General features: G+C 65.2%; 111 protein-coding genes, 1 tRNA gene and 3 pseudogenes (2 of these 115 only partly in view). 60 read left to right on the top strand and 55 right to left on the bottom strand.

What is annotated here, in order from left to right; all coding sequences use genetic code 11:
* Positions 1 to 798, bottom strand: partial view of an aminoglycoside phosphotransferase family protein gene (locus ACVISU_RS04015; RefSeq protein ID WP_456706074.1) — the 5' portion only. 12 nt of this gene lie to the left of the window's left edge; the window shows 798 of its 810 coding nt (coding positions 1-798); it begins with the start codon at positions 796 to 798; its stop codon lies off the left edge, out of view.
* 204 nt (positions 799 to 1002) lie between these two features.
* On the opposite strand from ACVISU_RS04015, the gene ACVISU_RS04010 reads away from it, so the two are divergent.
* Entirely contained in the window at positions 1003 to 2217 is a 1215-nt protein-coding gene (locus ACVISU_RS04010; protein ID WP_456706073.1) for an MFS transporter, read from the top strand.
* Between the two features lie 28 nt (positions 2218 to 2245).
* Here ACVISU_RS04010 and ACVISU_RS04005 read toward each other — a convergent pair.
* A pseudogene (locus ACVISU_RS04005) lies at positions 2246 to 2891 on the bottom strand (Vgb family protein).
* Between the two features lie 89 nt (positions 2892 to 2980).
* Positions 2981 to 4201, bottom strand: coding sequence for a helix-turn-helix domain-containing protein (locus ACVISU_RS04000; RefSeq protein ID WP_456706072.1), 1221 nt, complete (start codon positions 4199 to 4201; stop codon positions 2981 to 2983).
* An 89-nt stretch (positions 4202 to 4290) separates the two neighbouring features.
* On the opposite strand from ACVISU_RS04000, the gene ACVISU_RS03995 reads away from it, so the two are divergent.
* Together ACVISU_RS03995 and ACVISU_RS03990 are read left to right on the top strand one after the other, a co-directional pair.
* Positions 4291 to 4542: a hypothetical protein gene (locus tag ACVISU_RS03995; RefSeq protein ID WP_456706071.1), complete on the top strand. Its 252-nt coding sequence runs from the start codon at positions 4291 to 4293 to the stop codon at positions 4540 to 4542.
* 267 nt (positions 4543 to 4809) lie between these two features.
* The gene (locus ACVISU_RS03990) at positions 4810 to 5376 is read left to right on the top strand and encodes a histidine phosphatase family protein (RefSeq protein ID WP_456706070.1); all 567 of its coding nucleotides are present in this window, start codon (positions 4810 to 4812) and stop codon (positions 5374 to 5376) included.
* Positions 5377 to 5392: 16 nt separating this feature from the next.
* Here ACVISU_RS03990 and ACVISU_RS03985 read toward each other — a convergent pair whose 3' ends face one another.
* Positions 5393 to 5746 carry an MmcQ/YjbR family DNA-binding protein gene (locus ACVISU_RS03985; protein WP_456706069.1) on the bottom strand — a complete coding sequence of 118 codons (354 nt, stop codon included), beginning with the start codon at positions 5744 to 5746 and terminating at the stop codon, positions 5393 to 5395.
* A gap of 186 nt (positions 5747 to 5932) precedes the next feature.
* On the opposite strand from ACVISU_RS03985, the gene ACVISU_RS03980 reads away from it, so the two are divergent.
* From ACVISU_RS03980 to ACVISU_RS03960, 5 genes and pseudogenes are all read left to right on the top strand, one after another.
* On the top strand, positions 5933 to 6553 hold the full coding sequence (locus ACVISU_RS03980) for a PadR family transcriptional regulator (RefSeq protein ID WP_050406495.1): 621 nt from the start codon (positions 5933 to 5935) through the stop codon (positions 6551 to 6553).
* A 23-nt stretch (positions 6554 to 6576) separates the two neighbouring features.
* A complete protein-coding gene (locus ACVISU_RS03975; RefSeq protein WP_456706068.1) occupies positions 6577 to 7227 on the top strand; it encodes an O-methyltransferase in 651 nt (216 codons plus the stop codon).
* 121 nt (positions 7228 to 7348) lie between these two features.
* Positions 7349 to 8040 (top strand): annotated as a pseudogene (locus ACVISU_RS03970) (GNAT family N-acetyltransferase).
* Positions 8041 to 8139: 99 nt separating this feature from the next.
* Entirely contained in the window at positions 8140 to 9015 is an 876-nt protein-coding gene (hchA, locus tag ACVISU_RS03965; protein ID WP_456706067.1) for a glyoxalase III HchA, read from the top strand.
* 71 nt (positions 9016 to 9086) lie between these two features.
* Positions 9087 to 9875, top strand: coding sequence for a PA1136 family autoinducer-binding transcriptional regulator (locus ACVISU_RS03960; protein ID WP_456706066.1), 789 nt, complete (start codon positions 9087 to 9089; stop codon positions 9873 to 9875).
* Between the two features lie 85 nt (positions 9876 to 9960).
* Here the strand turns inward: ACVISU_RS03960 and ACVISU_RS03955 are convergent, their stop codons facing one another.
* From ACVISU_RS03955 to ACVISU_RS03945, 3 genes are all read right to left on the bottom strand, one after another.
* Positions 9961 to 11286, bottom strand: a complete 1326-nt coding sequence (locus ACVISU_RS03955; RefSeq protein ID WP_456706065.1) for a TROVE domain-containing protein — start codon at positions 11284 to 11286, stop codon at positions 9961 to 9963.
* Between the two features lie 327 nt (positions 11287 to 11613).
* A tRNA-Ser gene (locus ACVISU_RS03950) sits at positions 11614 to 11686 on the bottom strand.
* Positions 11687 to 12530: 844 nt separating this feature from the next.
* A complete protein-coding gene (locus tag ACVISU_RS03945; RefSeq protein WP_456706064.1) occupies positions 12531 to 13196 on the bottom strand; it encodes a substrate-binding domain-containing protein in 666 nt (221 codons plus the stop codon).
* Positions 13197 to 13260: 64 nt separating this feature from the next.
* Here ACVISU_RS03945 and ACVISU_RS03940 point away from each other — a divergent pair, with 64 nt between their 5' ends.
* From ACVISU_RS03940 to ACVISU_RS03930, 3 genes are all read left to right on the top strand, one after another.
* Complete coding sequence (locus ACVISU_RS03940) at positions 13261 to 13659, top strand: MFS transporter (RefSeq protein WP_456706063.1); 399 nt, start codon at positions 13261 to 13263, stop codon at positions 13657 to 13659.
* Positions 13659 to 14273: an MFS transporter gene (locus tag ACVISU_RS03935; protein ID WP_456706062.1), complete on the top strand. Its 615-nt coding sequence runs from the start codon at positions 13659 to 13661 to the stop codon at positions 14271 to 14273. The genes ACVISU_RS03940 and ACVISU_RS03935 overlap by 1 nt, the downstream gene beginning before the upstream one ends.
* Before the next feature lie 62 nt (positions 14274 to 14335).
* Complete coding sequence (locus ACVISU_RS03930) at positions 14336 to 14680, top strand: Lin0512 family protein (RefSeq protein ID WP_050406487.1); 345 nt, start codon at positions 14336 to 14338, stop codon at positions 14678 to 14680.
* A 31-nt stretch (positions 14681 to 14711) separates the two neighbouring features.
* Here ACVISU_RS03930 and ACVISU_RS03925 read toward each other — a convergent pair whose 3' ends face one another.
* Positions 14712 to 15581: an SDR family oxidoreductase gene (locus ACVISU_RS03925; RefSeq protein ID WP_456706061.1), complete on the bottom strand. Its 870-nt coding sequence runs from the start codon at positions 15579 to 15581 to the stop codon at positions 14712 to 14714.
* A 78-nt stretch (positions 15582 to 15659) separates the two neighbouring features.
* On the opposite strand from ACVISU_RS03925, the gene ACVISU_RS03920 reads away from it, so the two are divergent.
* On the top strand, positions 15660 to 16364 hold the full coding sequence (locus ACVISU_RS03920) for a glutathione S-transferase family protein (protein WP_456706060.1): 705 nt from the start codon (positions 15660 to 15662) through the stop codon (positions 16362 to 16364).
* On the opposite strand, the gene ACVISU_RS03915 is transcribed toward ACVISU_RS03920, so the two are convergent.
* Both ACVISU_RS03915 and ACVISU_RS03910 read right to left on the bottom strand, forming a co-directional pair.
* Positions 16361 to 16915, bottom strand: coding sequence for a disulfide bond formation protein B (locus ACVISU_RS03915; protein ID WP_456706059.1), 555 nt, complete (start codon positions 16913 to 16915; stop codon positions 16361 to 16363). The two genes, ACVISU_RS03920 and ACVISU_RS03915, sit on opposite strands and share 4 nt — an antisense overlap.
* Before the next feature lie 8 nt (positions 16916 to 16923).
* Positions 16924 to 17082 carry a DUF5993 family protein gene (locus ACVISU_RS03910; RefSeq protein WP_172803475.1) on the bottom strand — a complete coding sequence of 53 codons (159 nt, stop codon included), beginning with the start codon at positions 17080 to 17082 and terminating at the stop codon, positions 16924 to 16926.
* 140 nt (positions 17083 to 17222) lie between these two features.
* Between ACVISU_RS03910 and ACVISU_RS03905 the strand changes: the two genes are divergently transcribed.
* From ACVISU_RS03905 to ACVISU_RS03895, 3 genes are all read left to right on the top strand, one after another.
* Positions 17223 to 18551 carry a dicarboxylate/amino acid:cation symporter gene (locus ACVISU_RS03905; RefSeq protein ID WP_063695160.1) on the top strand — a complete coding sequence of 443 codons (1329 nt, stop codon included), beginning with the start codon at positions 17223 to 17225 and terminating at the stop codon, positions 18549 to 18551.
* A 477-nt stretch (positions 18552 to 19028) separates the two neighbouring features.
* Positions 19029 to 19976, top strand: coding sequence for a hypothetical protein (locus tag ACVISU_RS03900; RefSeq protein ID WP_456706058.1), 948 nt, complete (start codon positions 19029 to 19031; stop codon positions 19974 to 19976).
* Positions 19977 to 20418: 442 nt separating this feature from the next.
* Entirely contained in the window at positions 20419 to 21060 is a 642-nt protein-coding gene (locus tag ACVISU_RS03895; RefSeq protein WP_050406484.1) for a glutathione S-transferase family protein, read from the top strand.
* Positions 21061 to 21196: 136 nt separating this feature from the next.
* Here ACVISU_RS03895 and ACVISU_RS03890 read toward each other — a convergent pair whose 3' ends face one another.
* Positions 21197 to 22087 carry a LysR family transcriptional regulator gene (locus ACVISU_RS03890; RefSeq protein WP_050406607.1) on the bottom strand — a complete coding sequence of 297 codons (891 nt, stop codon included), beginning with the start codon at positions 22085 to 22087 and terminating at the stop codon, positions 21197 to 21199.
* 527 nt (positions 22088 to 22614) lie between these two features.
* Between ACVISU_RS03890 and ACVISU_RS03885 the strand changes: the two genes are divergently transcribed.
* The 3 genes from ACVISU_RS03885 to ACVISU_RS03875 all read left to right on the top strand — a co-directional run bounded on the left by ACVISU_RS03885 (position 22615) and on the right by ACVISU_RS03875 (position 24978).
* The gene (locus ACVISU_RS03885; RefSeq protein WP_456706057.1) at positions 22615 to 23088 is read left to right on the top strand and encodes an SRPBCC family protein; all 474 of its coding nucleotides are present in this window, start codon (positions 22615 to 22617) and stop codon (positions 23086 to 23088) included.
* A gap of 45 nt (positions 23089 to 23133) precedes the next feature.
* Positions 23134 to 24201 carry an alkene reductase gene (locus ACVISU_RS03880; protein WP_456706056.1) on the top strand — a complete coding sequence of 356 codons (1068 nt, stop codon included), beginning with the start codon at positions 23134 to 23136 and terminating at the stop codon, positions 24199 to 24201.
* A gap of 108 nt (positions 24202 to 24309) precedes the next feature.
* The gene (locus ACVISU_RS03875) at positions 24310 to 24978 is read left to right on the top strand and encodes an NAD(P)-dependent oxidoreductase (RefSeq protein ID WP_456706055.1); all 669 of its coding nucleotides are present in this window, start codon (positions 24310 to 24312) and stop codon (positions 24976 to 24978) included.
* A gap of 77 nt (positions 24979 to 25055) precedes the next feature.
* Here ACVISU_RS03875 and ACVISU_RS03870 read toward each other — a convergent pair whose 3' ends face one another.
* The gene (locus ACVISU_RS03870) at positions 25056 to 26609 is read right to left on the bottom strand and encodes a winged helix-turn-helix domain-containing tetratricopeptide repeat protein (RefSeq protein ID WP_456706054.1); all 1554 of its coding nucleotides are present in this window, start codon (positions 26607 to 26609) and stop codon (positions 25056 to 25058) included.
* Between the two features lie 164 nt (positions 26610 to 26773).
* On the opposite strand from ACVISU_RS03870, the gene ACVISU_RS03865 reads away from it, so the two are divergent.
* From ACVISU_RS03865 to ACVISU_RS03855, 3 genes are all read left to right on the top strand, one after another.
* Positions 26774 to 27814: an alpha/beta fold hydrolase gene (locus ACVISU_RS03865; protein WP_456706053.1), complete on the top strand. Its 1041-nt coding sequence runs from the start codon at positions 26774 to 26776 to the stop codon at positions 27812 to 27814.
* 14 nt (positions 27815 to 27828) lie between these two features.
* Positions 27829 to 28338 carry a cytochrome P460 family protein gene (locus ACVISU_RS03860; protein WP_456706052.1) on the top strand — a complete coding sequence of 170 codons (510 nt, stop codon included), beginning with the start codon at positions 27829 to 27831 and terminating at the stop codon, positions 28336 to 28338.
* A gap of 99 nt (positions 28339 to 28437) precedes the next feature.
* Positions 28438 to 28806 carry an ArsC family reductase gene (locus tag ACVISU_RS03855; RefSeq protein WP_157113178.1) on the top strand — a complete coding sequence of 123 codons (369 nt, stop codon included), beginning with the start codon at positions 28438 to 28440 and terminating at the stop codon, positions 28804 to 28806.
* Positions 28807 to 28812: 6 nt separating this feature from the next.
* Here ACVISU_RS03855 and ACVISU_RS03850 read toward each other — a convergent pair whose 3' ends face one another.
* Positions 28813 to 29430 carry a hypothetical protein gene (locus ACVISU_RS03850; protein WP_050406476.1) on the bottom strand — a complete coding sequence of 206 codons (618 nt, stop codon included), beginning with the start codon at positions 29428 to 29430 and terminating at the stop codon, positions 28813 to 28815.
* A 457-nt stretch (positions 29431 to 29887) separates the two neighbouring features.
* Between ACVISU_RS03850 and ACVISU_RS03845 the strand changes: the two genes are divergently transcribed.
* The 7 genes from ACVISU_RS03845 to ACVISU_RS03815 all read left to right on the top strand — a co-directional run bounded on the left by ACVISU_RS03845 (position 29888) and on the right by ACVISU_RS03815 (position 36350).
* Complete coding sequence (locus tag ACVISU_RS03845; RefSeq protein ID WP_050406475.1) at positions 29888 to 30643, top strand: ABC transporter ATP-binding protein; 756 nt, start codon at positions 29888 to 29890, stop codon at positions 30641 to 30643.
* Positions 30636 to 31379: an ABC transporter ATP-binding protein gene (locus ACVISU_RS03840; RefSeq protein ID WP_050406474.1), complete on the top strand. Its 744-nt coding sequence runs from the start codon at positions 30636 to 30638 to the stop codon at positions 31377 to 31379. The genes ACVISU_RS03845 and ACVISU_RS03840 overlap by 8 nt, the downstream gene beginning before the upstream one ends.
* Positions 31380 to 31421: 42 nt before the next feature.
* Positions 31422 to 32642: an ABC transporter substrate-binding protein gene (locus ACVISU_RS03835; RefSeq protein WP_063695159.1), complete on the top strand. Its 1221-nt coding sequence runs from the start codon at positions 31422 to 31424 to the stop codon at positions 32640 to 32642.
* A 64-nt stretch (positions 32643 to 32706) separates the two neighbouring features.
* Positions 32707 to 33570 (top strand): branched-chain amino acid ABC transporter permease, encoded by an 864-nt coding sequence (locus ACVISU_RS03830; protein WP_050406473.1) that lies wholly within the window; start codon positions 32707 to 32709, stop codon positions 33568 to 33570.
* A gap of 1 nt (position 33571) precedes the next feature.
* Complete coding sequence (locus tag ACVISU_RS03825; protein WP_050406472.1) at positions 33572 to 34540, top strand: branched-chain amino acid ABC transporter permease; 969 nt, start codon at positions 33572 to 33574, stop codon at positions 34538 to 34540.
* A gap of 146 nt (positions 34541 to 34686) precedes the next feature.
* Complete coding sequence (locus ACVISU_RS03820; protein ID WP_050406471.1) at positions 34687 to 35331, top strand: DUF47 domain-containing protein; 645 nt, start codon at positions 34687 to 34689, stop codon at positions 35329 to 35331.
* Positions 35332 to 35345: 14 nt separating this feature from the next.
* Entirely contained in the window at positions 35346 to 36350 is a 1005-nt protein-coding gene (locus ACVISU_RS03815) for an inorganic phosphate transporter (RefSeq protein ID WP_050406470.1), read from the top strand.
* On the opposite strand, the gene sugE is transcribed toward ACVISU_RS03815, so the two are convergent.
* Entirely contained in the window at positions 36351 to 36665 is a 315-nt protein-coding gene (sugE, locus tag ACVISU_RS03810) for a quaternary ammonium compound efflux SMR transporter SugE (RefSeq protein WP_050406469.1), read from the bottom strand.
* Between the two features lie 155 nt (positions 36666 to 36820).
* Here sugE and ACVISU_RS03805 point away from each other — a divergent pair, with 155 nt between their 5' ends.
* From ACVISU_RS03805 to ACVISU_RS03765, 9 genes and pseudogenes are all read left to right on the top strand, one after another.
* Complete coding sequence (locus ACVISU_RS03805; RefSeq protein ID WP_456706051.1) at positions 36821 to 38440, top strand: peptide chain release factor 3; 1620 nt, start codon at positions 36821 to 36823, stop codon at positions 38438 to 38440.
* A 225-nt stretch (positions 38441 to 38665) separates the two neighbouring features.
* The gene (locus ACVISU_RS03800; protein WP_456706050.1) at positions 38666 to 39277 is read left to right on the top strand and encodes a hypothetical protein; all 612 of its coding nucleotides are present in this window, start codon (positions 38666 to 38668) and stop codon (positions 39275 to 39277) included.
* 81 nt (positions 39278 to 39358) lie between these two features.
* Positions 39359 to 39943 (top strand): NnrU family protein, encoded by a 585-nt coding sequence (locus tag ACVISU_RS03795; RefSeq protein WP_456706049.1) that lies wholly within the window; start codon positions 39359 to 39361, stop codon positions 39941 to 39943.
* A gap of 2 nt (positions 39944 to 39945) precedes the next feature.
* Positions 39946 to 40767 (top strand): 3-methyl-2-oxobutanoate hydroxymethyltransferase, encoded by an 822-nt coding sequence (gene panB, locus ACVISU_RS03790; protein ID WP_456706048.1) that lies wholly within the window; start codon positions 39946 to 39948, stop codon positions 40765 to 40767.
* 10 nt (positions 40768 to 40777) lie between these two features.
* Positions 40778 to 42373: a class I adenylate-forming enzyme family protein gene (locus ACVISU_RS03785; protein WP_456706047.1), complete on the top strand. Its 1596-nt coding sequence runs from the start codon at positions 40778 to 40780 to the stop codon at positions 42371 to 42373.
* A gap of 156 nt (positions 42374 to 42529) precedes the next feature.
* A complete protein-coding gene (locus tag ACVISU_RS03780) occupies positions 42530 to 43186 on the top strand; it encodes a tetratricopeptide repeat protein (protein WP_456706046.1) in 657 nt (218 codons plus the stop codon).
* A gap of 37 nt (positions 43187 to 43223) precedes the next feature.
* Complete coding sequence (locus ACVISU_RS03775; protein WP_456706045.1) at positions 43224 to 43781, top strand: hypothetical protein; 558 nt, start codon at positions 43224 to 43226, stop codon at positions 43779 to 43781.
* A gap of 52 nt (positions 43782 to 43833) precedes the next feature.
* The gene (gene der, locus ACVISU_RS03770) at positions 43834 to 45216 is read left to right on the top strand and encodes a ribosome biogenesis GTPase Der (RefSeq protein ID WP_456706044.1); all 1383 of its coding nucleotides are present in this window, start codon (positions 43834 to 43836) and stop codon (positions 45214 to 45216) included.
* A gap of 40 nt (positions 45217 to 45256) precedes the next feature.
* A pseudogene (locus ACVISU_RS03765) lies at positions 45257 to 46508 on the top strand (MFS transporter).
* Between the two features lie 94 nt (positions 46509 to 46602).
* Here ACVISU_RS03765 and ACVISU_RS03760 read toward each other — a convergent pair.
* The 13 genes from ACVISU_RS03760 to ACVISU_RS03700 all read right to left on the bottom strand — a co-directional run bounded on the left by ACVISU_RS03760 (position 46603) and on the right by ACVISU_RS03700 (position 59740).
* Positions 46603 to 47829, bottom strand: coding sequence for an ABC transporter substrate-binding protein (locus ACVISU_RS03760; RefSeq protein WP_050406457.1), 1227 nt, complete (start codon positions 47827 to 47829; stop codon positions 46603 to 46605).
* A gap of 149 nt (positions 47830 to 47978) precedes the next feature.
* On the bottom strand, positions 47979 to 49115 hold the full coding sequence (locus tag ACVISU_RS03755) for a hypothetical protein (protein ID WP_456706043.1): 1137 nt from the start codon (positions 49113 to 49115) through the stop codon (positions 47979 to 47981).
* A 164-nt stretch (positions 49116 to 49279) separates the two neighbouring features.
* Positions 49280 to 50020: an SDR family NAD(P)-dependent oxidoreductase gene (locus ACVISU_RS03750; protein ID WP_456706042.1), complete on the bottom strand. Its 741-nt coding sequence runs from the start codon at positions 50018 to 50020 to the stop codon at positions 49280 to 49282.
* 86 nt (positions 50021 to 50106) lie between these two features.
* On the bottom strand, positions 50107 to 50250 hold the full coding sequence (locus ACVISU_RS03745) for a hypothetical protein (RefSeq protein ID WP_172803473.1): 144 nt from the start codon (positions 50248 to 50250) through the stop codon (positions 50107 to 50109).
* A gap of 11 nt (positions 50251 to 50261) precedes the next feature.
* Positions 50262 to 51827, bottom strand: a complete 1566-nt coding sequence (gene purF / locus ACVISU_RS03740) for an amidophosphoribosyltransferase (protein ID WP_430641485.1) — start codon at positions 51825 to 51827, stop codon at positions 50262 to 50264.
* Positions 51828 to 51853: 26 nt separating this feature from the next.
* A complete protein-coding gene (locus ACVISU_RS03735) occupies positions 51854 to 52489 on the bottom strand; it encodes a CvpA family protein (RefSeq protein WP_456706041.1) in 636 nt (211 codons plus the stop codon).
* 181 nt (positions 52490 to 52670) lie between these two features.
* Entirely contained in the window at positions 52671 to 54152 is a 1482-nt protein-coding gene (gene radA, locus ACVISU_RS03730; protein WP_456706040.1) for a DNA repair protein RadA, read from the bottom strand.
* Between the two features lie 101 nt (positions 54153 to 54253).
* Positions 54254 to 54727, bottom strand: coding sequence for a hypothetical protein (locus tag ACVISU_RS03725; RefSeq protein WP_456706039.1), 474 nt, complete (start codon positions 54725 to 54727; stop codon positions 54254 to 54256).
* A 27-nt stretch (positions 54728 to 54754) separates the two neighbouring features.
* The gene (locus ACVISU_RS03720) at positions 54755 to 55480 is read right to left on the bottom strand and encodes a sulfite exporter TauE/SafE family protein (protein WP_456710751.1); all 726 of its coding nucleotides are present in this window, start codon (positions 55478 to 55480) and stop codon (positions 54755 to 54757) included.
* A gap of 185 nt (positions 55481 to 55665) precedes the next feature.
* Positions 55666 to 56436 carry an exodeoxyribonuclease III gene (gene xth, locus ACVISU_RS03715; RefSeq protein WP_456706038.1) on the bottom strand — a complete coding sequence of 257 codons (771 nt, stop codon included), beginning with the start codon at positions 56434 to 56436 and terminating at the stop codon, positions 55666 to 55668.
* 30 nt (positions 56437 to 56466) lie between these two features.
* Positions 56467 to 57771 (bottom strand): alanine racemase, encoded by a 1305-nt coding sequence (gene alr, locus ACVISU_RS03710; protein WP_456706037.1) that lies wholly within the window; start codon positions 57769 to 57771, stop codon positions 56467 to 56469.
* Between the two features lie 48 nt (positions 57772 to 57819).
* Complete coding sequence (locus ACVISU_RS03705; protein WP_050406448.1) at positions 57820 to 59325, bottom strand: replicative DNA helicase; 1506 nt, start codon at positions 59323 to 59325, stop codon at positions 57820 to 57822.
* A gap of 292 nt (positions 59326 to 59617) precedes the next feature.
* Complete coding sequence (locus tag ACVISU_RS03700; RefSeq protein ID WP_456706036.1) at positions 59618 to 59740, bottom strand: hypothetical protein; 123 nt, start codon at positions 59738 to 59740, stop codon at positions 59618 to 59620.
* A gap of 34 nt (positions 59741 to 59774) precedes the next feature.
* On the opposite strand from ACVISU_RS03700, the gene ACVISU_RS03695 reads away from it, so the two are divergent.
* Complete coding sequence (locus ACVISU_RS03695; protein WP_456706035.1) at positions 59775 to 60098, top strand: hypothetical protein; 324 nt, start codon at positions 59775 to 59777, stop codon at positions 60096 to 60098.
* Positions 60099 to 60118: 20 nt separating this feature from the next.
* Here ACVISU_RS03695 and ACVISU_RS03690 read toward each other — a convergent pair whose 3' ends face one another.
* Positions 60119 to 61372: a class I SAM-dependent methyltransferase gene (locus ACVISU_RS03690; RefSeq protein WP_456706034.1), complete on the bottom strand. Its 1254-nt coding sequence runs from the start codon at positions 61370 to 61372 to the stop codon at positions 60119 to 60121.
* 258 nt (positions 61373 to 61630) lie between these two features.
* Here ACVISU_RS03690 and ACVISU_RS03685 point away from each other — a divergent pair, with 258 nt between their 5' ends.
* From ACVISU_RS03685 to ACVISU_RS03675, 3 genes are all read left to right on the top strand, one after another.
* Entirely contained in the window at positions 61631 to 62575 is a 945-nt protein-coding gene (locus ACVISU_RS03685) for a hypothetical protein (RefSeq protein WP_456706033.1), read from the top strand.
* Positions 62576 to 62669: 94 nt separating this feature from the next.
* Positions 62670 to 63275 carry a TetR/AcrR family transcriptional regulator gene (locus ACVISU_RS03680; protein WP_456706032.1) on the top strand — a complete coding sequence of 202 codons (606 nt, stop codon included), beginning with the start codon at positions 62670 to 62672 and terminating at the stop codon, positions 63273 to 63275.
* Positions 63272 to 63733, top strand: coding sequence for a PaaI family thioesterase (locus tag ACVISU_RS03675; RefSeq protein WP_050406444.1), 462 nt, complete (start codon positions 63272 to 63274; stop codon positions 63731 to 63733). Before ACVISU_RS03680 ends, ACVISU_RS03675 begins: the two co-directional genes overlap by 4 nt.
* A gap of 129 nt (positions 63734 to 63862) precedes the next feature.
* Here ACVISU_RS03675 and rplI read toward each other — a convergent pair whose 3' ends face one another.
* From rplI to rpsF, 4 genes are all read right to left on the bottom strand, one after another.
* Positions 63863 to 64465 (bottom strand): 50S ribosomal protein L9, encoded by a 603-nt coding sequence (rplI, locus tag ACVISU_RS03670; RefSeq protein ID WP_050406443.1) that lies wholly within the window; start codon positions 64463 to 64465, stop codon positions 63863 to 63865.
* A 52-nt stretch (positions 64466 to 64517) separates the two neighbouring features.
* Positions 64518 to 65486 (bottom strand): hypothetical protein, encoded by a 969-nt coding sequence (locus ACVISU_RS03665; RefSeq protein ID WP_456706031.1) that lies wholly within the window; start codon positions 65484 to 65486, stop codon positions 64518 to 64520.
* Positions 65487 to 65611: 125 nt separating this feature from the next.
* On the bottom strand, positions 65612 to 65851 hold the full coding sequence (gene rpsR, locus ACVISU_RS03660) for a 30S ribosomal protein S18 (protein WP_016844287.1): 240 nt from the start codon (positions 65849 to 65851) through the stop codon (positions 65612 to 65614).
* A 6-nt stretch (positions 65852 to 65857) separates the two neighbouring features.
* Positions 65858 to 66325, bottom strand: a complete 468-nt coding sequence (gene rpsF / locus ACVISU_RS03655; protein ID WP_050406442.1) for a 30S ribosomal protein S6 — start codon at positions 66323 to 66325, stop codon at positions 65858 to 65860.
* A 363-nt stretch (positions 66326 to 66688) separates the two neighbouring features.
* Between rpsF and ACVISU_RS03650 the strand changes: the two genes are divergently transcribed.
* The 9 genes from ACVISU_RS03650 to gmk all read left to right on the top strand — a co-directional run bounded on the left by ACVISU_RS03650 (position 66689) and on the right by gmk (position 75487).
* Positions 66689 to 67399, top strand: a complete 711-nt coding sequence (locus ACVISU_RS03650; protein ID WP_456706030.1) for a TetR/AcrR family transcriptional regulator C-terminal domain-containing protein — start codon at positions 66689 to 66691, stop codon at positions 67397 to 67399.
* The gene (locus ACVISU_RS03645; RefSeq protein WP_456706029.1) at positions 67396 to 68421 is read left to right on the top strand and encodes a fatty acid desaturase family protein; all 1026 of its coding nucleotides are present in this window, start codon (positions 67396 to 67398) and stop codon (positions 68419 to 68421) included. Before ACVISU_RS03650 ends, ACVISU_RS03645 begins: the two co-directional genes overlap by 4 nt.
* Positions 68422 to 68642: 221 nt before the next feature.
* A complete protein-coding gene (fabD, locus tag ACVISU_RS03640) occupies positions 68643 to 69596 on the top strand; it encodes an ACP S-malonyltransferase (RefSeq protein ID WP_050406439.1) in 954 nt (317 codons plus the stop codon).
* A 21-nt stretch (positions 69597 to 69617) separates the two neighbouring features.
* Positions 69618 to 70355, top strand: a complete 738-nt coding sequence (gene fabG / locus ACVISU_RS03635) for a 3-oxoacyl-[acyl-carrier-protein] reductase (RefSeq protein WP_024581467.1) — start codon at positions 69618 to 69620, stop codon at positions 70353 to 70355.
* Between the two features lie 289 nt (positions 70356 to 70644).
* On the top strand, positions 70645 to 70884 hold the full coding sequence (locus ACVISU_RS03630) for an acyl carrier protein (RefSeq protein WP_002716125.1): 240 nt from the start codon (positions 70645 to 70647) through the stop codon (positions 70882 to 70884).
* A gap of 96 nt (positions 70885 to 70980) precedes the next feature.
* On the top strand, positions 70981 to 72246 hold the full coding sequence (gene fabF / locus ACVISU_RS03625) for a beta-ketoacyl-ACP synthase II (RefSeq protein WP_050406438.1): 1266 nt from the start codon (positions 70981 to 70983) through the stop codon (positions 72244 to 72246).
* 223 nt (positions 72247 to 72469) lie between these two features.
* Entirely contained in the window at positions 72470 to 73729 is a 1260-nt protein-coding gene (mltG, locus tag ACVISU_RS03620; RefSeq protein WP_456706028.1) for an endolytic transglycosylase MltG, read from the top strand.
* Between the two features lie 213 nt (positions 73730 to 73942).
* The gene (locus ACVISU_RS03615; protein WP_050406436.1) at positions 73943 to 74830 is read left to right on the top strand and encodes a YicC/YloC family endoribonuclease; all 888 of its coding nucleotides are present in this window, start codon (positions 73943 to 73945) and stop codon (positions 74828 to 74830) included.
* A gap of 3 nt (positions 74831 to 74833) precedes the next feature.
* Positions 74834 to 75487 (top strand): guanylate kinase, encoded by a 654-nt coding sequence (gene gmk, locus ACVISU_RS03610; protein WP_456706027.1) that lies wholly within the window; start codon positions 74834 to 74836, stop codon positions 75485 to 75487.
* Positions 75488 to 75551: 64 nt separating this feature from the next.
* On the opposite strand, the gene ACVISU_RS03605 is transcribed toward gmk, so the two are convergent.
* The 8 genes from ACVISU_RS03605 to lptF form a co-directional block, all read right to left on the bottom strand.
* Positions 75552 to 76598, bottom strand: coding sequence for a hypothetical protein (locus ACVISU_RS03605; RefSeq protein WP_456706026.1), 1047 nt, complete (start codon positions 76596 to 76598; stop codon positions 75552 to 75554).
* Between the two features lie 337 nt (positions 76599 to 76935).
* Positions 76936 to 77994 (bottom strand): alcohol dehydrogenase, encoded by a 1059-nt coding sequence (locus tag ACVISU_RS03600; RefSeq protein ID WP_456706025.1) that lies wholly within the window; start codon positions 77992 to 77994, stop codon positions 76936 to 76938.
* A gap of 19 nt (positions 77995 to 78013) precedes the next feature.
* Positions 78014 to 78868, bottom strand: a complete 855-nt coding sequence (gene rsmA / locus ACVISU_RS03595) for a 16S rRNA (adenine(1518)-N(6)/adenine(1519)-N(6))-dimethyltransferase RsmA (protein WP_456706024.1) — start codon at positions 78866 to 78868, stop codon at positions 78014 to 78016.
* Complete coding sequence (gene pdxA, locus ACVISU_RS03590; protein ID WP_456706023.1) at positions 78869 to 79870, bottom strand: 4-hydroxythreonine-4-phosphate dehydrogenase PdxA; 1002 nt, start codon at positions 79868 to 79870, stop codon at positions 78869 to 78871. It abuts the gene before it with no gap.
* Between the two features lie 17 nt (positions 79871 to 79887).
* The gene (locus ACVISU_RS03585; RefSeq protein WP_456706022.1) at positions 79888 to 80835 is read right to left on the bottom strand and encodes a SurA N-terminal domain-containing protein; all 948 of its coding nucleotides are present in this window, start codon (positions 80833 to 80835) and stop codon (positions 79888 to 79890) included.
* Positions 80836 to 80907: 72 nt separating this feature from the next.
* Positions 80908 to 83409, bottom strand: coding sequence for an LPS-assembly protein LptD (locus tag ACVISU_RS03580; RefSeq protein WP_456706021.1), 2502 nt, complete (start codon positions 83407 to 83409; stop codon positions 80908 to 80910).
* Positions 83409 to 84506, bottom strand: coding sequence for an LPS export ABC transporter permease LptG (lptG, locus tag ACVISU_RS03575; RefSeq protein WP_050406431.1), 1098 nt, complete (start codon positions 84504 to 84506; stop codon positions 83409 to 83411). Before lptG ends, ACVISU_RS03580 begins: the two co-directional genes overlap by 1 nt.
* Positions 84503 to 85669 carry an LPS export ABC transporter permease LptF gene (gene lptF, locus ACVISU_RS03570; protein ID WP_050406430.1) on the bottom strand — a complete coding sequence of 389 codons (1167 nt, stop codon included), beginning with the start codon at positions 85667 to 85669 and terminating at the stop codon, positions 84503 to 84505. Before lptF ends, lptG begins: the two co-directional genes overlap by 4 nt.
* A 370-nt stretch (positions 85670 to 86039) precedes the next feature.
* Between lptF and ACVISU_RS03565 the strand changes: the two genes are divergently transcribed.
* From ACVISU_RS03565 to ACVISU_RS03555, 3 genes are all read left to right on the top strand, one after another.
* Complete coding sequence (locus ACVISU_RS03565) at positions 86040 to 87545, top strand: leucyl aminopeptidase (RefSeq protein ID WP_456706020.1); 1506 nt, start codon at positions 86040 to 86042, stop codon at positions 87543 to 87545.
* 15 nt (positions 87546 to 87560) lie between these two features.
* Positions 87561 to 88013, top strand: coding sequence for a DNA polymerase III subunit chi (locus ACVISU_RS03560; RefSeq protein WP_050406428.1), 453 nt, complete (start codon positions 87561 to 87563; stop codon positions 88011 to 88013).
* Between the two features lie 115 nt (positions 88014 to 88128).
* Complete coding sequence (locus ACVISU_RS03555) at positions 88129 to 88677, top strand: hypothetical protein (protein WP_083991886.1); 549 nt, start codon at positions 88129 to 88131, stop codon at positions 88675 to 88677.
* A 36-nt stretch (positions 88678 to 88713) separates the two neighbouring features.
* Here ACVISU_RS03555 and ACVISU_RS03550 read toward each other — a convergent pair whose 3' ends face one another.
* The 3 genes from ACVISU_RS03550 to ACVISU_RS03540 all read right to left on the bottom strand — a co-directional run bounded on the left by ACVISU_RS03550 (position 88714) and on the right by ACVISU_RS03540 (position 91358).
* Positions 88714 to 90576 carry an ABC-F family ATP-binding cassette domain-containing protein gene (locus ACVISU_RS03550; protein ID WP_456706019.1) on the bottom strand — a complete coding sequence of 621 codons (1863 nt, stop codon included), beginning with the start codon at positions 90574 to 90576 and terminating at the stop codon, positions 88714 to 88716.
* Positions 90577 to 90683: 107 nt separating this feature from the next.
* Positions 90684 to 90866, bottom strand: coding sequence for a hypothetical protein (locus tag ACVISU_RS03545; protein ID WP_083991961.1), 183 nt, complete (start codon positions 90864 to 90866; stop codon positions 90684 to 90686).
* Positions 90867 to 91091: 225 nt separating this feature from the next.
* Positions 91092 to 91358 (bottom strand): hypothetical protein, encoded by a 267-nt coding sequence (locus tag ACVISU_RS03540; protein ID WP_050406602.1) that lies wholly within the window; start codon positions 91356 to 91358, stop codon positions 91092 to 91094.
* Between the two features lie 350 nt (positions 91359 to 91708).
* Between ACVISU_RS03540 and ndk the strand changes: the two genes are divergently transcribed.
* Positions 91709 to 92131, top strand: a complete 423-nt coding sequence (ndk, locus tag ACVISU_RS03535) for a nucleoside-diphosphate kinase (RefSeq protein ID WP_063695155.1) — start codon at positions 91709 to 91711, stop codon at positions 92129 to 92131.
* A gap of 111 nt (positions 92132 to 92242) precedes the next feature.
* Positions 92243 to 93082: a TerC family protein gene (locus ACVISU_RS03530; protein WP_050401451.1), complete on the top strand. Its 840-nt coding sequence runs from the start codon at positions 92243 to 92245 to the stop codon at positions 93080 to 93082.
* A 9-nt stretch (positions 93083 to 93091) separates the two neighbouring features.
* Here ACVISU_RS03530 and ppx read toward each other — a convergent pair whose 3' ends face one another.
* From ppx to ACVISU_RS03510, 4 genes are all read right to left on the bottom strand, one after another.
* On the bottom strand, positions 93092 to 94594 hold the full coding sequence (gene ppx / locus ACVISU_RS03525; RefSeq protein WP_050401450.1) for an exopolyphosphatase: 1503 nt from the start codon (positions 94592 to 94594) through the stop codon (positions 93092 to 93094).
* A gap of 12 nt (positions 94595 to 94606) precedes the next feature.
* Positions 94607 to 96811, bottom strand: coding sequence for an RNA degradosome polyphosphate kinase (locus ACVISU_RS03520; RefSeq protein ID WP_050401449.1), 2205 nt, complete (start codon positions 96809 to 96811; stop codon positions 94607 to 94609).
* 131 nt (positions 96812 to 96942) lie between these two features.
* On the bottom strand, positions 96943 to 97620 hold the full coding sequence (locus ACVISU_RS03515; protein ID WP_456706018.1) for a chromosomal replication initiator DnaA: 678 nt from the start codon (positions 97618 to 97620) through the stop codon (positions 96943 to 96945).
* Positions 97621 to 97715: 95 nt separating this feature from the next.
* On the bottom strand, positions 97716 to 98258 hold the full coding sequence (locus tag ACVISU_RS03510; protein ID WP_050401447.1) for a CDP-alcohol phosphatidyltransferase family protein: 543 nt from the start codon (positions 98256 to 98258) through the stop codon (positions 97716 to 97718).
* Positions 98259 to 98418: 160 nt separating this feature from the next.
* Here ACVISU_RS03510 and purM point away from each other — a divergent pair, with 160 nt between their 5' ends.
* Together purM and purN are read left to right on the top strand one after the other, a co-directional pair.
* Positions 98419 to 99492: a phosphoribosylformylglycinamidine cyclo-ligase gene (gene purM / locus ACVISU_RS03505; RefSeq protein ID WP_456706017.1), complete on the top strand. Its 1074-nt coding sequence runs from the start codon at positions 98419 to 98421 to the stop codon at positions 99490 to 99492.
* Entirely contained in the window at positions 99489 to 100139 is a 651-nt protein-coding gene (purN, locus tag ACVISU_RS03500; RefSeq protein ID WP_456706016.1) for a phosphoribosylglycinamide formyltransferase, read from the top strand. Before purM ends, purN begins: the two co-directional genes overlap by 4 nt.
* A gap of 90 nt (positions 100140 to 100229) precedes the next feature.
* On the opposite strand, the gene ACVISU_RS03495 is transcribed toward purN, so the two are convergent.
* Positions 100230 to 100433, bottom strand: coding sequence for a cold-shock protein (locus tag ACVISU_RS03495; protein ID WP_021079877.1), 204 nt, complete (start codon positions 100431 to 100433; stop codon positions 100230 to 100232).
* Positions 100434 to 100785: 352 nt separating this feature from the next.
* Positions 100786 to 101934, bottom strand: coding sequence for a ribonuclease D (gene rnd, locus ACVISU_RS03490; RefSeq protein WP_456706015.1), 1149 nt, complete (start codon positions 101932 to 101934; stop codon positions 100786 to 100788).
* A 590-nt stretch (positions 101935 to 102524) separates the two neighbouring features.
* Between rnd and ACVISU_RS03485 the strand changes: the two genes are divergently transcribed.
* Complete coding sequence (locus tag ACVISU_RS03485) at positions 102525 to 102677, top strand: hypothetical protein (protein WP_456706014.1); 153 nt, start codon at positions 102525 to 102527, stop codon at positions 102675 to 102677.
* A 254-nt stretch (positions 102678 to 102931) separates the two neighbouring features.
* Complete coding sequence (locus ACVISU_RS03480; protein WP_456706013.1) at positions 102932 to 104116, top strand: OpgC domain-containing protein; 1185 nt, start codon at positions 102932 to 102934, stop codon at positions 104114 to 104116.
* A 145-nt stretch (positions 104117 to 104261) separates the two neighbouring features.
* Here ACVISU_RS03480 and ACVISU_RS03475 read toward each other — a convergent pair whose 3' ends face one another.
* From ACVISU_RS03475 to ACVISU_RS03455, 5 genes are all read right to left on the bottom strand, one after another.
* On the bottom strand, positions 104262 to 104996 hold the full coding sequence (locus ACVISU_RS03475; RefSeq protein ID WP_456706012.1) for a hemerythrin domain-containing protein: 735 nt from the start codon (positions 104994 to 104996) through the stop codon (positions 104262 to 104264).
* A gap of 52 nt (positions 104997 to 105048) precedes the next feature.
* Complete coding sequence (locus ACVISU_RS03470; RefSeq protein ID WP_456706011.1) at positions 105049 to 105258, bottom strand: hypothetical protein; 210 nt, start codon at positions 105256 to 105258, stop codon at positions 105049 to 105051.
* 106 nt (positions 105259 to 105364) lie between these two features.
* Positions 105365 to 106438 carry an acyltransferase family protein gene (locus tag ACVISU_RS03465; protein WP_456710750.1) on the bottom strand — a complete coding sequence of 358 codons (1074 nt, stop codon included), beginning with the start codon at positions 106436 to 106438 and terminating at the stop codon, positions 105365 to 105367.
* 111 nt (positions 106439 to 106549) lie between these two features.
* Entirely contained in the window at positions 106550 to 107773 is a 1224-nt protein-coding gene (gene chrA / locus ACVISU_RS03460) for a chromate efflux transporter (RefSeq protein ID WP_456706010.1), read from the bottom strand.
* 470 nt (positions 107774 to 108243) lie between these two features.
* Positions 108244 to 109143, bottom strand: a complete 900-nt coding sequence (locus ACVISU_RS03455; protein WP_456710749.1) for a LysR family transcriptional regulator — start codon at positions 109141 to 109143, stop codon at positions 108244 to 108246.
* Between the two features lie 111 nt (positions 109144 to 109254).
* Between ACVISU_RS03455 and ACVISU_RS03450 the strand changes: the two genes are divergently transcribed.
* Positions 109255 to 110244, top strand: coding sequence for a zinc-dependent alcohol dehydrogenase family protein (locus ACVISU_RS03450; RefSeq protein ID WP_456706009.1), 990 nt, complete (start codon positions 109255 to 109257; stop codon positions 110242 to 110244).
* A 98-nt stretch (positions 110245 to 110342) separates the two neighbouring features.
* On the opposite strand, the gene ACVISU_RS03445 is transcribed toward ACVISU_RS03450, so the two are convergent.
* Positions 110343 to 111297, bottom strand: the 3' portion of a protein-coding gene (locus ACVISU_RS03445; RefSeq protein ID WP_456706008.1) for a protein adenylyltransferase SelO. It continues 518 nt past the right edge of the window; the window shows 955 of its 1473 coding nt (coding positions 519-1473); the start codon falls outside the window, past its right edge; it ends in the stop codon at positions 110343 to 110345.

Raw genomic sequence — 111297 nt, 5'->3', positions numbered from 1 at the left:
GCGCAGGGCCGCCTCGACGCGCTGGATCAGCCGCTCCCGCATCTCGGGCAAGGCCCCGCCGAGCAGAAGGAAGACGCGGACGATCGGCAAATAGGGCTGCATCGCCGCGGTCAGCGCCGCAGGGGGCATGCCGGCCAGCCGCGCATACTCCGCCTGCAGAGCCGAATTGACCGTGGCCCGCACCGGATCGTCGGCGTAGTCCGGGCCAAGCTCGGCGAGCAAGACATGGCACTGCGCAATCTCGTAGGCGGCAGGCGCGCGGGTCGCGCCGAGCCAGTCGATCAGTCTCGGACCCTGCGCTGTCATGATCACGTTGCCGGGGTGAAGATCGGAATGGCACAGCACGTCATCGGCTGCGAGGTGCTCGATCAGCGCGAGGACGCCAGTGGTGATGCGCTCCGGAAGTACGCTGCCGCCGAACCGCAATCGGGCGTCCATTGCCTCGCGCAACGAGAGTGCGTCCGGCGGTGGCCGCGTCTTGTGAACGGCGAGGCAGAGCGCCGCAAGGATTGCGCCAGCTTGTTCACGCGTGACGGCGCCGGTGCGCGTAGCCTGCATCAGGGTCGGCCCATCGAACCGCGGCAGCACGATGCCGAAGCGCCCGTCCAGGGCAACTTCGCCGAGCACCTCCGGCGCTGGGCCGCCGCCGGCGAAGACCGCGCGGGTCATTTGCGCCTCGTGCTGGACGACCCATTGCGGGATACCTGGCTTGGACAGCTTGACGACCTGACCGGGCGCCCAAGCGTAGACATCAGCGAAAAGTCCATCGCCGATCTTCTCTCCCAGCGATCCCTGCATGCCCGTTCTCCGCCGTGATGGAGGAAACACCGGCGGCGCGCAAAAAGGAACCCCTCCCGTCGCGGGGCCGCCCGACACCATGATCGCGTTTCAACTGCCGAGGCCTTCCGACTTCGAAAAAATGAGCTGGCGCGTGCGGTGGCTGTCGGTTCCAGGCCGGTCCGTTCGTCTTTCAGCCGGAACGAGCTGCATGGGAGTTCTGGAATGACCAACTCGACCTATCGCTGGGTGATTGTCGCAGCCGGCGGCCTGCTTGGTTGCGTCGCGATCGGCGGCATGTTTTCGCTGCCGGTGTTCCTGCAGCCGATGGCGCGGGAGACCGGCTGGTCGGTGACCGGCATCTCCAGCGCGATGACGATCGGCTTCCTCGCAATGGCCTTCACCAGCATGATCTGGGGCACGCTGTCCGACCGCTTCGGGCCGCTCCCGGTGGTGCTGACCGGATCGGTCGTGTTGGCGGCGAGCCTCGCACTGGCAAGCCAGGCACCGTCGCTGCTGGCATTTCAGTTTCTGTTCGGGGCGCTGGTCGGCGCGGCGACGGCCGCGATCTTCGCCCCGATGATGGCCTGCGTCACCGGCTGGTTCGACACCCATCGCAGCCTTGCCGTCTCGCTGGTGTCGGCCGGCATGGGCATGGCGCCGATGACGATGTCGCCGCTCGCGGCCTGGCTGATCTCCCATCAGGACTGGCGGACGTCGATGCTGATCATCTCAGGCGTGGTCGGCGCGATCATGATCCCGGTCTCGTTTCTGGTGCGCCGTCCGCCGGCGCTGCAGGGCGGCCATGCTGAAGTGGCGAGCACGAGCGGTGAGCCGCCGATGTCATTGGCGCAGGCGCTGCGCTCGCCGCAATTCATCATCCTGATCGCGACCAATTTCTTCTGCTGCGCCACCCATTCCGGACCGATCATCCACACGGTGAGCTACGCGGTCACCTGCGGCATTCCGATGGTCGCGGCGGTGACGATCTACAGCGTGGAAGGGCTCGCCGGCATGGGCGGCCGCATCGCCTTCGGCCTGCTCGGTGACCGTTTCGGCGCCAAGCGCGTGCTGGTGCTGGGGCTGCTGGCGCAGGCGTTCGGCGCGCTCGGTTACGTCTTCGTGCGCGAGCTTGCCGCGTTCTACGCCGTCGCGGCGATCTTCGGCTTCATCTATGCCGGCACCATGCCGCTGTATTCCGTGCTGATCCGCGAGAATTTCCCACTGCGGATGCTTGGCACCGTGATCGGCGGCACAGCGATGGCCGGCAGCCTCGGCATGGCGACCGGTCCGTTGGCCGGCGGCCTGATCTACGACACTTTCGCGAGCTATACGTGGCTCTATGTCGGCTCCTGGGCCGTCGGCCTCGGCGCGTTCCTGATCATGATGACCTTCCGGCCGATGGCGGCGCGGCCCGCGGCGGTGCCGGCGCCGGCGTGAGGCTGGTGCGCGCGTGAAGCCCTCTGCTTCACGCGCGGCTGCGTTTCGGCCGCCGGATGGCGCGCACCTTGTTGTTGGTCGAGCCGCTGCCGCAGAAGAAACCGGTCCTTGCCGTCGGATTCGAGCCCCGAGACGAACACGCCCTTCGGCATCTCGAGCCGTTCCATCACCTCGCCGGTCTGCGGATCGATCCGCCTGACGTCGCTCTGGTCCTCTTCCCAGGTGCCGTGCCAGAGTTCGCCATCGACCCAGGAGACGCCGGTGACGAACCGGTTGCTTTCGATGGTGCGCAAAACCTTGCCGGTTTCCGGATCGACCTGAACGATGGTGCGGTCGCGATACTGGCCGACCCACAGCGAGCCTTCCGCCCAGGCAAGCCCCGAGTCGCGGCCGCCGCCGGGCGAGGGGATCGTGGACACCACGCGTCCGCTGTTCGGCTCGATCTTCAGGATACGGTCCTCGGCGATCTGATAGAGGTGCTTGCCGTCGAACGCGGTGCCGGCATGGGCCGCGATATCGAGAGTGCGGGTGGTATTGCCGCTGTCGGGATCGAAGGCGATCAGCTGGCCTCCGGCCGCGAACCAGACCTGCTTGCCGTCGAAGCTGACGCCGCCGACGCTCTCGACGCCTTCGAAGGCATATTCCCGGATGATCTCGGCCTCGGACTTCTTCATGCGGCGCTCCAGATTCCTGTTTTGACGCGTTTTCTTCACGCGAACCGATACCCACTTCGCTCGAAAACGCTTTTGATTGCTGCCTGATTCTAGCCGTTCGGCAGCGGGGCAGGGAGTAACAACGTCGTCGTGAATCCCGGCACCGGCGGCGTCATCCAGCGTCGGGCGCGGGCGCGGCCGACCGACTGCACCTTGCCCGTGGCGGCCAGCGCGTCGAGTGCGCGCTGCACCGTGCGCTGGCTCGCGCCCAGCGCCACCGCTAGCGCCGAGCTCGACCAGGCCTCGCCATCGGCGAGGAAGGCCAGCACCGCCGCATGCTCCTCCTCGACCGGCAGTGCCAGCACGCTGACCTCGCGGCGGCCATGCGGCTCCAGCACGAAGCCGTCAGGCGTCGCGCTGAGATCGGCGAGCGGCAGCAAGGCCCGGCGCAACCGTCCGATCTCGACTCGCAGACGTGCCCTGTGCGATTCATCGGCGTGCTTGCCGCGGAACGCGCGCGCGATCAGCGTGGCACGCGAGACGTCCTGCGGCCACGCTTCGCCAAGCGCGCGGGCGAGCGCAAACAGCACCGGCCGTCGTGTCAGCGAGACCGTGGTGCCGCTGTCGCGCACGACGTAGCGGCAGGCATCGACGACGAGTGCCTCCGATGCCATCAGCGCCTCGACCTCTTCGAGCAGCAGAGGCCGCTCGTGACCGCGCGCGATCAGGCGTGCCGCGGGCGTGGCGAGCAGGTGAGCGGTGCTTTCGACCTCGGCCGCAAGCGCGGCGATGCGGGCGCGCCGTGCGGCATCCCTTGCCCGTGCCAGCGCCTCGCGCGCCAGCTTGGTCCGCAGCCGCCGCATCGCGATTCCGGCGACGACCAGTTCATGCCCGACCCGCAGCGCCGGCGGGAAGGGCGCCGGGTCGAGGTCATCGAGCATGCGCTCGGCCGCATCGAGGCTCCCGATCAACAGCAGGCGGCGGATCTCGAGATAGCCGGCGTGCGCGGCGTTGAGCGCGTCGCCGCGTGCCCCGAGCGTTGCCCGCGCCGCGGCGAGGCTCTTGCTGGGAAATGACAGGTCGCGCGACACCAGCGCGATTTCCGCTTCGGCCACCACGCAGCGCGCCCGCGCGACCGCTTCACGCGGACCGAAGCCGCGGCCCGCGCGCCGCAACAGCTCCTTGGCGCGGGCGAAATCGCCGAGCCGGGCCATCGCGATGCCGCGCAGCGCCAGCGCCGGCGCATCGTCGCGCAGGGCCACCCGTTTCAGTGCGCCGAGGGGATCACCCGCCGCGAGCGCGCGCGCCGCTGCCGTAATCAGCGAATCCATTCGAATCCCGACACACTTGTCACTCTCGCCCTCCGAAGACCGATCCTAACCTAGCACATGGCGACATGGATCATCTCCAGAGAGATCGAATGATGACCGGAGTAGAGACACGTGAGGATTGGTTGAAAGGCCGCATCAGCGGCCGCGGAGCCATGGTCGCGCGCTGGCTGTCGCTGGCGGCGGCGCCGACCTTCGCCGTGATGGCGCTGGTGGCCGCGCTGGCGCCGGCCGAGATGATCTGTGGTGCCACGCAGGGACCGTTCTCGTTGCAGGGCATGGTCCCGATGTACGCGCTGATGAGCGCATTTCACCTGGCGCCGTGGTTGCGCCTGTTCCGATGACAGCTTCATTCCTCCGGCAGCGTGAAGACCGCGCATGGTTGCGCGATGCCGCAGCGACACCGCGCGCATTGCTGCCTCGCATGCACTGCGCGTGCTCGGCGGACCGGATGCGCATCGTGTTCACCGAACGGCTTGGCGTGCCGGCTGCGCAGTATCGCGCGAGTTTTCGCAGATTGTGACGCCGTTCATGAAGCGGAAGCCGGATCTGCGATAGAGTCAACCTATCCGAATTTATCCGCAACAATGCAATTTTCACGCGAGGCTGACATGGACGCGCTCACGCTTTACATCATCCGCCATGCCGAGAAGCCGGGCGAATCCTGGCCGGGACCCGGCTTTACCGCGGACGGTGTGTCCGATACCGAGTCGCTGGTGCTCCGCGGCTGGCAGCGCGCCGGCGCATGGACGGCATTGTTCGGTACCGATCTGACGACCGGCGATTATGCCAAGCCCGATGCGATCTATGCCGCGACGCCGGGCACCACGCCCGATCGGCCGCCGTCGAGCCGTCCCGCCGAGACGATTTCGGCGCTCGCCGCACGTTGCGGCATCACACCGAACGAAGATTTCGGCAAGGGTGATGAGCCGGCGCTGATGAAGGCCATATTGGCGCTGAAGGGTGTCGTGCTGCTGTGCTGGGAGCACAAGGCGATCATCGCCGACATCCTGCCGCTGATCCCGGTCAGCAAGGGCAAGCCGCCGACCAAATGGGAGAGCAGCCGCTTCGACGTCGTGCTGCGCTTCGAGCGTGCCAAGGGCGACGACAAGTTCGCCTTCAAGGAGCTGTTTCCGAAACTGCTGTCGGGCGATTCCGACAAGCCATTGGGTGGCTGAACCGCGGCCGCGCCGATCAGTCGAGCCCGAGCGCCTTGCGCGATTTCCGCGTCAGCTTGGATGCGATCAGCGCATGCGCCTGACCGAGATAGGCCTTGAGCTCGGCGTCGGGCAGGGCGTCGTTGCCGATCAATTGCACCCATTTGGCGCGCGCCAGATACGGCGCCGGCCGCGCCAGCTCCTGCTCGATCAGAAGCTGATAGGCCATGTTCGAGGTCTTGAACATGAAGCCGCCGGTGCTCGCGACGAAGCCGCCGGCCAGCGCGAACATCTTGCCGCCGACCTTGAACACGGATGTGCCCTCCCATTGCACGAACTTGGTGGCGGCGGGCAGGCGCAGGCAACGGGCTTCGAAGGTTTTTGGGCGCATGAATCGATGGAACTGGGGGCTTCAAAGCCATAGGCCAGCTGCACCAATGCCGACAAGTCTCGGGTGAGCCGGCAGTCCCGGCCGACGATTTGCCCTGGAGCTCACGAAAATGTGGGTTGTCGCCAAAGTATCTATCGATATATCGGAAGATATGTTTTCAGTAAGGAAATGGAAATGAGACGATCGATGTTTGGCGGCCGGGACGATGACGGCTTCCGGTTTGGCTTCTTCGCCATGGGCCGGCACGGCCGTGGCGGTCACCGCTTTGGCCGCGGCGGCCATGGCTTCTTTGGACGGGGCGGCAGCGGCGACTTTCCGGGATCGCGGCGGCTCTCGTCGCAGGATCTGCAACTCGTCATCCTGGCGCTGCTCGGCGAGCAGCCGGCGCATGGCTATGAGCTGATCAAGAAGATCGAGGAGCGGTCGGACGGCTTCTACAGTCCAAGCCCGGGCGTGATCTATCCGGCGCTGACCTTCCTCGAGGAGATCGGCCATGCCAGCGTCACCCAGGATGCGGCGCGCAAGCTCTACAGCATCACCGAGCAGGGCAAGGCGCATCTCGCCGAGAACCGCGCCACCGCGGACACCATTCTCGAAGCGCTGTCGCGGATCGGCCGCCGCATGGACGAGGTGCGCGAAGCCTTCGCCGGCGTCAGCGATCTCGATGGCGAGGCTTCCGACGACGTGCACCGCGCCCGTCATGCGCTGAAGAGCGCGCTGCGCCAGAAGCGCGGCTGCGATGCCGCCGAGGCGCGCCGCATCGCGAAAATCCTCGACCGTGCTGCCGCCGAAATCCTGCAGCAATGACGCAATCGCAAAGGAGACCCTTCATGTACAACGCTGAACCGCACAGTGCGATTGCTGACGCCCGCATTGCCGCCGTCATCGCGCGCCTGCAGGTCTCGCGCCCCAGGCCGGCTGCGGGCGGTCCGCGCGGCAATCCAGCGATGAGCCGCGATCCGAACGATTATGCCGAGCAGGGATTTTCGATCCACCCGGAGCAGGGCGAATTGATCTATCTGCTGTGCCGCGGCCTGCGCGCCAAACGCGTCGTCGAGTTCGCGACGTCCGTTGGAATGTCGACGCTGTATTTCGCAGCCGCGATGCGCGACAATGGCGGCGGCACGGTGATCGGCTCTGAGATCGTGCCGGCCAAGGTTCAGGCCGCGAAGCGCAATCTCGCCGAGGCCGGCCTTGCCGACTACGCCGAGATCCGCGAGGGCGACGCGCGCCAGACGCTGCGCGATCTCGGTGGTCTCGTCGACTTCATCCTGATCGACGGCTGGCCGGGCGACAGCGGACCGACGCTGGCACGGCAGGTGATCGAGATCGTCGCCCCACAGCTTCGCGTCGGCGGCTATGTCATGAACGACAATGCCGAGGCGGATTTCCTGGAGTTCGTGCGCGACCCCAGGAACGGCTTCGTGTCGATCACGCTGCCGCTCAAGGGCGGTACCGAGCTCTGCCTGAAGGTAGGTTAAGGATCGGTTCGGCCCGGCGAAATCCCGCTGGCGTGATTGTGAGCCGCAACGACATCCCGCCACGCTGGATTTTGTCGGCGCTTCTTGCTCTCTTCGAAGAAAATCAGGAGCGAAGCGCCGCATGTCCGAAGTCCCTCCCATCCATCCGCTTGATCGCCCGATCTGGAGCGCGCTGACCACAAGGCAACGGGACCTTGCGGAGGGCGGTACTGAGGCGCGACGCTTTCCCGTTGCGATCGCTCCCTTCGCCGACATGGTCGACATGTCGCTAGGGAGTTTTGCCTCACTCGGCGCGCTGTTATCGGGGCCAGACATCGCGGTGCTGTTCACGCCAGATCCGGTCATCGCGCCGCCGGAGTTCAAGGTGCTGCTGGCCGAGACCGGCGAGCAGATGATCGGCACACCGGCGGAGTTTTCTCTGTCCGGCGTCGAGATCGTCAGGCTCGGTGTCGTCGATGTTCCTGCGATGATGACGCTGACGGACATGACAAAACCCGGACCGTTCAGCGCGCGGACCCATGAGCTTGGCAACTTTTTCGGCATTCGCGTTGGCGGCGAGCTGGTATGACCGGGGAACGGATGAAGCCGGGGAACTATACCGAGATGACCGCGGTCTGCGTGCATCCGGACCATCGCGGCCGCGGCTACGCCCAGGCGCTGCTGTCGGCGGTCGGCCGCCAGATCGTGGCGCGCGGCGAGATTCCGTTCCTGCACGTCTTCACCAGCAACGTCTCGGCGATCGCGCTCTACCGCCGCCAGGGCATGGAGATCCGCCGCCGTCTGCACGTCACGGTGCTGCAGAAGCAGGGGTAGGGGTGTTCGGCAAGGTGGATTGAGGGAAATCCCTCATTCGTGATTTCGCCCGTCGTGCTTAGCTTTGCCGGACCGCAACACACGAGAGAGGATATCTCGATGACCGAGCAATCCCAGGACAAGCGTCCCGTAGCCGATCGGGCGGAGAACAACGCCTTCTTTCCGTCGCCTTACTCGCTTGGGCAATTCACCTCGGCCAAGTCGGATCTGTCCGGCGCGGACTATCCCAACGCGTACAGGGGTGGTCGCTGGAAAATTCTGATGATTGCCGCGGACGAGCGCTATCTGCTGTTGCAGAACGGCACGATGTTCTCGACCGGCAACCATCCCGTCGAGACCTTGTTGCCGATGTATCATCTCGACAAGGCCGGCTTCGAGTTCGACATCGCTACCGTGTCGGGCAATCCGGTCAAGTTTGAGCTGTGGGCGTTCCCGAACCAGGACGACGCGGTCAAGAGCATCTACCAGAAGTATCTCGGCAAGCTGAAGCAGCCGCTGAAACTCTCCGACGTGATCGAACGCAAGCTCGGCAAGGATTCCGATTACATCGCGGTGTTCATTCCCGGCGGCCATGGTGCGTTGATCGGCCTTCCTGAAAGCCTCGACGTCAAGGCCACCTTGAAATGGGCGCTCGACAACGACAAGCATATCGTCTCGCTCTGCCATGGTCCGGCGGCGCTTCTGGCGTCCGCAGTCGGCGAAGCCAAGGGCGACTATCCTTTCAGGGGTTACAAGATCTGCGCATTCCCCGATGCCATCGATCGGACGACGCCCGACATCGGTTACATGCCGGGTGCGCTAACCTGGGCCTTTGGCGAGGAGCTGCAGGCGCTCGGCGTCGAGATCCTGAACAAGGACATCACCGGCAAGACGCATCAGGATCGCAAGCTGATCACCGGAGACAGTCCCTTCGCCGCCAACAATGTCGGCAAGGCAGCGGCCAAGGCCTTGCTCGATACGCTTGGCGGGCGTTGAGGCCATCGGCCCGGCTCGAGGCGGCACGACGAACCCGCCACGCCGCCCGCGGCCGGACAACGGTGCGCGCCTTGCAGGTCCACCTGGCTTGGGAGAAAGTCCTCAACGGGCACGGTCGCGCTCGACGGGGTTTCCCGGGATACGATGGCATCTGCATGGACCACTACATCGAAGCCGTGGTTGCGATCGAGGGCAGCGGGAGCTTGTCCGCGATTCAGGCGGCTGTGCGGTCGGCGAGCGGGCCGCTCGGCTACGACCGCTTCGTGATGTTCTCGGCGTCCCCCTCACGCGAGGACCTGGTCGACAGGATCTACTGGGTCGAGGGCGACTGGTTCGGCAGAGGCGTGACGGTCGATGCCGAGACCTATGTCCGGCACTGTCCGGTCACGCGCAACTTCCTCAATGTGGATGAGGCGTTTTTCTGGACCAAGGTGATGTCGGCGCGCGGCGAGAAATACCGCGTGGTGCGCGCGCCGCGCGGGCCCGGTTTCCATGGATTGCAGGTCCCGGTGTTCGGGCGTACTGGCCTAGAGGGCGCGATGAGCTTCGCCGGAACGCGGATCGACGCGTCGGCGCGGGCGCGTGTGGCCCTGACGATGATCGGCTCCGCGGCCTTTCGCGCCGCCCGCCGGTTGTTGGAAGCGCGCGAGGCCAACGGTGCGTCGACCCTGTCGCCGCGCGAGCGCGAGGTGTTGCGCTGGATCGCCGCCGGTCGGCGCCAGGCCGACATCGCGGCCTCGCTGGGGCTCTCCGAACGCACGGTCGAGAACCATTTGCGGCGTGCGCGGCTGCGCCTTGGTGTCGCGACGACGGCGCAGGCCATCCGGCTCGCGATCCGCAGCGGCGAGATCGAGGATTGATGCGGTCCTCCGCGGCGATCACGTAAAAAAATGTTGGGCCCGGGCGCGCATCGCGCGTCCGGGCCCGTTGTTGTTGATGCAGACGTCAATGTGCGGTTGCTTCCGACGCCGCGATCCACGCGATCACGGCCTCGGAGAAGCCGTCGACCCGGGTCCACGGGCCGTGTCCGACACCGTGCTGGTAGGACGCCACGTTGACCATGTATCCGCGCCCCCTGGGGGCGGGCACCTGGTCGTGGCTCTGCTCGTCGGTGAAGACGATCAGGCGATCGCCCTTGCGGTCGATCTCCGTCACCGCCTTGCCGAGATACGTCCCGCCATGCGGCTGCGAGCCGATGATCGCATCGCGCAGCGCGAAGCCACGGCGCGGCGGCAGCTTCACGACCTCATTGCTGAACGTGAAGATCTCCACCTCGTCGCAGACCTCGCGGGCGAGGATCGCGAGCCCGCAGGCCGCTTCCGCCCGGGTCATTTCAGACTGGGCCGAGAGTGGCGTGAACATCGAACCCGACACGTCGATCAGGAGCCGCGTGCGGCCGTCCAGCCGCGCGTAGTCCTTGACCGACTTCAGCATCGCGGCCTCGAGCTCGGGCTCGAAGTCGGGTGCATAGCGCGCCGCCGTGATGAAGCGGTAGGGCAGGATACGATCCGTCCGCATCGCCTCGATCGCGTCCGCAACGGTCCGGCGCGGCACCTCCGCCTTCTGCATCAGGCGCAGGTTGCGCAGCAGCGCCAGCCCGCCGAGCCGCTTCTCGGCGATCAGCCGCTCGAAAGTCTCGCGCTTGTCCTTGCCGGACGAGAGCGAAACCTCCCAGGTGTCGGGCGAGGCCAGCTCGCCGTCGACGAGCTGCTTCCACACCTTCTCCTGCGCGGCGTCCTTCGGCTTGGCATGAACCAGGAACAGCACGTCCTTGATCCGCACCGCGCCGTCGCGATCGTACTTCGCGAGCTGGTAGGCGTCGAACCTGGTGAGCGCCCGCGCCAGTCCCTTCTTGATCTGCGCCGAGACCGGCTGACGCTTGCGCTGCTGCTGCGGTCCGAGCGCATCGGCCCAGTAGATCGCAAGCAGCTCGGTCATCTCGTCCGGCCGCTGGATCACCCGCGCCAGCGTATCGGCGACGAGGCCACGGTGGGTCGCGCGCCGTGCCATCTCGCGGACCACCAGCAACGGCGCATGCCGCAGCTTCATGGTCTCGCGGGCGGCGATGGCGAGCTCCGCCACACGCGCTGGCTCGACCTTCGGCACCAGCGCCTTGATGCGATCGGCGATCGCGACGCCATCCTCGTAGAACTGGTTCTCCCACAGGAGGCAGTTCAGCAGCGCGCGCCGAAGCTCCATCTCGGGCGTGAAGCGCTTGCCGCGCGCCCCCTCGCGGGTGAAGGCGCGCATGATCTTGTTGATCGTGGCCATGATGGCCTCCTTTCTGTGTGAGTATGGATTGGAACGTGGTGCCGGGGAACAGACGAGCCTGGACTGCCCTTGCGGGCTTCGCTTGCTCGACCATCGAGCGGCGGACACTTGGTCCGGAGGGAATCGAACCCTCAACTGGCGATCCGAAGTAACAGCACTCTTCACCACCGGCTGTCGGCACGACGTCCTAGCAAACGAAAGCGTTTGCGAGGACGCCATGCCAACGATCGAACACCACGACCCGGGAACAGGCGATTGCTGAGACCCCAGCCGGCAGCTTACCCTGCCGATCGGGAAGCGCTCTACCGCTGAGCTACCAGCGCACATGACGCCGGGCGGGAGTCGAACCCGCGACCTCTCGTTTCACAGACGATGTAACAGCGATCTTCACCACGGGCGTGGAGAGGGTTGGCGGGGAACAGCCGATGCTGTCGCTGCCCTTGCGGGCGAACCGCCTTTCGGCGTGCGGGCCTCGAACCCGCTCGGCACCGAAGTGCCTTACCACGAAGTAACAGACATCTTCACCACCGCCAGACCGATGCTTGCGCATCGGCGAAGGGTACGCTGGGGAACAGGCGATCTCGGATTGGTGGGCGACGCAACACGGCATCATCCTCGCGGATGTAGACCGTGCCGGGGCGCGCGCGAACCCTCGCGAGGCCGCATCCCCGGTGCGTGCGTCAAGCGCGGGCGTCGAGCCCGCATCCACCGGGGAGCGAAGTATCCGGTATCTTCACCACCAGCGTCGGTTGAGCCGCAGCGATGCGGCAAACCGAATAGAAAATTTCGTCGCGGCGCTGTCGACGCGCCGCCGTTTGCGAACTCCTTGGAGTTCACTCTGCCATCGGTGTCCGGCTCATCGCCTCGTTCCCTCCGGCAGGCCCCGCGCGCTTGGGCACGCGCGTGTCCGCGCGGGCCCCGGGATCCGGGTCTCCCGTTCCGGCTTGCGCCGGGCAGTTCAGATGAGCCGTGCTTCGGACAACAAAAAACCCTCCGGAGCGGCTGGCTCGGGAGGGTCCGTGTAAGGCGGACTGTCGACCTCGCATTATGCGAGATCGCTCCCATGAGCCGGGCACACGCTGTCGATCGGCCGGAGGCCGTTCGACAGTCTGCGGAATTTTTCAAATCCGTAATGCATCATCGTGCTCATGTTCGATCGCGAACGGCAGTGCTCGCGAAGGTTGCGGGACATACGCCTCGTCATGGTCGATGTCAACAAGGGAAATGATCGCGATCCAAAAGTTTCAGCGCGGCTTGCGTGTCGTCGTCTTCCGTTTGAGCTCGCTGCTGCGTGTGGCGATCTGCGTCAGCGCATCGGCAAACGCGCGTGCGGCGGGCCCGAGCGGCTCGTCGAGCCGGTGCGCGAGATAGGCCTCCATTGCGAGCGCCGCGTTGCGGCCGAGTGCGCCGGTTTCGACCCGCACCAGGCGACGCTCCTTCAGGTCGCGCGAAACCTGCCAGAGCGGCAGCCGGCCCCAGCCGAGCCCGGCCAGGATCATGGCGTGCTTGGTGTCCTGATTGCTCACCCTGCAAACCTGCGGCGAGAGCACGCCGAAGCTGCGGCCTTCCGACAGCGGCGTCGGATCCGACAGCACGATCTGCAGATGATCGGCGAGGTCGGCGACGCCCTTGCGGCCGCGGCGCGCGAGCGGATGGTCGGCAGAGGCGACGGCTACGATCTGCACGGCGCATATCGCATCGAGCGCAAGGCGGGGATCGCGAAAATCCTCGCCGACGGTGACGGCAAGCGCACTGCGCCGCTCGGTCAAAGCTGCGATCGGGCCGCCCATCGGTTCGACCGCGAGCCGCACGCTCACGGACGGATAGGCCGAGCGCATTTCCGTAAGCGCCGCGTCGACTGCGGCGACCGGAAACAGCGTGTCGACCACCAGCGCGAGTTCCGATTCCACTCCCTCGCCAAGGCCGTGCGCCCGCGCCCGCATCGCGTCGACCCGGAGCAACAGGTCGCGGGCATTGCCGAGCAGCGCCTTTGCCTCGGTCGGCGCGCGCAGGGTGCTGCTGTGCGGCCTTGCGGCGATTGCGCTCGGTGCGGCGTCGGGCGCGCTGGCGCCGCAGCTTGCGGTGCTGCTGGGATCGCGCCTGCTGGAGGGGCTTGGCTTCCTGCTGGTGATGGTTTCCGCCCCCGCATTGCTCAATCGCGTGGTCGATGTCGGTGCGCGCGACATCACCATGGCGGTGTGGAGTTGCGTGATCCCGTTCGGAATCGCGCTGGCGCTGGTCGCAGGTCCGATATTCGACGGCTGGCGCGCGATCTGGTGGGCGAGCGCCGCGTTTGCCGCTCTGCTGTTCGTGCTTGCCAGTGTCATCGTGCCGGAGGTCTCACCGCGCACCGGCCCGGCACGCGCCGGCTGATGCAAGAGGCAACTGCGCTGGCGCGGCGCCGTACGCCAGCGTTTCTAATGGTGCTGTTCGGGCTCTACAGCCTGATGCTCTTTGCAGTGTTCAGCTTCCTGCCGATCCTTCTGACCGAGCGGCTCGGCGTCTCCAGCCAGGGCGCCGGCGGGCTCAGTGCGCTGGCCGCGGCCGGCAACGTCGTCGGCAATCTCGCTGCCGGCAATCTGCTCGCGCGCGGTGTGAGCCGGCCTCTGTTGATTGCAGCTGCCGCTGTCGTCATGGGCGCGTCAGCGCTCGGTATCTTCCTGCCGGTGTTCGGCGGCTGGGGCGCATTCATTCTTTGCCTGGTGTTCTCCGCGATTGGCGGCCTGATCCCGGCGACGTTGCTCGCGACCGCGCCCGCAGCGGCAGGGTCGGCGCCGATGGTGCCGGTCATGATGGGTCTGTTGATGACAGGCAGCAATTTCGGCCAGGTGACGGCTCCCATCGCGGTCGGCGCGGTCGTCTCGGCGTGGGGCTGGAACGCGGCTTGCGTCATGGTGGTTGCCGCTGCAATCCTCGCCGGTCTGGCGGCCTGGATGCTGGCGCGCAGCGATCACAAGCGCGTCAGCGGGGCGAGTGACCCGGCTTGACGGCGCGCGCGCAGGGGTCAAAGGAGTGAAGGTCTCTCACGCCAACGACAACAGGAAATCTCATGACACGCGTGCGCTGTATCACCGAAATGGGCATGGGCGTCGACGTCCACGGCCGCGACGCCACCAAGGCCGCCAAGAGGGCGGTCTCGGACGCGATCCGCCATTCCAGCCTCGGCTTCTTCCGCATGCTCGGCAAGACCGCCAACGACATGTTCGTCGACGTCACGATCGCCGTGCCGAATCCCGAAGCGGTCGATATCGAGGCCGTCGCCAAGGAATTGCCCTATGGCACCAAGACCGTGAAGGCGATCGCGGGTGGGCTCGAGATTCCGTCGGATATCGGCAACGACCCGATCCTGATCGCGAATGCCGCCGTCATCGTCAGCTTCGACGACGGCAAGTAATCGAACGAGCGACGGGCAGCGTGTGCGTGCGTTATTCGTGGCCCTTGAAGTAGTCGGGCTTGCCGGTGGTCCAGGTCTCGCCCCAATGCTGGCCGCCGCCATCGACGGTCAGCGTCTCGCCGGTGATGAACTTGCCGGAGGGCGCGGCGAGATAGACGGCGGCCTCCGCGATGTCCCAGGGCGTGCCCGGGCGCATCATCGGGTTGGAGCGCGGATAGGCGGCGCGCGTCGTCTCGCTGTAGACGTTCCAGCCCTCGGTCTCGATCGCGCCGGGCGCGATGCAATTGATGCGGATGTCGAGCGGCGCCCATTCGACTGCGAGTGCGCGCGACAGCCCGATCACGCCGGAGCGCGCCGCGATCGTGTGCGCGATGCCGTAGAGGCCGTGCGTCGTGACCACGACGATGTTGACGATGCTGCCGCGATGCTTGCGGTCGCGCCAGCGCTGCGCGGCGGCCTGCATCATGTACCAGGTGCCGTTGAGGTTGGTGTTGATGACCGCGTTCCAGCCCTTGATCGAGAAATCGATCGCCGCTTGCGGGAACTGGCCGCCGGCGCTGTTGACGAGATGATCGATACGGCCATGCGCGGTCCACAGCGCGTCGAACATCGCAGCAACCGCGTCGGCATCCCTGATGTCGGCAACGTACGCCGACGCCTTCAGGCCCCGATGGCCGAGATGGTCGACCAGCGCATCGAGCTTGTCGGCATTGCGGCCGATCACGACGACATGCGCGCCGAGCCGGGAGAACAGCCATGCGATGGCGCGGCCGATGCCGCCGGCGCCGCCGGATACGACCACCACCTGACCCGCCAAGGCGCCGGCCGCAAACACGGTCGGATGTGTTGCGAGTTCGTCGTCGGAGAGGTCGAGCGTCGCGCTTGTCTGTTGATCGTTCATGGCCGGTTGCAGACCTTGCGGCTTTCACTTCACTCCGTACACTAGCCATTCGACAACAACCCTGCAAAGAATGTCGACATGACCGATCTGTCTGCCTTTCCCATCACAAAGCGCTGGACCGCCCAGCATCCGGACCGCCTGCAGCTCTATTCGCTGCCAACGCCGAACGGCGTGAAGGTCTCGATCATGCTCGAGGAGATCGGGCTGCCCTATGAGGTCCATCTCGTCGACTTCAACAAGGACGACCAGAAGACGCCGGAGTTCCTGTCGCTGAACCCGAACGGCAAGATCCCGGCGATCCTCGATCCCAACGGCCCCGGCGGCAAGCCGCTGCCGTTGTTCGAGTCCGGCGCGATTCTGCAATATCTCGCTGAGAAGACCGGCAAGCTGTTGCCGACGGATGCCGCGCGCCGCTACCAGGCGATCCAGTGGGTGCATTTCCAGATCGGCGGCTTAGGGCCGATGTTCGGCCAGGTCGGTTTCTTCCATAAATTCGCCGGCAAGGACTACGAGGACAAGCGGCCGCTGCAGCGCTACGTCGCCGAGTCCGCGCGCCTGCTCGGTGTGATGGAGACCCATCTCGAAGGGCGGCAGTGGTTCATGGGTGATGAATACACTATCGCCGACATCTCGATGCTCGGCTGGGTACGCAACCTGATCGGCTTCTACGGCGCGCGCGAACTCGTCGCGTTCGACCAGTTCAAGAACGTCGCCGCCTGGCTGGAGCGCGGTCTGAAGCGGCCGGCCGTAGAACGTGGACTCAATATTCCGAAGCGGCCCTAACTCGCCTGCTTCAGCAACTCATAGACGATCGGATTGTCGGCGCAGGCGGCAAAACCGCATTCGAGCAGGGTTGAAAGCACGTTCAGCGCCGTCAGTCCGACCACCAGCCACACCGCACCCTGCGCGAATTTGCCGGGCGCGACGCCCGGCGCCGCGCGATGGTCGAACTGGCGGTCGAACAGCAGCATGGCCGCGAGCAGGACGATCGCGGCGATGAATCCGGTCAGTGCCCACGTGTAGTAATGATGGCCGAGCAGCGCCGACCCGTAGCCGGCGTCGCCGGGAAGGATGTGCAGCAGCACCTGCCGGGTCGAGACCGCGGCGCCGAGGACAGCTGTCAGCAGCGACAAGGCATAGTGGCTCGGCCGCGGTCCGAAGCGGATGTTCAGGATCGGTCCGATCGCCAGCAGGGCGAAAAGGATGCGCTGCAACAAACATAGCGGGCAAGGTAGCTCGTGCAGCACGAGTTGCGCCGCAAAGGCTGCGGCCAGCAGCAGCGCGAGGCCATAGAGCGCGAGGGCATTGAGGGTCACGGCTTGGGTGTCGGTCATGGCTTGCCTCAGAACGACAGCGTGAGCCGGTCGGTGGCGTGGTGCAGCAACGTCGCGACGCAAGCGGCCAGGATCACCGCGAACAACCCGATCGCGACCGGACGCGGGCCATGCCAGGCCGCCAGCATGGCGATGGTGATGGCGAGAAACAGTGCGGTGAATTCCATCTCAGCCTCCGGGTGCGAGCCGGCCGTAGTCTATGACAGATTCGTGTGCGCGCGCGGCAGCGCGAATGACCATTGTCGCTTGCGCACGGCTCCGCCAAGATGGCATCACCAGTTGAGTTCATTCCAGCCCGGGGCACCTCATGACCACAGACGCGATCAAGCCCGCCGCCCATCACAAGCACCAGCCCTGGTACAAGATCCTCTACATCCAGGTGTTGATCGCGATTTTCGCCGGCGTCTTGATCGGGTATTTCTATCCCGGCCTCGGCAAGCAGCTGAAGCCGCTCGGCGACGGCTTCATCGCGCTGATCAAGATGATGATCGCGCCGGTGATCTTCTGCACCGTGGTGCACGGCATCTCCTCGATGGGCGATCTCAAGCGGGTCGGCCGGGTCGGGCTGAAGGCGCTGATCTATTTCGAGGCGGTGTCGACGGTCGCGCTCGCGGTCGGTTTGCTGATCGGCGAGCTGCTGCAGCCTGGCCGCGGCTTCAACATCGATCCCGCCACGATCGATCCGAAGTCGGTCTCCACCTACGTGACCCAGGCGAAGGAGCAGGGCATCGTCGCGCATCTGATGGCGATCATCCCCGACAGCTTCTTCGGCGCGCTGGCGCGCGGCGACCTGCTGCAGGTGCTGTTGATCTCGATCCTGTCGGGATTTGCCATTGCCCTGATGGGCAAGCCGGGCGAGCCGATCGCCGAGGCGATCGACAAGGCGTCCAAGATGTTCTTCGGCATCATCCGGATGATCGTCCGCGTCGCACCGCTCGGCGCGTTCGGCGCGATGGCCTTCACCGTCGGCGCCTACGGCCTCGGCTCGCTGGTGAATCTGGCGGCGCTGATCGCCACCTTCTATCTGACCAGCATCCTGTTCGTGCTGATCGTGCTTGGCGCCATCGCGCGGCTGGCAGGCTTTTCGATCATCCGCTTCATCGCCTATATCAAGGACGAGCTGCTGATCGTGCTCGGCACCTCGTCGTCGGAGACGGTGCTGCCGCAGATGATCCAGAAGATGGAGCATCTCGGCGCCTCGCGCTCGGTGGTCGGCCTCGTGGTGCCGACCGGCTATAGCTTCAATCTCGACGGCACCAACATCTACATGACGCTGGCGACGCTGTTCCTGGCGCAGGCCACCAACACCCATCTGACGATCTGGCAGGAGCTTGGCATCCTCGGCATCGCCATGATCACCTCGAAGGGCGCCTCCGGCGTCACCGGCGCCGGCTTTATCACGCTCGCCGCGACGCTGTCGATCGTGCCCGACATTCCGATCCAGTCGATCGCGATCTTGGTCGGCATCGACAAGTTCATGAGCGAGTGCCGCGCGCTCACCAATCTGATCGGCAACGGCGTCGCCTGCGTCGTGATCAGCCTCTCCGAGGGCGAGCTCGACAAGGACGCGCTGCACGAGACGATGGCCCATCCGCTCCAGCTCGGCGAGGCGCTGGAGCCGGGCGGCTCCGGCTAGGGCAATATGAAGTTGTGGGGCGTCGCGGGGGCGCCAGCAAAAATGTCGAAAACAACCCCATGCACAGTAGCCGGCGGGCGCCCGCCGGCGCTCGAATGCCGACTTGACACGTCGGGCAACTCAGGGATACATTTCTAATATTCCGAAACCACCCGGGTGTCCCTCGGCCCAACGCTGCCGCATTTGGCGTTGCGGGCTTCTGTAACCGAGGCTTCCACTTCGCAGGCGGGCGAGGGAATGCGCCGTATTCGCGGCCCAGCCTAGGCCGCTGTCCTCCGACCGAATTCGCCTATTAGACACACAAGTTTGCGTCTCCAAAACATCGCGCGTTGATCGCGATCTGGCTGGCCGATCAAGACGGAGTTCATAGAAGGATCGAACGGACCACCGGTCAATTGCGTAGGTGATCTGGCCTGGCTAAACTCCCGATCCATTGCCAGCGATCCCACGCTTCGGAGCTTCATTCGGGAGAGCATTTTGTCGGCCGCTGCAAAAGTCCGAACCCGGACATTCGTCATTGTTTCAGCCTGCCTGAAAGCAGCTCTGGTTAGTGTTGTCTGCGTCTGCTTCGCCGGCCGTGTCCTTGCCGGGGATGATGAGGACGACGGCGGGGCGAATAAGGCATCCAAGGCGCCCAATACCTACCTCGATATGAGAACAGCGTTCGCGAGCATCCCTGCCGGCTCGCTGGCGATCGGATTTGGTAATCCGGCTCTGGTCACGGCATTGCAATCACTTGCGCTATCAAGGGCCACTGGCCTCCCGACAGGTTCGAGCGGCTTGCCGCTGCCCTCGGCTCGGGCAGTCGTTGTCGATCTTCCAATGACCGTCGACGTGACCGATGGTGTGTCGCTCTACACAGGCCTGTCAGCCAGTTCAACCGGTACCGCCGACACCGGCTGGTCGCAGGCGACGATCACGAGCTGGAACATCGGATTTCAGGCCGAACTCTACAAGCAAAACGGCGGCACGATTCCGACCTTGACCTGGCAATCAACCATTACACAGGCGATCCCGAATGGGCCGGTTGGCACGACGACATTCAACAACATTTTCGAACTGAGCTACGCGTTCGACAAGGACGAGACCCGGGGATTGCTGGCCGGCGTGCAAGATGTGCATGTTGCGATCAACTCCCCGTTGGCAAGCATCCATCCGAGTATCACCGGCTATGTCGGCGGCTATTACCAATGGCCGAACAATTGGAAATTCACGGGCCGCGTCGGCGTTCAATGGTTCGGCGGCGCTGAGCTTCAGAACGTCACGCTCGTCAAGTCCTTCACCGAGCCCGTCTTGCGATTCGATATCGACCGGATGGATGACAACGACAATCGCCTGTTTGGCGTGACGGCCGAGATCATGTGGGTGCCGAAGCCCGCCTACCAGCTGACGCTCAGAACGCCGCTCTACTTCGTGCGCAACTGAGCAGAGGATCATGAGATGCTAGCCGACACGCCAACAGTCAGTCAGCTGTCGAGGTCATCTCACAAGCGGCGGCTGAAGACGAGTATTCGACGTCTGCTTCGGCGCGCGGCCATGAATCAACAGGGCGATCTTCTGGGTGCAATCGGCAGCATCACCATAACCCTCATGGTTATCGTCGCATTTTTAACTGCGTGTTTTCCAGCACGAGCCCTGGGGTTGTGGTTCTCTTCATCGTTGCTCTCGGCAGCTTCACCGGTGCGCTCTATGCGTAAGAAGGAAAGGTGCCTGAGCTGCTCGCCTGTTTGATTTAGCGAACGTCGCCTGCCGGCTCTTCCCGACACTTTGCAGCGGTTGTAATGAGGCCGTAAGTATCGGAGCAAGCAGACATGGCTGATTGCTCATGAGTACAGAGTCCACCAGCCCAATCCAGGAATGCATAACCATGCTCACTGTCTATGGCGAAGGTCGCGGCTTCCGCGTCGTTTGGCTGCTCGAGGAACTGGGATTGGCTTATCGGCTGCGTCCGGTCGATCTGCTCGCGGCCGAGAAGGATCGCGATTTCCTCGCGATCAATCCCGCCGGCTTCATTCCCGTGCTGCAGGACGGCGAGACGATCATGGTCGAATCGATCGCGATTCTCGAGTACCTGCTCGCCCGCCACGGCTCGGGCTCGCTTGCGGTCGCGCCGGATGATCCCGCCTTCGCGTCCTATCTGCAATTTCTCCACTTGGGCGAGGCCGGGCTCGCCGGGTCGATGAACGCCGTCATTGTCGGTCGCCAACTGGCGCCCGAAGCCGAGCGAGACGCCCGGGTTACCCGCTGGGCACGCGAGACCTTCGAGAGCCGGCTGGGGTTGGTTATCCGCCGCCTCGCGGATTGTCCCTATCTCGCCGGCGACCGATTCACTGCGGCCGATATCTCGGTGAGCTACGCCCTCTTGCTTGGCCTGCGAACCGGCAACTACGTTCCCGGCTCTACGGAGCGGGACTATCTCGCCCGCACGACGGCACGCCCTGCCTACCTCAGAGCGATGGAAAGCTGCCAGGCCACCAAGGCCTGGGCGGCGAGGTCACCGGGATTGTAGTGCCCGCAGCATCGGAGCAGGGCCGATTGAGTAGTTGCGAAAGGTCCCTCACGGGCAAGGGCTATGAGTAGACGTGCTCCGCGTCCCGCGCCATGCAAATCGTCGAAGGGGTGGAGAGCGGGAGGAGGCGGCAAACTCAATCGATGAAGGCTGCGAGTTCTTCGGGCGTACCGGCGGGAAAGGCCGCCTTGAGGAAGTCGAGGAAGGCCGACACTCGGGCGCTTAGCAGTCTGCGCGACGGGTAGAGCGCCCAGAGCGCGATTGGCGGCCCGTCGACGTCGCCCCAATGGATCAGTTTGCCGGCGCCAAGGTCGTGACTGACCAGCGAGACGGGAAGGCGCGCGACGCCAACGCCCGCACGGACCGCATCGCGGATCATGACGAGCGACGACAGGCGAAGCACCGGATCGGTCGCAATCCGAACTTTCCGCCCTCGTGCGGTGACGTCCCAGGCAGGGCCGAGATCGTTCGCACCCCTTACGACGCTCGGAACGGCGCGATCGGCCTTGGGACGCTTCAGCTCGGGACTCGCCACCACCACCAGCCGGTCGCGCATCAGGACGCGTCCGACGAGTGTTTCGTCCGGATCCGGATTGACCCTGATTACGAGATCGTAGCCTTCCTCGATCATGTCGACGGAGCGATCTTCCGTTGTGATCTCGAGCCGGATCTCCGGATATTTCAGTGAGAATGCAGCGGCGAGCTTTCCCATCGCGGTTTGCGAAAACAGCAGAGGTGCGCTGACCCGCAGCCGTCCCCGCGGCTTGTCGCCGCCCGAGGCGATCGCAGCCGTGCTCTCTTCGAGCTCGGCGAGCAGCGCGCCAGTCCGCTCGTGAAGCGCACGCCCTTCCTGGGTGAGCTTCAAGGCGCGTGTTCCGCGTTCGAACAACCGGAGGTCGAGGCCGCTTTCCAGCTCGGAAACCCGGCGAGAGAGCGTGGCCTTCGGCCGCCCGGACGCTCGGGCCGCACGCCCGAAGCCTCCGTGCCGCGCGACAAGGTTGAAATCGGCGAGGGCAAGCAAATCCATTTGTTCCATCCTTGAGACGGTCTGAGCAAATATAGCGCATTTTGACGAAACCGCGGATCACTAACCCGCCGGGGGCTCACTAACCTCGAACGGTCCGAGTGAGTCCTGTGACTGTTCTCGAACATCGGAAAGGATTGCGATCGTAACCGGCGGCAGCCGAGGGCTCGACCGCCGCAGCGTTGTCGATCCAGCCAGGCCGCCATTGGCGTTGTGGCGCCCTTGAGCCCGAACAGCAGAGCACCGCGTTGGATCAGCGCGGCTCGGCTTGAGCCGCCAGCACGCAGCTCTCGAACAATCTCAGGGTTTGCTCCTCTTAAGGTGCGGGCGAAGGGCCGCTTCGACGCTCAGCTGCGCAGGCGGTTTACGAGCCGATTGCACCAAGCGCAGCATTCGTCTCACTGGTGAGACGAAGTGTCCAAAACAGACGGCTATCGTCACTCATATGGATCACTAGTTTCGTGGCTGCCAACCCGTTCGGCGCAGCTGTCGTGGCCGAACACGCAACCACAGAAACAAGGACCATCGTCATGATCTATTCGACCGCCACCGTCCCGGTGAACCCGCAGGGTGAAACGAGGCTGACCCGCGATCAGGTCTGGAAGGGGCTCGAGCTCAAGGCGCGTGACGCCCGCCTGTTCCTGCCACCAGGCCTCTGCACGCGCTGCGACGTCATCGAGGAGAGCGCGACGCACTTCGTGCGAGAAGCAACGATCGCCGGCGCTGACCTGCGCGAGATCATAGCGCTCGAGCCGCAGAGCAAGGTCACGTTCTTCCAGGCCACCGGCCCGCGCGAGGGCGCCATTATCAACGAGATCGTTGAGAATGAGGCCGGCGAACTGCTGCTCACATTCTACTGCTACCTCGGCCTCCGTGGAAAGCAGCCGGACGGTCCCGAGGAGCAGGCCGAGCAGTCGCAGTTCGATAGCGACAACGGCTACAGGGCCGCTCTCGTGTCGACGCTCAAGCGCACCCGGGAGCTGCTCGCCGACGGCGCGCTCTGACCAATTCCCTTTGAACGCCGAACAAAGCACCACAGGAGAAGTCGCATGACCGATATCTGGTCTCCGATCAAACTGGGCAACATGCAGTTGCCGCATCGACTGGCCATGGCGCCAATGACGCGCAGCCGGGCGAAGCCCGACGGCACGCCGGGCGATCTGGCGGCGGAATACTATGCCCAGCGCGCCACCATGGGCCTTCTGATCAGCGAGGGCACACAGCCATCTGCCGACGGACAAGGCTATCTGGCGACGCCGGGCATCTACACTGGCGACCACGTCGCCGGCTGGCGCAAGGTCACGAATGCTGTCCACGCTGCCGGAGCACGCCTGTTCGTCCAGCTCATGCATGTCGGCCGCATGTCCCACCCCGACAACACGCCGCATCATCGGCAGCCGGTCGCGCCGTCGGCCGTCGCGCCCGGTGTGGACATGTTCACGATGAAGGGCATACAGCCCATTCCCGAGCCGCGCGAACTGACCACCGACGAAGTCAGGCAGACCGTTGCGGACTTCGCGCACGCGGCCAGACGTGCCGTCGAAGCCGGGGCCGATGGCGTCGAAGTACACGGTGCCAACGGGTATCTGGTCCATCAATTCCTTGCGCCGAACGCCAACCACCGCACCGACCGGTATGGCGGCTCGATGGGAAATCGCGCGCGGTTCGCCGTCGAAGTGGTTCGCGCCATCGCGGATGCCATTGGCCCGGAGAAGACCGCGATCCGCCTCTCGCCGGGCATCCCCACCAACGGCATCGCAGAGGGCCAGGACAACGACGATCTCTACCGTCATCTGGCGAAGGAGTTCGACAAGATGGGCCTTGCCTATGTGCACGTCCTCTACGTGCGCAACGATCCGCTTCTTGTTGACATCCGCAAGGCGCTTGGCGGCACGTTGATCGTCAACCGTCCGGGCCGCACGCGCGAGCAGGTCGGTGCGGATGTGGCCGCGGGACTTGCCGACATCGAGGCGCTCGGTGTCATGGCGCTGGCCAATCCGGACCTCGTCGATCGCCTCAGGACCGGCGCGCCCTTCAACGAGGTGAGGTCTGCCCTGTTCTACGCCGGAGGCGGTGCCGAAGGTTACACCGACTATCCCTTCGTCGATCGAGCGTGATCGTTGCACGCGTGGGAGCAAGCCTCCCACGCACGCGACCCAACCCCATACCGAAATCGAGACAGCGGGTTCGCCTCCAGGAAGGCGCCCCTGTTCATGGAGGCATCAATGAATACTTTGACGGACAACAGCGCGAAGACGTCCTTGGCCAGGATACTGGTACTTGGAGCGACCGGCGGCACCGGACGTCAGATCGTCAAGCAGGCGCTGGCCCGCGGTCATCAGGTCACCGCGCTTGTGAGGTCACCGGAAAAGGCCGGCGATCTGGGCGGCGCACGCCTCGTTGTTGGCGATGTGCGCGACGAGAAGTTGCTTCGCGAAGCTCTCAACGCACAGGACGCCGTCGTCAGCGCGCTCGGCACGCCGGCGAGTCCATTCCGCGAAGTAACGCTGTTATCGACCGCGACGCGTGCGCTCGTTCAGGCGATGAAGGCCGAGCATGTCTCTCGCCTGGTCACCATCACGGGGATCGGCGCCGGCGATAGCCGCGGGCACGGCGGCTTCGTGTTCGACAAGGTGATCTTTCCGCTTCTGCTGAAGAAGGTGTACGCCGACAAGGACAGGCAGGAAGCCATCGTGAGGGACAGCGGTCTCGACTGGGTCCTCGTGCGTCCCTCCGTCCTGAACGACAAGCCTGGCCGCGGACAGGTCCGAGCCCTGACTGATCTCTCCGGCTTTCGTGGCGGAAGCATCTCGCGACAAGACGTTGCGGCGTTCGTTCTGGATCAACTGTGCAGTGATGCTTGGCTGCATCGCGCTCCATTGATCACCTGGTGACACTGCTCGGTCGTGTTTCGCCGGACGGGTCGTCCGGCCCACCACTGGTGAATGATCGTCGGGTGCTCGGGGCGACGTCAATCCGGGACGCCGGCGGCCTTGAGGGTCTCACGATAGGTCGCAGACATCGCTTCCATTGGGAAGGGAATCCGCGACAGGAATCCGGAAATCGAAAACTCCGGATCGACCTTGAGCAGTTCGCGCGCGGTCTGGGTCGCGCGCTCGGTCTCGCCGGTCTTCACCAGCGCCACGATCAGGACGCGCAGGGCGACCGCGAAACGGCGGTTCTGCGCCAGCGCCTTGTCGGCCCACGTCACGGCTTCGGCAAAGTTGCTATCGAGCACCGCGCAGATCGCCAGTGCCGCGGAGGCGAACCAGCCGCGCGGATCGCGCGGGTTCAGCCGTTGCGCGCGCTCGATCATGGCGCGGCCGGCCTGCTGGTTGCCGCGCATCGCCTCGATCCAGCCGCAGAGCACCAGCGCCATCGCCGAGTTCGGGTTGATCGCCAGCGACCGCTCGAACAATTCGCGCGCGGGCTCGATCTCGTCGGCCATGTTCCAGATCGCGAACGCCGCCATCCACAGCACCTGCGGATCACCCGGTGCGAGCTCGACCGCGCGCCAGGCCTGCGCGACCGCGCGTTCCCGGTAGGCGTCGTTCGGCTTTAGCCACCCCTGGACGTGGCGCATCGCGTGGCAATAGGCCGACGCCGCCAGCGCCGGCGCGTAATTCGGGTCGAGCGCCAGCGCCTGGTCGAGGCAACCGAGCGCGGCTTGCATGCTCTCGGGCGTGAACTCGTATCTCAGGCTGTAGGCACGCAGCAGCAGGTCGTAGGCGTCGAGCCTGTCCGGCGGCGCTGTCCGCACCCGCTCGGCTTCGGCGACCAGCAAGGTCGGCTCGATCGCGCCGACCACGGTCTCGGTGATGCGGTCCTGGAGGTCGAACACGTCGGTCGCCGCGCCGTCGAAGCGGTCGGCCCACAGATGCGCGCCGGAGACGGCGTCGATCAGCTGTCCGGTGATGCGCAGCCGGTCGCCGCCGCGGCGGACACTGCCTTCGAGCACATAGCCGACGCCGAGATCGCGCCCGACCTGGCGGATATCGACCGCCTTGCCCTTGTAGGTGAAGGCGGAGTTGCGCGCGATCACGGTGAGGCGGCTGCAACGCGCCAGCGCGGTGGTGATGTCCTCGGCGATCCCGTCGGCGAAATAATCCTGCTCCGGATCGCCGCTCATATTGGTGAAAGGCAGCACCGCGATCGACGGGCCCTCGCTCGGCCGCGACGCGGCGGCTTTGTCCGCAACCGGATGATCGACCGCGCTGTGCTCCCTGACATCGCCGACGAAGCGCAGGCCCTTCCGGGGCAGGGTGCGGATCAGCCGCTGCTCTTCGCCATTGTCGCCGATCGCGGTCCGTGCCGCATTGACCCGGCTGGAGAGCGTCGCTTCCGAGACGATCCGCCCATGCCAGACGGCGGCCAGCACCTCGTCGCGGCTGACCACGCGGTCGCGGGCGCGGATCAGGAACTCGAGCAGGTCGAAGACCTGCGGCTCGACGGCCACCAGGGCGTCGCCGCGGCGCAGCTCCCGGCGCCCGGAATCGAGGGTCAAGTCGTTGAAATAGTAGGTCAAAATTTGAAAGTCCGGCGGCCGGCGGCTGAATGCGGGGCGAACCTAGCACAGCCGGCGTGCGGCCAAAATCACGACGGTCTGAAGGATAAATCCACGTCCTCTGAAAGCGGAGGGGGTCGGTCTCTGCAATAGTCAGTCCCGGCACAGACTTTAAGGAGATCGCCATGTCGCAATCCGTCAATCAACAGCGCCGCCGCTTCCTCGGCATCGCGGGCGGAATCCTTGCCGTATCCAGGCTCGGCTTGATCGGATCGGTTCAGGCTCAAGCCAACACGGCGCTGCCTGCGGTCAAGGCCGGTAGCCACACCACGATCGGTCCGGTCAAGCAGATCAAGGCCGGCGTGCTCGATACCGGCTATGTCGAGATGGGTCCGGCATCAGGTCCCGCCGTGGTCCTGCTGCACGGCTGGCCCTACGACATCCACAGCTATGCCGACGTCGCGCCGGCGCTGGCCGAGGCCGGCTACCGCGTGATCGTGCCGCATCTGCGCGGCTACGGCAGCACGCGCTTCCTCTCCAGTGATACCAAGCGCAGCGGCCAGCCGGTCGCGGTGGCCGCCGACATCATCGCGCTGATGGATGCCTTGAAGATCGAGAAGGCCGTGCTCGGCGGCTATGACTGGGGCGCGCGCACCGCCAACATCATGGCGGTGCTGTGGCCCGAGCGCTGCAAGGCCATGGTGTCGGTCAGCGGCTATCTGATCGGCAGCCAGGCAGCCGGCAAGGTGCCGCTGCCGCCGAAGGCCGAACTGCAATGGTGGTACCAGTTCTATTTCGCGACCGAGCGCGGCCGCGAGGGCTATGCCAGGAACCGGCACGACTTCAACAGGCTGATCTGGCAACTGGCCTCGCCGCAGTGGAAGTTCGACGACGCCACCTATGATCGCAGCGCCGTTGCCTTCGAGAATCCCGATCACGTCGACATCGTGATCCACAATTACCGCTGGCGGCTCGGTCTCGCCGAGGGCGAGGCGAAGTACGACGCGTTCGAGAAGACGCTGGCCCAGGCGCCTGTCATCGCGATCCCGACCATCACGATGGAGGGCGATGCCAACGGCGCGCCGCATCCGGAGCCGGCGGCCTATGCCAAGAAGTTCTCCGGGCATTACGAGCATCGCCAGCTGCCCGGCAGCATCGGCCATAATCTGCCGCAGGAAGCGCCGCAGGCCTTCACCCAGGCCATCATCGACGTCAGCAAGATCTGAGCCGAGCCCGGATCATGAAACAGGTTGTGAAATGGGCAGCTGCCGCGATCGCGGCAGCCTGCATCAGCGCGTCATTGCCATTTGCGGTCGGGCATGCCGATGATGCGGCATTGGCATCGCCGATCTTCGGCGTGAAAATCCCGGAAGGCTATCGCAACTGGAAGCTGATCGCGGTCGGCGAAGAGACCGGGCTCGACGAGCTGCGCAGCGTGCTCGGCAACGCGGCCGCCGTGAAAGCCTATCAGGACGGCGCTGCGCGCTTTCCCGACGGCACCGTGCTGGTGAAACTCGCCTGGAAGCGCAAGCCGGTTGCGGGCCTCGACGGCGCCTTCATCACGGGGCCGGCGACCACGGTCCAGGTCATGGTCAAGGACTCCGTCAAATATGCTTCGACCGGAGGCTGGGGGTTCGGCCGCTTCATCGACGGCAAGCCGGTCGATGCCGCGCAGCACGAGACCTGCTTCGCCTGCCACGAAGCCCACGCCAGCGATCACGATTTCGTCTTCACGCACTACGCGCATTAAGCACCGGCAAGATCGGTGTGGAGAGCGGCACGCTCTGATCTGGCGCTGTCATTGCTGCGGGGTTAGTTTCCCCGCCGCAATCGCATGCGGGGAACGGCCTTGACCATCACCATCTACGGCATCAAGAACTGCGACACCATGAAGAAGGCACGCAGCTGGCTCGACGATCACGGCGTCGCCTACGACTTCCACGACTACAAGACGGCCGGCATCGCCAAGGACAAGCTCAAACAGTGGAGCGACGAGGTCGGCTGGGAGACGCTGCTCAACCGCGCCGGCACCACCTTCAAGAAGCTGCCCGATGCCGACAAGGAAGGTTTGAACGAGCGCAAGGCGCTGGCACTGATGGCCGAGCAGCCCTCGATGATCAAGCGTCCGGTGCTCGACCTTGGGTCCAAACGCGTGGTCGGCTTCAAGCCGGATATCTACGCCAAGGAAGTGCCGGCGAAGGCGCGCAAGAAGGGCTGACGCGTCCTAGATCAGCTCGACCGAATCCTGGCTCGCCGGCCGATCCGCCGGCACGAACCTGCGATCGATCACCGCCCGCATCGTGACGACCGGGACCGACTTCGCCTTCACGCCCATCAGATCGTGCAGCCGGAAGCCGCCCTCGATGCTGATCGCCTTGTAGGAGCCGATGATGTGGTCGACGCGGTCGCCGCGCCCGAACGGCAGCAGCAGCCGCTCGTAGGACACATCCTTGCCGTCGGCGTCGGTCAGCTCCGCAATGGTGTAGGTCGGTCGCTTGCGCGCGAGGCAGGCGCGATAGGACAGGATGACGCCGGCATAGCGCTCCGGGCCGATCGCGTCATCGAGATAGCGGTTGGTGCGCAACCGTGGCTCGACGTGCTCGTTGCCATAGGCCGTCGTCAGCCGCGCGCCTTCCTGCGTGATCAGGAAGCGGGCGTCCTCGCCGCTGCCGACCACGTCGAACCCCATCATGTCGGCGCGCTCGTCGGCGCTGCCGTCGGTATGGAAGTCGCACAGCAACGGAAGGGCGTCCGGCATGCGCACCGCGCGCAGCCAGGCGTTCAGCAGCACCCGCTGCGTGATCGATTTGATCACCGATGGATCGGCACTCTTGAATGGCATGGGCTAATCGAATTCAAGTGGCTGCGGCGGCTGTGCTGCCGTGTCGAGGGTCTGACCGAAGGCATAAGGTGCCGGATCGATTTGACGGTGGAGGAATTGGCGCGTGCGAAATGCAAGGCTCTGACTGTTCACAATACAATGGGCCGGAGTTTCGGCGCGAGGCGGAAATATTCTATGAAGGGGAATGACCGGAGCAAAACACGCTTAACGCCGGCTTTCTGAGGCGCAAAGCGCGCTCAAATACCATTCGACTAAGGATCAACCGGAACTGGTCGTGCCAATACTGCACTGCACAGCTTTCCACCTTGCGTAACCGCCACAGATGACGGCATATTCCGGCCCGGAGGCGGCAGGACCCGGACGGTTTCCAAGACGTTGCGGACATCCTGTCGGACACGAAAAAGAGCTGGCCACGCGGGCGACGCGCTTCGCGGCGATGGCGTATGGGGGAATCTATTTGGCCGATGAGTTCATTCTCGAAACCAGCGGATTGACCAAGGAATTCGCGGGTTTCTTTGCCGTTCGCGACGTTGCGCTGAAGGTGCGTCGCGGCAGTATCCATGCGTTGATCGGGCCGAACGGCGCCGGCAAGACCACCTGTTTCAACCTGCTGACCAAATTCCTGAAGCCGACGGGCGGGCAGATTCGCTACAAGGGCCAGGATATCACCGCGATGCCGCCGGCCGACGTGGCGCGGCTCGGCCTCGTCCGCTCGTTCCAGATTTCGGCGGTCTTTCCGCATCTGACCGCGCTCGAAAACGTGCGCGTGGCGCTGCAGCGCCAGCACGGTGCGTCATTCGATTTCTGGCGTTCGAAGAGCGTGCTCGACCGCTTCAACCCGCGCGCCCATGAGCTCTTGAACGACGTCGGCCTCAGCGAGTTCGCCAACACGCCGGCGGTCGAGATGCCGTACGGCCGCAAGCGCGCACTTGAAATTGCAACGACGCTCGCGCTCGACCCCGAGATGATGCTGCTCGATGAACCGATGGCCGGCATGGGCCACGAGGACATCGACAAGATCGCGGCGCTGATCAAGCGGATCTCCGCCAAATACACCATCCTGATGGTCGAACATAACCTCTCGGTGGTGGCCAATCTCTCCGACATCATCACCGTGCTGACGCGCGGGCAGGTGCTGGCGGAGGGCAATTACGCCGACCTCTCCAAGGACGAGCGCGTGAAGGAAGCCTATCTGGGAGCGGGTCATGGCTGAGGCAAAACTGGCGGAGAGGCCCGTGGCTGCGGCCGGCGCCGAGGTGCTGACGGTCGGCGATTTGCAGGCCTGGTACGGCGAATCGCACATTCTTCACGGCATCAATTTCAACGTGAGGGCCGGCGAGGTGGTGACGCTGCTCGGCCGCAACGGCGCCGGCAAGACCACGACGCTGAAGTCGATCATGGGCGTGATCGGCAAGCGCTCCGGCTCGATCCGCTTCGACAACAAGGAGATCATCCGCGCCACCTCCGACAAGATCGCGCGGCTCGGCATCGCATTCTGCCCCGAGGAGCGCGGCATCTTCTCCAGTCTCGACGTGCGCGAGAACCTGATGCTGCCGCCGGTGGTGCGTCCGGGCGGCCTGCCGCTCGACCAGATCTTCACGCTGTTTCCGAATCTGAAGGAGCGTCTCACCAGCCAGGGCACCAAGCTTTCGGGCGGCGAGCAGCAGATGCTGGCGATTGCGCGCATCCTGCGCACCGGCGCGCGCTTTCTGATGCTGGACGAGCCGACCGAAGGGTTGGCGCCGGTCATCATCCAGCAGATCGGGCACACCATTGCGCGCCTGAAGTCGCAGGGCTTCACCATCCTGCTGGTCGAACAGAATTTCCGCTTCGCCTCGACCGTTGCCGACCGCTACTACATCGTCGAGCACGGCAAGGTGATCGACGGCTTCGCCAATTCGGAGCTGTCGGCCAACATGGACAAGCTGCATACCTATCTCGGCGTTTGAAACCGCCGGAGCCAGAAAATTTAAGAACTGAGGGAATACGCCATGAGGAATACGATTTCAGCGCTTCTGCTCGGCACCGCGATGGTGCTCTCCGTCGCAGGCGTCGCCTCCGCCGACGACAAGACAGTCAAGATCGGCGTGCTGTCCGATCAGTCCGGCCTCTATGCCGACCTCGCGGGCCCCGGCTCGACGCTGGCGGCGCAGATGGCGATCGAGGATAGTGGCCTCAAGGCCAAGGGCTGGACCATCGACCTGATCTCCGGCGATCACCAGAACAAGCCCGATATCGGCACCACCATCGCCCGCCAGTGGTTCGACGTCGACAAGGTCGACACCATCGTCGACGTGCCGAATTCCGGCGTCGCGCTCGCGGTCAACAACGTCGTCAAGGAGAAGAACGGCGTCTACATCAATTCGGGCGCTGCGACCTCCGACCTCACCAACGCGCAGTGCACGCCGAACACGGTGCACTGGACCTACGACACCTACATGCTCGCTCATGCCACCGGCCAGGCGCTGGTGAAGGCGGGCGGAGACACCTGGTTCTTCCTGACCGCGGACTACGCGTTCGGCGCGGCGCTGGAGCGTGACACCACCGCGGTCATAACAGCCAATGGCGGCAAGGTGGTCGGCGGCGTCAAGCATCCGCTCAACACCGCCGACTTCTCCTCGTTCCTGCTGCAGGCGCAGGCCTCCAAGGCCAAGATCATCGGTCTCGCCAATGCCGGCGGCGACACCACCAACTCGATCAAGCAGGCGGCCGAGTTCGGCATCGTCAAGGGCGGTCAGAAGCTCGCGGCGCTGCTGCTGTTCCTCACCGACGTCAAGGCGATCGGGCTCGAGACCGCGCAGGGCCTCAACTTCACCGAGACCTTCTACTGGGACCTCAACGACAACACCCGCGCCTTCTCCAAGCGTTTCTCGGAGCGGATGAAGAACAGCGCGCCCCCGACCATGGTGCAGGCCGGCGTCTATGCGGGCCTGCTGCATTACTTCAAGGCGCTGGAAGCGCTCGGCGGCAATCCGCATGACGGCGCCAAGGTGGTCGCCAAGATGAAGACCATCCCGACCGACGATCCGCTGTTCGGCAAGGGCGAGGTCGAGGCCAACGGTCGCGTCACCCACGACGCCTATTTGTTCGAGGTGAAGAAGCCCTCGGAGTCCAAGGGTCCATGGGACTTCTACAAGCTGGTCGGCACCGTGCCCGGCAACCAGGCCTTCACGCCGCTCGACAAGAGCGCCTGCGCGCTTCTGAAGAAGTGACGATCATGCCCGCCGGCCATGCGCGTGGCCGGCGGGCTTCATCTATCCAGCGAAAGCTCATTCGATGCAGGCTCTCTACGCACAGCTTCTGGTGGGACTGATCAACGGCTCGTTCTACGCGCTGCTCAGTCTGGGGCTCGCCGTCATCTTCGGCATGCTCAACATCATCAATTTCGCGCACGGCGCGCTCTACATGATGGGCGCCTTCGTGGCGTATTTCCTGCTCAATCTGGGCGGCATCAACTACTGGTGGGCGCTGCTCATCGCTCCTGTCATCGTCGGCATCTTCGGCATGATCCTGGAGCGGACCATGCTGCAATGGCTCGCCGGCCTCGACCATCTCTACGGATTGCTGTTGACGTTCGGCATCGCGCTGATCGTGCAGGGCGTGTTCCAGAACTATTTCGGCTCCTCGGGCCTGCCTTACTCGATCCCGGATCAGCTCAAGGGCGGCGTCAATCTCGGCTTCATGTTCCTGCCGATCTATCGCGGCTGGGTGGTGATCTTCTCGCTGGTGGTGTGCCTTGCGACCTGGTTCCTGATCGAGAAGACGCAGCTCGGCGCCTACTTGCGCGCGGCCACCGAGAACCCGACGCTGGTGCGGGCCTTCGGCATCAACGTGCCGCGCATGATCACGCTGACCTACGGGCTCGGCGTCGGTCTTGCCGCGCTCGCCGGCGTGCTGTCGGCGCCGATCAACCAGGTCCGCCCGCTGATGGGCGCCGATCTCATCATCGTGGTGTTCGCGGTGGTCGTGATCGGCGGCATGGGCTCGATCATGGGTTCGATCATCACCGGTTTCGCGCTCGGCGTGATCGAGGGACTGACCAAGTATTTTTATCCCGAGGCCTCCAACACCGTGGTGTTTGTCCTGATGGTGGTGGTGTTGCTGGTGAAGCCAACGGGACTGACGGGACGGGCGGCCTGATATGTCAGCATTGACCGACGATACACTTCCGATGACGCCGCGCGCGATGCGCGACGAGATGATCGTATTCGCCGTGATGGCGGCGCTGCTGGCGGTGGTGCCGTTCACGGGGGTCTATCCCTTCTTCGTGATGCAGGCGCTGTGCTTTGCGCTGCTCGCCTGCGCGTTCAACCTCCTGATCGGCTATGGCGGCCTGCTGTCGTTCGGCCACGCCATGTTCCTCGGCACCGCCGGCTACGTCTCGGCGCATGCGCTGAAGGTGTGGGGGCTGTCGCCGGAGCTCGGCATCGTGGTCGGCACCGCCGCGGCGGCCTTGCTCGGCCTCGTCACCGGCTACATCTCGATCAAGCGGCAGGGCATCTACTTCTCTATGATCACGCTGGCGCTGTCGCAGCTGCTCTACTTCCTCTATCTGCAGGCGCCGTTCACCCACGGTGAAGACGGCATCCAGGGCATCCCGCAGGGCCACCTGCTCGGGATCTTCGATCTCTCCAAGCCGATCGTGCTCTATTACGTCGTGCTGGTCGGCTTTCTCGCCGGCTTCCTCTTGATCTACCGCACCATCAACTCGCCGTTCGGCGAGGTGCTGAAGTCGATCCGTGAGAACGAGCCGCGCGCGATTTCGCTCGGCTACAAGACCGACCAGTACAAGTTGCTGGCCTTCATCCTGTCGGGCACGCTGGCGGGCTTTGCCGGCTCGCTGAAGGTGTTCGTGGCGCAGAACGCCTCGCTCACCGACGTGCACTGGTCGATGTCCGGTGAAATCGTGCTGATGACGCTGGTCGGCGGCCTCGGCACCATCTTCGGACCGGTGGTCGGCGCGTTCGTGATCATTGCCATGCAGCAATATCTCGCCGGTTTCGGCCAGTGGGTGACGGTGATCCAGGGCGTGATCTTCGTGGCCTGCGTGCTCTTGTTCCGGCGCGGCCTGGTCGGCGAGCTGGCCCACCTGCTGCGCCGGTCGCTTTAGGGGCAGGGGACCGCGGCCTCCTTCGATATAGCAGTGGATGACCGCCCATTCGGGCAGTCAAGCCCGGGCGCATTCAGCGCAATTTGTTCTATGACAGTTTTGTGACAGTCGCTAAAAGGGCTGTCCCGGAACGATGGAACTGAGACATGCTGCGCTGGTTTCGCGCTTTCCTGCCCAAGGAAGAGCGATTTTTCGACCTGTTCGCCCGCCACGCCCAGACCTCCGTGCAGTGTGCGAAGGCGCTGCAGGACATGCTGAGGGGCGGGGAGGAAACGCCGGTCTATTGCCAGCGCGTCAATCAGTTCGAGAACGATGCCGACAGCGTCACCCGCGAAGTGCTGACCGCGGTCCGCCGCACCTTCATCACCCCGTTCGACCGCAGCGACATCAAGAACCTGATCACCGCGATGGACGACGCGGTCGACCAGATGCAGGCGACTGCCAAGGCGGTGATGCTGTTCGAGGTGCGCGAGTTCGAGCCGCCGATGCGCGAGATGGGCGGCCTGATCGTCGAATGCGCCAATCTGGTCGGCCGCGCGCTGCCACTGCTGCAATCGATCGGCCACAACGTCTCGATGCTGACCCAGATCACCGAGGAGCTGACCAAGCTCGAGGGCCGGGTCGACGATCTCCAGGACATCGGGCTCAAGGAGTTGTTCCTGAAGCACCGCGACGCCAACACGATGGACTTCATTGTCGGCGCGGAGATCTACGATCACCTCGAGAAGGTGGCAGACCGCTTCGACGATGTCGCCAACGAGATCAATTCGATCGTGATTGAACAGGTTTAGGGCAGGGCCATCAGTTGGACGCCACGCTGGGTCTTCCCGTCCTGACCATTCTGATCGCGGTCGCGCTGCTGTTCGATTTCCTGAACGGGCTGCACGACGCCGCGAACTCGATCGCAACCATCGTCTCGACCCGGGTGCTGCGGCCGCAATATGCGGTGTTCTGGGCGGCCTTCTTCAACTTCGTCGCCTTCGCGGTGTTCGGCCTGCACGTTGCCAACACGATCGGCACCGGGATCATCGATCCGGCGGTGGTGGACGCGACCGTGATCTTCGCTGCACTGGTCGGCGCGATCGTCTGGAACGTGATCACATGGGCGCTGGGCATTCCCTCGTCGAGTTCGCACGCGCTGATCGGCGGCCTGGTCGGCGCCGGCATGGCGAAGGCGGGCATCTCGGCGGCGGTGTGGAGCGGGCTGACCAAGACCTTGCTCGCGATCGTGCTGTCGCCGCTGGTCGGCTTCCTGCTGGCGCTGGTGCTGGTTGCGATCGTGTCCTGGCTGTCGGTGCGCTCGACGCCGTTCGCGGTCGATCGCGCCTTCCGCATCCTGCAATTCGCCTCGGCCTCGCTCTATTCGCTCGGCCATGGCGGCAACGACGCGCAGAAGACCATGGGCATCATCGCCGTGCTGCTCTATTCGCAGGGCCATCTCGGCGACACCTTCGAGATCCCGTTCTGGGTGGTGCTCGCCTGCCAGAGCGCGATGGCGCTCGGCACCTTGATGGGGGGCTGGCGGATCGTCCGCACCATGGGGCTGCGGATCACCAAGCTGACGCCGATGCAGGGCTTCTGCGCCGAAACCGGCGGCGCCGCGACCCTGTTCATCGCGACCTATCTCGGGGTGCCGGTATCGACCACCCACACCATCACCGGCGCCATCGTCGGCGTCGGCGCGGCACGGCGGCTCTCCGCCGTGCGCTGGAACGTGGCGAGCTCGATCGTCTATGCCTGGGTGATCACGATCCCGGCGTCGGCCGCGGTCGCCGCCGCGACCTATTGGGCGGTGCAGGTCCTCAAATAACTATCCGACCAGCTTCAGCCCGACGATGCCGGCGACGATCAGCCCGATGCTGGCAAGCCGCATCGCGGTTGCGGGTTCGCCGAGCAGGATGATGCCGAGCGCCGCCGTGCCGACCGCGCCGATCCCGGTCCAGACCGCATAGGCGGTTCCAATCGGCAGCGTCTTCAGCGCGATGCCGAGCAGGATCACGCTGCCGGCCATCGCCGCCAATGTCAGCACCGACGGCACCAGCCGCGAGAAACCGTCGGTATATTTCAGCCCGATCGCCCAGCCGATCTCGAGCAGGCCCGCGGTGAACAGAATGGCCCAGGCCATGACGAACCCTCCGGATAAGGCAGGGTCGTCCCCGCGGATGGTATGGTGAGGAAAGGTCGTCCTTCCCATGCCTATATGAGGATGGTGCGGCCATTCCGCATTGCGACAAAACGCCCTTGATTGCGCCCGTTTTCCCTGCCAAACGCTGCCCCGCCATGTCCGATACCGCTGTTTCAACCGAATCGCCGTCCCGCTCGCCACTGTCTGAGGAAGTGGCGCGCCGGCGCACCTTCGCGATCATCTCGCACCCGGACGCCGGCAAGACCACGCTGACGGAAAAGCTGCTGCTGTTCGGCGGCGCCATCAACCTCGCGGGTCAGGTCAAGGCAAAGGGCGAGCGTCGCAACACGCGCTCGGACTGGATGAAGATCGAGCGCGAGCGCGGCATCTCGGTCGTCACCTCGGTGATGACCTTCGAGTTCAACGACCTGGTGTTCAACCTCCTGGACACGCCGGGCCACGAGGACTTTTCGGAAGACACCTATCGCACGCTGACCGCGGTCGATTCCGCGGTCATGGTGATCGACGCCGCCAAGGGCATCGAGGCGCGCACCCGAAAACTGTTCGAGGTGTGTCGGTTGCGCGACATCCCGATCATCACCTTCATCAACAAGATGGACCGCGAGAGCCGCGACACCTTTGAGCTGCTCGACGAGATCGAGAAGACGCTGGCGCTCGACACCACGCCGATGACCTGGCCGGTCGGCCGTGGCCGCGACTTCCTCGGCACCTACGACGTCGTCAATGGCGGCGTGCGGCTGCTTGAGGGCGGCGGCGCCAAGACCGGCGCCACTGAGCAGATCGACATCGCCGATCTCGGCAAGCGCAACCCCAATCTCGACGTCGCCGAGGTCAAGGACGAGCTCGCGCTGGTCTCGGAAGCCTGCAAGCCGTTCGAGCTCGCGGCGTTCCGAGAGGGCCACCTGACGCCGGTCTATTTCGGCAGCGCGCTGCGCAATTTCGGCGTCGGCGATTTGCTCGAAGGCCTCGGCAAGTTCGCACCGGCGCCGCGCGCGCAGGATTCCGATCTGCGCAAGGTCGAGGCTTCAGAGCCGCGCATGAGCGCGTTCGTATTCAAGATCCAGGCCAACATGGATCCGAACCATCGCGACCGCATCGCCTTCGCCCGGCTATGCTCCGGAAAACTCAGCCGCGGCATGAAGGCCAAGCTGGTTCGCACGGGCAAGAACATGAGCCTGTCGAGCCCGCAATTCTTCTTCGCCCAGGATCGCTCGGTGGCGGACGAGGCCTTCGCCGGCGACGTTGTCGGCATTCCCAACCACGGCACCTTGCGGATCGGCGACACCCTGACCGAGGGCGAGGATCTGACCTTCGTCGGTGTGCCGAGCTTCGCGCCGGAAATCGTCCGCCGCGTTCGCCTGACCGATGCGATGAAGGCCAAGAAGCTGAAGGAAGCCTTGCAGCAGATGTCGGAGGAGGGCGTCGTGCAGGTGTTCCGTCCGCGCGACGGCGCGCCGGCGCTGGTCGGCGTGGTCGGCCCGCTGCAGCTCGACGTGCTGAAGGCGCGGCTCGATGCAGAATATTCGCTGCCGGTCGAGTTCGAGGTCAGCGAATTCTCGCTGGCGCGCTGGATCTCGTCCGACGACCGCAAGAAGCTCGATGCCTTCGTCGCCGCCAACAATTCCGGCATCGCCGACGATGTCGACGGAGATCCGGTGTTCATGGCCAAGAACGAGTTCTATCTCGGCTACACCCGCGAGCGGGCCGAGGGCATCACCTTCTCCAACGTCAAGGACGTGAAGAAGAAGGCGTAGTGCCGCGCCGCATTCTCAGTGTCGTCCCCCGGCTCGACCGGGGACCCAGTACTACGCGGCCTAACGGCTCAAGCACAACCGTCTCTGGAATACTGGATCGCCCGGTCGAGGCCGGGCGATGACAACGGAGTGTGGCGTGCGAGCGCAAGGAATTGAACGCCGTCCCGCTTGCTCCGGTCCCGTCGCGGTACCATTTTCCCCGGAACGCATCCCGGGTCCAACCGCATGTTCCGACGCGTCGTCACCTGCCTTGTCTTTGCCGTGCTGGCCCTTGCCTTCGCGGGCGCCGCCGGCGCGCGGCAGCGGCAGCAGACCAACCCCGTGCCATTCGCACACACACCCTGCAGCGTGCTCGACTATGGGCCCTGCATCCCGTCTTACTGCAGCGTGTTCAACCACGGGCCGTGCCTGCCCGAAATCGATTATCCGTACGGTGAAAATCTCCAGCTCACGATCCTGACGGTGCCGCCCGAGGACCAGGCCGCGAAATACCACAAGCCGGATCATGATCTCGATACCATCGGCGATTTGTTCGCCGCGCTGCGTTCCTGCTGGGCGCCACCGCCACCCGATGACGCTCGTGAGGGCATGCAGATGTCGGTGCGCTTCAGCTTCAAGCGGACCGGCGAGATGATTGGTTCGCCGCGCCTGACATTTTCGACGCGGGGCATCCCGGCGGACACCCGCACGACCTACCTCAACGCGATCAACGCCTCGCTCAGTGCCTGCCTGCCGCTGAAATTCTCCAGTGGGCTGGGCGGCGCGCTTGCCGGCCGTCCGATCATGATCCGCTATGTCGACAATCGCGAACTGGGCAAGCCGGCCGGCAATCCGTGACGCGGCACCCGGGGTGACGCATTGCCACCCGCCCGGCGAAGATGTTACGCGAAGGCGGCAATCGATCAGGGGAGGAACATCGTGGGACTGCTCGTCATGATCCTGGGTCTCGTGCTGTTCCTCGGCATCCACGTGCTGACCAGCCTGCGCGACCTGCGCGGCAGCATCGTCAACGCGATGGGCGAGGGCGCCTACAAGGGCGTCTATTCGCTGGTATCTTTCGCGGGTCTCGCGCTGATCATCTGGGGCTTCGGTCATTACCGCGCGACCGGCTGGATCGACGTCTGGACGCCGCCGACCGCGTTGAAGCACATCGCGGTGGCGCTGATGCTGCCGGCCGTCATCCTGGTGGTGGCCGCCTACATTCGCGGCCGCATCTACACCACGCTGAAGCATCCGATGCTGGCGGGTGTGAAGCTGTGGGCATTTGCGCATCTGCTCGCCAACGGCGATCTCGGCTCGATCATCCTGTTCGGCTCGTTTCTCGCCTGGGCGGTCTATGACCGGATCTCGCTGAAGCGCCGCAGCGATGCCGGCGCGCCGCCGATCCCGGTTGGCGGAGCCACCAACGACCTGATCGCGATCGCGGTCGGTGTCATCGTCTACCTGGCGCTTGCGTTTGCGTTCCACCCGGTCGTGATCGGCGTGCCTGTCATGGGAGCCTGACTATGTCTGTTCAATCCGCCATCAAGCGCAAGACCGCGCCCGACCTGCGCGCCCGCAAGAACGGCGAGCCGATCGTGATGCTGACGTCGTACCATGCGCACACCGCAGCGCTGGTCGACCGCCATTGCGATGCCATCCTGGTCGGCGATTCCCTCGGCAATGTGATGCACGGCTTCGAGACCACGGTGCCGGTTACCCTCGACATGATGATCTTGCAGGGCCGTGCCGTGATGCGCGGCTCGCTGGCTGCGCTGGTCGTGGTCGACATGCCATTCGGCTCCTACGAAGAATCGAAAGAGCAGGCGTTCCGGTCGGCGGTGCGGATCATGAAGGAAACGCTGTGCGGCGCGGTCAAGCTCGAGGGCGGCGCGCGGATGGCGGAGACGGTGGCGTTCCTGTCGGAGCGCGGTATTCCTGTGATGGGCCATATCGGCCTGACGCCGCAGTCGATCAACACGCTCGGCTCGTTCCGCGCGCAGGGCCGCGAGGAGGAGAGCTGGGCGCCGATCGAGAACGACGCCAAGGCGATCGCGGAAGCCGGCGCCTTCTCGATCGTGGTCGAGGCGGTCGCCGAGCCGCTGGCGCGCAAGATCACGCAATCGATCGCCGTGCCCACCATTGGCATCGGCGCCAGCGCTGCGTGCGACGGCCAGGTGCTGGTGCTGGAGGACATGCTCGGCCTGTCACCGCGTGCACCGAAATTCGTGCGCCGCTACGGCAATCTCGGGCCGATGATCGAGGAAGCGATTGCAGGCTATGCGCGCGACGTGAAAAGCCGCGCCTTTCCAGGGCCGGAGCACGTCTACGGCATGAAGAAGAACTGACGAGGCGCGCATGGACTGGTCGCAACACGCATTGCCGCCGATGCGGCTCGAGCCGCGCTTCGGCGACCGCGTCGTGCCGGCGTTTGTCGAGCGGCCGGCCAGCCTGTGGGCGATGATCGCGGATGCCGTCGCGCAGAACGGCGACGGCGAGGCGCTGGTCTGCGGCGATCAGCGCTTGAACTGGCGCGAGGTCGCCGAGCAATCCGCGAAGGTCGCAGCCGGCTTTGCCAGGCTCGGCCTTGTGCCCGGCGACCGCGTCGCGATCCTGCTCGGCAACCGCGTCGAGTTCGTGCTGACGATGTTCGCGGCTGCCCATGCCGGGCTGGTGACAGTGCTGCTCTCGACGCGCCAGCAGAAACCCGAGATCGCCTATGTGCTGAACGATTGCGGCGCGAAGTGTCTGGTCCATGAGGCGACGCTGGCCGACCGCGTCCCCGACGCTGCCGACATTCCCGGCCTTTTGCATCGCGTCTCGGTCAGCGACGACGGTGCGTCGCAATTCGCTGCCTTGCGCGACCATGCTCCACCGCCAGCGCCGGCGGAGGTGAGGGAAGAGGACACCGCGATGATCCTCTACACCTCGGGCACCACGGGGCGGCCGAAGGGTGCGATGCTCGCCCATTGCAACATCATTCACTCCTCGATGGTGTTTGCATCGTGCCTGAAACTGACCAAGGCCGATCGCTCGATCGCCGCGGTGCCGCTCGCCCATGTCACCGGCGCGGTCGCCAACGTCACCACCATGGCGCGCTGCGCCGGCGCACTGATCATCATGCCGGAGTTCAAGGCCTCGGAATATCTGAAGGTAGCGGCGCGCGAGCGCGTCACCTACACCGTGATGGTGCCGGCGATGTACAATCTCTGCCTGATGCAGCCGGATTTCGACAGCACCGATCTGTCGAGCTGGCGCATCGGCGGCTTCGGCGGCGCGCCGATGCCGGTTGCGACCATCGAAAAGCTCGACGCCAAGATTCCCGGGCTCAAGCTCGCGAACTGCTACGGCGCGACCGAGACCACGTCGCCCTCGACCTTGATGCCGGGCGAATTGACCGCCGCCCATATCGACAGCGTCGGCCTGCCGTGTCCCGGTGCCGAGATCGTCGTGATGGGCGCCGACGGCCGCGAGGTGCCGCGCGGCGAGATCGGCGAGCTCTGGATCCGCAGCGCCTCCGTCATCAAGGGCTACTGGAATAATCCCAACGCGACCGCGGAAAGCTTCACCGCAGGGTTCTGGCATTCCGGCGATCTCGGCTCGGTCGATACCGACAATTTCGTCCGCGTGTTCGACCGTCAGAAGGACATGATCAACCGCGGCGGTCTGAAGATCTATTCCGCCGAGGTCGAGTCCGTACTGGCCGGCCACCCGGCCGTGATCGAGAGCGCGATCATCGCAAAACCGTGCCCGGTGCTCGGCGAGCGCGTCCACGCCGTGATCGTGACCCGCACGGAGGTGAGTCCCGAGAGCCTGCGCGCCTGGTGCGCCGAGCGTCTCTCCGACTACAAGGTGCCGGAGACGATGGCGCTGACGTCAGAGCCACTGCCGCGCAACGCCAACGGCAAGGTGATCAAGCGCCAGCTCAGGGAGAGCATCTCGGCAGGGGTGTAGCGCGGCGTAGGACAAACTCCCCGGTTAACGCTTTGATCCGCCTCGCTTTGCCTTGCCTCCGCCACACCGTTAGGGTAACGCCGCCGCGATGTGGGGATCAGGTAGGGGCTGCGCTCCGCCGAGATTCGCGGTCCCGAGGGGATGGGATAGCTTTAAGTGTCTGAATTATTTGACGAAGTCGACGAGGAAGTCCGTCGCGATCAGCTCAAGCAGCTGTGGGACAAGTACTCGCTTTTCATCATCGCGCTGGCGATCCTGGTGGTCGCCGGCGTCGGTGGCTGGCGTGGCTACCAATATCTCGAGGCCCAGAAGGCCGCCGTGGCCGGTGCGGCGTTCGACCGCGCCGTCGAACTGTCGGACCAGAACAAGCACGCCGAGGCCGAGGCTGCGTTCGCCGACCTGATCACCAAGGCGCCGTCCGGTTACCGCAACCTGGCGCGGCTGCGCATGGCCGCCGAGGTCGCAACCCGCGATCAGCCGGCCGCTGCGAAACTCTATGACGAGATCGCGGCCGACCGCAGCGTCGGCGGCCCCGATCAGGATCTGGCGCGGATCCGCGCCGCTCAGATGGTGATGGACGCCACGACCTATCCGAACATGGTGCAACGGCTCGAGGCGATGGCGACGTCCAAGGATTCGACGTTCCGCCACTCCGCGCGCGAGCTGCTGGCGCTGTCGGCCTGGCGCGCCAACGATGCCACCGCCGCGCGGCAGTGGCTCGACCAGATTGCCAATGACGGCGAGACGCCGCCGAGCCTGCGTTCGCGCGCCGAAGCGCTCCAGGCACTGTTGCCGCCGGTCGCGAAAAGCTGATTTGGCGCGAAACCCGAGTTTGAGTGAGAGATCGACCATGCGCCGCTCGCAACGCCTGATCGCAGCCGCAGTTCTGACAGCGCTTTGCAGCGCGCTGGCCGGCTGCGGCGGTGGCGGCATGGCCAATTTCGACCCGAGCGACCTGCTGGATTTCCTCGACACCAAGAAGAAGCTGCAGGGCGACCGCAAGCCGGTGTTCCCGGAAGGCGTACCCGGCCTCGAGCAGGGCGTGCCGAAGGAATTGTACAAGGGCTCGCAGCAGGAGCAGCTGGACCAGCAGAACGCCGCGGCTGCGGCCGCTGCCCAGCCGGCGCCGCCGCCGGAGCCCCCGAAGGGCGCCAAGAAGCACACCAAACGCGCCGCGCCGGCTGCGGATCAGGCCGCGGCTCCCGACGCCGCAACCGAAGAGGGCGCGCCCGCCGCGCTGCCGCCGGAGCCGAAGCCGAGGAAGATCGTCCGCCGCCGCACCACCGCGCCGCCCGCCGACGACCAGCAGGCGCAGCCTGCGGCGCCGGCGCAGCAGCAGACCCAGACCACGCAACAATCCGGCGGCGCGTTCCCCGCGCCGCTACCGAGCGGCGGATTTAGCCGCTAGGCTCCTGCTTCAATTCATTGACGCGCGCCGCGTCGCGGCGCCTGGATGATCCATGTCTTTCACGATTGCCATTATCGGCCGGCCCAATGTCGGAAAGTCGACGCTGTTCAACCGGCTGGTCGGCCAGAAGCTCGCGCTGGTGGATGACGAGCCCGGCGTGACGCGTGACCGCCGCGAGGGCCAGGCCAAGCTCTACGATCTCGACTTCACCATCATCGACACCGCAGGCCTCGACGAGGGCGCCAAGGGCTCGTTGACGGCGCGGATGCAGGAGCAGACCGAAACCGCGATCGAGCTCGCCGACGCGCTGATGTTCGTGATCGACGCCCGTGTCGGCCTGACGCCGACCGATCGCGCCTTCGCCGACTTCGCCCGCAAGGCCAACAAGCCGGTGGTGCTGGTCGCCAACAAGGCCGAGGGCAAGCATGGCGAGTTAGGGGCGATGGAATCCTACGCGCTCGGCCTCGGCGACCCCGTGCAGATCTCCGCCGAGCACGGCGAGGGCATGGGCGATCTCCACGAGGCGCTGAGCGCGCTGGTGCCCGCGACCTCGGAGGAAGACGACGAGGCCGAGGACGACGAGGACATTTCGGAGGAGGAGGCCGCGCAGCGCCCGATCCGCGTCGCCATCGTCGGCCGGCCCAACGCCGGCAAGTCGACGCTGATCAACCACCTGCTCGGCGAGGAGCGGCTGCTGACCAGCCCCGAGGCCGGCACCACGCGCGATTCCATCGCGGTCGAGATCACCTGGCAGGGCCGCCAGTTCCGCGTGTTCGACACCGCCGGCCTGCGCCGCCGTTCGCGGATCGAGGAGAAGCTGGAGAAGCTCTCGGTCGCCGACGCCTTGCGCGCGGTGCGTTTTGCCGAAGTCGTCGTGATGATGATGGACGCGCAGAACAAGTTCGAGGAGCAGGATCTGCGCATCGCCGACCTGGTCGAGCGCGAAGGCCGCGCCATCGTGCTCGCGGTCAACAAATGGGACCTCGTCGAGCGCAAGCCCAACCAGATCTCGCAATTGCGCACCGATGCCGACCACTGGCTGCCCCAGGTCAAGGGCGCGCCGATCGTCGCCGTCTCCGGCCTGATGGGCGAGGGCATCGACCGCCTGATGATCGCGATCCAGCAGGCCTATGCGGTCTGGAATCGGCGCTTGCCGACCTCGGCTCTCAATCGCTGGTTCGAGCAGGCGATCCAGGCGAGCCCGCCGCCGGCCGTCTCGGGCCGCAGGCTGAAGCTGAACTACATCACGCAGGTGAAGGCGCGCCCGCCGAGCTTCGTGCTGTTCTGCTCGCGCGCCGACGCGATCCCGAGATCCTACCTGCGCTACCTCACCAACTCGCTGCGCGAGACCTTCGATCTGCCGGGCACGCCGATCCGGATCACGCTGCGCGAGAAGGCCAATCCGTTCGCCCACAAGCGCAAGCGGCCGTCGTGAGCGGGCATAGCGTTTTCGAGCGAAGTGGGTACCGGTTCGCGTGAAGAAAACGCGTCAAAACGAGAATACCGCGACGGGACTTCCGCAACCGCGCAGCGGCGCGGTGATCTTCATCTTCATCACCTTGCTGCTCGACATGCTCGCGCTCGGGATCATCATCCCGATCCTGCCCAAGCTGATCGAGGGCTTCGTCAGCAATGACACCGCCAACGCGGCACGCATCTTCGGCGTGTTCGGCTCGATCTGGGCCTTGATGCAGTTCGTCTGCTCGCCGATCCTGGGCGCGCTGTCCGATCGCTTTGGCCGCCGGCCGGTGGTCCTGCTGTCGAATTTCGGCCTTGCCGCGGACTACGTGCTGATGGCGCTGGCGCCGAACCTGATCTGGCTGTTCGTCGGGCGGGCGATCTCGGGCATCACCTCGTCCAGCATCTCCACCGTGTTCGCCTATATCGCCGACGTCACTGCACCGGAGCAGCGCGCTGCGATGTTCGGCAAGATCGGGGTTGCCTTCGGCGCCGGCTTCATCCTGGGACCGGCGCTGGGCGGCCTGCTGGGCGAGATCGATCCGCGGTTGCCGTTCTGGGCCGCGGCGGGCCTGAGCGTTCGTCAACGGCCTCTATGGCCTGTTCATCCTGCCGGAATCGCTGCCGCCGGAGCGGCGCGCGCCGTTCAAATGGAAGAGCGCCAATCCGATCGGCGCGCTGCGTTTCCTGCTTTCCAACCGGACGCTGGCCGGCCTGTCGCTGGCGACGTTCTTCGGCCAGCTCGCGCATGTCGTGCTGCCGTCGGTGTTCGTGCTCTACGCCACCTACCGCTACGGCTGGGACACCGGCACGGTCGGCGCGACGCTGGCGCTGGTCGGCCTCTGCGGCATGATCGTGCAGGGCGCGGCGATCGGCCCGATCGTCAAGCTGCTCGGCGAGCGCAACGCGCTGTTCCTCGGCCTCGTCTGCGGCGCCCTGGGCTTCGTGATCTTCGGTGCAGCGCCGACCGGCCAGCTGTTCTGGATCGGCATTCCCGTGATGGCGCTGTGGGGTATCTCGGGCGCCGCGACGCAGGCGCTGACGACGCAACTCGTCGCCGCCGACCAGCAGGGCCAGTTGCAGGGCGCGACATCGAGCGTGCAGAGCATGTCGGAATTGATCGGCCCGTTCCTGTTCACGCTGACGTTCGCGTATTTCATCGGCGACAACGTGCCGATCAAGATGCCCGGCGCGCCGTTCTACCTGGCCGGCGCGCTCTTGCTGCTCGCGCTCGCCATCGCATGGCGTGCGACGGCGAAGAGAGCGTAGGGCGGGTTAGCGCAGCGTAACCCGCCATTGTCTCCGCGATGAGAACGCGGCGGGTTACGACTTCGCCTAACCCGCTCCGGTGGTCGCAGCTCGCTTACTTCTTCACCAGCGGACAGTCGCTGGCTTCGAGCGGCTTGGCGGCGTCTTCCGGCGAGATGGTGGCGATCAGCTTGTAATAGTCCCAGGGATATTTGGACTCTTCCGGCTTCTTCACCTCGAACAGATAGGCCGGGATGATGCGGCGGCCATCGATCCGCAAGGGACCCTTGCCGAACAGCGGGTCGTCGGTCGGGATCTCCTTCATCTTGGCGACGACCTTGGCGCCGTCATGCGGATTGCCGCCCATCGCATCGAGCGCCTTCAGGTAATGCAGCACGCCGGCATAGACGCCGGCCACCGTCATCGACGGCATCGAGCCCTTGGGCGAGACCTTCTGGAAGCGCTTCGACCAGGCGCGGGTCTGGTCGTTCGTGTCCCAGTAGAAACTCTCGGTGAAGGTGAGGCCCTGCGCGATCTTCAGCCCCAGCGCGTGCACGTCGTTGACGAACAGCAGTAGCGCCGCGAGCTTCTGTCCGCCGGCGGTGATGCCGAATTCGGACGCCTGCTTGATCGCATTGGTGGTGTCGCCGCCGGCATTGGCGAGGCCGATGATCTTGGCCTTGGAGGCCTGCGCCTGCAGCAGGAACGAGGAGAAGTCCGCGGTGTTGAGCGGGTGCTTGACGCCGCCGAGCACCTTGCCGCCGTTCGCGGTGACGACCGCCGAGGTGTCGCGCTCCAGCGCATGGCCGAAGGCGTAGTCGGCGGTGAGGAAGAACCAGGTGTCGCCGCCGGCCTTGGTCAGCGCTTTGCCGGTGCCGTTGGCGAGCATGTAGGTGTCGAACGTGTAGGAGATCGTGTTGGCGTTGCAGGCCTTGCCGGTCAGATCGGCGGTCGCCGCGCCCGAGTTGAGCACGATCGAGTTCTTCTCCTTGGCAAGGTTGCTCACCGCCAGCGCGACGCCGGAGTTCGGCGTATCTGTGATGATGTCGACCTTCTCGTTGTCGATCCAGTTACGCGCGATGTTGACGCCGACGTCGGGCTTGTTCTGGTGGTCGCCGCTGACCACCTCGATCTTCCAGCCCTTGGCGCGCAGGCCGGAGTCTTCCACCGCCATGTTGGCCGCGGCTACCGAGTTCGGCCCGCCGATGTCGGCATAGAGGCCCGACATATCGTTGAGCACGCCGATCTTGACGTTCTTGTCCTGAGCAAAGGCAGGGGTAGCAAGGCCGAGTGCAGCGCAAGCGAGAAGCACGGCGTGGCGCCGTGCGAGCGTCGTCGTCATGAGACATTCCCTCCATGTTTTTTTCCGGACGGGCCCTCTTGTGGAGCCTTGTGCCGGTCGTTCGGGTTCCCGCTTACCCTTTCCTTCGGCGAGCGGCAATCCGCATAAAGCCGGATGAGCTGCGTCGAAGCGTCATCCTGCCGTCATCCTTACTTGAGCGCATCCGAGGTCAGCTTGAATTTCTGGATCCGCTTGCCCTCGACCTCCCCGGTGTAGACGTTGCCCTTCTGGTCGACCGCCATGACGTGCAGCAGCGCGAATTGTCCGGCATTGCGGCCGCTATGGCCGAAGGTGCCGACCACGCTGCCGTCGTCGCGCTTCAGTACGCGGATCTCGTTGTTGGCGCCGTCGGCATTCAGCAGATAGATCTGCTTCGGATCGGGCCACAGCGCGAGATCGAACACCGCGCCGTCGCCGCGCGTGTTCTTCTCGTAGAACCATTCCCTGACGAAGGTGCCGTTCTTCTGGAAGACCTGGATGCGGTTCTGGCTGCGGTCGCAGACATAGACCAGCCCGTCATTGGCGATCTTGATGCAATGCACGGGATTGCCGAACTGCTCCTGCACCGCGGCGCTTGGATCGTAGGGCGGCTGCTTGTCGTCGGTGGGTAGCTTGCCGTAGCCGCCCCAGTGCCGCTTGTAGGCCAGCGTGGTGGCGTCGTAGACGATGACGCGGCGGTTGCCATAGCCGTCGGCGATGTAGAGCTCGTTGGCCGCCTTGTCGATCGCCATCTCGGCGGGACGGCCGAGCTGGGTGGTGTCGTTGCTGTTGGTGCGGGCTGCGATCTTGCCGATCTGGCCGAGATACTTGCCGTCGAGCGAGAACTTCAGGATCTCGCTGTCGTCGTCGGCATTGCCCCCGATCCAGACGAAGCCGCGCTCGTCGACCTCGATGCCGTGCTCGCGGCCGACCCATTGATAGCCGTCGCCAGGGCCGCCCCAGGCGCGCAGCAGATTTCCGTCGACATCGAATTCCAGCACGGGCGGCGCCGCCACGCAGCATTTCGCGCGCGGCGGGGTGAGGCTCAAAGCCTTCTCGCCGTCGGTCAGCGAGCGCGGCCGGTGCACGACCCAGATATGTCCCTGCCAGTCGACGGTGATGCCGCCGACCTGGCCGATGATCCAGTTGTTCGGCAGCTGCTTCGGCCAGGACGTATCGACCGCGAAGGTCGGGACGTCACCGGCCCTGGCGGGCGTTGGCTGAGCAAGAAGGGCTGATGATGCGATGCCGGCGGAGAGAAACAATCCGGACAGAATGGAGCGCGCGCGATTGAACGTCGGCGTCATGATGCCTCCCGAGATTTTTCTTGGCGGTCGTCCCGCTTGAGGAGGCAGTCAATCGTGGGGCGGGGGAGGAGTCAATTGCAAGGAGGTGGGTAGCCCGGATGGAGCGAAGCGAAATCCGGGGCCGGTTTTCTCCGCGTAAAGATATCCCGGGAGAGCGAACGAATCTACACCGGCGGCTGGAAGCTCCGCAGCGTGCGCGCCTTGTAGTCGTAGAGCTTGCCGGTTTCGGTCCAGGCTGGCGAGCACATCGGCACGATGTATTCGGCGGCCATGTCGGGCGTATCGAGCGTCATCGGGTCTTCGCCGGGAAACACCTGCGCGCGCATCCGCGTGCGGATCGGGCCGGGGCTGAACAGATTGACACGCAACGCCGTGTTGGCGGTCTCGTTGGCCCAGGAGCGCACCAGCGCGTCGAGCGCAGCTTTCGAGGCCGCATAGGGGCCGAGATAGGCGTTGGCCTTGTGCGCCACGCCTGATGTCACGAACACCGCGCGACCGGCGTCGGACTGGCGCAGCAGCGGGTCCATGCAGCGGATCAGCTGGAAGTTCGCGGTGACGTTGATCGCGAGCACGTCGTTCCACGGCTTCAGCTCGATATGTCCGAGCGGCGAGGAGGGGCCGGCCGTGCCGGCATTCCCGACCAGGACGTCGAGCTTGCCGTGGCGCTCATGCAGCGCGAGCCCGAGCCGGGCGATGCCGTCGTAATCGGTGAGCGAGAGCGGCACCAGGGTGGCGCTGCCGCCACCTTTTCGGATCTCGTCGTCGAGCTCTTCCAGCCCGCCTTGCGTGCGCGCGACCGCCACCACATGCGCGCCTGCCTTGGCCAGCGCGACGGATGTCGCATAGCCGATGCCGCGCGAGGCGCCGGTCACGAGGGCAATACGGGAGGCGAGGGGTTTTGTCATTGTCTGTCCGTCCATCTCTCGCGGCGGGTATTACAGACGGAAATGGCCGGGACAAGCCCGGCCATGACGAATTCCTGCGCTTTCGGCTAGGGGCCGGGCCCCTGGTCCATATTGCTGCTGTTGGTGCCGTTGCCCGAATTGTCGGGCGTCACCTTCATGCCCTGTCTGAACGCAAACACGATGAAGCCGACCAGCAGCACCCCACAGAGGATGCCCATGATCGGCTGCATGGCGTGCTCCGTCAGCTTGCCTCGGCCAGCAGCGAGAGCTGTCGCGGCGGGGCCTCGGTTTCGCTCTGGTCGGTGAGATGGGTCGGATAGGCGCCGGTGAAGCAGTGGTCGGCGAATCTCGGATTGGCGGGATCGCGCCCCTCATAGCCCATCGCGCGGTACATGCCGTCGATCGACAGGAAGGCGAGCGAGTCGGCGCCGATGATGTCCCGCATCTCCTCGAGCGAATGGGTCGCGGCGAGCAGGCCGCCGCGATCGGGCAGGTCGATGCCGTAATAGTCGGGATAGAGGATCGGCGGCGAGGCGAGGCGGAAATGCACCTCGCGGGCGCCGGCGTCGCGCATCATGCGGACGATCTTCTTCGAGGTGGTGCCGCGCACCAGCGAGTCGTCGATCAGGATGATGCGCTTGCCTTCGATCGCGGCGCGGTTGGCCGAATGCTTCATGCGCACGCCGAGCTCGCGCACGGTCTGGGTCGGCTGGATGAAGGTGCGGCCGACATAGTGGTTGCGGATGATGCCGAGCTCGAACGGCACGCCGGAATATTGGCTGTAGCCGACCGCGGCGGGCACGCCGGAATCCGGCACCGGTACCACGACGTCGACCTCGGGATGGCTCTCGCGGGCGAGCTGGGCGCCGAACGCCTTGCGCACGTCATACACCGAGCGGCCGCCGACGATCGAATCCGGGCGCGCGAAGTAGATGTACTCGAAGATACAGGGCCGCGCCGGCTTCGGCGGGAACGGCTTGTGGCTGTGCGCCCCCCGCTCGTCGAACACGATGATCTCGCCGGGGTCGATGTCGCGGACATATTTGGCGCCGATCATGTCGAGCGCGCAGGTCTCCGAGGTCAGGATCGGATGGCCGTCGAGATCGCCGAGCACCAGCGGACGGATGCCCAGCGGATCGCGGGCGCCGACCAGCTTCTTGTTGGTCAGCGCGACAAGCGCATAGGCGCCCTCGATGGTGCGCAGCGCCTCGATGAAACGGTCGATGAAGTGGGTGCGCTTCGACTGCGCGACGAGATGCAGGATCACCTCGGTGTCGGTGGTCGACTGCATCATGGCGCCGCCCTTGACCAGCTCGCGGCGCAGGGTCAGGCCGTTGGTCAAATTGCCGTTGTGGCCGACCGCAAAGCCGCCGGCGCTGAGCTCGGCGAACAGCGGCTGCACGTTGCGCAGGATGGTGCCGCCGGTGGTGGAGTAGCGGACATGGCCGACTGCGGCGCTGCCGGGCAGACGTTCGATCACCTCGCGGCGGGAGAAGGCGTCGCCGACCAGGCCGAGGCGGCGTTCGCTGTGGAAGCGGCCGCCGTCGAAGGAGACGATGCCGGCGGCCTCCTGGCCGCGGTGCTGCAGGGCGTGCAGGCCGAGCGCGGTGATCGCGGCGGCCTCCGGATGGCCGAAGACGCCGAACACGCCGCATTCCTCACGCAGCGTGTCGCCATCGAGATCGGGGTGGTATCTGAGATCGTCGTCCCTGAGATGTTCCTGTCGAAGATGTTCCTGCAATTCCGTCGGGCCGAGGTCGAGATCCAGTTGGGCGGCATGATCGGAAGGGGTTTGCATCTCGTTCATCGCCTCTCGCAAGGGGCCCAAATACGTTATCGGCCCGCGGGTTTCTCGATCAGCTTTTTCAAGCTGTCACGCGCAGGTTTGCTATAGCCATCGCCCGACGCCGGCGTCGCCTGATCGTTGGTATCAGCCGCAGAATCGTCGTCCGGCTTATTCTTCTTGAACTTCTTTAAGATGGTGTTCTCGGGGTCATCAGGCAAGAGCGCCATCAGCCAATCCCCGGTTCCCTGCAGCACCACCCGGGACTTCGCGCCGGCGACCCAATCGGGCCGCTGCTTGTCCGGAACCAGCCAGGTGAAGAACATGAACGCCACGACCACGATCAGGAGGCCGCGGGCGAGCCCGAACAGGAAGCCGAGGGTGCGGTCGAGCGCGCCGATCCGGGAATCCAGGATCATGTCCGAGATCCGCACCGTGATGATCGAGACCACGATCAGCGTGCCGATGAAGACGCCGGCCACCACCACCACGGCCGCGACCGTGTCGTTATTGAAGTAAGTTTTGGCGGTCGGCAGCAGCTTCGAGAAAGCATACAGCGTGACCAGGGCTGCGGCGCCCCAGGCCGCGATCGACAGGATCTCGCGCATGAAGCCGCGCACCATGGCAAGCAGGCCCGAAATCAGCATCACGCCGAGCAGGACGAGATCGAGTATCGTTATGGGCATCGGCTGGTCAGGTCCGCTGGTACGTTTCGGTACGGGGCTTACGCTGTTAAGGGCTCTCGCGAATCGGCAAAGTCGGTGCCGTCCTAACTGAGGCGCATCGGGGGCATCCGGCAAGGCCGCAACACCACCTGTCCCGCGCGGCGGATGTATAGCGGCGGGGGGCTGATACGTCACGCCCGCTTTAGCTGGTCTCGCGACGGAATCGGGCCGGTGTGGCATTTTTCTCAACGGGATCAGCGGCGCTGGAGCCGCCTTGGTCGTCCCTCGGCGCAGCCCGGCCACCTCGCGGCGTCCCGCGGGCCGCAATTTCGGCGACCAGCGTGGTCAGATTGCCGACGATGTTGAGGGCAAGCCCACTGTCTCCGCCGCCATCGCCGCGGGCCGATTCGGGCAGGATGGCGCGGCCGAAACCGAGCTTGAGGGCCTCCTTGAGCCGGGCCGGCGTCTGCGCCACCGGGCGGATCGCACCCGACAGCGAAATCTCGCCGAAATAGACCGCATCCGTCGGCAGGGGCGCATTCACCAGTGAGGAGACCAGCGCGGCCGCCGCCGCGAGGTCCGCGGCCGGCTCCTGGATGCGCAGGCCGCCCGCGACGTTGAGATAGACGTCATGTCCGGACAATTTGACGCCGCAATGCGCTTCCAGCACCGCCAGCACCATCGACAGCCGGCTCGGATCCCAGCCGACCACGGCGCGGCGCGGGGTGCCCAGCGAGGTCGGCGCCACCAGCGCCTGCAACTCGACCAGCACCGGGCGGGTCCCCTCGATGCCCGCGAACACCGCCGTGCCGGGGCTGCCGAGCTCGCGTTCGGAGAGGAACAGTTCCGAGGGGTTGGTGACCTCGCGCAGGCCGAGGCCGGTCATCTCGAACACGCCGATCTCGTCGGTCGCGCCGAAGCGGTTCTTGGCCGAGCGCAGGATGCGGAACTGCTGCGAGCCTTCGCCCTCGAACGACAGCACGGCATCGACCATGTGCTCGACCACGCGGGGGCCGGCGATCTGGCCGTCCTTCGTGACATGCCCGACCAGGATGATCGTTGCCCCCGTCTTCTTGGCGAAGCGAATGAGGGCCTGCGCCGAGGCGCGGACCTGCGTCACCGTGCCCGGCGCGGACTCCACCGTGTCGGTCCACATGGTCTGGATCGAGTCGATCACGATCAGCCGCGGCACCGCGCCTTCCGACAGTGTCGAGACGATGTCCTCGACCGAGGTTTCGGAGGCGAGCTGCACTGGCGCGTCCGCGAGCCCGAGCCGCTCGGCGCGGAGCCGCACCTGAGCGACGGCTTCTTCGCCGGAGATGTAGACCGCGCGGTGGCCCGCGCGCGCCATCATGGATGTCGCCTGGGTCAGCAGCGTCGATTTGCCGATGCCGGGATCGCCGCCGACCAAGAGCACCGAGCCGCGGACGAAGCCGCCGCCGGTGACACGGTCGAGTTCGGCCATACCGGACGACAGCCGCGGCGCGTCCTGGGTTTTGCCGGACAGCGATTCCAGCGCGAACGTCCGCCCCTTGCGCTTCGAGCGGATCGAGACCGGCACCGAGCCCGTGGTGTCTTCCTCAGCCAGCGTGTTCCACTCGCCGCAGGAGTCGCACTTGCCCTGCCAGCGATTATACGCCGCGCCGCAGTTCTGGCAGATGAAAGAGAGGGTGGATTTGGCCATGGAGAAGAGCTCGATTCCGTTCTCTCTCCATAGCATGGATCAAGAGCCGGCAACCTCCGACGTCGTCGCCGTGCCCAGGCACGTTCGGTCAAGAACCGGAGTCAGTTGGCCGGCGTCGGTCGCTGCTTCACAATGCGTACCGCAATCGACGGGGCGGGCCACAGCTGTAGCCTGTAGTGATCGTTTCCCTCCAGGCCGTCCTCCGAAAGCGTGTCGAGCGCGCCGTAGGACGCGCGGACCCGATAGGTCCCCGGTGCGGTTTCGATGCGCATCGCGTCAGGCAAGTAGTCCGTACAACCAGCGATCACGATGCGTCCGGATGCGACGTCGAGGCTGGCTTCGACCACATGATCCCAGTTGGCAAAATCATCGTCCGGCTCGCGCTCGAGCAACTGCACCGCGACCGGAACATCCATGTTCCTTACGGTACCGATTCCAACCGTTCCAGGCGCGGTCGCGAGCAATCGATCGGTCGCTTCCCCCGTCCACGCAGCGGACGGGTCGCCCGATGCAGGTTCGTCCTGGACGTAGAACTGAAAATAATCGGCGAATAGCGAGAGTTCGAAGGATTTCATGTTCGCATTTCCGTCGATGATCGAGCTTCAACTGACCACAGCCGACCATAGCAGCGACACCCCCGCTGCCAGCATGATGCCGTCCATGATCAGGCGGAACGCCTCCGGCTTCATCCGCAGCACGAAGCGTTTGGCGATGAAGGCGCCGGCCATCAGCGAGGCGCCGGCGATCAGGCCCTTCAGTGCGATGTCAGGCGTCAGCGCGCCGAACCGCTCGAAGGTCACGGACTTGCTGACATAGAGCCCGAGCGAACTCGCCGCTTCGGTGGCGAGGAACGCGCCCTTGCTGAGGCCGTAAAACAAGAACAGCGGCACGCTGAGCGGGCCGGTCGAGGCCACGATGCCGGTGAGATAGCCGATCAGCCCGCCGCCGATTGCGAGATGCCAGAGATTGGCCTTCAGTTCATGTCGCGCCAGCCAGTGCCGCACCGGCACCATTGCGATCAGGAACACGCCGATCGCGATGTCGACCGCGCGCGAGGGCAGGGCTAGCAGGGTGCGCGCGCCGAGCGCTGCGGCTGGAATGCCCGTGATCGAGTAAGCGGCGCAGGCGCGCCAGTCGACCTCGCGCCACCAGGCCAGGATGCGCGACAGATTGGCCATGACGGCGGCGACCGCCATGATCGGCACTGCCTGTTTCGGCCCGTATTGATAGACCAGCACCGGCATCAGCATGATCGACGAGCCGGTGCCGACGATGCCGGAAATGGTGCCGGCGACCAGGCCGACGGTGAGGACGAACAGGAAGCCCACGCGCACTCCGGATCTGCTGCCGGGCCATTCAGGATATGCGTCCCGAGAGCGGAGGCTCAGTGTGACCCCATGGTCGGAGACGATGCAAGGGTGCCGCCCAGCCAGCGACACGCGTTCGTGCGCAGCGCAGCGAGACTCGGACCAGCCTGCGCCGGGTCGATTGTGTGACTGTGGTTCGAGCGCGATCACCGCAACACTGCCCACGCCGGCGCGTGATCGCTGGCGCCTTCCTCGCCACGAACGTCGCGGTCGACGCCGGCTTTCGCGAGCCGCGCCGCAACTTGCGGGCTGAGCAGCAGATGATCGAGCCGGAGACCTGCATCACGCGGCCAGCGCTGGCGCTTGTAGTCCCAGAAGGTGAACATCTGACGATCCGGATGCAATGTGCGGATCGCATCGCACCATCCTTGATCGACCAGTGCCTTGAACGCGGCGCGGCTCTTGGGCTGGATCAGCGCATCCTTGTCCCAGGAGCGGGTCGGATAGATGTCGAGCGGCGTCGGCGCGACGTTGTAGTCGCCGGCGAGCACCACGGGGACGTTCTGCTTGAGCAGCTTGGCGGCATGGGCGCGCAGCCGCTTGAACCAGGCGAGCTTGTAGTCGAATTTCGGGCCGGGCTGCGGATTGCCGTTCGGCAGATAAAGGCTGGTGACGACGATGCCGCGCACCGCGGCCTCGATGTAGCGCGCTTCATGATCGCTGGCGTCACCGGGCAGGGCGGAGCGGATCAGGACCGGCTCGGCCTTGCGCGCGAGGATGGCGACGCCATTCCAGGTCTTCTGGCCCTGCCACACCGCGCCGTAGCCGGCCTTCTCGAGCGCGGCCGCTGGAAACTCGGCGTCGCTCGCCTTCAGCTCCTGCAGGCTGACGACGTCGGGCTTGGCCGATTTCAGCCAGCGCAGCAGGTTCGGCAGCCGGCGATTGACATTGTTGATGTTGAAGGTCGCGATCTTCATGCGGTCAGGCAGTCGCGACTGGTCACGTCGTCAGGCGGAGGGCAATGGCGGCGGCGCGGGCGGCGCCGCTGTCGGCAAGGTTGGCGGCGCCGCTTGCGCAGCGGCGGGCTCGGTCTTCTCGGCGGCTGTCTCGCCCTTCTCGGCGACCGTGTCACTGCGCGCGGCGACGGCATCGCCGCCCTTGTAGATGCGCACGAAGCGGCGGCCGAGGCTGGTCAGCACCTCGTAGCCGATGGTGCCGAAATGATGCGCGACCTCGTCGACCGTGATGCCTTCGCCGATCAGCGTCACCATGTGACCGCGCCGCACGGCATTCTTGTCGAGGTCGGTGACGTCGACCGCGATCAGATCCATCGAGACGCGGCCGGCGATCGGGCAGCGCTTGCCGGCGACCACGACCTCGGCACCGCGGGTGCCGTCATTGGCGCTGGCGGCGCGGAAATAGCCGTCGGCATAGCCCGCGGCGACGATCGCAAGCCGGGTCGGCCGCCGTGCGGTCCAGGTGCCGCCATAGCCGACGGTCTCGCCGCGATCGATGTTGCGGATCTGCACGATGCGCGCCTTGAGGTCGACCACAGGCTGCATCGGGTTGTCCGCCTCCGGCGTCGGGTTGACGCCGTAGAGCGCGCAGCCCGGCCGCACCATCTCGAACTGGAATTGGGCGCCGAGGAACACGCCGGAGGAGTTTGCCAGCGAGGCCGGCACGCCGGTGAACAGGCTTGCGATCTCGCGGAAGCTCGCAAGCTGCCTGGCGTTGGCGGGATTGTTGAGCAATTCGGCGGAGACGAGGTGGCTCATGACCAGCGTGATGCCGTGATCGCCGGCATTGATCCGCGGGATGATGCCTTGCGCTTCGCTGACCGTCAGCCCGAGCCGGTTCATGCCGGTGTCGATATGGATGGCGGCGCCGCCGGACCAGCCGGAGCGGCGGCAGAACACGTCCCATTCGGCGAGTTCGTTGAGATCGCCGATGACGGGCTTGCAGTCGATTTTGGCGTAGGCGTCGCCGGTCTGCTGGAAGAAGCCGCCGAGCGCATACACGGTCGCTTGCGGAACGGCGGCGCGCACCACGGCGGCCTCTTCGACGGTGGCGACGAAGAAGGTCTTGCAGCCGGCCTTGGCCAGCGCCCGCGACACCTGCTCGGCGCCGCAGCCATAGGCGTTGGCCTTGACCACGGCGGCGCATTCCGCAGGTACCGCGGTCTTCTCGAGCTTGCGCCAGTTGGCGATGATGGCGTCGAGATCGACGGTGAGGATGCCGGTGGCGGTCGGATGGGCCGCCAGCAGATTGGCTTCGGGCGTCAGCTGCGATTTTGCGTCGGTCACGATGTTCATGGCTCAGTTGTACGCGCGGGGCGGGCGGCCTTCAACTGCGCCGCTCCGCTAGTACGAGGGGCGATCCGGGACCTGTCCGTCCGATGCGAGGTCGCCGAACCGGGTGACGCTGGCTTCGAAGTGCAGTTCGACGGTGCCGGTCGGACCATGGCGCTGCTTGCCGATGATGACTTCGGCCTTGCCGAGCGCGCGCTCCATTTCGGCTTGCCAGGTCGCGTGCTCCGGAGTGCCGGGCCGTGGTTCCTTGTTCGCGAGATAGTATTCCTCGCGGTACACGAACATCACGACGTCGGCGTCCTGCTCGATCGAGCCGGATTCACGCAGGTCCGAAAGCTGCGGCCGCTTGTCGTCGCGGTTTTCGACCTGACGCGAGAGCTGCGACAGCGCAATCACGGGGACGTTGAGCTCCTTCGCCAGCGCCTTCAGATTGGTGGTGATCTCGGTGATTTCCTGCACGCGGTTGTCGTTGCCCTTCTTGCCCGAACCCTGCAACAGCTGGATGTAGTCGATCACGATCAGGTCGAGACCCTTTTGCCGCTTGAGGCGGCGGGCGCGCGCGGTGAGCTGCGAGATCGACAGGCCACCGGTTTCGTCGACGTAGAACGGCAGCGACTGCAACTCGATCGAGCAGTCGCGGATTTTCTCGAAATCGAGCTCGGAAATGCCGCCGCGCCGGATATGGCTGGAGGGAATGCCGGTGCGCTCGGCGAGAATACGGGTGGCGAGCTGTTCGCCGCTCATTTCGCAGGAGAAGAAGCCGACCGCGCCGCCGTTGATCGCCTTGATGGTGCCGTCGGCCTGCACTTCGGGAACATAGGCCTTGGCGATGTTGTAGGCGATGTTGGTGGCGAGCGAGGTCTTGCCCATGCCGGGACGGCCGGCGAGCACGATCAGGTCGCTCGGCTGCAATCCGCCCATCTTGGTGTCGAGGTCGCGCAGCCCGGTCGAAATGCCGGACAGCTTGCCGTCGCGCTGGAACGCCTTGGCTGCCATGTCGACGGCGACCGTGAGTGCGTCGGCAAAGCGCTGGAAGCCGCCATCGTAGCGGCCGGTTTCAGCGAGGCTGTAGAGCTGCCGTTCGGCGTCCTCGATCTGCGCACGCGGGGCGAAATCCACGGGGGCGTCGTAGGCGACGTTGACGATCTCCTCGCCGATCTGGATCAGGTTGCGGCGCAGGCTGAGATCATAGACGGTACGGCCGTAGTCCTGCGCGTTGATGATGGTGGTCGCTTCGGCGGCGAGGCGGGCGAGGTATTGGCTCACCGTGATGCCGCCGAGGTCGAGGTCGGCAGGCAGGAATGTCTTCAAGGTCACGGGATTGGCGACCTTGCCCATCCGGATCAGGCTGCCGGCGGTTTCATAGATCTGCTGGTGGATGGCCTCGAAGAAGTGCTTCGGCTCCAGGAAGTCGGAGACCCGGTAGAAGGCGTCGTTGTTGACCAGGATAGCGCCCAGCAGCCCCTGTTCCGCTTCGATGTTGTGCGGCGCGCTCCGATAGGTCGGGGACGCGGCGTCGGGCGCGAGCTTGTGGACGTTCGAATCAATCAAGGCCATGGACGAGCTTATTCTTCTGATTTCGTCGTTACTGAGATTTTCGGCTGTGGGGCCGCGATCAAGCGCCAGCCAGGCACCAAGCGAAAGGACGGATGTTTCTTATGCACGATTCACACAACACGAGGTGTGAATCCGGGACGGCAGGGAGCATTCCGCTTGACGGGGGATTCGGTCGAAAACCAGCGGGGTTCGGCCGGTCAGCGACGTCGTCGGCGAAAATTCGACACGGCCTGAACCTTTTTCCGGGCTGCCGCGCCCAACCAGCAGGGAGGTCGGTGCTGGCCTCGGTTGCTCAGACCAGGATGAGGAAAGCCAGCGCGATCAAGGCGGCCGCCACGCCGGTTGCGATCAAGGCGTAGTCGGTCACGAGGTCGCGCTGCGGGTCCTGCATCGTCTGGTGCGGTTCTCGGGTCATTCAGGACCACTACGACAGCCCGGAACAGACCTCTGTGAAGCAGATCACACCTGGCGCATTTTCTTTGCGGCAGGCTTGCGGGAACGACCTGGCGGATTCCGGGTTGTCCTCGTCCAAGGAAGATACGGTGACGATGGCTCGGCAGTTTCCGACAGTGCGAATTGGGCTCGGCCAGGCAGGTGGTATGGACCGCCGCTGGCTGGCGGCGCTCGTCGATGCCATGGAGCAGGCGGCGCGTCCGGAGGTCCGGCACGTGCCCTGCGATGTCAGTCTGATTTCGGCCGCTGCGGCTCACTTGGCGCGCCCGCCGGCGTCGACCTTCGCCCATTGCGGCTCGGCCTACAGCCTGCGCAACTAGCGGTACCCGCGCTTTCGGACCTATTCGCCGGCGAGTTGCAGCCGGGGTTTTGCGGCGCCGGCTTCCTTGAGCCGGAGGCGACCTTCCTCAAGGCCGATATAGTCGCGGGTCATGGGCACGATGCCCTGGCGCTTGGTCAGTTGCAGCTGGAAGTTCATCATGTTCTGCACGCGGAACGACATCTCCGAGGCCGCCAGATAGAATTCCCACATCCGGGCAAAGGCCTCGTCATAGAGCCGCACGGCCTCCTCCCGTCGCGCCATGAAGCGGTCGCGCCATGCTTTCAGAGTCTCCGCATAGTGCAGGCGCAGGATCTCCATGTCGCAGATCAGCAATCCGGCCTTCTCGATTGCCGGCATGACCTCGGAGAGCGCCGGAATGTAGCCGCCGGGGAAGATGTATTTCCGGATCCAGGGGCTGGTGACGTCGGGACCGGTCGAGCGGCCGATCGAGTGCAGCATCATGATGCCGTCATCGCTCAGCAGCTCGGCGCAGCGCTTGAAGAAGGTCTCGTAATAGGCGACCCCGACATGCTCGAACATGCCGACCGAGACGATGCGGTCGAACGGGCCCGGGATGTCACGGTAGTCCTGCAGCAGGAAGCGCGCCGAATTTGTCAGGTTCTTTTCCGCCGCCCGGGCGTTGGAGATCTGCAGCTGCTCGGTCGACAGGGTGACGCCGGTGACGTCGGCGCCGCTCATCTCGGCAAGATAGAGCCCGAGTCCGCCCCACCCGGAACCGATGTCGAGGACGCGGTCGCCGGGCTTGACCAGGAGTTTTGCGGCGAGGTGACGCTTCTTGGCGAGCTGGGCGTCATCCAGCGTCGTGTCCGGCGTCTCGAAATAGGCGCAGCTATATTGCTTGTCGGCGTCGAGGAAGAGGGAGTAAAGGCGGCCGTCGAGGTCGTAATGACGGGCGACATTGCTCCTGGAGCGGCCGCGCACATTGATCTGCTGGGCGCGCCGTCCGAGGAAGCGCAGCCAGGCCTGCAGCCGGGCGAAGTTCGGCAACATCGCAGCCTGGCCCATCAGGACGGCCAGCACGTCGGCGATGGTGCCTTGTTCCACCACGAACGTGCCGTCCATGAAGGCTTCGCCGAGGTAAAGCTCGGGATCGACCAGTACGCGCAGTTCGGCCGCCCTGGTCATGAAGCGCACGGCGACCGGAATGCCCGTGCCATCGCCACAGGTGAATTGAGCGCCGCTCGCGGTCGTGAACGTGATCGAACCGCGGCGGATGAAGCGCCCCAAGAAAAATCGCAACAATCGGTCCATCGAAACACCAACGGAACGGCAAGCTGCACACCGACACCACCGGAGCTGATCACTCCAATGTGTCCCCAACCTAAAGATAGGCAGGGAATTGGATAGCGCTATTGCGTTGTGCTCAAAGCCGATATTCCAAAATGTGACAATTGCGTGGATGCGTCACGCGCGCGCTTCCATTCGCGCGATAATCGGATAAAAGGTGACCGCCGCGGCCGATCCATGAGGCGCAGGCGGCGATTTTTCCGGAATCTGGAGACTTAAGGAATGTTGAGCCGAGCCCTCAGTCTGGCGACGGTGACGCTTCTGATTGGCCTGTCGGCCGTATCAGCGCAGGCGCAAAACCTCGAGGCCGGCAAAAGCCCCTCCCAGATTTTCGCCAACACCTGCACGGCCTGCCACAAGAGCCCGCGTGGTCTCCTGAAGACCGTGCCGGCCGGTTCGCTGCCGGGCTTCCTGCGTCAGCACTACACGACGTCGAGCGACATGGCCGGCGTGCTGGCGTCCTATCTGATCTCCAACGGCGCCAACGATCCGCGCTACCAGGCCAAGGATAACCCCCGGGGCGCCAAGGGCCGCGACGCCAGGCAGGAGGCAAACCAGTCTCCGGAGCAGCCGGCCGAACGCCCGTCGCGCCGGCAGCATCAGGGTGCTGCGCCGCAGGAAGGCGCGAAGCCCGATGCCGACGGCTTGAATCCCGAAGGACGTCCCGCCCACCGCGGCCGGCGCATGGCGCGGCCGAGCGAGGCGCCTGATGGTGCCAAGCCGGACGATGGCCAGGCCCCGCAGGCCGCCGGCGAAGGCAAGCCGTCGCGCCACAAGCATGGCCGTCGCGACAAGCCGGTCGAGGAGCCGAAGTCCGACGAGGCGCCCAAGGGCGAGGCGGCGGGCGAGCAGCCCAAATCCCAGACCGCCGTCACACGCGAGGACAAGGGTGAAGCCGAGAAGCCGGCGAAGCCTGCCAGCCAGCCCGACACGGCCAAGGTCGAGGCGCCGAAGAGCAATGCGGGTGGCGAGCCGGCTGCCGTGCGATCGGACCCCGTTCCGCAGGTGACACCCGCAGCTCCCGCCGCTTCCCCTGCGCCCGAGCCAGCCGCCGCCGCTTCTCCCGCGCCGGCTCCCGCCGCGCCGCCGGTAACCGCGGCCGCGCCGCCTCCGCCGCCCCCGACGACGCCGGGCTCCGGTCCGCCGGAAGCGCCGAGCTCGAAGTAATCGCCAACGCCGGGCCGTGAGGTCCGGCATTATCATTTGACTGCCGCTAGAGTATAGCTCTAGAGTATTGATCTAATGGTGAACGGAGCGGTGGTTGAGTACGGCGCGCAAAGATCTATTGGCGGCGGGATTGGCGGTGTTCGACCGCGACGGGTTCGAGGGAGCGACGGTCGCCGAGATCCGCTCCCGCGCGCGCGCGTCCAACGGCAGCTTCTTCCATTTCTTCAGCTCGAAGAAGGAGCTCGCCGGAACCCTGTTCCTGGAGATCCTGCAGGCCTATCACGCCGCGATCATCACCGCGGTCGACGACACGCACGGCGCCGGCGAGGGTGTTGCGCGGCTGATCCGGGCCCACCTCGATTGGGTCGTGACCAACAGGCGCGAGGCCCGCTTCCTGTTCGAGATCTCGCGCAGCGAGTGGAGCGAGGAGGTGCGCGGCGCACAGCGCACCGAGAACTCCCGGCTTACTGACGGCATCGAGCGCTGGCGCGCGCCGCTGCTCGCGCGTGGCGAGTTGCTGCCGATGAGCGCTGTGCTGTTCTTCAGCCAGATCATCGGGCCGGCGCAGATCTTCTGCCGCGCCTATCTGTCGGGTCGGCATCATGGCGACCCGCGCGAACAGGTCGAGACGCTGATCGCCTGCGCGATCCGCGCGGTGGTGGCGCCGGGTGCGCCGGAGCGAGCGGGAGGGACGTCATGAACCAGGCCGATCCGGACTTTGCGCCCATCGCCACGCGGATTCGCGACAATGTCGGCCGTCAGGGCTTCATGGGTCTTGTCGGCGCTGAAGTGGCCGAACTGTCGCGCGGTGCGTGCACGCTCGCGGTCGACCGCCGGCCTGAGTTGCTGCAGCAGCACGGCCTGTTTCACGGCGGGGTGACGGCGTTCTTGGTCGACAACGCCACCACGATCGCGGCGGCGACGTCGCGTGGCCAGCCGGCGCTGACGGCCGAGTACAAGCTGAACTTGCTGTCGCCGGCGTCTGGCGACCGCCTGATCTGTCGCGCGCGAGTGATCAAACCGGGACGTCAGGTCGCGGTCGTTGCGGCCGACGTGTTCTGCATCATCGACGGCAAGGAGAAGCACACCGCGACCGCACTGGCGTCGATCGCGATGCTCGACGATGAGGCGGCGGCGCGAATCCAAAGCCCGGCCTGATGGGGCCGGGCTTCGTAACGTTTTCGAGCGAAGTGGATACCGGTTCGCGTGAAGAAAACGCGTCAAAACCAGAATCGAGAGCATCGGTTCAGAACCGATGCTCTCGTCGGTGGAGCGATGAAGAGACGCTTACTTCTCTTCGGCAGCCGGAGCCGGCGCAGCCTCGTCGTCGTGCTGGGCTTCCGGATCGAAGAATTCGCCGGCGGCGGCGAGCGCCTCGGCGGCAGCGTCCTGGTCTTCCTGGCGGGTCGAGATGTCCTCGCCGCGCTTGATCCGCTCGGCCTCTTCGGCGGAGCGGGCGACCGTCACGGTGACGCTGGTCTCGACCTCGGGGTGAACCGCGATCGTGACCTTCTGCTGGCCGATCACCTTGATCGGCGAGTCGAGCCAGACCTGCGGACGGGCAACCTGCACGCCGTCGGCAGCCAACGCGGCGACGATGTCACGCACCGTGACCGAGCCGAACAGCTGGCCCGATTCGGAGGCTTGGCGGATGATGACGATGTCGCGGCCGTCGATCTTCTCGGCGACCTTGGCGGCTTCGCCCTTGGCCTTGATGTTGTTGGCCTCGAGCTCGGCCTTCATGCCGTCATACTTGGCGCGGTTCGCCTCGGTGGCGCGCAGCGCCTTGCCGCGCTTCAGCAAGAAGTTGCGGGCGAACCCGTCCTTGACGCGCACGACCTCGCCCATCTGACCAAGCTTGGCAACGCGTTCCAGCAGAATGACTTCCATTTTCGTTCTCCTTTAGAGGCTAAGTATTGGGGTTACGTGGTTGGATCGAATGTCAGGCCGCGGGCAAAGGCGGTGGCCTGGTTTGCAGGTAGCGCTGGCGCAGTCCGAACACGGCGTCGGCAATGCCGAGCGCGAAGATCGCGACGATCGGCCAGCCGAACATGACGACGACGGCATAGATGCCGCCGAGCCAGAAGCCGCGATTGGCGAGCGACAGCGTCAGGGTGTGCAGCACGGCGAAGCCGACGAGCGCATAGGCGATCACGAGCGCCGCGGTGACGATCTGCGCCAGCAGCGCAAGCATGCCGCCGACGAAGCTGACGGCGATCGCCACCAGCAACGCGACCAGCGTCATGGCGGGGAGCGCGGTGCCGCGGAGCTCCGGCCACGGCCGGTTCAGCCGCCCGGAGGTTTGCGTGATCTTGCCGGCGAGCCACAGGTTGAGCGTCAGCGTGACCATCGCGATGACCGTTGCCGCGAGCGGCGCAAAGATCACCAACGCGTCGACGACCCGTTCGATGTCACTGCCGGCTTGACCTTCGCCGGCGCTGAGCATCTTGAGCAGGCCGCGTCGCAACGTGCCGGTGATCGTGTCGGTATCCATGCCAAGCGTCAGCAGCGCGGCGGTCGTGGTGACAATGGCGAAGGCCGCGATCCAGAGCAGGATACGGCCGACGGGATACCACTCGAGCGCAGGCGCCTGCTGGGCAGCGCTATCGGCGGCTGCGCCCGCGATCGGCCGTCCGAGCAGAGCGAGATGGCCGAGCCACCAGCCGGGCAGGGCGACCATCATGGCAAACGCGATGCAATAGGGAAGTCCGAACAGCACGCCGAGCACGGACGCCGCAGCGATACCGCCGATGGCGGCGGCGAGCGGGCCCCAGCCGAGCGCCGTCACCATCAGAGGCAGCGGCGCTAGATAGAACAGCAATATCGAGACCGCCGCGCCCGAAACGATCGAGGCGAACATCAACGCCGACGCGGCGCCGGCGACAAGTGCAACAATGAGTATCGTGATCATCAGCTGTCCCGCCCCCTTTGAGCGGTTAGGGGTTCTGCTTCGAGAACCCCAACCATCGGCGACCGGACGACCCGGAAGCCTTATGAGATGAGCGGCCGGCGGCAGGCGCCGCCGGCCGGAAACGGTCAGCGAATAACGTAAGGCAGCAGGCCGAGGAAGCGCGCGCGCTTGATGGCGCGGGCGAGCTCACGCTGCTTCTTGGCGGACACGGCCGTGATGCGGCTCGGCACGATCTTGCCGCGCTCGGAGACGTAACGCATCAGCAGCTTGGAATCCTTGTAGTCGATCTTCGGCGCATTCGCGCCCGTGAACGGGCAGGACTTGCGACGACGGAAAAACGGACGGCGGGCACCAGCATCAGCCATGATTCATTACTCCTCGGTCGCAGCTTCTTCGTCGCGCGGACGGCGCGGACCACGGTCGCCACGGAAACCACCACCTTCACGGTCACCACGGAAACCGCCTTCGCGGTCGCCACGGAAGCCGCCGCCACGGTCATCGCGCTCGCGGTCACGGTCGGCCTTGCGCATCATCGCGGACGGGCCTTCCTCGTGCTCTTCGACGCGCACGGTGAGATAACGGATGACGTCTTCGCTGATCCGCTCCTGGCGCTCGATCTCGGTGACGACAGCCGACGGTGCGTCGATGTTCATCAGCACGAAATGCGCCTTGCGGTTCTTGTTCATGCGGTAGGTGAGGGAGCGCACGCCCCAGCTCTCGGTCTTGGTGACCTTGCCGCCGCCCTGTTCGACGATGCCCGTCATCTGGGCCGTCAGTTCATCCACCTGCTGGGTGCTCGCATCCTGACGCGCGAGAAAAACATGCTCATAAAGAGGCATGGTTGTCCTTTCCTAAAGTTGGCGCGGTTTCCGGCGACAAGCCCTTCGAGACCTTCGGAAAGGACTCGAGCTGCTCAGAAGGCGGGAGCACGGGACGACGGGCCGACTGGCCCTGCCACATCAAAATCGCCACATCAAAATGAAAGGGTGAATCTGCTGAGACCGTCCGTTCAGCTCCCGGCCGGAGCCCACGAATGGCGCGCTTATACGGATTTTGGCCGCGAACGCAAGGGTCCGCGGAGGGTTCGCGGCCTTGATCTGCGAGAGGTGGTAGCCGCGCGGGCCGTCCGGCGCAAATTTCGGCCGTTTCCGGTTGATTTCTTTGTTTGTATATCATACAAATATCTCACGGGAGGATGATCGATGGGTTCGGAGACCGCCAGCGGCATGCCCGCGCCCGATCCGAAGCACGCGGTCCGCGCGACGCGGTCGGCGGGACGCAAGATGCGCTCGCTGTTGCTCGATGCCGCCAGCCGCCTGTTCAAGGAGCGCGGGCTCTCGGGCACGTCGATCTCCGACATTGCCGCAGCGGCAGACGCCTTCCCGAGCCAGATCACCTATTACTTCCGCACCAAGGAAGCGCTGTTCGTCGAAGCCGCCAGCCGCGACATGCTTTACCTCGCGCGCGCGACCGAGCAGGCCGCCCTGAAGGCCCACACGCCGCGCGATTACACCCGCGCCCTGACCGAGACCGTGACCGCGACCGACACGGTCGCCTTCTTCGCCGAGGCTTTGACGCTGACACGGCGCCGGCAGGACCTCGCGCCTTTGGTCGAGCGCACCATCGAACGTCTGCACAGCGAGGGAGCGCGCGCCTATGCGGGCCAGGTCGAGCGGCACGGCTGGCGCTCGCTGCGCGCGCCCGAGGAGAGCTCGCGGCGGTTCTGGGCGATTGCGATCGGCGTGATCGTCGAGGGTTTTGCGATGGGGCGCGCCGCCGAGGAGATGTGCCGCGAATTGCTGCGCGCGCTCGGCGAGCAGGCGACATCGCCATCGATGAATGATGGATCGCGGCTGCGCGTCGTCGGCGACCGCGATCATTCATCCGCAACGGACGGGGAGACCAGCTCATGACCGCGCTTCGCATGCGTGCCCGCGATTTCCTCACCGAGGACGAACTGGTCGCCGTCCGGCAACGCACGACGTGGAAGGGCGCAGCCCTGATCGTGCACGCCTGGGCGCTGATCCTGGGCGCGATCGCGCTGGTCGCATGGTGGCCCAATCCGCTGACTTATCTGCTCGCGGTCGCGATCATCGGCTCGCGCCAGCTCGGGCTTGCGATCCTGATGCACGACGGTGCGCATGGCTGTCTTTCCGCCAACGAGAACACCAATCTGACGCTGAGCCAGTGGTTTTGCGCCTATCCGATCTTCGCGGAAACCCGCGGCTATCGCCGCTATCATCTGCAGCACCATGCAAGGACGCAGCAGCAGGATGATCCGGACCTCGTGCTGTCGGCGCCGTTTCCGATCACGAAGATGAGCTACCGCCGGAAATTCCTCCGCGACATCACCGGGCAGACCGGCTACCAGCAGCGCAAGGCGCAACTGCTCAATGCGATCGGGCCGAAAGACTGGCCGCTATCGCGGCGCGCCGCCAATTTCTGGCAGAAGCTCGGGCCGCAATGCGTCACCAACGCGTTGCTGTTCGCAGGCCTTGCCGCCGCCGGCGTGTGGTGGGCCTATCCGCTGTTGTGGCTGGTGCCGCTCTTGACCTGGATGATGGTGATCACGCGGATCCGCAACATCGCCGAACATGCCGTCGTGCCCGACAGCGCCGATCCCTTGCGCAACACCCGCACCACGCGGGCCAATGTGCTCGAGCGGCTGTTCATCGCGCCGTACTACGTAAACTACCACCTCGAGCATCACCTGCTGTTCTACGTGCCGTGCTACAACCTGCCGCGCGTCCACCGTATCCTGAGCGGAAGCCGCTATGCCGACCGGATGGAAGTCCAGCCCGGCTATGCCGCCGTGCTGCGGCTGGCGACCGCCAGGCCCAATCGGGAAGACCTCCCGGGCCAACTGGTCAACAGCGCGCGCCGGGCGAGGGCGGGCGCCGAGGTTAACGCCGACCAGAATGCCGGTGGATTCTAGGCCGGGCCGGCCCCGCCATCCCCAGGGTTCCGCGCGCGCGGCTTGACATCGCGCCCCCCATCAGTGTCTTACGGCCCGGTCCGGGGCCAGTTGCAAGATTTGGTTGCAGGGAATTGGTCCGGACCCGCTGTGGCGCGTTTCGCGCGACGGGATACCGTTTTCCCCTGCGGGCAGGCGCGCCGCTTGCGCGGGGATCACGCTCAACAAGGTAGGGAGCGCCGATGACGGCAGCATTCACATTTCCCGGTCAGGGCTCGCAGGCGGTTGGCATGGGCAAGGCCCTGGCCGAGGCCTTTCCGGTCGCCAAAGCCGTGTTCGACGAGGTCGATTCCGCGCTCGGCGAGAAGCTGACCGCGATCATCTGGGACGGTCCGGGCGAGACGTTGCAGCTGACGGAAAATGCCCAGCCGGCGCTGATGGCAGTGTCGATCGCCACCTTGCGCGTGCTCGAGAGCGAGGCCGGCTTCTCGGTCGGCCAGAACGCTGCCTTCGTGGCCGGGCACTCGCTCGGCGAGTATTCGGCGCTCGCCGCCGCCGGCAGCCTCAGCATCAGCGACACCGCGCGGCTGCTGCGCACCCGCGGGCTGGCGATGCAGAAGGCGGTGCCGGTCGGCGCCGGTGCGATGGCGGCGCTGCTCGGCCTCGATTACGAGGCGGCGGTCGCGGTCGCCAACGAGGCGGCGCAGGGCCAGGTCTGCCAGGCCGCCAATGACAATGGCGGCGGTCAGGTGGTGGTCTCCGGCGACAAGGCGGCCGTCGATCGCGCGGTCGAGATCGCGAAGACCAAGGGGGCAAAGCGCGCCATGCTGCTGCCGGTGTCGGCGCCGTTCCACTGCAAGCTGATGCAGCCGGCGGCCGATGCGATGGCGGAGGCGCTGTCCGGCGTGACCATCAAGGCGCCGGCATCGCCGCTCGTCTCCAACGTGCTGGCCTCCGCGATATCAGATCCTGATGAGATCCGCCGCCGCCTGGTCGAGCAGGTCACCGGGACCGTTCGCTGGCGCGAGTCGGTTGCCTATATGGCAGGCCAGGGCGTGACGCGGTTCTTCGAGATCGGCGCCGGCAAGGTGCTGAGCGGCCTCGTCAAGCGCATCGCAGATGGTGCGGTCGGCGTGTCGGTCGGCGGCCCGAACGATATCGCTGCGGCCAAGGACGCGCTGGCAGCATCGGCCTGAAGCAGCCGGAAGGAGAATTCGATGTTTGATCTGACTGGCAAGACGGCGCTCGTGACGGGTGCAACCGGCGGCATCGGCGGCGCGATCGCGCAGGCGCTGCATGCGCAGGGCGCGACGGTCGCGATTTCGGGGACGCGGCGCGAGGTGTTGGACGGCTTTGCGGCCAAGCTCGGCGAGCGCGTTCACGTGCTGCCGTGCAATCTCTCGAGCAAGGATGATGTCGAGGCGCTGGTGCCGGCGGCGGAGGCCGCGATGGGGCAGGTCGACATCCTGATCGCCAATGCCGGCATCACCCGCGACAATCTGTTCGTGCAATTGCGCGACGAGGATTGGGACGACGTGATTGCGGTGAACCTGACCGCGACGTTCCGCCTCGCGCGCGCGGCGACCAAATTGATGATGCGCAAGCGCTTCGGCCGCATCATCGCGATCACCTCGATCGTCGGCGTCACCGGCAATCCGGGGCAGGGCAACTACACCGCGTCGAAGGCCGGCATCATCGGCCTGATCAAGACGTTGGGCGCCGAATACGCCAAGCGCGGCGTGACCGCGAACTGCATCGCGCCGGGCTTCATCAAGACGCCGATGACCGATGCGCTCAACGACAAGCAGCGCGAAACCATCCTGGCGAAGGTTCCTGCGGCGCGGCTCGGAACACCCGAGGATATCGCTGCGGCAGCCGTCTATCTGGCCTCGAACGAGGCCGCCTACGTCACCGGACAGACGATTCACGTCAACGGCGGGATGGCTATGATTTGAGCTGGTTGCCGGTTCTCGCAATGCGGCGAAAAGCCGTTTTCGGGAGCCGGTTCAGGCGTGTAGTCAAGGCTTGGGAAGTATGATAGCTGAACCCCCCATGGATGGGCAAAGAACGCCATTGCAGGATTTTGAAACCCTGTATATTGGCGTGGCGACGCCTGCCGTTCGCCGGGGCTTTAGTCGGCTACGACCGGGCCGAATCAAGACTATGCGCGACTGAGTAATCGAGACGACCACGATGGCTCGTATCGTCTTGGGGTCGGGTCCAATGGAACAACGAGGTTGAACGATGAGTGAGATTGGCGAGCGGGTTAAGAAGATTGTGGTCGAGCACCTTGGTGTCGAACCCGAGAAGGTGGTCGATAGCGCGAGCTTCATCGATGACCTCGGCGCCGACAGCCTCGACACGGTCGAGCTCGTGATGGCTTTCGAAGAAGAATTCGGTTGCGAGATTCCCGACGACGCGGCGGAGACGATCCTGACCGTGGGCGACGCGACCAAGTTTCTTGAGAAGAACGCGAAGAGCTGACGCCGATCGCGAAGTTGCCGGGGCCGGACGGACCGTGATCGAGCGGTCCCCCGGCTTCTTATTATGAGCCGCGCATTGCTGGCCGGAGACGTGGAAATGAGACGAGTTGTCGTCACGGGGCTGGGCATGCTTACACCGCTCGGCTGCGGCGTTGACGCGACTTGGGCGCGCATCCTCGCCGGCGACAGCGGCTGCAAGAAGATCGACACCTTCGAAGTGTCCGACCTGCCGAGCCAGGTCGCCTGCTACATTCCGCGTGGCGACGGCTCTGGGGGCACCTTCAATCCCGATCAGTGGATGGAGCCGAAGGACCAGCGCAAGGTCGACGACTTCATCCTCTATGCGATGTGCGCGGCCAAGCAGGCGCTCGACGATGCCGACTGGCATCCGAAATCCGATGAGGACCAGTTCGCCACCGGCACGATGATCGGCTCCGGCATTGGCGGCCTCACCGGCATTGCCGAGACCGCGGTGCTGCTGAAGGAGCGTGGACCGCGCAGGATCTCTCCCTTCTTCATTCCGGGCCGCCTGATCAATCTGGCGTCCGGCTACGTCTCGATCGAGCACGGCCTCAAGGGCCCCAATCATGCGGTCGTCACGGCGTGCTCGACCGGCGCGCATGCGGTCGGTGACGCAGCCCGGCTGATCGCGCTCGGCGATGCCGAGGTGATGGTCGCGGGCGGCGCCGAATCGCCGATCTCGCGCATCGGCATCGCCGGCTTCTGCGCGGCGCGCGCACTGTCCACCGGCTTCAACGACACCCCGCAAAAGGCATCGCGGCCGTACGACAAGGATCGCGACGGCTTCGTGATGGGTGAGGGCGCCGGCGTCCTCGTGCTCGAGGAATACGAGCACGCCAAGCGCCGTGGCGCGAAGATCTACGCCGAGGTCACCGGCTACGGCCTGTCGGGCGATGCCTTCCACATCACATCGCCGCCGCCGGACGGCAATGGCGGCTTCCGCAGCATGAGCATGGCGCTGAAGCGCGCCGGCCTGGCGGCCTCCGATCTCGACTACATCAACGCGCACGGCACCTCGACGCAGGTCGGCGACGAGATCGAGCTCGGCGCAGTCGAGCGTCTGCTCGGCAATGCGGCTTCGAAGGTCTCGATGTCGTCGACCAAGTCCGCGACCGGACATCTGCTCGGCGCGGCCGGTGCGATCGAGGCGATCTTCGCGGTGCTGGCGATTCGCGATAATGTGGTGCCGCCAACCATCAATCTCGACAATCCGTCGGTGCAAACGGCGATCGATCTTGTGCCGCATACGTCGCGCAAGCGTGACGTCAATGTGGCGCTGTCCAATTCCTTCGGTTTCGGCGGCACCAACGCCTCCGTGATCGTGCAGCGCGTGACCAATTAGTAGGTCGTTAGAGCGTTTTCGAGCGAAGTGGGTACCGGTTCGCGCGAGGAAAACGCGTCAAAAACAATCTAAAGTCCCGGTTCGATTCGATCGGAACGGGACTTTAGAACTAGTCCACCGTTTTGCCGTATTCCGCGGTGACTCCTAATAGCGGGCGTATGCTATTGGCAGGGCAGGGGTTTGTCCGGCCACGATTCAACCGGCAGGATATTGGTTTGCATCGATGAGTGAGAGGCCGCCCATTTCTCCAAGGAGTCCACGTGCCGCGCTGGAGCCCGAACAGGTTCCGCCGCCGCCCAAGCGCTCGGATCGTGCCCGCAATCCCTTCGTGATCGTCGGCAATGCCATCTTCACCATCCTTATCATCCTGATGATCAGCGCCGGTGCCACCTACTATTACGGCAAGCAGACGCTGGAATCGCCGGGGCCGCTGCAGGAGGACAAGATCGTCAACATCCCCGCGCGCGCGGGCAAGCGTGACATCGCCGACGTGCTGTCGCGCGAGGGCGTGATCAACGTCAATCCGTGGGTCTTCATCGGCAGCGTGTTTGCGCTGAAGGCGAGCTCCGACCTCAAGCCCGGCGAATATTCGTTCCAGAAAAACGCGAGCCTGCGCGACGTCATTGCGACCATCGTCGACGGCAAGGTGGTGCAGCATGCCATCACGATCCCGGAAGGTCTGACCTCGGAGCAGATCGTGACGCGGCTGTCCGACAACGACATCTTCACCGGCTCGGTGCGCGAGATTCCGCGCGAAGGCACGTTGTTGCCGGAGACCTACAAATTCCCGCGCGGCACCACGCGCGACCAGGTGATCCAGCGCTTGCAGCAGGCGCAGAAGCGTGTGCTTGCCGAGATCTGGGAACGCCGCAACACCGACTTGCCGCTGAAATCGCCGGACCAGCTGGTGACGCTGGCCTCGATCGTCGAGAAGGAAACCGGCCGCGCCGACGAGCGCAGCCGCGTTGCCGCGGTGTTCGTCAACCGCCTGCGGCAGAGGATGAAGCTGCAGTCCGACCCGACCATCATCTACGGCCTGGTGGGCGGCAAGGGCACGCTGGGGCGTCCGATCAAGCGCAGCGAGATCACGCAGCCGTCGCCCTACAACACCTATGTCATCGACGGGCTGCCGCCGGGGCCGATCGCCAATCCCGGCCGCGCTTCGCTGGAGGCGACCGCCAATCCGGCGCGCACGCGCGACCTGTTCTTCGTTGCCGACGGAACCGGCGGCCACGCCTTTACCGAAACCTACGACCAGCACGCCAAGAACGTCGCCAAGCTGCGCGCATCGGAAAAGCAGATCCAGAACGACACCGTCGAACCCGCGGATGATCCGGCGCCCGCCGCCGCGGCGCCGGGGGCCGCCGACACCAATCCCACGGCGGCCACGCCGCCGAAGCCCACCAATCAGAAGAAGCCGCCGCGCAGCGGTCGCCAGGGCGCAGCCCAGCAGACCACTTCGCCGCCCGTCGTGCAGCGCTAAAGCGCGATGCGATCATCGCGCCTTAGCTTCTTGTTCGAGCATGGTCTTTCGGAAATCCGCTTCACACTTTTCCGGATCATGCTGTAGCTCTGCATTGTGAGGGTGGAACGTAATTCCACTTTCACGGAATCCGTTTTAAGGTCGCACCGGCTGCCCACGAGTCTCGTCGTCTCCGGGGTGAGTCCCATATCCTTCTGTTGGAGAGTCCACGCGATGGCGCTATCGAGCATGACCGGCTTTGCCCGAAGCCATGGCGCGAGCGGTCCCTATACGTTCGAGTGGGAGCTGAAGTCGGTCAACGCCAAGGGCTTTGACCTGCGGTTGCGGCTGCCGCAGGGCTGGGACGAACTGGAAGCCCTCGCCAAGAAGCGGGCCAGCGAGTTGCTGTCGCGCGGCACGGTCTACGCCAATCTCAGCGTCAAGCGCACCGATGCGGCGCAGACCATCCGGATCAATGAGGATGTGCTCGCCGCGGTCGTGAAGGTCGCGGGTGAGCTCGCGCAGCGGATCGACGCAGTGGCGCCTAGCATCGACGGACTGCTCGGCATCAAGGGCGTCGTCGAGGTGGTCGAGCCTGCGAGCGATGAGGACGAAGACAAGGCGGCACGCGAGGCGGCGGCGAAGGCGTTCGAGCAGGCGCTCGGCAGCCTCGTCGAGATGCGCCGCCGCGAGGGCGATGCGCTGGGCCAGATCCTGATGCAGCGGATGGACGAGATCGAGCGGCTCGCCAAGCGCGCGGAGGCGGCTCCCGGCCGCAGGCCCGAGGCGATCAAGGCGCGGCTCGCCGAGCAGATCGCGGCATTGCTGGAGACCTCCGATCGCTTCGATGCCGACCGGCTGAGCCAGGAGGCGATCCTGATCGCCACCAAGGCCGATATCCGCGAGGAGCTCGACCGCATCGCCTCGCACATCGGCCAGGCGCGCGAGATGATCGGCAAGGGCGGACCGGTCGGGCGCCGGCTCGACTTCCTCGCCCAGGAGTTCAACCGCGAGGTCAACACCTGCTGCTCGAAGTCGAACGACGTCGAGCTGACCAATACCGGTCTTGAGATGAAGAACGTGGTCGAGCAGTTCCGCGAACAGGTCCAGAATCTGGAGTGAGAGATGACGGCGCAGGGTTTTGACGGCGTTGAGCGGCGCGGACTGATGTTCGTTCTGTCGTCGCCCTCGGGCGCCGGCAAGACGACGCTGTCGCGCATGCTGATCGACCGCATGCCGGGGCTGAGGATGTCGGTGTCGGCGACCACGCGACCGAAGCGGCCGGGCGAGGTCGAGGGGCGCGACTACTTCTTTGTCGACAAGACGAAGTTCGAGGCGATGGCTAACCAGGGTGAGCTGCTGGAGTGGGCCACCGTGTTCGACAACCGCTACGGCACGCCGCGCGCGCCGGTCGAGGCTGCGCTCGCGGCCGGCGAGGACGTGCTGTTCGACATCGACTGGCAGGGCACCCAGCAGTTGCGCGAGAAGGCGCGCGCCGACGTGGTCAGCGTCTTCATCCTGCCGCCGTCAGCCGCCGATCTCGAGAAGCGGCTTCACACCCGTGCGCAGGATTCCGAACAGGTCATCCGCGGGCGGATGAACCGCGCCACCCATGAGCTGAGCCACTGGGCGGAATACGACTACATCGTCGTCAACCAGAACGTCGACGACGCCTTTGCCGAGGTACAGTCGATCCTGAAGGCCGAGCGTCTCAAGCGAGAACGCCGCACCGGCCTCACCGAGTTCGTGCGCGGCCTGCAGCGTCAGCTCGAGAAGTAACGCTTCGGAACCATGATGCGATCCGGGGATCGCATCATGTCTCATCTGCTTTCCCGAGTGCCCTCTAATTCGCCGCGCTGCGCGCCAGCCGCTGCAGCATCGCGGCGATCTGCTTATTGTCCTGCTCGGTTTGATCCGGCTCGCGCGCCGTCGTCTCGCGGCGAGCAGCCGGCGTCTCGGCGCGGCGCGGAACCGGTGTCTCTGACCGGCGCGGCGCGGCCTCCGACAGGCGCAGCGGACGGTCGCGGCTGACGACTGCCATCGGCGGCGCCGGCTCGGTGTGGAGTGAATCCCAGGGCGCACGCCATTCGTCGCTGATCTCGTAAGGCGGCGTGCGGGTGCGGGTCAGCCGGAACACCAGCGCGCTGACCAGGCCGGCCAGTGCCAGCGCGCCGACCATCACGATCAGCAGCATCTGGGTCGAGGATGAAGACTTGTCGGGGGACGCCTCCGCTGTCGCGGGGGCGGTGGCCTGTGCCGGCGCGGCCGCCTGTTGCGCCGTCGTATCGGCCTGCGCGAGCACGGTCGGCTGGTCCGCGGTGTGACGGGTTCCGTTGGTCCCGGCCATACTCGACGCATCCAGCCATCTGGCGTTCACATCGGACGCCTGGGCGTTCGTGCCTGACGCCGCCGGATCGGTCGTCGCTGCCGCACCGCCGGCTTGACCGGCAGGGGCGACCGGCGCGGCCACGGCCTGCGGTGAGGGCCATTCGGCATGGGCATCGGCGACGGACTTGCGCATGGCCGGCTGGGGCGCCGGTTGGCCCTGTGGCGGGGTTGCGTCGGCCGTCGCCGTGTCGGGCGCGGCCGCAGGCTGCTGCTGCGCTGTCGTGGTCTTGGCCTCGGTCCTGGCGATGGTCTTGGTCTTGGCGTCACCGAGATACCAGCACTTCTTTTGGGTGCTGCGGTCGAGGTGATAGAACCAGTGGCTTCCCGCAGGTGCGGTTCCCTTCGGCGCGGACTGACAGGTGTCAGCCGTTTTGTCAGCCGTCTTGGCATTCGCAGTATTGGTGCTCGCCGTATCGGCGGCGTTCTGGGCCATGGCGCTGAAGGCGCCGGCCAACATGCTGGCGGCAAGCGCGGCCGCGAATTTCGCTGAACGATTTGACATACGCGTCCCCGGTATTCTTTTTTACGCAAAACGCTGGTGACGCCAATCTCGGTAAAGAGTTGGGTCGCAATGCGCCGCAAATCCGGAACGGGTGGGGCTTAATTGAGGCTCGCGGCGTACCGCAATTGCGGCGCGCTGGAGGCTGGGACGCGAGCTGAATGATTGCCCGGTCGGCTGTCAGGTTCCGACGGGCCAGAACTGGCGTTACTGCAGCAAGACCGTTGCGTCCCGCCGGCGATGGCAACGCCGGCGCGACGTCTTGTCTGAACATGATCTTCGTGGAAGCGCTTCGTGTTTGTCGCAGGCAAACCGCTGCGCACCTTCCCGGATCCGTGCCTTAGTTCTTAAGGACGATACGTCCCACGACCTTGCCGGCGCGCAGCTCGTCGATCCATTTCTGGACGTCGGCCATCGGCTCTTCCTTCATCGGCGTCGGCTTGATCTTGCCGGCGCGGGCGAGCGCCATCAGCTCCTGGCCTTCGGCCAGCGTGCCCACCATGAAGCCTTCGATGGTCATGCGCTTGTAGACCCACTGCACCATCGGCAGCGAGAAGTTGCCGCCCATCAGGCCCGACACCACGATCTTGCCGCCGCGCGCGACCGTCGATACCGCAAACGCCATCGACTTCTCGTTGCCGGCAAAGTCGACGACGCCGTCGAAGCCGCCGTCGCTCTCCTTCAGCATGCGCTTGACGACGTCGGGCTCCGCGGGATCGTAGGCCGCGGCCGCGCCGTTCTTCAGCGCGGTCTCGCGCGCCGCCGGGCTGAGATCGACAACGGTGATCGGCTGCTTGAACATCGCCTGTGCGAACGACAGGCCCATCATGCCGACGCCGCCGAGGCCGATCAGCAGCAGATTGCGCTGACGCGGACGATCGACCAGGCGCTTCAGCGCGCCGTAAGCGGTGACGCCGGAGCACATCAGCGTGGCGGCCTGATTGACCGGCAGCGGATCGTAATCGAGCAGGTATTTCGCGTCGGGCACCAGCACGTGGGTGGCGAAGCCGCCGTCAATGGAGACGCCGAGGAAGCGCTGCTTGACGCAGAGATTCTCGTCGCCGGCGAGACAGTCGCGGCACTGGCCGCAGCCGATCCAGGGGAAGACCGCCTTCTTCGTTCCGATCAGATCCTTCGGCGCATCGGGGCCGACCTCGTCGACGACGCCCGCGATCTCATGGCCGAGCGTAAAGGGCAGCGTCATGCCGCGGGTGGTGTCGAGCTTCTTGCCGCCGCCGAGATCGGCGTAACCGTCCTGGATGTGGAGATCGGAATGGCAGAGGCCGCAGCGTTCGATGCGCACCAGCACTTCGCGTCCCTGCGGTTTGGGCGTGTCGACGATGGTTTCGCACAGCGGTGCATCGAATTTGACGAGGGATTGGCGAACCATTCGCGCCATTACGTTTTCTCCTGATGTTCTATTTTGTGGACCGTATATCGGCCAATTCCCTGGCCATGGCAACAAAGCCCGCGACCGGAATGGTTTCGGCGCGCCGCGTCGCGTCGATCTGCGCTGCGGCGGCAAGCCGCGCCGGATCGACCGACAGTGATTTCAGGCTCTGGCGCAGCATCTTGCGGCGCTGGCCGAAGGCGGCAGCGGCGACCTGCTCGAGCATGCGGCGGTCGCACGGCTCCGGCGCGGCGCGCGGTATCAATCGGACCACCGAGGACGTCACCTTCGGCTGCGGCACGAAGGCCGCCGGCGAAATGTCGAACAAGATCTTGGTCTCGGCGCGCCAGTTGGCGAGCACCGCGAGCCGGCCATAGGCTTCCTCGTCCTCATGGGCGACGATGCGCTCGGCGACCTCGCGCTGAAACATCAACACCATGGTGTCGTACCAGGGCGGCCATGGCTCGATCGACAGCCAGTCGACGAGCAGCTGGGTTGCGATGTTGTAGGGCAGGTTGGCGACGATCTTGGCCTTAGTCCCATCAAGCAAGGGACGTGGGTCAAAGTGCTGCGCGTCGCCATGCACGATCTCGATGCGGCCGGGATAGCGCTTGACGATGTAGTCGAGTGCATCGATCGCGCGCTCGTCGCGCTCGATGGCGATGACGCGCCTGGCGCCCATCGCAAGCAGCGCGCGCGTCAGTCCGCCGGGGCCGGGCCCGACCTCGATCACGGTGGAGTCTTCCAGCGGGCCCGCGGCGCGGGCAATGCGTGCGGTGAGATTGAGATCGAGCAGAAAGTTCTGGCCGAGCGATTTGCGCGCCGACAGCGAATGCTCGCGAATGATGTCGCGCAGCGGCGGCAGATCGTCGATCGCGCTCACCTAGCTTGATGCCGCGGCCATGCGCGCGGCGAGCCGGAGGGCGGCGATCAGGCTCGAGGGATTGGCCTTGCCGGTGCCGGCGATATCGAATGCGGTGCCGTGATCGGGCGACGTCCGGATGAAGGGCAGGCCCAGCGTGACGTTGACGGCGTCCTCGAACGCGACGGTCTTGATCGGGATCAGCGCCTGGTCGTGATACATGCAGAGCGCGCAGTCATAGGTCTTGCGCGCGGCTGCATGGAACATGGTGTCGGCCGGCAGCGGGCCTCGGGCGGCAATGCCGTCGCGGCGCAGGATCTCGACCGCGGGCGCGACGATCTCGACGTCTTCCATGCCGAGCGTGCCGTCTTCGCCGGCATGCGGGTTGAGGCCGGCGACGGCAAGCCGGGGCGAGGCGAGGCCGAACCGCGCCTTCATGTCGGCGACCACGATCCGTGCGGTCGAGACGATCAGGTCGGTCGACAATTGCGCCAGCGCCTCGCGGACCGACACATGGATCGTCACCGGCACGACGGCGAGCGCCGGCGACCACAGCATCATTACCGGCTGCGGCGCGGGCCCGCCGCGACCGGCAAGCTCGGCGAGGAATTCGGTATGGCCGGGATGGCGGAAGCCGGCGCGGTACAGCACGTTCTTGGCGATCGGATTGGTGACGACGGCGCTGGCCTTGCCCGAGGCGACATCGGCGACGGCCTGACGGATCGATACCAGCGCGGCATCCGCGCTGGTCTCGTCGGGCTTGCCCGGTCGTGCCGTCGCTACCTTGCCGGTCGCAACGACGGGCAGCGCCCGTTCAAATGCTGCAAATGCCTCCTCGGCGATGACCTCGGCAAACTCAACGGCAAGCCCGAGCATCCTGGCGCGCTCGGCGAGCGCCGCGCGGTCACCGAGCAGATAGAACGGCGGAAGATCGAGTTCGCGGCGGCGCAGCCAGGCGGCGAGCGTGATGTCGGGGCCGATGCCTGCGGGCTCGCCGCATGTCAGTGCGAGAGGTTGAGCCATGCGTCAACGATAGTCGATCATCGCCCGCCTGGATATTCGATCATCGCGGCTTTCCGGACTTCCTGCAGGTAGGCCTTCGACTTCGCCTCGTACTTCTGCACGTACATCTTGTCCCGCATCTCACGCTTCTTCGGCGTGTCCACGGTGGTTGCCTTACGGCCGCAGAGGGCAACCATCTCGATGCCCTGCTTGGTGAGTTCGGGAGGGGTGAGGTGGCCGACCGGGGTCTTGTCCAGGATGTCGCGCAGCGACTGCGGCAGGTCCGCCGACGTCTTGACGACGATCTCGCGGATCGCGGCGTTGCGCATCGACTTGAAGAAGGTGTTGGCCTCCTCGCAGGAGGTCACGCGCTCGCGCAGGGTGTCGGCTTCCTTGCGACGGCTCTCGAATTCGGATTGCGGAGAGCCGCGGGGAACGATCAGAACGATCGGCTGCATCCGGTATTCGAACGCTTCGGCGTCGGGGGCCTCGCCGGTCCCCTTGACCGCGGTGTCGACGTCCTTCTCGCCGACCTGCAGGCTTTCCTTGAAGCGGCCGCGGACCAGGCTGGTCCAGACCATGTCGGCCCTGATGCGCTGCTTGAGCGTATCGGGGCGGATGCCCTTGCTCTCGAGGACCTTGGTCAGCTGGTCGTTGTTCAGCCGCATCCGTTGGGCCATGCCGCCATAGGACTGTTCGATATCGTTGGCGGTGGGATCGACGCCGAATTTCTTGGCTTCCTTGATCTTCAGCTTCTCGTCGATCAGCTCGTCGAGGATGGCCTTCCGATCGGGATTCTTGCCGCCGGTCAGGGCGTTCAGCTTGGCGCGCTGCTCGATGTCGAAATTGGTGATGGGTTCGCCATTGACCATCACGGCGATGGTCTGGGCATGCAGCCGTGCACCGCCCCCCAGGAGGAGGAAAAGAGCCAGCAGGGAGCTCAACACCAGCTGATAGCGGCGCGTTGGCAGGCTAGCGGTCGTCATAGTTGTCATGTCAGCCGTTTAAACCATTCAAACCGGGGCCGCAGGCCCACGGGCAATACAAGCCCCCGCTCGTTACTGCACGCCAGCCGAACTGCTGGTCGTGGAGGTCTGGGCGATCGTCCGCAGCCCGATCTGGAACATGAACGCGTGGCTGAGGACGGGCGGCTGCGAACCGGCCTGATAGGTGTAGGACGTGATGTAGTTGGCTGCCAGCACGAAGCAGTCGTCCACGTAGCCCGCGCCGACGGCATACTGGTTGATCTTGTTCGCTTCAAGGTCCCAGCGCGCCGCACCCTGAACCACCCAGTTCGACGCCACCTTGACCGATCCGCTGGTGAGGATGCCCTCGCGGCGGGTCAGGTAGCCGAGTTCCGGCTGAGCTGCGTAATCGCCGTAGGTCACGGCGATCGACCAGCGGTCGAAATTCGCGCTCGCCGTGGCCTCGAATCGGTTGATGTTCCAGGTCGCCTCATCCATCCGCGAGCGGACGCTGAAGGTGTAGGTGCGGTTTGGCGAATAGGCGAGGCTCGCGACGTAATCCGAGCGCGGGTTCTGCAAACCGGAGTCGATGCCGGTATTGGTGACGTCGGCGACCGCGAACGAGTTCAACCCGAACATCTGGTAGGACTGTCCGAACATCCCCTTGATGCTGCCGCCCTGGTCGAACTGCGTGGTGGCCTGCACGCCGACATTGGCGCGGCTGCCGCCCTCGACGCGGTCGTAGCCGGAAAACTTGTCGACCGCGAACAGGTTGCTGGTGTCGAACACCAGGCTCTGCGCATCCTCGTTCGGAAGCTTGCCGGCATTGGGTTCGTTGGGCCGGATGATGACCTGCGCGATCGGCTCGACGGTGGTCGTGCCCCACGGTTGCACGTTGATGAAGGGGTAGCGGTATTCGAAGCCGACGGTCGGCATCAGGCGCACCGTCTGGGTGTCGCCGACCGGCAGGAAGTTGGAAACGCCCGGCTGGTTCGAGATGTCGGCGTTGATGGCATCGGCGCGGACGCTGGCGAACGGCGTCCAGATCTCGCCGAGTGGGTCGGTGTAGGACTTGCGCCACTGTGCCTCGGCGGTCAGGCGGGTGTAGGTGCCCGGCATGCCGCGCAGCAGGCACTGCGACGGCGTGCGCGCCATCGGATCGGCGGACGTGGTCGTGCACAACGGATTGAGAGGGTTGGCGGCCTGCGCCGTGATCGGGTCGAACACCGCGGTTTCGCGGGTCAGGTTGACGAAGTTCATCTTGTAGCTGAACTCGCCGCCCAGGATGTTGTTGTTGATCACGTTGTTGTAGTCGATGACAGGGGCGACCACCGGGACCTGGTTCTGGTTGCCCGAGTAGCTGAGATAGTAGATCGCGCGCGCGTCGAAGAAGCTGCGGTTGCCGACACCGGTCAGATAAAGCTGCGAGATCGCTTCCGTCGGCAGCGACAGGAACGAGCCGAACGGGTCCTTGTACTGGGCGAGCCGGTAGTCGGACATGAAGAAGTAGTCGGACAGCACGACGCCGTCCCAGCCCCAGACCCATTTGTCATTCAGTGCGAACTGACCCTTGGTGTCAACGCCCCAGCGGAACTGGCGATCGCCCGGCTGTCCGGCAAAGGCGTGCGGATCGGTCTGGTCGATGCCGTAAAGCCGGAACTGATATGAGCCGTCCGCGAAGCGCTGGCGGAATTCGGTCTGCAGCAGCACGCCCTGCTTCGTGGTGACGCGCGGGCTGAACGTCGCGTCCATGTCAGGCGCGATCGCCCAATAATAGGGGATTTCGACGCCGTAGCCGAACGCCGTGTAAGTGGTGAATCCCGGCATCAGGAAGCCGCTCTTGCGCTTCACGGTCGGATCGGGCGTCGAGAAGTAGGGCAGATATGCCGTCGGAACGCCGAAGAATTCGAGTTGGGCGTTCTCGAAATAGAGCATCTTCTCGGTCTGGTCATGGATGATGCGCGCGCCCTTGACCTGCCAGAGCGGCGGCTTCTTCGGATCGTCCTTGCAGGGTGCGCAGGCGGTATAAACGCCGTTGTCGAACACCGTGTAATTGCCGCTGGACCGATCGGCGCGGGTCGCCGCCATGCGGGTCTGGTCTTCAGTATCGACGCGCAGCGAATCGACGAACCCGTCGCGGTAGTCGTCGCTGAGATCCATGATGTTGGCGTAGGTGATCTTGCCTTCCGCATCGGTCATGCGGATGTTGCCTTCGGCATGAAGACGCTTGGTCTTCTGGTCGTAGATGACCTTGTCGGCCTCGACGCTGGTGCCGTTGTAGAACATCTGGACGTTGCCGACGGCCGAGATGCGGCTGTTGTTGTAGTCGTAATCGACCTCGGTCGCCTGAACGAGCATCTGCCCGTCATTCTTGGCCGGCGGGCGGACCGGCTTCGGCGGACGCGGATTGTAGGTGAATGCCTGCGCGGCAGCCGGCGTCGATGCGACGACATCGAGCGCGCTGACCACGACGAACGCGGCAACGAGAGCAGAGATCGAAACGCCAAACGGGGCCAAGCAGCTCCGTTGACGGCGCAGTACACTGCGCCGCCCGAATGCAGGCGACCTCAACTGGCGGGCGGCGACAGTAGCCACTACCCGTCCTCCTGGTACAACAAGGCCAAGAAACCGGTGAGGCTACCCACAACGACAGGCAACCACGCCGCAGCGATGGGATGCATCAACTCAGCCTTGCTCAAATCTTCAGTTACTTTCGACAGCACGTAGAGCAGAAAGCCTGCGCCCACGCCACTCAAAACCATCTTCTGCACGCCGCCCATCCGAAAGAAGCGGAGGCTCACAGAAGCCGCCAACATCACCATCGCAGCCAGCAAAAACGGCTGTGCGATGAGCTTGTGATACTGCAAGCGATAGCCAGCCGTCGCGAACCCTGAACTCTCCGACGAACGGATGTAGTTCGGCAGTTGCCAAAAGGACACAGTTTCGGGGGTGGAGAAGCTGTTGCGCACCTGCGCCGGGGTGAGGGTGGTCGTCAGGTAGAAGGTGTCCTGATCCACCGGAGCCTTGTCGAGGGTGTATCGGCGTACTCCGGTGAACGCCCAGCGGCCTTCTTCGAGCGTCGCTTCGCGCGCTTCGATTCGCTCCTTGAACTGCAGCGCCGTATCGAATCGAAACACCGTGAGGCCGGTCAGCCGGATGCCCTGCTGCTCGCTGCGCGCCGCATTGATGATCGCCTGGCCTTCGTCGTTGATCTGGTTGAGCCAGAAGCCGGACGCGTCCTGGATGCCGCCGCCGGGCGCCGAGCCGAACAGCTCGGCCTCCATCCGCTTGGAGAGTTCGCGCAGATTGGCCGACACCGGATTGTAGGCGGTGGTCGCGAAGATGCCGAGCACGATCGCACTGGCCAGCGCCGGCGAGATAAATTGCCAGGCCGAGACGCCGGCAGCGCGTGCGACGACGAGCTCCAGCCGCCGCGACAGCGCGAGATAACAAGTCATCGCCCCGATCAGCACGCAGAACGGCATCAGCTTCTCGAGCAGCTGCGGCACGCGGAACAGCGAGGTTTCCGCGACCGTGATCGCGGAGGCCCCGACCAGACTCGAGGTCTTGCGCACCATCTCGATGTAGTCGACCAGCACGAGCAGCACGAAGATGCCCGCGAACACGCCCACCGCCGCGACGACGAAGCGGCCGGCGAAATAACGCCCGAGCGTATTTGTGACCATGCTCATGCGGTGGCAGGCCTCCGGAAGAGGCGCGCAATGCGCTCGTTGTTCCGGTTGATCGCTTCCATCAGCGCCGGCGGCGGTTCGACGACCACGCCGCCGACGATCATCCAGATCCCGACGCCGATGCCGGCGAACAGCATCAGGTATTGCACCAGCGCCGCCAGCGGCGTCTTCACCGCCATGACCGAGCAGGCGAATCCGACCATGCGCAGGCCGAACACCGCAAACACCGAGCCACCGATCGAGAAATTGCGGCTTTGCCGCGTGGTGCGCGGCGCGCCGAGGAAGGCGAAGGTGAGGGCTGCGAACGCGAACGGATAGATCGGTGCCATGAAGCGATCATGCAGCTCGGCGAAGAACTGGCCCGCCAGCTGCTGATAGGTCTGGTCGTTCTCGTCCGGCCACATCAATTCCCAGAGGTAGCGCTCGCGAATGCCGAGCGTGACGTCGCGGCCCTGCGAGAATTTCGACATGTCGAAGGCGTAGCGCTGAAACACCACCAGCGTCGGGTCGCGCTTGCCGACCTCGAATCGCTCGAGATTGCCGTCCTCGAGCACGAGGTATGAACCGCTCTCGTTCTTCAGCACGGTGCCGTGGTCGGCGACGATGGTGACGCGCTGCTGCGGATCGCGGCGATCGTCGACGAAAACGCCGCCGAGCACGCCGCCGGGCAGGCGCTCGCGGATCCGGATCGTCAGGTTCTGATCGAGCTGGGCGAAGCGGCCGGGCTGCAGGATGTTGGTCAGCACGTCGGCGGTGATCTCGGCGTCCCACTGCTTGATCCGGCGCATGCCGTCGGGGGCGAGATAGGCGCCGATGAAGGCGACCAGCGCCGCCACCACGCAGGTGGCGAAGAAGAACGGTCGGAACAGCCGGAACGGCGAGAAGCCCGCCGCGTTCATCACGATGATTTCGGAGTCGGTCGCGAGCTTGTTCAGCGTGTGCGAGATCGCGATCATCAGCGCGATCGGGGCGATGATCAGGACCAAAGCCGGGATCACGAGGCCGGTGATGCCGAGGAAGGTGAGGATGGTCTGACCCTGGCTGGTCATCAGGTCGATGCCGCGCAACGCCTGCGTAATCCAGATCACGCCGGTAAGGCTGACCAGGACAAGCGCAAACGACGCCAGCGTCGTTTTGAAGATGTACTTGTCGATCGACCCCATCGCTACCGCACGACCCCCGAGACCCCCTTCACGCAACCAGACGCACGGCTTTCGACCAATCCCGTCAACCCGGGTTCCCCTATGGTCGAGCCGCGGACTCGTCCGGCTCACTCTCTGTTCACAATCTCACTACCATCCCTTTGATCCGTCAACAAAATGGCCGGGCCAAGGCGCGCTTAATTTATGGTTAATTAATCGCTTTTGTGGCCTTCCGGCCACTCCGGTGCTTGGCAGCGGCGCAGCCCGCGGGTCATAATATATCAGAAGCTTGGTCCGGGTCGCCCCGGACCGCCATCGCAATGCTCACCCCCGCGTGCCGGAAGGGCCGCCTCAGGCCCGAGCAACACCCTGAGTTTTGGAGGATTTTCCTATGTCCGACGCCGTCAAGGTCGGCTTTGTCCCGTTCTCCGCGCCTGCCCGCGGCATTCTGGTTGCCTTCTGCGATGAGCAATTGAAGCTGGGAACCGCCACCCGGAAGGCGCTGGGAGCTGCCGCCGAGACGGTCAAGCGCGCCGCGGCAGCCAACCAGTTCAAGGGCAAGAGCGGGGCGGCCCTGGATATCCTGGCGCCAGAGGGAATCAAGGTCGACCGGCTGATCGTGATCGGCACCGGCAAGGCGGCCGAGCTGAAGGAGAAGGATTTGCTCAAATTCGGCGGCGTGGCGGCCGGCAAGTTGAACGCCGGCAGCGGCGCGATGACCATCATCGCCGAACTGCCCGATGCGGCGATGACAGCTGACCAGGCGGCCGCGATCGCCACCGGTATCCGGCTGCGCGCCTACAAGTTCGACCGCTACAAGACCAAGAAGAAGGACGGCGAGGACGGCACCGTGCAGGCCGATGTCTCGATCGCGGTCGACGACGTCGCGTCTGCCAGGAAGGCGTTTGCGCCCGAATCGTCCATCGTCGATGGCGTGAACCTCGCGCGTGAGCTCGTCAACGAGCCGCCGAACGTGCTGTACCCCGAGGAGTTCGCGCGCCGCGCCAGCCAGCTGCGCAAGCTCGGCGTCACCGTCGAGGTGCTCGACGTCAAGGCGATGACCAAGCTCGGCATGGGCGCGCTGCTCGGCGTCGGGCAAGGCTCGGGCCGGCCCAGCCGCACCGTGATCATGCGCTGGAACGGCGGCAAGAAGAGCGAGGCGCCGGTCGCATTCGTCGGCAAGGGCGTCTGTTTCGACACCGGCGGCATCTCGATCAAGTCGGCCGGCGGCATGGAGGATATGAAGGGTGACATGGGCGGTGCGGCCTGTGTGGTCGGGCTGATGCACGCGCTGGCGGCGCGCAAGGCCCGCGTCAACGTGGTCGGCGCCATCGGGCTCGTCGAGAACATGCCCGACGGCAACGCGCAGCGTCCGGGCGACATCGTCACCTCGATGTCCGGCCAGACCATCGAGATCATCAACACCGACGCCGAGGGGCGCCTCGTGCTCGCCGACGTGCTCTGGTACGTCGCCAAGAAGTGCAAGCCGAAATTCATGGTCGATCTCGCAACGCTGACCGGCGCGATCATGGTCGCGCTCGGCACCGATCACGCCGGCCTGTTCTCCAACAATGACGAGCTCGCCGAGCGCCTCACCAAGGTCGGTCTGGAGACCGGTGAGAAAGTCTGGCGCATGCCGCTCGGTCCCGAATACGACAAGCAGATCGACTCGCAATTCGCCGACATGAAGAACACCGGCGGACGCAATGGCGGCTCGATCACGGCGGCGCAATTCCTGCAGCGTTTCGTCGACGGCATGCCCTGGGCTCATCTCGATATCGCCGGCACCGCGATGGGCGCGCCGAAGACCGAGATCAATCAGAGCTGGGGCTCGGGTTACGGCGTCCGGCTGCTCGATCGGCTCGTCTCCGAATATTATGAAGCCAGGAAATCATAGAGTATCGGCCGGAGCATGACCGAGGTTCTGTTCTACCATCTGCAGAACATGACGCTGGAGAGCGTGCTGCCGCCGCTGCTCGAGAAGTCGCTCGAGCGCGGCTGGCGGGTGGTCGTACAATCGACGTCGCAGGAGCGCGCCGAGACGCTCGACGCGCATTTGTGGACCTACAGCGACGATTCGTTCCTGCCGCATGCGAGCTCCCGCGTTGCCGACGCGCAGGATCAGCCGATCCTCCTGTCGATCGAGGAGGGCAATCCGAATCGGGCCAATGTCCGGTTCCTGGTCGACAATGCGGCGCTCCCGGCCGACTGCGACAGCTACGAGCGGATCGTCCTGGTGTTCAACGGCGACGACCCGGACGCGGTAGCTTCGGCGCGGGAGAGCTGGACCGCTTGCAAGGCACGCGGCTTCGAGGTCACCTATTGGCAGACCGACGAGCGGGGACGCTGGCAGCGGCGCCAATAGCGATATCGACTAATTAATGATAATTCGACGTTTCCTGAGACGGGGCTTGGGGCGGGTCACGGTCATGCCGCAAAGTGATGTTCGGACAAGCCCTTAGGTAGAGGGATGAGGAGCCTTGTCGATCGTGCGAGACGGAACATTCAGTCGGAAGTCGCTGCTGGCGTTGCTGGTGCTTGCACCTGGCCTTGCCGGCTGCTCGAGCGCATCCGACATCTTTTCGCGTGACGCGGATTGGTTCTCGCGCCCTGGACGGGTGTTCATCCGCAACATCTCGATCGAATCGCCGCCGCTGACGCCGGACAAGCCGGTGACCAACGACGATCTCGTCAGCGCCGATGGAAGCTGTCCCGGCATGGCGCCGCCCGCTGGTGCCGCTGACGCCAACGCGCAGGCGCCCGGTGCGCCGCCGCAGCCGACCGGCGGCAGCGTCGCACTCGGCCACACCGAATGCGACGTCGTGCGCGGCATCGGCGCCCCCGACAGCGTGAACCTGTCCAGCGCGCCGGGCGGCGAGCGCGTCGCGGTCGTGACCTGGTCGCGCGGCGCGCGCGCCGGCATCTACACGTTCAATTCGGGGCGCCTGACATCGGTCGAGCGTGGCCCGGATGCTGCGCCCGAGCCGAAGCCCGCGAAGCCGAAGAAGAAAAAGACCGCGCACGGTTAGGGCATTTTCGCCGCAGCTCCGTCCGGCGGATCAAATCTAGTTTGCGGCTTCGTCGGGCCCGGAACTCGCTTCCAGCCATTCCTCCTCGGCGCGTTGCAACGCGCTCTCGGCGCCGGCGCGCGCCTTGGTCAGCTGTGCGGCCTGTTTGGGATCGCGGGTGAAAATATCGGGCAGCGCGAGCGCGGTATCGATCTTGGCGATGATGCCGTTGATGCGCTCGATCTCGCTCTCGGCCTGTGCGACGCGCTGCCTCGGTGAAGCGCGCTTCTCATTGCGGGCGCGTTCCGGCCGTGCCGGCTCCTTGACGCGCTCACGCGACACGGTCCGTCCGTCATTGGCCGACAGGATCATGCGTCGATAGTCGTCGAGATCGCCGTCATATGCCGTCACGGTCTGGTTAGCCACGACCCACAGGCGGTCGGCGCAGGCCTCGATCAGGTAGCGATCGTGCGAGACCATCATGATGGCGCCGGGAAATTCGTTGATCGCCTCCGCCAGTGCCGCGCGGCTGTCGATGTCGAGATGGTTGGTCGGCTCGTCCAGGATGATCATGTTGGGGGCGTAGAACGTCGCCAGCCCGAGCAGCAGCCGCGCCTTCTCGCCGCCCGACAGGCTCTTCACCAGCGTGTCGCCGGCCTTGCCGGAGAAGCCGATCGCGCCGACGCGGCCGCGCACCTTGCTCTCCGGCGCCTCGGGCATCAGCTTGCGGATGTGATCATAGGGCGAGCCGTCGAGATTGAGCTCGTCGACCTGATGCTGGGCGAAATAGCCGACCGACAGTTTATCCGCCCGCGTGATCCTGCCGGTGAACGGCGCGAGCTTGCCCGCCAGCAGCTTGACCAGCGTCGACTTGCCGTTGCCGTTGGCGCCCAACAGCGCGATGCGGTCGTCGGTGTCGACGCGCAGCGTCACGCGGTTGAGCACGGGCTTGCCCGGCTCGTAGCCAACCGAGACGTCATCGACCGCGATGATCGGCGGCGACAGCAGCTTCTCCGGCGCCGGGAACGAAATCTCGCGAACGTCCTGGGTCACCAGCGCGGTGATCGGTTTCATCCGCTCCAGCATCTTGACGCGCGATTGCGCCTGCCGCGCCTTGGAGGCCTTGGCCTTGAAGCGGTCGACAAAGTCCTGCAGGCGCTTGCGTTCATCGGCCTGCCGCTTGGCGTGCTTGGCGTCGAGCAATTCGCGCGCGGCGCGCTGCTCCTCGAACGAGGAGTAGGTGCCCTTGTAGAGCGTGAGCTTGCCGCGATCGAGGTGCAGGATCTGATCAACCGAAGTGTCGAGGAGATCGCGGTCATGGCTGATCACGATCACCGTGCGCGGGTAGTTGGCGAGGTGGTTCTCGAGCCACAACGTGCCCTCGAGATCGAGATAGTTGGTCGGCTCGTCCAGCAGCAACAGATCGGGCGCGGAGAACAGCGTCGCCGCCAGCGCCACGCGCATGCGCCAGCCGCCGGAAAATTCCGCACACGGCCGTGCCTGGTCCGATGTCGAGAAGCCGAGGCCGGCGAGTATCGCCGCGGCGCGTGCAGGGGCGGAGTGGGCGTCGATGTCGACCAGCCGGGTCTGGATCTCGGCGATCCGGTGCGGATCGTGCGCGGTCTCGGCCTCGCGCAGCAGCGCGTCGCGCTCCAGATCGGCCTTCAGCACGACGTTGATCAGGCTTTCGGGGCCGTCAGGCGCTTCCTGCGCAAGGCTGCCGATCCGCCACCGCGGCGGCAGCGCGATGCTGCCGCTCTCGATCGGGAGGTCGCCCCGGATGGCATGAAACAGCGTCGACTTGCCGACGCCGTTACGGCCGACAAATCCGACCCGCGCGCCGGGCACGATTTGCACAGAGCTGTGATCAATCAACAGCCGCCCGGCGATCCGGACTGAAATGTCAGTGATGGAGAGCATGCAGCGTTGTCACCGGACCCGCTGCGAAACGCAACCCGTAAATCTCTCCGGGTAGCTGTTGCAAAAGCGCAAATTGGCTGCTGGTCAGCCTCTAACATTAAATGGCATTAATGGCGATCGGCTTCGCGTCGTTGCATCTCGTCCAGGAGCTGCTGCAGGCGGGAGGACAGCGCGGGCTCTGGCCGCATGCTTTGCTGTAGCCGTTCACCCACGGCGTCGCAGATGTAACGGCAGGTCTTGTGATCCATCTGATCGGGATCATTTTCGATCTGGGTCATGGGCATCGTCATGGTCGATCTCTTGGTATGGTTGTTGGCGAGTTCCACCTCGCGTATTCGAATAAATTCTTGCCATGACAAGTCGCGACCCTGAATTTGGTTTCCGCCCTGCCTTACTCTCGCCTTGGGGTGGTGGTGAGCGGCGTCACGCGGCCGGTTCCCCTGCGGGCATGAAAAAAGCCCCGGCGCGAGGCCGGGGCTGAGTCAGTTGGGGGAGCAGTCGACAGAACGGATGGATCAGTAGCAGCGGTTGACCAGGCGCCAGCGCGGACCCCACGGGGTCGGCACGACGCGGCGGACATAGCAGCCGCCATAGCCATAGCCGTATCCGCCATAATAGGCCGGGCCTCCGACGATGACGCGCGGGCCGCCCCACCAGCCGTGGTGCCATCCACCGTGCCAGCCGCCATGCCAGCCACCCCAGGCCGAGGCGGAGGTCGGGGCGAGCGCGGCGGCACCGAGCGAAATTGCGGCAACGGCAGCGAGCGATAATTTGCGTAGCATGATCGTCTCCTCGAGGTATGGGCGCGCATGTCGCGCCCGCGGTGACATCGTTTCCCGAGACGTCCTGTGAGGCTTGCGGATGGGGGGCCAGCAAGGCGTCCGATCGGTGGAGAGCCTAGGCGGCTGCAGCTGAACGGCAGCGGCACGGCGCTGTCAGAATGGGTTCACCTAAGTGAAATCGCGGTAAGTTGGCCGAGCCTGTCTCTGCCCGGAGACCGCCCGGACAACGGTTTTTGTCGTGAAGATCCCTCAAAACTAAAGGCTAACGCGTCACAGGGTCGCTTGCCGTTACCCCATCGCGCCGATATAAGCCCCGGCAACTCCCAGCCACCGTTTACAAGGACGAAATCATGGCGATTGAACGCACCTTTTCGATCATCAAGCCCGATGCCACCGAGCGCAACCTGACCGGCGCGGTCAACGCGGTGATCGAGAAGGCGGGCCTGCGGATCGTGGCGCAGAAGCGCATCCGCATGACCCGCGGCCAGGCCGAGACCTTCTATGCCGTCCACAAGGCGCGCCCGTTCTTCGGCGAGCTGGTCGACTTCATGACTTCAGGCCCCGTGGTGGTCCAGGTGCTGGAGGGCGAGGGCGCCATCCTGAAGTACCGTGATGTGATGGGCGCGACCGATCCGTCGAAGGCCGCCGAAGGCACCATCCGCAAGCTCTATGCGAAGTCGATCGGCGAGAATTCGGTGCACGGTTCCGATGCGCCGGAGACCGCGTTGATCGAGATCGCGCAGTTCTTCGCCGGCAACGAGATCGTCGGCTGACGCCGCACAATTGGGAATGACGCGGTCTCCCGACGAGACCGCGTAGGAATGAACCGGGGAGCGGCGGACCACCGCCGCCAGGGGCGGTCGCAAGGCCGAATAGGACCCGCTGTGGACTGGCTGTGGCAGATCTTTGATCCGGCGTACATCGGCGCGTTCTTCACCGAGTTCAAGAACGAGATGGCGACCCCGACCTTCTGGGTCGCCGTCGGCAAGATCATCTGGATCAATGTTCTGCTGTCGGGCGACAACGCGCTCGTGATCGCGCTCGCCTGCCGCGGGCTCGCGCCGCGCCAGCGCCTGTGGGGCATGATTCTCGGCGCCGCCGCGGCGGTGCTGCTGCGCGTCATCTTCACCGGCATCGTCGCCAGCCTGATGGAGCTTCCCTATCTGAAGCTGGTCGGTGGCCTCGCGTTGATCGTGATCGCCGCCAAGCTGCTGGTGCCAGAGCAGGAGGACGAGGACAGCGTGCACGCGGCCTCGCATCTGTGGGCCGCGGTTCAGATCGTCGTGGTCGCGGACATCGTGATGAGCCTCGACAATGTGATCGCGGTCGCCGCCGCCGCCAATGGCAGCGTGCCGCTGCTGGTGCTCGGACTTGCGATCAGCGTTCCCCTGATCGTCGCCGGCGCGGCGCTGATCATGGCGCTGCTCACCAAGCTGCCGGTCCTGGTCTGGGCCGGCGCCGCGCTGCTCGGCTGGATCGCGGGCGACGTCATCGCGACCGATCCGGCGGTGCATCCGAGGCTGGATGCGCTGTTCGCCGGACCGCTCGGTGCCAGGCTGGATTCCTGGCTGAACTCGCTCGGCATGTCGCCGCAATTCGCCCATGGCGGCAACGGCGGCGAGATCGCGCTCGCCGTGCTCGGCATCATCGTCGTGTTGGTTGTGGGATCGATCTGGCGCCGCCACGCACAGCGGAAAGCCAAGCACGCCGCCAAGGCGGCGTGAGGGGTATTATTAGCGTCGCACGATCGAGCCGGCGCGCCCGACCAGCCGCGCCAATTGCTTGAAGCGGCTGCCGACGCGGTCGGCGACCAGATCCACCATCCGATGCTCGAACACCAGCATCAGCTTGCGACCCTGGGTACGGAAATGCGTCAGCGGCAGCACGCCGGTGCGTGCCGCCGTGATCAGATGCGCGACGCGGAACGCCGCGCCGAGCACACGCGCGCGCTCGTCCATCGCCGGCGTCACCAGCGCGCGGATCTGCGGCGGCGGCTCGTTCTCCTCGCTGAGGCCGGCGTAGCGATAGAACACCGACAGCGCGACGAAGGCGCGGCCCTGATGGGTGATCGAGCCGAAATTGCCGTTCATGATCAGGCTGAGGGTTTCCTCGCCGCGATGATCGGGATGGACGCGCCAGCCGATATCGGAGAGCAGGCAGGCGACGTGACGCAGCCTGCGGTCTTCCTCGGTCTCGCGCAGCCGGACGACGCGCACCAGCCGGTCGGTCCACGCCGTCAGCTCCTGAGCGTGACGGGCGGAGCGCGACAGCAATTCGTTGAGGTTCTGCGCGGCGCAGTGCAGCCCATCCTTGGCGCGCTCGGCCGGCGGCAGCATCTCGTAGAGCAGGCCCTCGCGCACGCCGAAGGTGGAGAACACAATGCTCTTCGGCTGCGCCACGCGGATGATGTATTCGAGCACCAGCGCGGCATAGGCCAGTAGCGGCCGCCGCGCGTCGGCGATCGACTCGATATTGGCCAGCATGTTGGTGGCCGCGAGCCGCCGCAGCCGCTGCACGAAGTCGAGCGCGTCGGCGGCCGGAATCGAATAGCCGTGCATCACCTTGAGCGGGTAGCCGCTCTGGATGATGTGGATGCGCGCCAGCGCACGCCAGGTGCCGCCGACCGCGTAGAAGGTGCGACCGCGACCGGTCTTGAGCTGGGCAACGCCGAGCAGTTCGTTCTTGACGATGCGTTCAGCACGCTTGAGCGACTTGTTCGAGAGGTCCTGCAGTGCAAGGCTGCCGAGCGGCAGCGTCACGCCGCTGCGCACGCGGTTGCCCCGGACGTCGATCAGTTCGAGCGAGCCGCCGCCGAGGTCGCCGACGATGCCGTTCGGATTGTGCACGCCCGAGACGACGCCGAGCGCAGACAGCTTCGCTTCGCGCGGTCCGGTGAGAATCTCGATCTTGGCGCCGCAGATGCGCTCTGCCTTGGCGATGAAGTCCGGTCCGTTCTTGGCGTCGCGGCAGGCCGCGGTCGCGATCGCGTAGACGCGGCCGACCTGCTGGATCCGGCACAACGCGCGAAAGCGGCGCAGCGCGGTGAGCGCCTTGTTGACGGCATCGGTTGCGAGCAGGCCGGTGCTCTGCACCTCGCGTCCGAGCCCGCACAACGCCTTCTCGTTGAAGATGGTGACGAGGCTGCGCGCCATCGCCTCGTAGACCACGAGACGAACCGAGTTCGAGCCGATATCGATCACAGCGACGCTGGAAGCGCGCTTCCGCGGCCGCTTCACCGTAAAGCCCCCTTAAGACGATGGCTGCTGACGCTCGTTGCGACGCGTGAGACGGCGCGGTGAAGATTCCTTGAGAGACTTACCACGGCCGGACAGACTCGGATTTGTCATAAAATAGTCATGCAGATTGAAGGGCTCTTCGCCTTTCGCGGCCTTCATACGCGTTGACGATCCGTCCGGCAACAATTGCCAGCTCTGCTCATTGTCCTTCAGGTTCGCGACCATGATCTGCTCGAGAACCTGCTGATGCACCGTCGGATTTTGCAGCGGACAGAGCACCTCGACGCGGCGGTCGAGGTTGCGCGGCATCATGTCGGCGGACGAGATATACACAGCAGCTTTTGTGCTCGGCAGGCCCTGGCCCATGCCGAAGCAATAGATCCGGCCATGTTCCAGGAACCGGCCGATCACCGACTTGACGCGGATGTTCTCCGACAATCCCGGCAGCCCTGGCCGCAGGCAGCAGATGCCGCGCACCACGAGCTCGACCGAGACGCCGGCCTGCGACGCCTCGTACAGCGCATCGATGATGTCGGGGTCGACCAGCGCATTCATCTTCATCCAGACCGCGCCGGGCCGGCCATGCTTGACGTGGGCGATCTCGTCATGGATGTGCTCGATGATCCGCTTGCGCAGCGTCAGCGGCGATACCGCCATCTTCTCGATGTCGCTCGGTTCGGCATAGCCGGTGATGTAGTTGAACACCCGCGCGACATCGCGGCCGATGATCGGATCCGAGGTGAAGTAGGAGAGGTCGGTGTAGATGCGCGCGGTGACCGGATGGTAGTTGCCGGTGCCGGTATGCACATAGGTCGTGAGATTGCCGCCCTCGCGGCGCACCACCATCGACAGCTTGGCGTGCGTCTTCAGCTCGATGAAGCCGTACACGACCTGCACGCCGGCGCGTTCGAGGTCGCGAGCCCAGCGGATATTGGCTTCCTCGTCGAAGCGCGCCTTGAGTTCGATCAGCGCGGTCACCGACTTGCCGGCTTCGGCGGCTTCGGCCAGCGCGCGCACGATCGGCGAGTTGTTCGAGGTGCGATAGAGCGTCTGCTTGATCGCGACCACGTCGGGATCGCGCGCCGCCTGTTGCAGGAACTGGACGACGACGTCGAAGGATTCGTAGGGGTGGTGGACCACGAGATCCTTCTGGCGGATGGCGGCAAAGATGTCGCCGCCATGGTCACGGACGCGCTCGGGGTGGCGGGGCACGTAGGGCGGGAATTCGAGGTCGGGGCGATTGAGGCGGGTCAGCTGCGACAGCTCGTTCATCGCGAGCACGCCGTCGACCAGGATCACTTCATCGTCCGCCGCCGACAATGCGTGCTGCACGAAGATGCGCAGCTCTTCGGGCATCGTGGCCTCGATCTCGAGCCGGATCACCGATCCGCGGCGGCGGCGCTTGAGCGCGGTCTCGAACAAGCGGACGAGGTCCTCGGCCTCTTCCTCGATCTCGAGTTCGGAGTCCCTGATGATGCGGAACGCGCCCTGGCCCTTGACGGTGTAGCCGGGGAACAGGCGGCCGATGAACAGACCGGTGGCTTGCTCCAATGTGATCAGCCGCGCCGGCGCACCTTCCTTGGTAGAGGGGATGCGGATGAAGCGGTCGATCTTGCCGGGCATGCGGATCAACGCGTTCATCGCCTTGCCGTCGGCGATCCGCGACAATTGCAGCGCGACCGTGAAGCCGAGGTTCGGGATGAACGGGAACGGATGCGCCGGATCGATCGCCAGCGGCGTCAGCAGCGGGAAGATGTTGTGGAGGAAGTGATCCTCGATCCAGGTGCGTTCGGACTTGGTCACGTCGCGCCCGTCAACCAACTGGATGCCGACCTTGGACAGGATGTCGCGCAGTTCGCTCCAGATCGCCTGCTGGTCGGCGGCGAGTTGCGACACCGTCTTGTTGATCATCACGAGCTGCTCGGCTGGCAGCAGGCCGTCCGGGCTGCGCTCGGTAATACCCTCGCGGACTTGCGCCTTGATACCGGCGACGCGGACCATGAAGAACTCGTCGAGGTTATTCGCCGAGATCGACAGGAAGCGCACCCGCTCCAGCACGGGATGGCCGGGATTGACCGATTCCTCGAGCACCCGGCGATTGAAATGCAGCCAGGACAGCTCCCGGTTGATGAACCGCTCGGGGCTGGTTGCGATCGCGGGGACGGGCGGAAGTTCCGCCTCTTTCTCTTTGATTTCAGGTGCTTGTGCCGAGTCCATCAAGTGCTGGTCCAATTCGGGGCAGGGGCCGGAGCGGTCTAGCCGAGGGCCGCGCCGACCATGTGATATTGCGATGACGTTTCGATGACATTGATGTTCCGCCCGGCTGCGCCGTCAAGCCGCGGCATGGCTCAGGCATCGCGCAACAGCTCCGCCGCCAGCGCCCGGGTCACCGGCCGGCCGAGCCGCAGCGCCTCGGTGTCAAGCAGTTCGACTGCCTGCCGGACCGCGGCATAGGAGCGCTCGATCCGGGTGGTCAGGTAGCTGACGAGCGGTTCGTCCACGCTCATCTGGCGGTCGGCGCAGAACTTGAGGATCAGGCCGCGGAACAGCTGGTCGTCGGGCGGCAGCAGCGCCACCGTCGGCACCGCACGCAGCCTCGACCGTAGATCCCGCAGCTCGATCTCGAATGCCGACGGCGGGATGCGTGCCGTGATCAAAACGAAGGCATCGTCCTGGCGGGCGAGATTCAGCAGGTGAAACATCGCGCGCTCGTCGAAATCCGCCGGCCTCAAATCCTCGACCACCAGCGCGCCGGTGGCGAGCGCGGCCGGCACCGTGTCGGCGGTCAGCGCATGCGCCGCAGTCGCGCGCGCGCCGGCGCACTCGGCCCAGATCGCGGCGAGGTGGCTTTTGCCGGAGCCGTCGGGCCCCACCAGCAGCATAATTCGGTTCGGCCAGTCGGGCCAGCCGTCGATCAGCGCGAGCGCGGCTTCGTTGGCGGGCCCCTCGAGGAAATCGTCGCGGGTCAGCTTCTCCTCGTGCGGCAGGGCCAAGGCCAATTGACGAGGTTGAACGCTACCGGCCACGCAAATCTCCAAACCGCTTTATTTTAGCATGATCCCAGCGCAAACGCCTCGCGTTTGTCGCGGGAAAACCGCTTTCCACTTTTCCGGATCAGGTGCTACCGAGCCTCGATCGTGCTCATGTGCCGCACCCACTCCACGAGATAGAGCGACACCGAACCCAAAGTAAAGATCGTGACCAGACCCATCAGGATCAGGTCGTAGGGATGCGGCTGAAAGCCGAAGCCGAGCGAGGCCAGCACCAGGGCCGCGAACGCCACCTGTGCTACCGTGTTCAGCTTCGACACCATCAGCGGCTTCATCTCGACCGGCTTGTCGAACAACCATGACACAATCACGGCGGAGACGATCATGATGTCGCGCGACACCACGAGAATCACGATCCAGCGCGGCACCGCGCCCCAGATTCCGAGCGCGACATAGATCGACACCAAGAGCGCCTTGTCGGCGAGCGGGTCGAGCAGGGCGCCGAGCTCGCTTGCCATGTTGAAGCGCTTGGCAAGGAAACCGTCGACCGCGTCCGAGACGCCGGCGATCACGAAGATCGCAAACGCGATCTCCATCTGGCTCGACACAATGGCCCAGACGATCACCGGCACCAGGATGATGCGGGCGAGGGTGATGATGTTCGGAATGCTCAACTTGAATCGCTTCCCGGCTAGAAGCCTGATTTTACTCGTTATCCGGCTCTTTTGCGCGGCGGCCGGCTGTTATCTACATAGTATCGCGGCTAGCCGCCCGCGAGCCATTGCGCGGGGGCGGAATTCCTCGTAACCAGCCCCTGATCATCTGGAATTGGGCATGACCGAGCGCAAAAACGGGCTCACTTACGCGGATTCGGGCGTCGATATCGACGCCGGCAATCGTCTGGTCGATCTGATCAAGCCGATGGTGCGGGCCACCGCACGGCCCGGCGCGGACGCCGAGATCGGCGGATTCGGCGGGCTGTTCGACCTCAAGGCTGCGGGCTTCAAGGATCCGGTTCTGGTGGCCGCGACCGATGGCGTTGGCACCAAGCTGAAGATCGCGATCGAGACGGGCATCCACAGCGGCATCGGCATCGACCTCGTCGCGATGTCGGTCAACGACCTGGTCGTGCAGGGCGCGGAACCGCTGTTCTTCCTCGACTATTTCGCCTGTGGCAAGCTGCATCCGGAGGCCACCGCGCAGATCGTCGCCGGCATCGCCGAGGGCTGCCGCGAATCCGGCTGCGCGCTGATCGGTGGCGAGACCGCCGAGATGCCCGGCCTCTACAAGGATGGCGATTACGACCTCGGCGGCTTTGCGGTCGGCGCGGCCGAGCGCGGCACCCTGCTGCCGACGGGGGACATCGCGGCGGGCGATGCCGTGATCGGGCTGGCGTCCTCCGGCGTGCACTCCAACGGCTATTCGCTGGTGCGCAAGATCGTCGAGCAGTCCGGCGTGGCCTATGATGCGCCGGCGCCGTTCGCGCCGGTCATGACGCTCGGCGCGGCGCTGCTGACGCCGACCAGGCTCTATGTGAAGTCCTGCCTGCGCGCGATCCGCGAGACCGGTGCGGTGAAGGGCCTCGCCCACATCACCGGCGGCGGCTTCACCGACAACATCCCACGCGTGCTGCCGAAGCATCTCGGCGTCGGCATCGACCTGGCGCGGCTGCCGGTGCTGCCGGTGTTCAAGTGGCTGGCCGAGCAGGGCGGCATCGCCGAACTCGAACTGCTGCGCACCTTCAACTGCGGCATCGGTATGATCGCGATCGTCAAGGCCGATGCGATCGATGCGGTGACCGAGGCCTTCACCGCCGGCGGCGAGACCGTGACGCTGCTCGGCGAGGTGATCGAGGCGAGCGGCGAGCATCGCGTGGTCTATAACGGTCATCTCGATCTCTCCAGATGAAGCGCCGCACAGCCATCCTGATCTCCGGCCGCGGCTCCAATATGGCCGCGCTGATCGAGGCCGCGAAGGCTGCGGATTTTCCAGCCGAGATCGTCGCCGTGATCTCCAACCGCGCCGATGCTCCCGGGCTCGCGAAGGCGGCCGCGAGCGGCATTCCGACCGTCGTCATCGAGAGCAAGCCGTTCGGCAAGGACCGCGCCGGTTTCGAGGCGGTGCTGCAGAAGGCGCTCGACGACAGAAAGGTCGAGCTGATCTGCCTCGGCGGCTTCATGCGGCTGTTCACCGGCGACTTCGTGCGACACTGGTACGGGCGGATGCTCAACATCCATCCGTCGCTGCTGCCGTGTTTCCCCGGCCTCGATCCGCACGGCCAGGCCCTGCGTGCTGGGGTCAAGCTGTCCGGCGCGACGGTGCATTTCGTGATCCCGGAGACCGATGCCGGACCGATCGTGATGCAGGGCGCGGTCACGGTGGCTGACGACGACACGCCCGAGACGCTCGCCGCACGCGTGATCACCATCGAACATCGCATCTATCCGGAGGCGCTGCGGCTTCTGGCGAGCGGCCGGCTTAGGCTTGAGGGCGACGTCTGCAAGACGCAGGGCAGCGCGGCAACCGGCAGCACGCTGATCGCGCCGGCGCCCTAGCGCGTGGTTGCGCAAGAGATCCCCGAGAGCGATCCCCCGGGGTGATGCGGCCGGGGGAGGCGTCAGAATGAAGTCCGCCAGCAGCGGCGTTCAGTGAACCTTGAGGTTCTCTGCCGACGCCTTGCCGCGGTTCTCCACCAACTCGTACTCGACGGTCTGGTTCTCGTTGAGTGTGCTGAGGCCTGCGCGTTCGACCGCCGAGATGTGAACGAACACATCCTTGTCGCCGACGGCCGGCTTGATGAACCCGTAGCCTTTGGTCGGGTTAAACCATTTGACGGTACCCTTCGGCATCGTCTCTCTCCCAGTCTAGACATAAAAAAGACGCGGCCACGTTTTCCACGTGCCACGCCACAAGCGGGCTTTCCGCCGTCTGTTCAATTCCCGGGTCTTCAGATCCAAAGTCTTCAAGTCCGAAGTTTCGCCTCTCGAAGCCATTGAAGCCTTGGATTTCGACGTCGTGAAACGCACAGTCGAACGGCCGCAATCCGATTGTGAAGGGATTGCAACACGAAAATTGCCCCTTAGCAAGCGGGCTGGTTTTGCGTGATGCAACCTCAACCTGTGCCGCGCGGTTGCTGGCGCGGCGTTCCGGCTATTGGCCGACGATTGCGGGACGGAACTTCGCGTTGCAACGCGGCGTGCGCTAGCCCCGATCCACCCGCACCACGCGGCCCTTGTCGATCGCGAGCGCGAGCTGGCCGTGCTTGAGCTTGAGCGCGGCCTCGCCGAACAATTCGCGCCGCCAACCATGCAGGGCGCCGACATCGGCCTGATCGCTGGCCGCGATCTGTTCGAGATCGTCGACGGTGGCGATCACCTTGCTGGCGACGCCGTGGCGCTCCGAGGTCATGCGGAGCAGCACCTTCAGCAGCTCGACGGTCGCAGCTCCATTGGAATTGTTTCTCGGCTTTTCCAGTTTGGGCAGCGTGGCCTGGTCGCGGGCGAGCCCCCGCTGCACGGCGGCGATGATGTCGGCGCCCCATTTCGAGCGTTCGAAACCCTTCGGCAGCGAACGCAGATTGCCGAGCTTCTCCAGTGAGGTCGGCGCATGGGTGGCGATGTCGCCGACCGCATCGTCCTTGAGCACGCGCGAGCGCGGCACGTCGCGGCTCTGGGCCTCCTGCTCGCGCCAGGCGGCAACCTCGATCAGCACCGCGAGCTCGCGCGGCTTGCGGACGCGGGTCTTGAGCCGCTCCCAGGCGCGCTCAGGATGGAAGTCGTAGGTCTTCGGCGAGGTCAGGACCTCCATTTCCTCGCTGACCCAGTCGCTGCGGTCACGCTTCTTCAGATCGGCATCGAGCGCCGCGAACACTTCGCGCAGATGGGTGACGTCGGAGACGGCGTAATGCAGTTGCTCCTCGCTCAGCGGCCGGCGCGACCAGTCGGTGAAGCGGTGGGTCTTGTCGGGGCGGTGGCCGGTGACGCGATCGACCAGCTGGTCATAGGCGATGCTGTCGCCATAGCCGAGCACCATGGCCGCGACCTGGGTGTCGAAGATCGGATGCGGGATCGTGCCGGAGAGGTGCCAAACGATTTCGATGTCCTGCCGCGCGGCGTGGAAAACCTTCAGCACGGCCTCGTTCGACATCAGATCGAAGAACGGCCTGAGGTCGATGCTGGGCGCCAGCGCGTCGACCACGACGGCTTCATCCGCGCTCGCCATCTGCACGACGCAGAGCAGCGGATAGTAGGTCGTCTCCCGCAGGAACTCGGTGTCGACGGTGATGACCTTGTGTTTGGCGAGCCGGTCGCAGGCGGCGGCGAGGTCGGAGGTCGTGCTAATCAGATCCATGAACAGTCCATGACGGCTTGACCCCACGCGTTCTGCCGAAAGGGCAGCTATGTCAAGGGTCTTGCAGGGATTTTGGCCCTGCGCGAGGTGAGGGACCGGGCATTTTGGAGTTGATCCGGCGCGATTCGGGGGTGTTTTCGGCACGATCGTGCCGTGAATCCCCCTTCGTGCCGGCGACCCCGCCCTCGGTGTCAACGGCCGGCTCGACCGGGCAAGACGAAGGGTGCGCTCAGCGCTACAGGCGATAGTCCGCCGTTGCGGGGGCGCAGCACCAAAACATCGAAAACAACCCCATGCACAGTAGCCGCGACAGCGGCGGGCGTTCGACGCGGCAATTTGAGATGTCGGGCAAAATCAGTAGCTTAATTCGATTATTCGGAAATGGTGCGGGCCGTCGCTCCTGGCGATGAAACGCGGCCGTGGCCATATGCGATTGCCTCAGGGGGCAGGGGAAGCAGCAATTTGGGCAGGCATTGCACCGGGCCACCTGCTGTCTGCCTTTGTGATGCAGAGATTACGCAATCTGGAAATTTCTGGCGTCAAGCTCTGGCGTGCGCAGGCCAGGCCGTCGTCCTTCGTACAGAATGGCGATGCGGGGAGCCTATGGCCAGCTTCGCTACCGCGCTGAGCCGACGACCCAAACCTCGCCGGATGTCGGCCGCTGGTTCGCGCAGACGATTCCCGACCGCGCCGATGCGGTGTTCTGCGCCGGATGGGCGAGCAATCGCTGGTCGCGGCGGTAAGCGGCGAGGCTGCGTTGGCAATGATGCGCAAACTTGCGCCGGCACGCAACTCGGACCGAACGCGCCGGGTCGGCCCGACCCAAGCATGCCGGTGCGGCACTTGGACGGCGATGTCACGCGGGAGTATAAGGATGTCTTTGATCTTCGCCTGTCGACCCGGATTTGCTGTCGGCTAACGCATTCCAGCCTGACGCGCAGCAAGGCACCGACGGGCGCACCTATCGCGATCTCAGAAGCAGCCGAGGATCGTCCCGATGGAGCTCCACCACGCGAACCAGATCGAGGAAACGATCGAACGTGATGTTCGGCTCGACCTGTTCAGAGGGCTTGGGTTGTGGATGATCTTTCTGGATCACATCCCCAACGACGGAGCCATCGGCTGGATTACGCTGCGCAATTACGGCTTCAGCGACGCTGCGGAGTTCTTCGTTTTCATCTCGGGCTACCTCGCCGGTTTCATTTACGGCCCGATCATCGCTTCGGGCTTCGTGCTGTCCGCGGCGAAGCGGCTGTGGACGCGAGCCGCGCAGATCTACGCGGCGCATATCATGCTGTTCCTGATCTTCACGGCCCAGGTCGCGAGAACCTCCCGACGGCTCGACAATCCGATGTATGAAAACGAATTCAACGTTTTCAATTTTCTCCAGCATCCGGATATCCTGATCGGGCAGGCACTCACCCTGCGATACAAGCCCGTCGATCTCGACGTGCTGCCGCTGTTCATTGTCTTGCTGCTGCTGTCCCCAGTGGTCATCTGGGGCCTGGTGCGCCGTCCCAATCTCACCTTGCTGGCCTCGATTGTTCTCTACGTGCTGGCGCGATGGTTCGATTGGAACATCGCTTCCTACCCCCCAGGCACAACGTGGTACTTCAATCCATTCTGCTGGCAGTTGCTCTTTGTCTTCGGCCAGTGGTGCGGCGTGGGCGCATCGTCCCAGATCGCCAGCTTTATCCAGTCGCGGATCGTCGCGGCGGTGGCAATTGCCTGGCTGATCTTTGCGTTCCTTATCGTGATGACCTGGCATTTTCATGCGCTGGAGGCGTTCATACCGCGATGGATGATGAAGTTCATCTATCCGATCGACAAAACCGATCTGGACATGTTGCGCTTGACCCACTTCCTTGCGCTCGCGGTCGTCGTCCATCGCCTGATTCCGCAGGACTGGCCGCCGCTGAAATTTCGATCATTGCGTCCACTGACCTTGTGCGGCGAGCATTCGCTTCCGATCTTCTGCCTCGGGGTCTTGCTTTCGTTCTCCGCCCATTGGGTCTTGATCCAATACAGCGGTACGGTCATCGCACAGCTCGCGGTGAGCGCAGCCGGAATCGGGATCATGATCGTCGTGGCGTGGCTGCTACACCGCGCCGACGACATTCCGAACTTGTTCGTCGATGTGACGACTGCAGATCTTCGGCAAAAGATCGGGCGACCGAACTAGATCGGTGTCCTTGACGGGCCGTTCCCGCGCGGACCAACCGAGCAAGAGCGCCTAGTGAGGTGCAGGAGGCGGCGGAATCTGACGATGACCTCTCACGCCGGCTTACCGGATTGATCATACGTGCCATGATCTGCAAATGCGGCAATCAGCGCGGCGTGAACTGGTTGAGATCGTGGATGCCCATCTGCTGCTCCAGTTGGGCGACACGGGCCGCCATCTTCTCGAAGCCGTCCTCGCCGAACAGTTCGTGCTCCTTTTTCTCGAAATCCTCCGCCATCGCGTCGTACTCGTTGGATGAGACCACGTCCTTCAGCTTCGGGAACAGATCAGTGTCCTCCCGGGCCGCATGCGGCCGGTACATCGTGATGAAGGATTGCATCGAGCCCATCAGTTGCCGGCGATCGTCCGCATTGCTCCTGCCCGAAGGCGCCAGCCTCAGGATCGTTTCCGTGACTTTCCGGCCGGCGTCGTGCTGGCGCAGCAGGGTGTCCACCAGGTCCGTCATCTGCCCGGCTTTTTTGAAGCGCGGGAAGACATGCTCCTCCTCCGACCTCTCATGATAGTTGTTGATGAAATCGCGGATGATAGCGGCCGATTGCGTGATCAGGACGGGGTCGAAGTCCTCGCCGGCGGACAATTTTCGGATCGCCGCTTCGTAGAGCAGGAGAACACGATCGAGTACGCCATGCTCGCGCATCAAGTCTTCGGGCGGCGTGACGTCCGCGTCCGTCTTGCCGGCGACCGCATCTTTCAACTTCTCGCCGACGCCTTTCGGTTCGGCGCAAGTCGGCCTGGCGAGAATTGCCGGCGCCGCGATCGTGGTGGCCAGCACCCCTCCGAGCAGGAGCAGCCGGCGCTTGTTTGGCTTGACGACTTCCATGGCGACACTCCTGCTGCCAGAGCGCGGGACCGTTGGTCAGCCCTCCAGCGCGTCAGCGCCAGGCCTTCTCGTTCTTTTGCTCGTAGTCCTTGAAAGCCTTCTCGAGGCCGCCGAGAACCTCGGCGGACGTTTCAAACATCGCCTTTAACTGCGGCTCGTCGACTTTCTGGATGTCCTCGCGCAGGTGATTGCGGATGTCATGGAGCGCCTTCTGCATCTTCTGTGTGTGATGGCGCGGATCGCGATCTGTCGCACTTGCCATGTCGAGCCTCCTTGCTGCTGGTACGGCTCCGCCGGGTCGGGACAGAGTCCGACGATATGGCGATCAACGGCCAGCGGATCGCGACGTTCCAATCGATCGGACCGGATCAACCGTCCGTGAGCAAGGCGTCGCGGGGGCGCCCGAGGCGCGACGGCCATCCGTGGCGCGAGGCGAGCATCGTCAACGCGTCCCTGACGAAATAGTGGGCGGGGCCTTCGAGGAAGCGCCAGACGAACCACGCCAGCGCGACCATGCCGGCCACCACGAACGCTGTCGAGAACGCGTCCGGCGTTGGTGTCATCAGGAGCAGGATCACGTAACCGAGCTGCAGATGCAGCAGGTAGAGCGGGTAGGTGATGCCGCCGATGGCCCTGACCAGGCTGTCCGGCAGCGGCACGGTCTTGATGCGGGTGGCGGCGAACACGATGCCGAGCGAGACGATGCAGATCGCGGTGACGATGAGCGGATCGAAGCTGCCATGGGTGTGGACGCCGAGCCGCTCCAGCTTGTGCACGGCCTGGAACGTCGCGGTGCCCATCGCCAATGTCAGCAGGCTGTAGAGTCTGGTGTCGCGTCGTCCGCGGTAATGTTCATAGATCAGCAGCCCGACGGCGAAGAAGCCGCTGTCGTCGGCCATGAACAGCTTCTCGAACAGCGGAACGTCCAGCGTCAGCTCGTTGGCGAAGGTGATGGCGATCCACGCCAGGATGATGGTGTCGATCTTGCGCGGGAAGATGCCCCAGGCCAGAAACAGCGCGACCCAGCCGTAGAACACGACCTCGATCACCAGCGACCAGTAGGCGTCGTCCATGTAGGGCTGACCGAGCATCGGCGCCGCGATGAACAGGTTCGCCAGCCACTGGGTCCAGGTCACGTGAAAATACGCCTGGCCCAGCAGCAGCGTGGTGAGGAAGGTCAGCGTCATGCAGATGACGAAGGTCGGATAGATCCGGCTGAAGCGGGCGATGGCGAAGCCGACCGGCGTACGGCCTTCGGCCGAATAGGCGATGACGAAGCCAGAGATCGCGAAGAATACGGGGACGCCGAGGAAGCCGTATTGGGCGACCGGGGCGAGGTGCGGCAACGCCACCTTCTGGACGCCGTGCGATGCCGTGCCCCAGAAGCCGTAATGGTACAGGATCACGGCCCCGACCGCGGCGAGCCGCAGCAGGTCAAGCACGGGCACCCGGTTCGGATCCGGTTGTTTGGGTACGCTCGGCATGCGCCGTCAATCATGGCGGCGAGGCATGAAAGCGTTCTTAATCGTGCTGGCGAGGGCCGGTGCAGCCGTTCACGATTGGAGGAGGCCAGCGGCGATGCCGGCGGCCGCGCTGAGCACGACCACCACGAGCGGCGGGGCGCGCCATGCCGTGAGCAGGACGAAGCCCGCCAGCGCGATGCCGAAATCAAGCGGACGCTGCACGCTGCTGGTCCAGACCGGATTGTAGAGCGCAGCGCCGAGGATGCCGACCACGGCGGCGTTGACCCCACGCATCATCGCCTGTGCGGTAGGCAGTTTGCGGAAGCCATCCCAGAACGGCAGGGCCGCGAGCAGGACGAGGATTCCGGGGATGAAGATGCCGATCAGGCCGACGATCGCGCCCGGCACGCCGCCGATCACGGCGCCAAGATAGGCGGCGAAGGTGAACAGCGGGCCCGGCACGGCCTGCGCGGCGCCGTAGCCGGTCAGGAACGTGTCGTCGCCGATCCAGCCCGGCGTCACCACGGCCTCGCGGAGCAGCGGCAGCACGACATGGCCGCCGCCGAACACCAGCGCGCCCGAGCGATAGAAAGCCTCGAACAGGCCCAGGGAGGGCCATGCTCGGGCGAGCAGCGGCAACATGACCAGCAGGACAAGGAACAAGATCAGTGCCACAACGCCAACGCGGCGCGACACCGGCATCGCGATATGGGTGACGCCGTTGGTCGGTTGCGCCCGGCACAGCCAAAGCCCGGCGACGGCGCCGAGTACGATGGCGCCGATCTGCGCGATCGATGATGAACTGGCGAGGATGAGGAGTGCCGCGACCGTCGCGATCGACGCGCGTTCGCGGTCCGGGCAGAGCGAGCGCGCCATGCCCCAGACCGCCTGGGCGACGATCGCGACCGCCACCAGCTTGAGGCCGTGCACCAGGCCTGTGCCGGCCGGACCGCTCAATCCGCCGGCGCCGGAGGCAAACAGCACCAGCGCGATCGCGGACGGCAGCGTGAAGCCGGTCCAGGCCGCCAGCGCGCCCAGATATCCGGCTCGCATCAGGCCGAGCGAAAAGCCGACCTGGCTGCTGGCGGGGCCGGGCAGGAACTGGCAGAGCGCGACCAGGTCCGCATAGGCCTGCTCGTCGAGCCAGCGCCGGCGGATGACGAACTCGTCGCGGAAGTAGCCGATATGGGCGATCGGGCCGCCGAAGCAGCTGACGCCGAGCTTGAGGAAAATGAGCAGCACCTCCAGCGGCGAATGTGCTGAGCTCGGGGTGGAGGCCGGCGTGGCAGGCTTCCGGACGTCGGTGTCGTTCAAGCGTCAATTCCCTGACTTGCGTCCCGTGTCAGGACTCATCAGGGCGATCATATCGTCATTCGATGACGCGTGAGCGCGATATTGTCCGGCCATCGCGAAACAAGTGCTGAGGGCGAGGGACTTAAGCTGCTCGGCTCACTCGTAGCGCATGTTCTTCGACGGCCGCCGCGCCGCAGGCATCGCCAGCACGACGAGACACAGCGCGATCATTGCCAATCCCATGAATTCGAATGCAAATGCGTCCACGCGCCATTCTCCCCCATTAGAAACAATTAGACTTGTTGGGGGAGCGTTGACGCGCTGTTAAGCCTTATGGTTACCGCCGCGAGGCTCCCGGCATGGTGGAAGGTGAGTTAACGCTCACAACAGGCGTCATGCGTGCTGCGTAGCGGATTCCGTCCGTCCGCGTGTGAGATCGATGGTTTGCGCCGCGCTCTACCCATCCTACGGGACCAGCGCGGCGCGAAGCGCTACGCGACGAGCTTCGGCAGCGCGGCTGCGAGCGCGTCCACCGCCAGCCGGACTTTGGGCGGCAATCGCGGTGTCGGCAGCCACACCGCGTGGCAATCGTATGGCAGTTCGCCTTCGCTGCCGAGAACGCGAACCAGCGCGCCGTCGTCGAGGCGTTCGCGCACCAGCCAGGAGGGCAGCCAAGCGAGCCCCATGCCGCGCGCCGCCGCGTCGGCGATGGCTTCGAGATCGTCGAGCCTGAGCCGTCCGGCCGGCCAAACCTCGCGCGGTGGCTGGCCGTCGCGCGGGAACAGCCACGGGCGTGCGCGTCCGAGGCGGCGATAGACGATCGCCTGATGCTGGCCGAGCTCGTCGAGCCCGCGCGGCCTGCCGTGCGCCTTCAGATACGCGCGCGAGCCGCACACCACCATGCGCTGACGGGCGAGGCGCCGGGTGATCACGCCGGATTGCGTGTCGAGATCGCCGGTCCTGATCGCAAGGTCGTAGCCGCCCTCCATCAGATCGGCAACCGGATCGCCGAACGAGAGATCGAGCTCCAGCGCGGGATACTTCTGTGCCAGCTTGAGCAGCAGCGGCGCGACGCAGCGTCGGCCGAGCAGCGCCGGCATCGTCACCTTGAGCCGTCCGCGCGGTTCGGAGAGTTGATCGGCTGCGAGCGCGTCAGCGGCATCAGCTTCGGCGAGCACCGCGCGGCAACGCTCGTAATAGGCTTGCCCGAACTCGGTCAGACTCTGACGCCGCGTGGTGCGATGGATCAGGCGGACGCCGAGCCGCTCCTCGAGGAAGCGGACATGCTTGCCGACCATCGGGCCCGACATCTCGAGTGCCTCGGCAGCGGCCGCGAACGAGCCGAGATCGACCGCCCTGAGAAACACGGCCATGCTGGTCAGGCGGTCCATCATTCGAAACTCTTGGTTTTGACTGTTCCGTCTGCGCGATGGTTTATCCCCGGAATTGGCCTTGGCATAGCTCATTCAATTGAACTGTTTTGCAATTCAGGAGTGTTGCCGATGGCGCGTGTGGTTCGTTTTCATCAAACCGGTGGTCCCGAGGTGCTGCGCATCGAGGACGTTACGATCGCGCCGCCCGCGCGTGGCGAGGTCCAAATCCGCATCAAGGCGCTCGGACTCAACCGCGCCGAGGCCCTGATGCGGCGGGGGAGCTACATCGAGACGCCGACATTGCCGTCCGGCCTCGGCCTCGAGGCCGCCGGCATCGTCGAAGCGATCGGCGAGGGCGTTGGCGGTTTTGCGGCGGGCGATGCCGTCAGCATCGTGCCGCCGATCTCGATGGCGCGGTGGCCGGCCTATGGCGAGCTCGCGACATTTCCGGCCGAACTGGTCGCCAAGCATCCGCCGGCGCTCGGTTTTCAGGAGGCTGCAGCGGTGTGGATGCAGTATCTCACGGCTTACGGCGCCCTGATCGATACTGCGAAGCTCGCCCGTGCGGAGTTCGTCGTCATCACGGCGGCATCGAGCAGCGTCGGGCTCGCCGCGATCCAGATCGCCAACCGCATCGGTGCAATCCCGATCGCGGTGACGCGGACCTCCGCCAAGGTGCAAGCGCTGCGCGAGGCCGGTGCAGCGCATGTGATCGCCTCCACTGAGGAAGACCTGCAATCAAAGCTGGAGCAGATCGCAGGGCCGAACGGCGTTCGCGTGGTGCTCGATCCGGTCGGCGGCCCCGTCTTCATGCCGCTGACATCGGCGATGGCGCATGGCGGTATCCTGATCGAGTATGGCGGGCTCAGCGAGGAGCCGACGCCGTTTCCGCTGTTCACCGTGCTGAGCAAGAGCCTGATCCTCCGCGGCTACCGCGTTCACGAGATCGTGCAGGATCCCGCGCGGCTCGCCGCGGCGAAAGCGTTCGTTCTCGATGGGCTTGCCGACGGCTCATTGAAGCCGATCATCGCGCGGACATTTCCGTTCGAGGAGATCGTCGAGGCGCACCGCTATCTGGAGTCGAGCGCGCAGTTCGGCAAGATCGTGGTGACCGTGTGACAGTAGGATGGATGGAGCGAAGCGAACCCGATCATCGGCGGTTCCGCCGGCGCGATAGATGGGTTTCGCTGCGCTCCACCCACCTGCAAATCTTCGGCTCACGTCCCGCAGAACGTCTGCGTCACCATCTGCTCGGGCAGCGGCGGGTCGGCGTAGGCCGCGAATTGCGGCTGGTCTTCGAACGGCTTTGCCAGCACCGTCAGCAGCTCCTCGAACGGGGTATAGTCGTCGCTGTTGACGGCGGCCGCAATCACCGCCTCGATCCGATGATTGCGCGGGATGAACGCCGGGTTGACGGCAGCCATCGCGGCCTTGCGCTCGGCCGGCGTCTGCTGTTCCAGCGCGAGACGAGCCCGCCACCGGACGGCCCATTCGTCGAACGCTGCGGGATCGGTGAATTGTGCACGGACGTCGGCGGCGTCGTCGGACGCGGCTGCGCCGAGATGGCGGAACGTCAAGGTGAAGTCGGCCGCATTCTTCGCCATCGCATCGAGCAGGTCCTGGATCAGCGCCTCGTCGCCGTCGCGCGCGGTGAACAGGCCGACCTTGGCGCGCAGCCCGGCCTGATAGGCCGCGGTGAATTTTTCCGGGAATTCGCCGAGGATCGTCTGCGCCTGCTCGATCGCCTTCTCCTGCTCGGCATCGAACAGGGGCAGCAGGCACTCGGCGAGCCGGGTCAGATTCCATAAGCCAATGCGCGGCTGGTTGGCATAGGCGTAGCGGCCCATCTCGTCGATCGAGGAGAACACCTGCGCCGGATTGTAGGCGTCGAGGAAGGCGCATGGGCCGTAGTCGATGGTCTCGCCCGAGATCGACGTGTTGTCGGTGTTCATCACGCCGTGGATGAAGCCGATCAGCAGCCAGCGCGCGACCAGCGCGGCCTGCCGCGCGACCACGCCGGCGAGCAGCGCGTGATAGGGCTGGGCCGCGTCCTTCAGCTCGGGATAGTGCCTGGCGATGACATGGTCAGCCAGCGCGCGCACGCCGTCGGTGTCGCCGCGCGCGGCGAAGAACTGGAAGGTGCCGACGCGGATGTGGCTCGAGGCGACCCGG

The organism is Bradyrhizobium sp. USDA 4452 (assembly GCF_054063575.1).
Note: the sequence above shows the minus strand (reverse complement) of the source record. Positions and strands in the feature narration are given on the sequence as shown.

What these genes read in the sequence shown, in the direction of transcription:
- ACVISU_RS04010 (WP_456706073.1), top strand. Translation starts at nt 1,003, where the DNA reads ATGACCAACTCGACCTATCGCTGGGTGATTGTCGCAGCCGGCGGCCTG.
- ACVISU_RS04000 (WP_456706072.1), bottom strand. Translation starts at nt 4,201, where the DNA reads ATGGATTCGCTGATTACGGCAGCGGCGCGCGCGCTCGCGGCGGGTGAT.
- ACVISU_RS03995 (WP_456706071.1), top strand. Translation starts at nt 4,291, where the DNA reads ATGATGACCGGAGTAGAGACACGTGAGGATTGGTTGAAAGGCCGCATC.
- ACVISU_RS03990 (WP_456706070.1), top strand. Translation starts at nt 4,810, where the DNA reads ATGGACGCGCTCACGCTTTACATCATCCGCCATGCCGAGAAGCCGGGC.
- ACVISU_RS03985 (WP_456706069.1), bottom strand. Translation starts at nt 5,746, where the DNA reads ATGCGCCCAAAAACCTTCGAAGCCCGTTGCCTGCGCCTGCCCGCCGCC.
- ACVISU_RS03980 (WP_050406495.1), top strand. Translation starts at nt 5,933, where the DNA reads ATGTTTGGCGGCCGGGACGATGACGGCTTCCGGTTTGGCTTCTTCGCC.
- ACVISU_RS03975 (WP_456706068.1), top strand. Translation starts at nt 6,577, where the DNA reads ATGTACAACGCTGAACCGCACAGTGCGATTGCTGACGCCCGCATTGCC.
- hchA (WP_456706067.1), top strand. Translation starts at nt 8,140, where the DNA reads ATGACCGAGCAATCCCAGGACAAGCGTCCCGTAGCCGATCGGGCGGAG.
- ACVISU_RS03955 (WP_456706065.1), bottom strand. Translation starts at nt 11,286, where the DNA reads ATGGCCACGATCAACAAGATCATGCGCGCCTTCACCCGCGAGGGGGCG.
- ACVISU_RS03935 (WP_456706062.1), top strand. Translation starts at nt 13,659, where the DNA reads ATGCAAGAGGCAACTGCGCTGGCGCGGCGCCGTACGCCAGCGTTTCTA.
- ACVISU_RS03930 (WP_050406487.1), top strand. Translation starts at nt 14,336, where the DNA reads ATGACACGCGTGCGCTGTATCACCGAAATGGGCATGGGCGTCGACGTC.
- ACVISU_RS03925 (WP_456706061.1), bottom strand. Translation starts at nt 15,581, where the DNA reads ATGAACGATCAACAGACAAGCGCGACGCTCGACCTCTCCGACGACGAA.
- ACVISU_RS03920 (WP_456706060.1), top strand. Translation starts at nt 15,660, where the DNA reads ATGACCGATCTGTCTGCCTTTCCCATCACAAAGCGCTGGACCGCCCAG.
- ACVISU_RS03915 (WP_456706059.1), bottom strand. Translation starts at nt 16,915, where the DNA reads ATGACCGACACCCAAGCCGTGACCCTCAATGCCCTCGCGCTCTATGGC.
- ACVISU_RS03910 (WP_172803475.1), bottom strand. Translation starts at nt 17,082, where the DNA reads ATGGAATTCACCGCACTGTTTCTCGCCATCACCATCGCCATGCTGGCG.
- ACVISU_RS03905 (WP_063695160.1), top strand. Translation starts at nt 17,223, where the DNA reads ATGACCACAGACGCGATCAAGCCCGCCGCCCATCACAAGCACCAGCCC.
- ACVISU_RS03895 (WP_050406484.1), top strand. Translation starts at nt 20,419, where the DNA reads ATGCTCACTGTCTATGGCGAAGGTCGCGGCTTCCGCGTCGTTTGGCTG.
- ACVISU_RS03890 (WP_050406607.1), bottom strand. Translation starts at nt 22,087, where the DNA reads ATGGATTTGCTTGCCCTCGCCGATTTCAACCTTGTCGCGCGGCACGGA.
- ACVISU_RS03885 (WP_456706057.1), top strand. Translation starts at nt 22,615, where the DNA reads ATGATCTATTCGACCGCCACCGTCCCGGTGAACCCGCAGGGTGAAACG.
- ACVISU_RS03880 (WP_456706056.1), top strand. Translation starts at nt 23,134, where the DNA reads ATGACCGATATCTGGTCTCCGATCAAACTGGGCAACATGCAGTTGCCG.
- ACVISU_RS03875 (WP_456706055.1), top strand. Translation starts at nt 24,310, where the DNA reads ATGAATACTTTGACGGACAACAGCGCGAAGACGTCCTTGGCCAGGATA.
- ACVISU_RS03865 (WP_456706053.1), top strand. Translation starts at nt 26,774, where the DNA reads ATGTCGCAATCCGTCAATCAACAGCGCCGCCGCTTCCTCGGCATCGCG.
- ACVISU_RS03860 (WP_456706052.1), top strand. Translation starts at nt 27,829, where the DNA reads ATGAAACAGGTTGTGAAATGGGCAGCTGCCGCGATCGCGGCAGCCTGC.
- ACVISU_RS03850 (WP_050406476.1), bottom strand. Translation starts at nt 29,430, where the DNA reads ATGCCATTCAAGAGTGCCGATCCATCGGTGATCAAATCGATCACGCAG.
- ACVISU_RS03840 (WP_050406474.1), top strand. Translation starts at nt 30,636, where the DNA reads ATGGCTGAGGCAAAACTGGCGGAGAGGCCCGTGGCTGCGGCCGGCGCC.
- ACVISU_RS03835 (WP_063695159.1), top strand. Translation starts at nt 31,422, where the DNA reads ATGAGGAATACGATTTCAGCGCTTCTGCTCGGCACCGCGATGGTGCTC.
- ACVISU_RS03830 (WP_050406473.1), top strand. Translation starts at nt 32,707, where the DNA reads ATGCAGGCTCTCTACGCACAGCTTCTGGTGGGACTGATCAACGGCTCG.
- ACVISU_RS03825 (WP_050406472.1), top strand. Translation starts at nt 33,572, where the DNA reads ATGTCAGCATTGACCGACGATACACTTCCGATGACGCCGCGCGCGATG.
- ACVISU_RS03820 (WP_050406471.1), top strand. Translation starts at nt 34,687, where the DNA reads ATGCTGCGCTGGTTTCGCGCTTTCCTGCCCAAGGAAGAGCGATTTTTC.
- sugE (WP_050406469.1), bottom strand. Translation starts at nt 36,665, where the DNA reads ATGGCCTGGGCCATTCTGTTCACCGCGGGCCTGCTCGAGATCGGCTGG.
- ACVISU_RS03805 (WP_456706051.1), top strand. Translation starts at nt 36,821, where the DNA reads ATGTCCGATACCGCTGTTTCAACCGAATCGCCGTCCCGCTCGCCACTG.
- ACVISU_RS03800 (WP_456706050.1), top strand. Translation starts at nt 38,666, where the DNA reads ATGTTCCGACGCGTCGTCACCTGCCTTGTCTTTGCCGTGCTGGCCCTT.
- panB (WP_456706048.1), top strand. Translation starts at nt 39,946, where the DNA reads ATGTCTGTTCAATCCGCCATCAAGCGCAAGACCGCGCCCGACCTGCGC.
- ACVISU_RS03785 (WP_456706047.1), top strand. Translation starts at nt 40,778, where the DNA reads ATGGACTGGTCGCAACACGCATTGCCGCCGATGCGGCTCGAGCCGCGC.
- ACVISU_RS03775 (WP_456706045.1), top strand. Translation starts at nt 43,224, where the DNA reads ATGCGCCGCTCGCAACGCCTGATCGCAGCCGCAGTTCTGACAGCGCTT.
- der (WP_456706044.1), top strand. Translation starts at nt 43,834, where the DNA reads ATGTCTTTCACGATTGCCATTATCGGCCGGCCCAATGTCGGAAAGTCG.
- ACVISU_RS03760 (WP_050406457.1), bottom strand. Translation starts at nt 47,829, where the DNA reads ATGACGACGACGCTCGCACGGCGCCACGCCGTGCTTCTCGCTTGCGCT.
- ACVISU_RS03755 (WP_456706043.1), bottom strand. Translation starts at nt 49,115, where the DNA reads ATGACGCCGACGTTCAATCGCGCGCGCTCCATTCTGTCCGGATTGTTT.
- ACVISU_RS03750 (WP_456706042.1), bottom strand. Translation starts at nt 50,020, where the DNA reads ATGACAAAACCCCTCGCCTCCCGTATTGCCCTCGTGACCGGCGCCTCG.
- ACVISU_RS03745 (WP_172803473.1), bottom strand. Translation starts at nt 50,250, where the DNA reads ATGCAGCCGATCATGGGCATCCTCTGTGGGGTGCTGCTGGTCGGCTTC.
- purF (WP_430641485.1), bottom strand. Translation starts at nt 51,827, where the DNA reads ATGAACGAGATGCAAACCCCTTCCGATCATGCCGCCCAACTGGATCTC.
- ACVISU_RS03735 (WP_456706041.1), bottom strand. Translation starts at nt 52,489, where the DNA reads ATGCCCATAACGATACTCGATCTCGTCCTGCTCGGCGTGATGCTGATT.
- radA (WP_456706040.1), bottom strand. Translation starts at nt 54,152, where the DNA reads ATGGCCAAATCCACCCTCTCTTTCATCTGCCAGAACTGCGGCGCGGCG.
- ACVISU_RS03725 (WP_456706039.1), bottom strand. Translation starts at nt 54,727, where the DNA reads ATGAAATCCTTCGAACTCTCGCTATTCGCCGATTATTTTCAGTTCTAC.
- xth (WP_456706038.1), bottom strand. Translation starts at nt 56,436, where the DNA reads ATGAAGATCGCGACCTTCAACATCAACAATGTCAATCGCCGGCTGCCG.
- alr (WP_456706037.1), bottom strand. Translation starts at nt 57,771, where the DNA reads ATGAACATCGTGACCGACGCAAAATCGCAGCTGACGCCCGAAGCCAAT.
- ACVISU_RS03705 (WP_050406448.1), bottom strand. Translation starts at nt 59,325, where the DNA reads ATGGCCTTGATTGATTCGAACGTCCACAAGCTCGCGCCCGACGCCGCG.
- ACVISU_RS03700 (WP_456706036.1), bottom strand. Translation starts at nt 59,740, where the DNA reads ATGACCCGAGAACCGCACCAGACGATGCAGGACCCGCAGCGCGACCTC.
- ACVISU_RS03690 (WP_456706034.1), bottom strand. Translation starts at nt 61,372, where the DNA reads ATGGACCGATTGTTGCGATTTTTCTTGGGGCGCTTCATCCGCCGCGGT.
- ACVISU_RS03685 (WP_456706033.1), top strand. Translation starts at nt 61,631, where the DNA reads ATGTTGAGCCGAGCCCTCAGTCTGGCGACGGTGACGCTTCTGATTGGC.
- ACVISU_RS03675 (WP_050406444.1), top strand. Translation starts at nt 63,272, where the DNA reads ATGAACCAGGCCGATCCGGACTTTGCGCCCATCGCCACGCGGATTCGC.
- rplI (WP_050406443.1), bottom strand. Translation starts at nt 64,465, where the DNA reads ATGGAAGTCATTCTGCTGGAACGCGTTGCCAAGCTTGGTCAGATGGGC.
- ACVISU_RS03665 (WP_456706031.1), bottom strand. Translation starts at nt 65,486, where the DNA reads ATGATCACGATACTCATTGTTGCACTTGTCGCCGGCGCCGCGTCGGCG.
- rpsR (WP_016844287.1), bottom strand. Translation starts at nt 65,851, where the DNA reads ATGGCTGATGCTGGTGCCCGCCGTCCGTTTTTCCGTCGTCGCAAGTCC.
- rpsF (WP_050406442.1), bottom strand. Translation starts at nt 66,325, where the DNA reads ATGCCTCTTTATGAGCATGTTTTTCTCGCGCGTCAGGATGCGAGCACC.
- ACVISU_RS03650 (WP_456706030.1), top strand. Translation starts at nt 66,689, where the DNA reads ATGGGTTCGGAGACCGCCAGCGGCATGCCCGCGCCCGATCCGAAGCAC.
- ACVISU_RS03645 (WP_456706029.1), top strand. Translation starts at nt 67,396, where the DNA reads ATGACCGCGCTTCGCATGCGTGCCCGCGATTTCCTCACCGAGGACGAA.
- fabD (WP_050406439.1), top strand. Translation starts at nt 68,643, where the DNA reads ATGACGGCAGCATTCACATTTCCCGGTCAGGGCTCGCAGGCGGTTGGC.
- fabG (WP_024581467.1), top strand. Translation starts at nt 69,618, where the DNA reads ATGTTTGATCTGACTGGCAAGACGGCGCTCGTGACGGGTGCAACCGGC.
- ACVISU_RS03630 (WP_002716125.1), top strand. Translation starts at nt 70,645, where the DNA reads ATGAGTGAGATTGGCGAGCGGGTTAAGAAGATTGTGGTCGAGCACCTT.
- fabF (WP_050406438.1), top strand. Translation starts at nt 70,981, where the DNA reads ATGAGACGAGTTGTCGTCACGGGGCTGGGCATGCTTACACCGCTCGGC.
- mltG (WP_456706028.1), top strand. Translation starts at nt 72,470, where the DNA reads ATGAGTGAGAGGCCGCCCATTTCTCCAAGGAGTCCACGTGCCGCGCTG.
- ACVISU_RS03615 (WP_050406436.1), top strand. Translation starts at nt 73,943, where the DNA reads ATGGCGCTATCGAGCATGACCGGCTTTGCCCGAAGCCATGGCGCGAGC.
- gmk (WP_456706027.1), top strand. Translation starts at nt 74,834, where the DNA reads ATGACGGCGCAGGGTTTTGACGGCGTTGAGCGGCGCGGACTGATGTTC.
- ACVISU_RS03605 (WP_456706026.1), bottom strand. Translation starts at nt 76,598, where the DNA reads ATGTCAAATCGTTCAGCGAAATTCGCGGCCGCGCTTGCCGCCAGCATG.
- ACVISU_RS03600 (WP_456706025.1), bottom strand. Translation starts at nt 77,994, where the DNA reads ATGGCGCGAATGGTTCGCCAATCCCTCGTCAAATTCGATGCACCGCTG.
- pdxA (WP_456706023.1), bottom strand. Translation starts at nt 79,870, where the DNA reads ATGGCTCAACCTCTCGCACTGACATGCGGCGAGCCCGCAGGCATCGGC.
- ACVISU_RS03585 (WP_456706022.1), bottom strand. Translation starts at nt 80,835, where the DNA reads ATGACGACCGCTAGCCTGCCAACGCGCCGCTATCAGCTGGTGTTGAGC.
- lptG (WP_050406431.1), bottom strand. Translation starts at nt 84,506, where the DNA reads ATGAGCATGGTCACAAATACGCTCGGGCGTTATTTCGCCGGCCGCTTC.
- lptF (WP_050406430.1), bottom strand. Translation starts at nt 85,669, where the DNA reads ATGGGGTCGATCGACAAGTACATCTTCAAAACGACGCTGGCGTCGTTT.
- ACVISU_RS03565 (WP_456706020.1), top strand. Translation starts at nt 86,040, where the DNA reads ATGTCCGACGCCGTCAAGGTCGGCTTTGTCCCGTTCTCCGCGCCTGCC.
- ACVISU_RS03560 (WP_050406428.1), top strand. Translation starts at nt 87,561, where the DNA reads ATGACCGAGGTTCTGTTCTACCATCTGCAGAACATGACGCTGGAGAGC.
- ACVISU_RS03550 (WP_456706019.1), bottom strand. Translation starts at nt 90,576, where the DNA reads ATGCTCTCCATCACTGACATTTCAGTCCGGATCGCCGGGCGGCTGTTG.
- ACVISU_RS03545 (WP_083991961.1), bottom strand. Translation starts at nt 90,866, where the DNA reads ATGACGATGCCCATGACCCAGATCGAAAATGATCCCGATCAGATGGAT.
- ACVISU_RS03540 (WP_050406602.1), bottom strand. Translation starts at nt 91,358, where the DNA reads ATGCTACGCAAATTATCGCTCGCTGCCGTTGCCGCAATTTCGCTCGGT.
- ndk (WP_063695155.1), top strand. Translation starts at nt 91,709, where the DNA reads ATGGCGATTGAACGCACCTTTTCGATCATCAAGCCCGATGCCACCGAG.
- ACVISU_RS03520 (WP_050401449.1), bottom strand. Translation starts at nt 96,811, where the DNA reads ATGGACTCGGCACAAGCACCTGAAATCAAAGAGAAAGAGGCGGAACTT.
- purM (WP_456706017.1), top strand. Translation starts at nt 98,419, where the DNA reads ATGACCGAGCGCAAAAACGGGCTCACTTACGCGGATTCGGGCGTCGAT.
- purN (WP_456706016.1), top strand. Translation starts at nt 99,489, where the DNA reads ATGAAGCGCCGCACAGCCATCCTGATCTCCGGCCGCGGCTCCAATATG.
- ACVISU_RS03495 (WP_021079877.1), bottom strand. Translation starts at nt 100,433, where the DNA reads ATGCCGAAGGGTACCGTCAAATGGTTTAACCCGACCAAAGGCTACGGG.
- rnd (WP_456706015.1), bottom strand. Translation starts at nt 101,934, where the DNA reads ATGGATCTGATTAGCACGACCTCCGACCTCGCCGCCGCCTGCGACCGG.
- ACVISU_RS03485 (WP_456706014.1), top strand. Translation starts at nt 102,525, where the DNA reads ATGCGGGGAGCCTATGGCCAGCTTCGCTACCGCGCTGAGCCGACGACC.
- ACVISU_RS03480 (WP_456706013.1), top strand. Translation starts at nt 102,932, where the DNA reads ATGGAGCTCCACCACGCGAACCAGATCGAGGAAACGATCGAACGTGAT.
- ACVISU_RS03475 (WP_456706012.1), bottom strand. Translation starts at nt 104,996, where the DNA reads ATGGAAGTCGTCAAGCCAAACAAGCGCCGGCTGCTCCTGCTCGGAGGG.
- ACVISU_RS03470 (WP_456706011.1), bottom strand. Translation starts at nt 105,258, where the DNA reads ATGGCAAGTGCGACAGATCGCGATCCGCGCCATCACACACAGAAGATG.
- ACVISU_RS03455 (WP_456710749.1), bottom strand. Translation starts at nt 109,143, where the DNA reads ATGGACCGCCTGACCAGCATGGCCGTGTTTCTCAGGGCGGTCGATCTC.
- ACVISU_RS03450 (WP_456706009.1), top strand. Translation starts at nt 109,255, where the DNA reads ATGGCGCGTGTGGTTCGTTTTCATCAAACCGGTGGTCCCGAGGTGCTG.